105 protein-coding genes, 1 tRNA gene, 1 other RNA gene and 1 pseudogene (1 of these 108 only partly in view) are annotated in these 114,465 nt (G+C 54.2%); 62 read left to right on the top strand and 46 right to left on the bottom strand.

Annotated elements, in window-relative coordinates:
- Positions 1–459 precede the first annotated feature (459 nt).
- Complete coding sequence (locus tag ACP3PW_RS12425; protein WP_426417045.1) at positions 460–1,413, bottom strand: lipid A biosynthesis acyltransferase; 954 nt, start codon at positions 1,411–1,413, stop codon at positions 460–462.
- Between the two features lie 162 nt (positions 1,414–1,575).
- Here ACP3PW_RS12425 and ACP3PW_RS12430 point away from each other — a divergent pair, with 162 nt between their 5' ends.
- Together ACP3PW_RS12430 and ACP3PW_RS12435 are read left to right on the top strand one after the other, a co-directional pair.
- Positions 1,576–3,246 (top strand): methyl-accepting chemotaxis protein, encoded by a 1,671-nt coding sequence (locus tag ACP3PW_RS12430; RefSeq protein WP_426417046.1) that lies wholly within the window; start codon positions 1,576–1,578, stop codon positions 3,244–3,246.
- Positions 3,247–3,273: 27 nt separating this feature from the next.
- Positions 3,274–3,792, top strand: coding sequence for a DUF4124 domain-containing protein (locus ACP3PW_RS12435; RefSeq protein WP_426417047.1), 519 nt, complete (start codon positions 3,274–3,276; stop codon positions 3,790–3,792).
- A 27-nt stretch (positions 3,793–3,819) separates the two neighbouring features.
- Here ACP3PW_RS12435 and ACP3PW_RS12440 read toward each other — a convergent pair whose 3' ends face one another.
- From ACP3PW_RS12440 to ACP3PW_RS12455, 4 genes are all read right to left on the bottom strand, one after another.
- Positions 3,820–4,734 (bottom strand): acyltransferase, encoded by a 915-nt coding sequence (locus ACP3PW_RS12440; protein WP_426417048.1) that lies wholly within the window; start codon positions 4,732–4,734, stop codon positions 3,820–3,822.
- A 45-nt stretch (positions 4,735–4,779) separates the two neighbouring features.
- On the bottom strand, positions 4,780–6,882 hold the full coding sequence (pta, locus tag ACP3PW_RS12445; protein WP_426417049.1) for a phosphate acetyltransferase: 2,103 nt from the start codon (positions 6,880–6,882) through the stop codon (positions 4,780–4,782).
- A 26-nt stretch (positions 6,883–6,908) separates the two neighbouring features.
- Positions 6,909–8,132: an acetate/propionate family kinase gene (locus ACP3PW_RS12450; RefSeq protein ID WP_426417050.1), complete on the bottom strand. Its 1,224-nt coding sequence runs from the start codon at positions 8,130–8,132 to the stop codon at positions 6,909–6,911.
- Positions 8,133–8,373: 241 nt separating this feature from the next.
- A complete protein-coding gene (locus tag ACP3PW_RS12455; RefSeq protein ID WP_426417051.1) occupies positions 8,374–8,976 on the bottom strand; it encodes an arylesterase in 603 nt (200 codons plus the stop codon).
- A gap of 10 nt (positions 8,977–8,986) precedes the next feature.
- On the opposite strand from ACP3PW_RS12455, the gene ACP3PW_RS12460 reads away from it, so the two are divergent.
- The 5 genes from ACP3PW_RS12460 (at position 8,987) to ACP3PW_RS12480 (ending at position 15,800) form a co-directional block, all read left to right on the top strand.
- The gene (locus ACP3PW_RS12460) at positions 8,987–9,691 is read left to right on the top strand and encodes an ABC transporter ATP-binding protein (RefSeq protein WP_426417052.1); all 705 of its coding nucleotides are present in this window, start codon (positions 8,987–8,989) and stop codon (positions 9,689–9,691) included.
- Positions 9,688–12,189 carry an ABC transporter permease gene (locus ACP3PW_RS12465; protein WP_426417053.1) on the top strand — a complete coding sequence of 834 codons (2,502 nt, stop codon included), beginning with the start codon at positions 9,688–9,690 and terminating at the stop codon, positions 12,187–12,189. The genes ACP3PW_RS12460 and ACP3PW_RS12465 overlap by 4 nt, the downstream gene beginning before the upstream one ends.
- A 100-nt stretch (positions 12,190–12,289) precedes the next feature.
- On the top strand, positions 12,290–13,486 hold the full coding sequence (locus ACP3PW_RS12470; protein ID WP_426417054.1) for a glycine C-acetyltransferase: 1,197 nt from the start codon (positions 12,290–12,292) through the stop codon (positions 13,484–13,486).
- Positions 13,487–13,495: 9 nt separating this feature from the next.
- The gene (tdh, locus tag ACP3PW_RS12475) at positions 13,496–14,539 is read left to right on the top strand and encodes an L-threonine 3-dehydrogenase (RefSeq protein WP_426417055.1); all 1,044 of its coding nucleotides are present in this window, start codon (positions 13,496–13,498) and stop codon (positions 14,537–14,539) included.
- Positions 14,540–14,690: 151 nt separating this feature from the next.
- Complete coding sequence (locus ACP3PW_RS12480; protein ID WP_426417056.1) at positions 14,691–15,800, top strand: NADH:flavin oxidoreductase; 1,110 nt, start codon at positions 14,691–14,693, stop codon at positions 15,798–15,800.
- Positions 15,801–15,865: 65 nt separating this feature from the next.
- Here ACP3PW_RS12480 and cysZ read toward each other — a convergent pair whose 3' ends face one another.
- Entirely contained in the window at positions 15,866–16,645 is a 780-nt protein-coding gene (gene cysZ / locus ACP3PW_RS12485; protein WP_426417057.1) for a sulfate transporter CysZ, read from the bottom strand.
- 150 nt (positions 16,646–16,795) lie between these two features.
- Here cysZ and ACP3PW_RS12490 point away from each other — a divergent pair, with 150 nt between their 5' ends.
- Together ACP3PW_RS12490 and ACP3PW_RS12495 are read left to right on the top strand one after the other, a co-directional pair.
- Entirely contained in the window at positions 16,796–17,347 is a 552-nt protein-coding gene (locus ACP3PW_RS12490) for a DUF2058 domain-containing protein (protein WP_426417058.1), read from the top strand.
- 3 nt (positions 17,348–17,350) lie between these two features.
- Positions 17,351–18,244 carry an MBL fold metallo-hydrolase gene (locus ACP3PW_RS12495; RefSeq protein ID WP_426417059.1) on the top strand — a complete coding sequence of 298 codons (894 nt, stop codon included), beginning with the start codon at positions 17,351–17,353 and terminating at the stop codon, positions 18,242–18,244.
- Between the two features lie 87 nt (positions 18,245–18,331).
- On the opposite strand, the gene ACP3PW_RS12500 is transcribed toward ACP3PW_RS12495, so the two are convergent.
- Positions 18,332–18,796: a YhcB family protein gene (locus ACP3PW_RS12500; protein WP_426417060.1), complete on the bottom strand. Its 465-nt coding sequence runs from the start codon at positions 18,794–18,796 to the stop codon at positions 18,332–18,334.
- A 342-nt stretch (positions 18,797–19,138) separates the two neighbouring features.
- Here ACP3PW_RS12500 and zapE point away from each other — a divergent pair, with 342 nt between their 5' ends.
- Positions 19,139–20,239: a cell division protein ZapE gene (gene zapE / locus ACP3PW_RS12505; protein ID WP_426417061.1), complete on the top strand. Its 1,101-nt coding sequence runs from the start codon at positions 19,139–19,141 to the stop codon at positions 20,237–20,239.
- Positions 20,240–20,386: 147 nt separating this feature from the next.
- Positions 20,387–21,523: an acyl-CoA dehydrogenase family protein gene (locus ACP3PW_RS12510; RefSeq protein WP_426417062.1), complete on the top strand. Its 1,137-nt coding sequence runs from the start codon at positions 20,387–20,389 to the stop codon at positions 21,521–21,523.
- A 142-nt stretch (positions 21,524–21,665) separates the two neighbouring features.
- Here ACP3PW_RS12510 and ACP3PW_RS12515 read toward each other — a convergent pair whose 3' ends face one another.
- The 3 genes from ACP3PW_RS12515 to ACP3PW_RS12525 form a co-directional block, all read right to left on the bottom strand.
- Complete coding sequence (locus ACP3PW_RS12515; protein ID WP_426417063.1) at positions 21,666–22,526, bottom strand: metallophosphoesterase family protein; 861 nt, start codon at positions 22,524–22,526, stop codon at positions 21,666–21,668.
- Positions 22,523–23,911: a sodium:proline symporter gene (locus ACP3PW_RS12520; protein WP_426417064.1), complete on the bottom strand. Its 1,389-nt coding sequence runs from the start codon at positions 23,909–23,911 to the stop codon at positions 22,523–22,525. The genes ACP3PW_RS12515 and ACP3PW_RS12520 overlap by 4 nt, the downstream gene beginning before the upstream one ends.
- Positions 23,912–24,023: 112 nt before the next feature.
- On the bottom strand, positions 24,024–25,064 hold the full coding sequence (locus ACP3PW_RS12525; RefSeq protein WP_426417065.1) for an NADP(H)-dependent aldo-keto reductase: 1,041 nt from the start codon (positions 25,062–25,064) through the stop codon (positions 24,024–24,026).
- A gap of 236 nt (positions 25,065–25,300) precedes the next feature.
- Here ACP3PW_RS12525 and rplM point away from each other — a divergent pair, with 236 nt between their 5' ends.
- The 7 genes from rplM (at position 25,301) to ACP3PW_RS12560 (ending at position 30,228) form a co-directional block, all read left to right on the top strand.
- On the top strand, positions 25,301–25,729 hold the full coding sequence (rplM, locus tag ACP3PW_RS12530) for a 50S ribosomal protein L13 (RefSeq protein ID WP_426417066.1): 429 nt from the start codon (positions 25,301–25,303) through the stop codon (positions 25,727–25,729).
- 15 nt (positions 25,730–25,744) lie between these two features.
- Positions 25,745–26,137, top strand: coding sequence for a 30S ribosomal protein S9 (gene rpsI / locus ACP3PW_RS12535; RefSeq protein WP_426417067.1), 393 nt, complete (start codon positions 25,745–25,747; stop codon positions 26,135–26,137).
- A 305-nt stretch (positions 26,138–26,442) separates the two neighbouring features.
- Entirely contained in the window at positions 26,443–27,036 is a 594-nt protein-coding gene (gene petA, locus ACP3PW_RS12540) for a ubiquinol-cytochrome c reductase iron-sulfur subunit (protein ID WP_426417068.1), read from the top strand.
- On the top strand, positions 27,036–28,247 hold the full coding sequence (locus ACP3PW_RS12545) for a cytochrome b (protein WP_426417069.1): 1,212 nt from the start codon (positions 27,036–27,038) through the stop codon (positions 28,245–28,247). The genes petA and ACP3PW_RS12545 overlap by 1 nt, the downstream gene beginning before the upstream one ends.
- Positions 28,247–28,993, top strand: a complete 747-nt coding sequence (locus ACP3PW_RS12550) for a cytochrome c1 (RefSeq protein ID WP_426417070.1) — start codon at positions 28,247–28,249, stop codon at positions 28,991–28,993. Before ACP3PW_RS12545 ends, ACP3PW_RS12550 begins: the two co-directional genes overlap by 1 nt.
- A gap of 86 nt (positions 28,994–29,079) precedes the next feature.
- Positions 29,080–29,709 carry a glutathione S-transferase N-terminal domain-containing protein gene (locus tag ACP3PW_RS12555; RefSeq protein WP_426417071.1) on the top strand — a complete coding sequence of 210 codons (630 nt, stop codon included), beginning with the start codon at positions 29,080–29,082 and terminating at the stop codon, positions 29,707–29,709.
- Positions 29,710–29,811: 102 nt separating this feature from the next.
- Positions 29,812–30,228 (top strand): ClpXP protease specificity-enhancing factor, encoded by a 417-nt coding sequence (locus ACP3PW_RS12560; RefSeq protein WP_426417072.1) that lies wholly within the window; start codon positions 29,812–29,814, stop codon positions 30,226–30,228.
- Between the two features lie 124 nt (positions 30,229–30,352).
- On the opposite strand, the gene ACP3PW_RS12565 is transcribed toward ACP3PW_RS12560, so the two are convergent.
- From ACP3PW_RS12565 to ACP3PW_RS12580, 4 genes are read right to left on the bottom strand one after another with little or no spacing between them, the layout of a single operon-like run.
- Entirely contained in the window at positions 30,353–30,919 is a 567-nt protein-coding gene (locus ACP3PW_RS12565) for a BON domain-containing protein (RefSeq protein WP_426417073.1), read from the bottom strand.
- Positions 30,916–31,512 (bottom strand): phosphoheptose isomerase, encoded by a 597-nt coding sequence (locus ACP3PW_RS12570; protein ID WP_426417074.1) that lies wholly within the window; start codon positions 31,510–31,512, stop codon positions 30,916–30,918. Before ACP3PW_RS12570 ends, ACP3PW_RS12565 begins: the two co-directional genes overlap by 4 nt.
- Positions 31,513–31,542: 30 nt before the next feature.
- Entirely contained in the window at positions 31,543–31,920 is a 378-nt protein-coding gene (locus ACP3PW_RS12575) for a YraN family protein (RefSeq protein WP_426417075.1), read from the bottom strand.
- Entirely contained in the window at positions 31,823–33,760 is a 1,938-nt protein-coding gene (locus ACP3PW_RS12580) for a penicillin-binding protein activator (protein ID WP_426417076.1), read from the bottom strand. The genes ACP3PW_RS12575 and ACP3PW_RS12580 overlap by 98 nt, the downstream gene beginning before the upstream one ends.
- Before the next feature lie 145 nt (positions 33,761–33,905).
- On the opposite strand from ACP3PW_RS12580, the gene rsmI reads away from it, so the two are divergent.
- The 5 genes and pseudogenes from rsmI (at position 33,906) to ACP3PW_RS12605 (ending at position 38,114) form a co-directional block, all read left to right on the top strand.
- Positions 33,906–34,754, top strand: a complete 849-nt coding sequence (rsmI, locus tag ACP3PW_RS12585; RefSeq protein WP_426417077.1) for a 16S rRNA (cytidine(1402)-2'-O)-methyltransferase — start codon at positions 33,906–33,908, stop codon at positions 34,752–34,754.
- An 8-nt stretch (positions 34,755–34,762) separates the two neighbouring features.
- Positions 34,763–35,115, top strand: an RNA gene (rnpB, locus tag ACP3PW_RS12590) — RNase P RNA component class A.
- Between the two features lie 83 nt (positions 35,116–35,198).
- A pseudogene (locus ACP3PW_RS12595) lies at positions 35,199–35,348 on the top strand (DUF6538 domain-containing protein); the annotation flags it as partial.
- 36 nt (positions 35,349–35,384) lie between these two features.
- Positions 35,385–36,707, top strand: coding sequence for a DUF3258 domain-containing protein (locus ACP3PW_RS12600; protein ID WP_426417381.1), 1,323 nt, complete (start codon positions 35,385–35,387; stop codon positions 36,705–36,707).
- Positions 36,708–37,349: 642 nt separating this feature from the next.
- Positions 37,350–38,114 (top strand): hypothetical protein, encoded by a 765-nt coding sequence (locus ACP3PW_RS12605; protein WP_426417078.1) that lies wholly within the window; start codon positions 37,350–37,352, stop codon positions 38,112–38,114.
- 218 nt (positions 38,115–38,332) lie between these two features.
- Here ACP3PW_RS12605 and ACP3PW_RS12610 read toward each other — a convergent pair whose 3' ends face one another.
- From ACP3PW_RS12610 to ACP3PW_RS12635, 6 genes are all read right to left on the bottom strand, one after another.
- Positions 38,333–38,908 (bottom strand): hypothetical protein, encoded by a 576-nt coding sequence (locus ACP3PW_RS12610; protein WP_426417079.1) that lies wholly within the window; start codon positions 38,906–38,908, stop codon positions 38,333–38,335.
- Between the two features lie 611 nt (positions 38,909–39,519).
- Positions 39,520–40,065: a recombinase family protein gene (locus ACP3PW_RS12615; RefSeq protein ID WP_426417080.1), complete on the bottom strand. Its 546-nt coding sequence runs from the start codon at positions 40,063–40,065 to the stop codon at positions 39,520–39,522.
- A gap of 123 nt (positions 40,066–40,188) precedes the next feature.
- Entirely contained in the window at positions 40,189–40,659 is a 471-nt protein-coding gene (locus ACP3PW_RS12620; RefSeq protein ID WP_426417081.1) for a hypothetical protein, read from the bottom strand.
- A 1,059-nt stretch (positions 40,660–41,718) separates the two neighbouring features.
- Positions 41,719–42,366, bottom strand: a complete 648-nt coding sequence (locus ACP3PW_RS12625) for a hypothetical protein (RefSeq protein ID WP_426417082.1) — start codon at positions 42,364–42,366, stop codon at positions 41,719–41,721.
- 244 nt (positions 42,367–42,610) lie between these two features.
- Entirely contained in the window at positions 42,611–42,781 is a 171-nt protein-coding gene (locus tag ACP3PW_RS12630) for a hypothetical protein (RefSeq protein ID WP_426417083.1), read from the bottom strand.
- A 168-nt stretch (positions 42,782–42,949) separates the two neighbouring features.
- Positions 42,950–43,363 carry a hypothetical protein gene (locus ACP3PW_RS12635; RefSeq protein WP_426417084.1) on the bottom strand — a complete coding sequence of 138 codons (414 nt, stop codon included), beginning with the start codon at positions 43,361–43,363 and terminating at the stop codon, positions 42,950–42,952.
- A 646-nt stretch (positions 43,364–44,009) separates the two neighbouring features.
- Between ACP3PW_RS12635 and mraZ the strand changes: the two genes are divergently transcribed.
- From mraZ to ACP3PW_RS12740, 21 genes are all read left to right on the top strand, one after another.
- A complete protein-coding gene (gene mraZ, locus ACP3PW_RS12640) occupies positions 44,010–44,468 on the top strand; it encodes a division/cell wall cluster transcriptional repressor MraZ (RefSeq protein ID WP_426417085.1) in 459 nt (152 codons plus the stop codon).
- Between the two features lies 1 nt (position 44,469).
- Entirely contained in the window at positions 44,470–45,390 is a 921-nt protein-coding gene (rsmH, locus tag ACP3PW_RS12645) for a 16S rRNA (cytosine(1402)-N(4))-methyltransferase RsmH (protein WP_426417086.1), read from the top strand.
- Positions 45,391–45,410: 20 nt separating this feature from the next.
- Entirely contained in the window at positions 45,411–45,704 is a 294-nt protein-coding gene (gene ftsL / locus ACP3PW_RS12650; RefSeq protein WP_426417087.1) for a cell division protein FtsL, read from the top strand.
- A 5-nt stretch (positions 45,705–45,709) separates the two neighbouring features.
- Positions 45,710–47,422: a peptidoglycan D,D-transpeptidase FtsI family protein gene (locus tag ACP3PW_RS12655; protein ID WP_426417382.1), complete on the top strand. Its 1,713-nt coding sequence runs from the start codon at positions 45,710–45,712 to the stop codon at positions 47,420–47,422.
- A complete protein-coding gene (locus ACP3PW_RS12660) occupies positions 47,422–48,936 on the top strand; it encodes a UDP-N-acetylmuramoyl-L-alanyl-D-glutamate--2,6-diaminopimelate ligase (protein WP_426417088.1) in 1,515 nt (504 codons plus the stop codon). Before ACP3PW_RS12655 ends, ACP3PW_RS12660 begins: the two co-directional genes overlap by 1 nt.
- The gene (locus ACP3PW_RS12665; protein WP_426417089.1) at positions 48,933–50,300 is read left to right on the top strand and encodes a UDP-N-acetylmuramoyl-tripeptide--D-alanyl-D-alanine ligase; all 1,368 of its coding nucleotides are present in this window, start codon (positions 48,933–48,935) and stop codon (positions 50,298–50,300) included. The genes ACP3PW_RS12660 and ACP3PW_RS12665 overlap by 4 nt, the downstream gene beginning before the upstream one ends.
- Positions 50,300–51,382: a phospho-N-acetylmuramoyl-pentapeptide-transferase gene (gene mraY, locus ACP3PW_RS12670; protein WP_426417090.1), complete on the top strand. Its 1,083-nt coding sequence runs from the start codon at positions 50,300–50,302 to the stop codon at positions 51,380–51,382. The genes ACP3PW_RS12665 and mraY overlap by 1 nt, the downstream gene beginning before the upstream one ends.
- A gap of 8 nt (positions 51,383–51,390) precedes the next feature.
- On the top strand, positions 51,391–52,737 hold the full coding sequence (gene murD / locus ACP3PW_RS12675; protein WP_426417091.1) for a UDP-N-acetylmuramoyl-L-alanine--D-glutamate ligase: 1,347 nt from the start codon (positions 51,391–51,393) through the stop codon (positions 52,735–52,737).
- On the top strand, positions 52,730–53,896 hold the full coding sequence (gene ftsW / locus ACP3PW_RS12680) for a putative lipid II flippase FtsW (protein ID WP_426417092.1): 1,167 nt from the start codon (positions 52,730–52,732) through the stop codon (positions 53,894–53,896). The genes murD and ftsW overlap by 8 nt, the downstream gene beginning before the upstream one ends.
- Positions 53,889–54,962: an undecaprenyldiphospho-muramoylpentapeptide beta-N-acetylglucosaminyltransferase gene (murG, locus tag ACP3PW_RS12685; protein ID WP_426417093.1), complete on the top strand. Its 1,074-nt coding sequence runs from the start codon at positions 53,889–53,891 to the stop codon at positions 54,960–54,962. The genes ftsW and murG overlap by 8 nt, the downstream gene beginning before the upstream one ends.
- Entirely contained in the window at positions 54,955–56,406 is a 1,452-nt protein-coding gene (murC, locus tag ACP3PW_RS12690) for a UDP-N-acetylmuramate--L-alanine ligase (protein WP_426417094.1), read from the top strand. The genes murG and murC overlap by 8 nt, the downstream gene beginning before the upstream one ends.
- Positions 56,407–56,416: 10 nt before the next feature.
- The gene (locus ACP3PW_RS12695) at positions 56,417–57,346 is read left to right on the top strand and encodes a D-alanine--D-alanine ligase (RefSeq protein WP_426417095.1); all 930 of its coding nucleotides are present in this window, start codon (positions 56,417–56,419) and stop codon (positions 57,344–57,346) included.
- A gap of 13 nt (positions 57,347–57,359) precedes the next feature.
- Positions 57,360–58,214 (top strand): cell division protein FtsQ/DivIB, encoded by an 855-nt coding sequence (locus ACP3PW_RS12700; RefSeq protein WP_426417096.1) that lies wholly within the window; start codon positions 57,360–57,362, stop codon positions 58,212–58,214.
- Entirely contained in the window at positions 58,211–59,446 is a 1,236-nt protein-coding gene (ftsA, locus tag ACP3PW_RS12705) for a cell division protein FtsA (RefSeq protein WP_426417097.1), read from the top strand. Before ACP3PW_RS12700 ends, ftsA begins: the two co-directional genes overlap by 4 nt.
- A 46-nt stretch (positions 59,447–59,492) precedes the next feature.
- The gene (gene ftsZ / locus ACP3PW_RS12710; RefSeq protein ID WP_426417098.1) at positions 59,493–60,644 is read left to right on the top strand and encodes a cell division protein FtsZ; all 1,152 of its coding nucleotides are present in this window, start codon (positions 59,493–59,495) and stop codon (positions 60,642–60,644) included.
- 102 nt (positions 60,645–60,746) lie between these two features.
- On the top strand, positions 60,747–61,661 hold the full coding sequence (lpxC, locus tag ACP3PW_RS12715; RefSeq protein ID WP_426417099.1) for a UDP-3-O-acyl-N-acetylglucosamine deacetylase: 915 nt from the start codon (positions 60,747–60,749) through the stop codon (positions 61,659–61,661).
- A gap of 283 nt (positions 61,662–61,944) precedes the next feature.
- Positions 61,945–62,877: a M23 family metallopeptidase gene (locus ACP3PW_RS12720; protein WP_426417100.1), complete on the top strand. Its 933-nt coding sequence runs from the start codon at positions 61,945–61,947 to the stop codon at positions 62,875–62,877.
- Between the two features lie 175 nt (positions 62,878–63,052).
- Positions 63,053–65,749: a preprotein translocase subunit SecA gene (gene secA / locus ACP3PW_RS12725; RefSeq protein WP_426417101.1), complete on the top strand. Its 2,697-nt coding sequence runs from the start codon at positions 63,053–63,055 to the stop codon at positions 65,747–65,749.
- Positions 65,750–65,815: 66 nt separating this feature from the next.
- Entirely contained in the window at positions 65,816–67,033 is a 1,218-nt protein-coding gene (argJ, locus tag ACP3PW_RS12730) for a bifunctional glutamate N-acetyltransferase/amino-acid acetyltransferase ArgJ (protein WP_426417102.1), read from the top strand.
- A gap of 9 nt (positions 67,034–67,042) precedes the next feature.
- Complete coding sequence (locus tag ACP3PW_RS12735) at positions 67,043–67,990, top strand: Nudix family hydrolase (protein WP_426417103.1); 948 nt, start codon at positions 67,043–67,045, stop codon at positions 67,988–67,990.
- Between the two features lie 103 nt (positions 67,991–68,093).
- Positions 68,094–69,026 (top strand): histone deacetylase family protein, encoded by a 933-nt coding sequence (locus ACP3PW_RS12740; RefSeq protein ID WP_426417104.1) that lies wholly within the window; start codon positions 68,094–68,096, stop codon positions 69,024–69,026.
- Positions 69,027–69,075: 49 nt separating this feature from the next.
- On the opposite strand, the gene ACP3PW_RS12745 is transcribed toward ACP3PW_RS12740, so the two are convergent.
- From ACP3PW_RS12745 to ACP3PW_RS12760, 4 genes are all read right to left on the bottom strand, one after another.
- Complete coding sequence (locus tag ACP3PW_RS12745) at positions 69,076–71,772, bottom strand: bifunctional acetate--CoA ligase family protein/GNAT family N-acetyltransferase (RefSeq protein WP_426417105.1); 2,697 nt, start codon at positions 71,770–71,772, stop codon at positions 69,076–69,078.
- Between the two features lie 440 nt (positions 71,773–72,212).
- The gene (locus ACP3PW_RS12750) at positions 72,213–73,610 is read right to left on the bottom strand and encodes a TRAP transporter large permease (RefSeq protein WP_426417106.1); all 1,398 of its coding nucleotides are present in this window, start codon (positions 73,608–73,610) and stop codon (positions 72,213–72,215) included.
- Between the two features lie 3 nt (positions 73,611–73,613).
- Positions 73,614–74,195 carry a TRAP transporter small permease gene (locus ACP3PW_RS12755; protein ID WP_426417107.1) on the bottom strand — a complete coding sequence of 194 codons (582 nt, stop codon included), beginning with the start codon at positions 74,193–74,195 and terminating at the stop codon, positions 73,614–73,616.
- A 162-nt stretch (positions 74,196–74,357) separates the two neighbouring features.
- Entirely contained in the window at positions 74,358–75,350 is a 993-nt protein-coding gene (locus tag ACP3PW_RS12760; RefSeq protein ID WP_426417108.1) for a TRAP transporter substrate-binding protein, read from the bottom strand.
- A gap of 471 nt (positions 75,351–75,821) precedes the next feature.
- Here ACP3PW_RS12760 and ACP3PW_RS12765 point away from each other — a divergent pair, with 471 nt between their 5' ends.
- The gene (locus tag ACP3PW_RS12765) at positions 75,822–76,283 is read left to right on the top strand and encodes a CopD family protein (RefSeq protein ID WP_426417109.1); all 462 of its coding nucleotides are present in this window, start codon (positions 75,822–75,824) and stop codon (positions 76,281–76,283) included.
- 76 nt (positions 76,284–76,359) lie between these two features.
- Here ACP3PW_RS12765 and ACP3PW_RS12770 read toward each other — a convergent pair whose 3' ends face one another.
- The 5 genes from ACP3PW_RS12770 to ACP3PW_RS12790 all read right to left on the bottom strand — a co-directional run bounded on the left by ACP3PW_RS12770 (position 76,360) and on the right by ACP3PW_RS12790 (position 82,382).
- Positions 76,360–76,722, bottom strand: coding sequence for a hypothetical protein (locus tag ACP3PW_RS12770; RefSeq protein WP_426417110.1), 363 nt, complete (start codon positions 76,720–76,722; stop codon positions 76,360–76,362).
- Positions 76,723–76,828: 106 nt separating this feature from the next.
- On the bottom strand, positions 76,829–79,678 hold the full coding sequence (locus ACP3PW_RS12775; RefSeq protein WP_426417111.1) for a valine--tRNA ligase: 2,850 nt from the start codon (positions 79,676–79,678) through the stop codon (positions 76,829–76,831).
- A 187-nt stretch (positions 79,679–79,865) separates the two neighbouring features.
- Positions 79,866–80,435, bottom strand: a complete 570-nt coding sequence (locus ACP3PW_RS12780; RefSeq protein WP_426417112.1) for a hypothetical protein — start codon at positions 80,433–80,435, stop codon at positions 79,866–79,868.
- Between the two features lie 7 nt (positions 80,436–80,442).
- Positions 80,443–80,871 carry a DNA polymerase III subunit chi gene (locus ACP3PW_RS12785; protein WP_426417113.1) on the bottom strand — a complete coding sequence of 143 codons (429 nt, stop codon included), beginning with the start codon at positions 80,869–80,871 and terminating at the stop codon, positions 80,443–80,445.
- 17 nt (positions 80,872–80,888) lie between these two features.
- Complete coding sequence (locus tag ACP3PW_RS12790; protein WP_426417114.1) at positions 80,889–82,382, bottom strand: leucyl aminopeptidase; 1,494 nt, start codon at positions 82,380–82,382, stop codon at positions 80,889–80,891.
- A 211-nt stretch (positions 82,383–82,593) separates the two neighbouring features.
- Here ACP3PW_RS12790 and lptF point away from each other — a divergent pair, with 211 nt between their 5' ends.
- Together lptF and lptG are read left to right on the top strand one after the other, a co-directional pair.
- Complete coding sequence (gene lptF / locus ACP3PW_RS12795; protein WP_426417115.1) at positions 82,594–83,703, top strand: LPS export ABC transporter permease LptF; 1,110 nt, start codon at positions 82,594–82,596, stop codon at positions 83,701–83,703.
- Positions 83,700–84,764, top strand: a complete 1,065-nt coding sequence (gene lptG, locus ACP3PW_RS12800) for an LPS export ABC transporter permease LptG (RefSeq protein ID WP_426417116.1) — start codon at positions 83,700–83,702, stop codon at positions 84,762–84,764. Before lptF ends, lptG begins: the two co-directional genes overlap by 4 nt.
- Before the next feature lie 38 nt (positions 84,765–84,802).
- On the opposite strand, the gene ACP3PW_RS12805 is transcribed toward lptG, so the two are convergent.
- The gene (locus ACP3PW_RS12805; RefSeq protein ID WP_426417117.1) at positions 84,803–85,291 is read right to left on the bottom strand and encodes an RDD family protein; all 489 of its coding nucleotides are present in this window, start codon (positions 85,289–85,291) and stop codon (positions 84,803–84,805) included.
- A 537-nt stretch (positions 85,292–85,828) separates the two neighbouring features.
- Here ACP3PW_RS12805 and ACP3PW_RS12810 point away from each other — a divergent pair.
- A complete protein-coding gene (locus ACP3PW_RS12810; protein ID WP_426417118.1) occupies positions 85,829–86,530 on the top strand; it encodes a hypothetical protein in 702 nt (233 codons plus the stop codon).
- On the opposite strand, the gene ACP3PW_RS12815 is transcribed toward ACP3PW_RS12810, so the two are convergent.
- The 6 genes from ACP3PW_RS12815 to ACP3PW_RS12840 all read right to left on the bottom strand — a co-directional run bounded on the left by ACP3PW_RS12815 (position 86,527) and on the right by ACP3PW_RS12840 (position 92,119).
- A complete protein-coding gene (locus ACP3PW_RS12815; RefSeq protein WP_426417119.1) occupies positions 86,527–87,387 on the bottom strand; it encodes an alpha/beta hydrolase in 861 nt (286 codons plus the stop codon). The genes ACP3PW_RS12810 and ACP3PW_RS12815 overlap by 4 nt on opposite strands.
- 2 nt (positions 87,388–87,389) lie before the next feature.
- Positions 87,390–88,091, bottom strand: coding sequence for an ABC transporter ATP-binding protein (locus ACP3PW_RS12820; RefSeq protein WP_426417120.1), 702 nt, complete (start codon positions 88,089–88,091; stop codon positions 87,390–87,392).
- A complete protein-coding gene (locus ACP3PW_RS12825; RefSeq protein ID WP_426417121.1) occupies positions 88,084–88,851 on the bottom strand; it encodes an ABC transporter ATP-binding protein in 768 nt (255 codons plus the stop codon). The genes ACP3PW_RS12820 and ACP3PW_RS12825 overlap by 8 nt, the downstream gene beginning before the upstream one ends.
- Entirely contained in the window at positions 88,844–89,842 is a 999-nt protein-coding gene (locus tag ACP3PW_RS12830; protein ID WP_426417122.1) for a branched-chain amino acid ABC transporter permease, read from the bottom strand. The genes ACP3PW_RS12825 and ACP3PW_RS12830 overlap by 8 nt, the downstream gene beginning before the upstream one ends.
- Positions 89,839–90,750 carry a branched-chain amino acid ABC transporter permease gene (locus ACP3PW_RS12835; RefSeq protein WP_426417123.1) on the bottom strand — a complete coding sequence of 304 codons (912 nt, stop codon included), beginning with the start codon at positions 90,748–90,750 and terminating at the stop codon, positions 89,839–89,841. The genes ACP3PW_RS12830 and ACP3PW_RS12835 overlap by 4 nt, the downstream gene beginning before the upstream one ends.
- A gap of 199 nt (positions 90,751–90,949) precedes the next feature.
- Complete coding sequence (locus ACP3PW_RS12840) at positions 90,950–92,119, bottom strand: ABC transporter substrate-binding protein (protein WP_426417124.1); 1,170 nt, start codon at positions 92,117–92,119, stop codon at positions 90,950–90,952.
- 158 nt (positions 92,120–92,277) lie between these two features.
- Between ACP3PW_RS12840 and ACP3PW_RS12845 the strand changes: the two genes are divergently transcribed.
- The 3 genes from ACP3PW_RS12845 (at position 92,278) to ACP3PW_RS12855 (ending at position 95,349) form a co-directional block, all read left to right on the top strand.
- Positions 92,278–92,934 (top strand): methyltransferase domain-containing protein, encoded by a 657-nt coding sequence (locus tag ACP3PW_RS12845; RefSeq protein ID WP_426417125.1) that lies wholly within the window; start codon positions 92,278–92,280, stop codon positions 92,932–92,934.
- A complete protein-coding gene (locus ACP3PW_RS12850) occupies positions 92,924–93,232 on the top strand; it encodes a hypothetical protein (RefSeq protein WP_426417126.1) in 309 nt (102 codons plus the stop codon). Before ACP3PW_RS12845 ends, ACP3PW_RS12850 begins: the two co-directional genes overlap by 11 nt.
- A gap of 476 nt (positions 93,233–93,708) precedes the next feature.
- A complete protein-coding gene (locus ACP3PW_RS12855) occupies positions 93,709–95,349 on the top strand; it encodes a methyl-accepting chemotaxis protein (protein WP_426417127.1) in 1,641 nt (546 codons plus the stop codon).
- A gap of 128 nt (positions 95,350–95,477) precedes the next feature.
- Here the strand turns inward: ACP3PW_RS12855 and ACP3PW_RS12860 are convergent, their stop codons facing one another.
- Positions 95,478–96,284 (bottom strand): substrate-binding periplasmic protein, encoded by an 807-nt coding sequence (locus ACP3PW_RS12860; RefSeq protein WP_426417128.1) that lies wholly within the window; start codon positions 96,282–96,284, stop codon positions 95,478–95,480.
- A 266-nt stretch (positions 96,285–96,550) separates the two neighbouring features.
- Here ACP3PW_RS12860 and ACP3PW_RS12865 point away from each other — a divergent pair, with 266 nt between their 5' ends.
- The 4 genes from ACP3PW_RS12865 to ACP3PW_RS12880 all read left to right on the top strand — a co-directional run bounded on the left by ACP3PW_RS12865 (position 96,551) and on the right by ACP3PW_RS12880 (position 99,946).
- Positions 96,551–97,456 carry a substrate-binding domain-containing protein gene (locus tag ACP3PW_RS12865; RefSeq protein WP_426417129.1) on the top strand — a complete coding sequence of 302 codons (906 nt, stop codon included), beginning with the start codon at positions 96,551–96,553 and terminating at the stop codon, positions 97,454–97,456.
- A 187-nt stretch (positions 97,457–97,643) separates the two neighbouring features.
- Positions 97,644–99,098 carry a DEAD/DEAH box helicase gene (locus tag ACP3PW_RS12870; protein ID WP_426417130.1) on the top strand — a complete coding sequence of 485 codons (1,455 nt, stop codon included), beginning with the start codon at positions 97,644–97,646 and terminating at the stop codon, positions 99,096–99,098.
- Between the two features lie 149 nt (positions 99,099–99,247).
- Complete coding sequence (locus ACP3PW_RS12875) at positions 99,248–99,586, top strand: YggL family protein (RefSeq protein WP_426417131.1); 339 nt, start codon at positions 99,248–99,250, stop codon at positions 99,584–99,586.
- Between the two features lie 117 nt (positions 99,587–99,703).
- Positions 99,704–99,946: a DUF5062 family protein gene (locus ACP3PW_RS12880; protein WP_426417132.1), complete on the top strand. Its 243-nt coding sequence runs from the start codon at positions 99,704–99,706 to the stop codon at positions 99,944–99,946.
- Positions 99,947–100,049: 103 nt separating this feature from the next.
- Here the strand turns inward: ACP3PW_RS12880 and ACP3PW_RS12885 are convergent, their stop codons facing one another.
- The 8 genes from ACP3PW_RS12885 to ACP3PW_RS12920 all read right to left on the bottom strand — a co-directional run bounded on the left by ACP3PW_RS12885 (position 100,050) and on the right by ACP3PW_RS12920 (position 108,625).
- The gene (locus ACP3PW_RS12885) at positions 100,050–100,874 is read right to left on the bottom strand and encodes an extracellular solute-binding protein (RefSeq protein WP_426417133.1); all 825 of its coding nucleotides are present in this window, start codon (positions 100,872–100,874) and stop codon (positions 100,050–100,052) included.
- A 19-nt stretch (positions 100,875–100,893) separates the two neighbouring features.
- Positions 100,894–101,655, bottom strand: coding sequence for an ATP-binding cassette domain-containing protein (locus tag ACP3PW_RS12890; protein WP_426417134.1), 762 nt, complete (start codon positions 101,653–101,655; stop codon positions 100,894–100,896).
- Positions 101,648–102,355 (bottom strand): ABC transporter permease, encoded by a 708-nt coding sequence (locus ACP3PW_RS12895; RefSeq protein WP_426417135.1) that lies wholly within the window; start codon positions 102,353–102,355, stop codon positions 101,648–101,650. The genes ACP3PW_RS12890 and ACP3PW_RS12895 overlap by 8 nt, the downstream gene beginning before the upstream one ends.
- A gap of 167 nt (positions 102,356–102,522) precedes the next feature.
- Positions 102,523–103,509 carry an NAD(P)H-dependent flavin oxidoreductase gene (locus tag ACP3PW_RS12900; protein ID WP_426417136.1) on the bottom strand — a complete coding sequence of 329 codons (987 nt, stop codon included), beginning with the start codon at positions 103,507–103,509 and terminating at the stop codon, positions 102,523–102,525.
- 70 nt (positions 103,510–103,579) lie between these two features.
- Positions 103,580–104,395 (bottom strand): response regulator transcription factor, encoded by an 816-nt coding sequence (locus ACP3PW_RS12905; protein WP_426417137.1) that lies wholly within the window; start codon positions 104,393–104,395, stop codon positions 103,580–103,582.
- Positions 104,396–104,572: 177 nt separating this feature from the next.
- Positions 104,573–105,856: an NAD(P)/FAD-dependent oxidoreductase gene (locus ACP3PW_RS12910; protein WP_426417138.1), complete on the bottom strand. Its 1,284-nt coding sequence runs from the start codon at positions 105,854–105,856 to the stop codon at positions 104,573–104,575.
- A 191-nt stretch (positions 105,857–106,047) separates the two neighbouring features.
- On the bottom strand, positions 106,048–107,649 hold the full coding sequence (locus tag ACP3PW_RS12915; RefSeq protein ID WP_426417139.1) for a tetratricopeptide repeat protein: 1,602 nt from the start codon (positions 107,647–107,649) through the stop codon (positions 106,048–106,050).
- Entirely contained in the window at positions 107,642–108,625 is a 984-nt protein-coding gene (locus tag ACP3PW_RS12920) for a glycosyltransferase family 2 protein (protein WP_426417140.1), read from the bottom strand. Before ACP3PW_RS12920 ends, ACP3PW_RS12915 begins: the two co-directional genes overlap by 8 nt.
- A 92-nt stretch (positions 108,626–108,717) precedes the next feature.
- Here ACP3PW_RS12920 and ACP3PW_RS12925 point away from each other — a divergent pair, with 92 nt between their 5' ends.
- Together ACP3PW_RS12925 and ACP3PW_RS12930 are read left to right on the top strand one after the other, a co-directional pair.
- Positions 108,718–109,467, top strand: a complete 750-nt coding sequence (locus ACP3PW_RS12925; RefSeq protein WP_426417141.1) for a class I SAM-dependent methyltransferase — start codon at positions 108,718–108,720, stop codon at positions 109,465–109,467.
- Positions 109,464–110,921 carry a hypothetical protein gene (locus tag ACP3PW_RS12930; protein WP_426417142.1) on the top strand — a complete coding sequence of 486 codons (1,458 nt, stop codon included), beginning with the start codon at positions 109,464–109,466 and terminating at the stop codon, positions 110,919–110,921. Before ACP3PW_RS12925 ends, ACP3PW_RS12930 begins: the two co-directional genes overlap by 4 nt.
- A gap of 91 nt (positions 110,922–111,012) precedes the next feature.
- Here ACP3PW_RS12930 and ACP3PW_RS12935 read toward each other — a convergent pair.
- Positions 111,013–111,099, bottom strand: a tRNA-Leu gene (locus tag ACP3PW_RS12935).
- Between ACP3PW_RS12935 and ACP3PW_RS12940 the strand changes: the two genes are divergently transcribed.
- The 5 genes from ACP3PW_RS12940 to secD all read left to right on the top strand — a co-directional run.
- Complete coding sequence (locus tag ACP3PW_RS12940) at positions 111,074–111,283, top strand: hypothetical protein (protein WP_426417143.1); 210 nt, start codon at positions 111,074–111,076, stop codon at positions 111,281–111,283. The genes ACP3PW_RS12935 and ACP3PW_RS12940 overlap by 26 nt on opposite strands.
- A gap of 48 nt (positions 111,284–111,331) precedes the next feature.
- Positions 111,332–112,384, top strand: coding sequence for a tRNA preQ1(34) S-adenosylmethionine ribosyltransferase-isomerase QueA (gene queA, locus ACP3PW_RS12945; protein ID WP_426417144.1), 1,053 nt, complete (start codon positions 111,332–111,334; stop codon positions 112,382–112,384).
- Positions 112,385–112,401: 17 nt separating this feature from the next.
- Positions 112,402–113,517, top strand: coding sequence for a tRNA guanosine(34) transglycosylase Tgt (gene tgt / locus ACP3PW_RS12950; protein WP_426417383.1), 1,116 nt, complete (start codon positions 112,402–112,404; stop codon positions 113,515–113,517).
- A gap of 97 nt (positions 113,518–113,614) precedes the next feature.
- Positions 113,615–113,953 (top strand): preprotein translocase subunit YajC, encoded by a 339-nt coding sequence (gene yajC / locus ACP3PW_RS12955; protein WP_426417145.1) that lies wholly within the window; start codon positions 113,615–113,617, stop codon positions 113,951–113,953.
- An 85-nt stretch (positions 113,954–114,038) separates the two neighbouring features.
- Positions 114,039–114,465 carry the start of a protein translocase subunit SecD gene (gene secD / locus ACP3PW_RS12960; protein ID WP_426417384.1) on the top strand. 1,439 nt of this gene lie beyond the right edge of the window, so 427 of the gene's 1,866 nt are visible here — the first part of the coding sequence; it begins with the start codon at positions 114,039–114,041; its stop codon lies beyond the right edge, outside the window.

The following is a 114,465-nucleotide window of genomic DNA, read 5'->3' on the forward strand; positions in this document are numbered from 1 at the left end:
ACCTCTTAGCGCCGATGGTAGTGTGGAGTTTCTCCATGTGAGAGTAGGTCATCGTCAGGCTTTTATTCGAAACCCCGATCTGGAAACAGGTCGGGGTTTTTTTATGGTCCTTGGTTTATACACTTAATCCCAGAATCCCAGAATCCCAGAATCCCGGAATCCCAGAATCCCAGCACTTCAGTATCCCCGCGTTGAACTACTGTGGGGGGTGTCCACGGAAGGTACCATCGCCACTTACCAAGGATTAGAACAAGTACTGTAGAAGTGATTGGAGTGCTGCTGCGGTGTATGTAGACCGCTTGGTATCAGCACCCTATAGGGAGGTGTGGCTATGGACGCTGGGAATAATGCCGACAGAAGCAAAGGGCGTGGGGTAGGGTGTCACAGAGATGTGGGCGCTAAAGACGATACGGTTTGATGACTTAGGGGCCTACACCAGGCCCCGCGTTCTTTTTCCTGTCAGTAAAGTTTTGGCTCTCCTTCGGGGCGGTGCTTGAACCGACGGTGTTGCCACAGGTTCTGCTCCGGATGTTGGCGGATAAAGTCTTCAATAAGCTGGTTTACCCGCAGGGTATCTCCCTCAAGATCCCCTGAGGGAAAGTGCTTCAGGGGCGGGCAAAACTCAAGTACGTAGTGGCCATTTTCATCGCGATAGTAGTGAATCATGGCGGCGGATGCTCCCGTTTGCTGTGCGTAATCTGAAGTGACCGGGATGGTCGCTGCGGGTATGCCAAAAAAAGGAACCCAGATGCTCCGCTTTCTGCCCATATCCTGGTCTGGAAGTATGATTCCGACCTCTCCCTGACGGACGAAGTTGAGCATCGCTTTAACTTGTTTTCTTGGAATGAAACGGCCTAGTGTCCTACGGCGCATAACGCCCGTCAGGTATTCGTAAAGCGGGTTATCATGAACTCGGTAAAGGATGTTATACGCCACCCCAGAGACGCCCGCTAAGCGTGCGATTGCCTCGACACAGGTCATATGCACACCAAATAAAATGACCCCTTGTCCGCTCTCAAGAAGTGGCCTGATGTGCTCTTCATATCCTGATACCCGGCTTATGCGCTGTAGGCGCTTCAGGCTACACCACCAGATAAGGCCTGGCTCCAGTAGCGCAAAGCCAAGTGCCTCATAGTTTTTCAGAATAAGTTGTTTTTGTTCTGCTTCATTGAGCTCTGGAAAACAGAGCCTGATGTTGGTTTCTGTTATCCGCAGCCGGCTCCCACCGATGCGGTAGAAAAGGCGCCCTATTTTTTTGCCTAGCCAGATCAATACCGGTAGTGGAAGCCGTCCGACAATAAACAGAAGGGTAAAGAGCAGCCAAACTCCCCAGTATTGGGGCAATAGAAATCGCCACTGGAAGCGATAGCTGTGGAGGTAGTCTTGGGTTGTTGTACTGTTGTTCGTTACCACTCAAAGGGCCTCTTGGTCATGGGGGGCGTTTGACCTTGGCGGCTGTTTCAGTTTTCGCCAGGGCCAACGTAATTGATCTATAGTATCAAGAAACCTTGGGTTTAGCCGTTAACCCCTGACGGGCTTGTATACAGCTTTATCTAAGGGGATCGAGGATCTACGATGAGTATTAAAGCGAGAATATTACTTTTAACCACTGTACCTTTGCTGCTGATTACGCTGATCGTGATGGTGGTGACCAGCTGGCGTTTGCAGTTGCTCGAAACGCACGAGGTGGAAAGCTTTCGGTCGGAGATCATGGCCAGTAAACAGGTCGAGTTGAAAAATTACATGGATATGACGCTTACCGCCATCAAGCCCTACTATGAGGCGGATGATGAGGAGGGGGCCAAGGAGGTGATCCGGCGATTAAGGTTCGCAGAGGACCAGTCCGGTTATATTTTTGGCTACAACTATGACGGTATCAATGTGGTTATGGGCCCCAACCCCAGTCTTGAGGGTAAAGACCTATCAAACCTCAAAGACGCCAATGGACAGTATCTGATTAAAGACCTGATTGCGATTGCCAAGCGGGGTGGGGATTTCTATACCTATCTGTGGCCAAAGCCCGGTAGTGAGGAGACAGAGCCTAAATTGAGCTATGCAATTGGGCTCGATAAGTGGAAATGGATGCTGGGCACTGGCTTCTATATTGGTGATGTAGAGCGGCTGGTTGCACAGCAGCGTGCCAATTTTGAGGCCAGCCTGAAAACCACCCTTGGCTGGCTATTTGGGGCGGCTCTTATAACGGCTCTTCTTGTTATCGCGGTCAGTCTCATCATGGTGCGGCAGACCGTCGCAAAGATCACCGCTTCGGTCCAGGTGATGGAGGATATAGCCGAGGGGGATGGAGACCTCACCCGCCGGCTGAGCGTCGATGGCAATACGGAGATGGATAAGCTAGCCGGTGCGTTCAACCGATTTGCCGACAAGATACACGATATCATGTGCCAGGTGACGGATGTGACCGAGCAGCTTTCGACGGCCTCCAATGAGATCAGTTCACAGAGTCGGCAGCAAAGTGACGCTATGGCCTCACAGCACGCCGAAGTTGAGCAGGTGGCAACGGCCATGAACGAGATGAGCGCCACCGCACAGGAGGTCGCCTCAAGTGCCAGTGAGGGAGCCGGTGCTGCCAACCAGGCGCATCAGGAGTCGGTCGCAGGGCAGCAGGTGCTGAATGCTACCATCTCCTCCATTCGCTCACTCGATGAGCTCCTCGATGAGGCCGCCGGTGTGATCAAGACCCTTGAAACCGAGACCGAGAACATCGGTTCGGTACTGGGCGTGATCGGTGGGATAGCCGAGCAGACCAACCTGCTGGCACTTAACGCGGCTATCGAGGCGGCCCGTGCCGGTGAACAGGGTAGAGGCTTTGCTGTGGTGGCCGATGAGGTGCGAACCTTGGCCAGTCGCACACAGGACAGTACTGCTGAGATTCAGGAGATGATCAACCGCTTGCAGCAGGAGGCTGCGCGTGCGGTGACCGTCATGACTGCCAGTCGAGAGCAGAGTAACAAGTCGGTTGAACAGGCGATCCAGGCAGGCGAGTCTTTGCAGTCGATAGTTGATTCCATCAACACCATTAACGATATGACCACCCAGATCGCCAGTGCCGCTGAGGAGCAGACAGCGGTTGCCGATGAGATCAATGGGAATGTTACCCGTATCTCCGATATCAGCAGCCAGACTACCGCCGGGTTGGAGGAGACTGCCAGCGGGGCCGTCACTATTCGTAGTTTGGGTTCCACCTTGCAGTCCCTCGTCAGCCAGTTCAAGGTGAAACGTTCGTAGGGCCTGCGGCCATGGGAGGAGAGGAGCGTGGCCCTAAAACGGAGATTGGCCACCTTAAAAATGGCTTGGCTATTCTGGGTGACGGGTGCACTGTTTGCCCAGTCTGGTCAAGCTGAGGTTTACCGTTGTGTCGATGCGGATGGGGTACGCTATGCGGACCAGCCCTGCGGGCCCAATGCTGAAGCGTTGATTCTTCCCCAGATTCAGGCGAGTGATCCGGTTTCTCCTCCGGCCTACACTACCGGTGTAGCTCCTCGGCGCGACCCTCCAGAGCGGGTCAATCGGCCCACCAGAGCTCCGGAGCGGCCCGATTACTGTCCCGATGTTCATGAGATTACCACTGCGATTCGGCTGGGCAGGATAAAACTCTGCATGACCAAAGAGCAGGTGTTGGCCGCCAATCGACGTTCGGAGCCTTCACGACAGAGTTACTGGAATGATCAGGGTGACCTGTTCGAACTTTGGTACTACGGGGCTCGACCGGAGGACTGGCCCCGCGAGATACGCTTTAAAAATGGGGTGGTTAGAAGTTTTGGAGAGTTCTGACCACCCGCAAATCAGCCCGATAGGCGGCTAGCGCGATCTGTTATCCGCGAGCTGCGTCAGTTGCCGATCCTTTTCTTCCCATAAACCGTTCACCCACAATTGGAACTGTTCTCGATAGGCCTCGTCGTTGAGGTAGTCACCGCCGCGAAACTTCTGCGGTATCGGTTGCTGATCCACCCGGACAACGACATGATTTACCCTGCCGCAAAGGAAGTCCCAGTAGGTCGGGCGTCGGGCTTCGGGGCTGTCTGCGTAAAAAATGGTCACATTGAGCAGTGTGTCGAGTTGTTCACCCATGGCTCCGAGGACAAACCCGATGCCGCCAGCTTTGGGCCGCAGCAGGTGCTTGAATGGGGACTGTTGTTTGCTGTGCTTGGCCGGAGTGAAGCGAGTGCCTTCTAGAAAGTTAAATACAGCGACCGGTGTGTGTTTGAACTTCTCACAGGCTTTTCTTGTTGTTTCCAGATCCTGGCCACGTTTTTCCGGATGTTTTAGCAGGTACTCCTTGGTGTAGCGTTTCATAAAAGGGAAATCCAGCGCCCACCAGGCGAGACCGATCACGGGCACCCAGATCAGTTGCTGCTTGAGAAAAAATTTCAACATTGGGATACGGCGATTCAGCAGATGCTGCAATATCGTGATATCGGCCCAGGACTGGTGGTTGCTCGTCACCAGGTACCATGAGCCATTGTTCAGGCTCGTGGGCATTTCAACGTCCCACTGCATGCGTTGGGTGAGGTGCATCCAGCCGCTGTTGATGCTGATCCAGAGTTCGGCGATCAATATACCTGCTCGAGTACAGAGAACTCGCCAGGGTGCGATAGGGACCAGTAATTTCAATAGGGCAACACTGATTAGCAAGGGGACCAACATCAGGGTATTGGTAACCAGAATCAGTGCAGCGATAAGGCCGCGCAGGGATGAGGGCAAGAAAGACAGCATAATGATCCGTTTAATCGTCGTGTTTGTTGTGATTTTGCGGTGTCGTTAGTCCTTGCCCTGCTCTGCCTGAACGGCGGTAAGGGCAATGGTGTAGACGATATCATCAACCAGTGCGCCGCGGGAGAGGTCGTTAACGGGTTTTCGTAGTCCCTGCAGCATGGGGCCCACGCTAATAACATCGGCGCTTCGTTGTACGGCTTTGTAGGTGGTGTTGCCTGTGTTGAGATCGGGAAAGATAAACACCGTGGCGCGGCCCGCAACGGGACTGTTAGGGGCTTTACTGCGTGCAACACTTTCAATAGCGGCAGCATCGTATTGCAGTGGCCCGTCGATGAGCAGGTCGGGGCGTTTGCTGCGGGCCAGTTCCGTCGCCTTGCGCACCTTTTCAACATCGACCCCGGTACCCGAGGTGCCTGTGCTGTAGCTAATCATTGCAACACGGGGAGGGATGCCAAAGGCTTCGGCGGAATCGGCACTTTGTACCGCGATGTCCGCCAGCTCCTCCGCGCTGGGGTCCGGGTTGACCGCGCAATCTCCGTAGACCAGTACCTGGTCGGGCAACAACATAAAAAATATCGAGGATACAATTTTTGTATCCGGCCGTGTTTTTATCAACTGGAACGCAGGGCGAATCGTGTTGGCAGTGGTGTGCACGGCACCTGATACCAGCCCGTCGACCTCATCGAGAGCCAGCATCATGGTGCCCAGCACTACATTATCCTCGAGCTGGGATTCCGCCATCGGGGCGTTCAGTCCCTTGTTTTTGCGGAGCTCCACCATCGACTCAATGTAGTTACCGCGCACGCTGTCCGGATCCATTATGACCAGATCCTCGGGCAGAGTGAGTCCGCAGCCTTCTGCGACCCTGTGGATCTCCTCCTCTTTGCCGAGCAGGATGCAGTGGGCAATGCCCCGATGGTGGCAGATGGCTGCCGCCTGAATGGTTCGTGGTTCGTTGCCTTCGGGGAGTACGATGCGCTTTTTCGCCTGATGGGCCTTCTGTACCAGCAGGTAACGGAAGGCAGGCGGTGAAAGGCGCGGTTCACTGCTAAGCCCGCAGCGCTCCTTTAGCCATTCGGCGTTGATACACGAAGCCACCGAGTCCATCACTTTTTCAATGCGCTCTTCATCGTCTACAGGCACTTCGGTGTTCATTCGATCAAGCTTGGTGGCGGTGTTATAGGAGTTGGTCTCGATCAGCATCACCGGCAGGCCGCTGCTTTGCACCGCTTTTTTGCACAGGTCCATAATTGAGTCAGCAGGCATGATGCCGTTGGTCAGCAGTAGGCCCGCCAGGGGAACACCGTTGAGCGACGCTAGCGAGGCCGCGAGAATAATGTCATCGCGATCACCCGGGGTAATAATTAGAGCTCCGGGTTTGAGCAGATGAGTGATGTTGGCGGCTGTGCGTGCACAGAGAACACGGGAGGTTACTCGTCGCTGCGCGATATCGCCTTGGTAAATAACCCGTGCATTAAGTAGCTGTGCGACATCCTTGGTTCGTGGCGAGGAGAGCGAGTCATCCCAGGGAATGTAGCCGATAGGCAGCACGGGCTTTTTGCGAAAAGCATCCAGCTTACGGATTTCACCGGGCTTGCCTGGAGCGTGATAATCAAAGGCTTCCCGGGACATTTTGTTGATGATGTAGCCCAAGACGCGTTTTTTGCTAACGCCGCCAAAGCTATCGCTGATGATCTCAAGTTTGTCGGCCACCATGTCGAGAGAATCCTCGTTGGAGGCGGACACCAGGATTACCTCTGCCCCCAGTGTCTTGGCAATATCGGCATTGAGTCGGGTAACGTAGGGTGCCTGGCGAGTCGGAACCAGGCCTTCAACGATGACGACATCTGCATCGCCTGCACTTTGCTGGAACAGGCCAACGATCTGCTCCATCAAAATATCCCGTTTGTGGTCACCCAGCAGGTCCTCGACCCGCTCCAGAGTAATAGGGTTGGGAGGGTTGAGCCCCATCACCTGATGGATTAACAGTGTTGACCGTTCAGGTCCGGAGTCCGAGGCGTGTTGTTGGGCGATGGGTTTGCAAAAAGCGACTCGCAACCCCACATTGTCCAGCGCCCGCACAAGGCCCAGTGATACCGAGGTCAAACCCACACCGAAACTGGTGGGTGCAATAAAGAAAGTATGCATGGAGATTGGGTTCCCTGTGATCTCGATTAGTGTCTAACGGCAGGCTTGCCTGTGGGTGGATTCGTCACCAGATCGTACGTGTCGCGGGCGATCATCAGCTCTTCGTTGGTGTTGATGACAAACACCGCCGGAGAGTCACTATCATCGCTGATACGACCGCCGTGTTCGCTGCCGTTGTTGTGGTTACGCTCGGTATTGAGTCTGACGCCAAGAATCGATAGTCGCTCGCAGGTCGCTTGACGGATGCGAGATGAGTTTTCGCCGATGCCCCCGGTAAATACCAACCCATCAAGGCGCCCCAAACTGGTGGCTAAACCAGCCAGCTGCCGGGCGAGCATGAATACGTAGATATTGATGGCCAGGCGCGCGCGCTCGTGCCCCTCGGCTTCGGCCTGTTCAAGGGTACGCATATCGTTGCTAAGGCCTGAGATACCCAGCAGACCACTCTCTTTGTTGAGCATGCGTGATGTTTGTTGCAGCGTATAGCCACACTCACTGGCCAAAAAATCGTATAAATTGGGGTCTACGTTGCCGCTGCGGGTTCCCATCACCAGCCCCTCCAGAGGGGTCAGCCCCATGGTGGTGTCCACGCTTGCGCCGTTGCGGATAGCGGCGGCGCTGCTGCCGTTACCCAGGTGGGCGCAAAGCAGTGCGTTATTGCCCTGTGGTAACGCCATGCGCTGGATCGCTTGCTGGCTCACGTAGCGGTAGCTGGTGCCGTGAAAGCCATAGCGTCGCACGGCGTGTTGCTGGTAAAGCTCGTAGGGGATCGCGTAAAGGTACGCTTCGGCGGGCATGCTTTGGTGGAACGAGGTGTCAAACACCGCGACATGGGGGCGCCCAGGGAAGTGCTGTCTGGCCACCTCGATACCGACCAGATTGGCGGGGTTGTGCAGCGGTGCCAGGCGCTGGCAATCGCGGATGGCGTCGACCACATGTTGGTCAATAAGGGTCGAAGCCTTGAACGCCTCGCCACCATGCACAACCCGGTGGCCGATGGCCCCGATGCTATCCTCTAGATCCAGCTTCCTGAGCAGGCTGACGATATGGGCGCAGGCTTGTTGGTGATCTGCGTCGGGGAGTGTTTGTGTGTGCTGATTCCCGTCGAGGGTATAGCGAATTGACGGTTGGCTATCCCCAAGCCGTTCGGCAAGGCCGCTGATCTTCTGTTGGCCCGAGGCTGGGTCTATCAGGGCAAACTTCAGCGAGGAGCTACCGCAGTTCAAAACCAGTACGTTGTGTTGAGTCATAGTGTCCGCTGTGAGTGGTGCCGGTCGAGTCATTATATATCGTATTCGAGCCATGGCTCTGCAATCGATGCTCGGTTCTGGCTGCAATGCCCGGAGCTTCGCGCAGCTATCTGTTGATTTAGGTCGCCCATCGCTGGATGGACTGGCGTTATCGAGAACAGCGGATTATACGGGTTATTTAGCGAATTTCGCGACTCAATCGAACCCAAAATTCTGTTTTTAGCCGTTTTTCTATGGGGTTCTAGTTTGCCAGCAGGGGTTGGAGCACGGGCCAGACACGATCCAGAATCAACGGTTGAGCATCGCTGGTGGGATGAAGCTGATCCGCTTGCATATACTGGGGCTGCTGGACAATGTCGATAAGGAAAAACGGGACCAGCGGAATGTCGTGCTCGTTGGCGATATCCGAGAAACTTTGTTGGAATAGGCGGGTGTAGGTGGCTCCGTAATTGGGCGGTAGCAGCATTTCAAACAGAACCGGGTTGGCTCCGGCCTCCTTGACCCGCTCCACAATGGTCGAGAGGTTGCTACGCATCGTCCTGATATCGCCTCCTCGCAACCCGTCATTGGCTCCCAGCTCAATTAGCACCCATTGCGGGCTGTGACGTTTGAGAGCGGATGGCAAGCGCTGTAGTCCTCCTGCCGAGGTTTCACCGCTGACGCTGGCGTTGACCACATTGATCGCAGAATTTTGTTGTTCAAGTTTCTTTTCCAGTAGACTGACCCAACCCTGGTCTGGTCGAATGCCGTAGGCGGCACTCAGACTATCTCCCAGCACCAGTAGTGTTTCGGCGGAGGCCGAGGCGACGCGGCCCAGGCACAGTAGAAGAATTAATAACCCCATCAGGAGTCTTATGGATAAGTACACTGAATCCTCTCCATCCCCCGCAATTGTTGTCCGGGAGGTGACCAAAGTGGTTTCCACCGCGGCGGGGAGCCTCACCATATTGTCGCCGATTTCATTACAGATCAAGCGCGGTGAGAGTGTAGCGATCGTCGGTGTTTCCGGTTCAGGTAAATCGACTCTGTTGGGGTTGATGGCTGGATTGGACAATCCGAGCAGCGGCACCATCGAGCTGGCGGGTCAGTCCATTAGCGACATGGATGAAGATGATAGGGCCCGTGTGAGGGCCCAGAGTGTTGGGTTTGTATTTCAGACGTTCCAGCTGCTGGGGAGTCTAACGGCGCTGGAGAATGTCATGCTGCCGCTGGAGTTGGCAGGGCGTAACGATGCCGTCGAACAGGCCAGCGCCTTGCTTGACCGGGTCGGGCTAGGGCAACGATTAACTCATTACCCTCGACAACTCTCCGGGGGTGAGCAGCAGCGGGTTGCCATTGCCAGGGCCTTTGCCCTGCGTCCCGCGATTCTCTTTGCCGATGAGCCCACCGGTAACCTCGATAGTACAACCGGTGAGCGCATCATCGAGTTGTTGTTTGAGCTGAACCGTGAGCAGGGGGCCACGTTGATCCTGGTGACCCACGACGAACAACTGGCCACGCGGTGTGATCGACGCCTGTCCCTGCAGCAAGGGGCGCTGTATACGGAGCACTTGCAATGAGGAGCTGGTGGCGATTGAGCTGGCGCTTGCTGTTACGGGACGCCCGCGCGGGTGAACTGACCCTGTTGTTGCTGGCGTTGGTGATCGCGGTCGCGTCCACATCGGCGATCGGTTTTTTCACCGACAGGGTGCAACGCACCATGGGTCAGCAGGCCACTGAGTTGCTCGGTGCAGATCTGGTTATTGGCAGCTCACAGGCCATTCCCTCATCCTGGGTAGAGAGAGCCCGTAAAGACGGCTTGTCAGTATCCACCGTCGCCCAGTTTCGCAGTGTTGTGCTGGCCGGGGAGGCGATGCAGCTGGCATCGGTAAAGGCCGTGGCCAGTGGTTATCCTTTACGGGGGCAGTTACGGGTATCCGATAACCTGTTTTCCGGCAGTGAGGCTGCCACGGGCATTCCCGCTCAGGGAGAGGTGTGGCTGGAGCCGCGTCTGTTTGGGTTGCTAGAGCTAGAACCGGGCGGTGTGCTGGAGCTGGGTGTGGCCCAATATAGTGCGAGCAAGGCGCTGGTCTATGAATCGGATCGCGGGGGAGATTTTTACAGCCTCGCGCCGCGCGTACTGATGAACATGGAAGATCTTGAGGCTTCCGGCGTGCTCCAGCCCGGGAGTCGGGTGGAATATCGCCTGTTACTCGCCGGCGACAAAGCGTTGCTGGATGTTTACCTGGAGTGGTTGACGCCGCAAATGAGCAGTAACCAGCAGGTGATTACGCTGCAGCGGGGGCGGCCGGCGGTCAACCGGGCGTTGCAGCGAGCCGAGCGCTATCTGGGCTTGGCCAGTCTGATCGCCGTATTGCTGGCAGGCGTTGCCATCGCAATGGGGGCTCGCCGCTATAGCGAACGTCACTTCGACATGAGTGCCATGTTGCGCTGTATGGGCGCGGGTCAGCGAGACCTGCTGATGATCAGCCTGTTGCAGCTGCTGTGGTTGGGGTTGATTGGCAGTCTGTTGGGGTTGGCGTTGGGCTGGGTACTGCAGGAGGGATTGGTGCAGTTACTGAGGTCCCTGCTGCCGGGACAATTGCCTGCTGTAGGTTTTAAACCGGTGTGGCTGGGTTTGGCGACCGGACTGATTACATTGGCGGGCTTTGCCTTGCCACCGGTGGTTCGTTTACGCAAGGTGCCGCCCCTAAGAGTGCTCAGGCGCGATCTGACACCCATGCCCGCACAGGCTTGGCTGATCTATGGGTCGGCCATCGCAACGCTGATGTTGTTGATGTGGCGCTATACTCGCAGCGCGGAGCTGACTCTGGCCATCGCCGCTGGCGTGGCGGTGGCCGCGTTAATGTTGGGAGTCGTGTTGGCGTTGTTGCTCCGGTTGACGGCTTATCGTCTACGCTCGCGCACGGTCAATGTGGCCCTGCGTTTTGGTCTCAACCATCTGCTGCGCAATACACAGGTGACGGTCAGTCAGGTCATGGCATTCGGGATGACGCTGATGGCGATGGCGATTGTGGTCTTGATCCGCACCGAACTGATCGGGCGCTGGCAGTCAGAATTACCCGTTAACACGCCCAATGTATTCGCGGTCAATATTCTCACCGAGGATGTTTCCGCGTTAGAGCAGTTCCTCGATCAGCGCGAACTGGCCCGCAGCGCTGTTTTCCCTATGGTTCGTGGCCGTCTAACCGCGATCAACGGAGAATCCGCGCTGCAGGTGGTTAGCGAGGAGGGGCGCAGCAGCAATGCATTGCATCGAGAACTTAACCTGACCTGGTCCGATCAATTGCCAGAGACAAACCGACTGGAGAGTGGTGACTGGTGGCCCTCCGGACAGGGAGGAGGGGAGGCTCTGGTATCGGTCGAGGCAGATTTGGCTCAACGGTTGGGGGTTCGTGTGGGTGATCGTCTCGGTTTTAGTATCACCGGGGTCACTCTAGAGGCAAAAGTTGCCAATATACGCAGTGTCCAGTGGGAGTCGTTTAGACCCAATTTCTATATGGTGTTCCCGCCCGGGGTGCTGGAGCAGTTCGCCTCAACCTACATGACCAGCTTTCACCGACCGCTCGACTCACCCATGATTGCACGAGATCTTATACGTGAGTTTCCTTCGATAACCGTGTTGGATCTGGAGGTGGTGATCCAGCAGATACGGGGTATCGTCGATCAGGTTTCGCTGGCGGTGGAGTATGTGTTGCTCTTTGTTCTCTGTGCAGGCTTTACGGTTTTCTTTGCCGCTATGCAGGCGAGTCTCGATGAGCGTTTGCAGGAGGGCGCCCTGATGCGCACCCTGGGGGCTCGAAGCGGCCAGATACGAGCCAGTCATATTAGCGAATTTGTGCTGCTGGGGGCGCTGGCCGGAGCGGTAGCTGCGATGGGAACCGAAACCATAAGCTATCTACTTTATCGTGAGGTATTCAATATTCCCTTTGATTGGCACCCGCTTTACTGGCTGGTGTTGCCGCTGTTTGGCGCTGCGCTGGTGGGTGCTGCAGGCTGGTGGGGTACCCGGCGCGTGGTGACCCAATCGCCTCTTGGAGTATTGCGCGAGCTTTAAAGACGACGGCAGGTTAGGTAGTTTCCACAGCGGGGATGGGACAGATCCGGTGCTATACTCCAAGCCTGTTTCCCGACCCGTTCGCTGACCTGGAGAACCTATGTCTCAATCATTTACTGACCACCTGCAGGGGCAACTAAAGCAGCTTGAGCGCGATGGCCTGTATAAGGATGAGCGTGTGATTATCTCGCAGCAGCAAGCGGATATAGAAGTCAGTGGTGGTGCCCATGTGCTTAACTTTTGTGCCAATAACTATCTGGGCCTGGCGAACGATAGTCGCTTGATTGAGGCGGGTCGTGAAGCCCTTGAGCAGTTCGGTTACGGTATGGCGTCGGTGCGTTTCATTTGCGGTACCCAGCAGGTGCACAAGGACCTCGAAGAGCGTATCGCTCAATTTCTGGGGATGGAGGATTGTATCCTTTACTCCTCCTGCTTCGATGCCAACGGAGGCTTATTCGAAACCCTGTTGGGCCCCGAAGATGCCGTGATCAGCGATGCACTCAACCATGCCAGCATCATCGACGGTGTGCGCCTGTGCAAGGCTCAGCGGTATCGCTACGCCAACAACAATCTGGCAGATCTCGAGCAACAGCTCCAGGCGGCGGATAGCGCAGGTGCACGCTACAAGCTTATTGCCACCGACGGTGTGTTCTCTATGGATGGCATTATCGCTGACCTCAAAGGGATCTGTGACCTAGCCGACCGTTACCACGCTATGGTGATGGTCGATGATTCTCATGCGGTCGGGTTTATCGGTGAAAAGGGGCGCGGAACACCTGAGTACTGCGATGTTATGGGGCGTGTCGATATTATTACCGGCACCCTTGGGAAGGCATTGGGTGGGGCGTCCGGGGGGTATACAGCAGCCAGCAAAGAGGTGGTCGAATGGCTCCGCAATCGATCGCGTCCCTATCTTTTCTCTAACACATTGGCTCCGGTCATCGCATCGGCGTCGATCAAAGTGTTGGACCTGCTGGCCGAGAGTGACTCCCTGCGCGAACAGCTGCGAGACAATAGTGGTTATTTTCGCCAGCAAATGGGGGGCTTGGGTTTTGAACTGGTTCCCGGTGAGCACCCGATCATACCGGTGATGCTGGGAGATGCAGGGCTCGCCAAACGATTTGCCGAAAGGATGCTGGAGGAGGGGGTTTATGTGATTGGCTTTTCCTTCCCCGTGGTGCCTACCGGGAAAGCGCGTATACGTACCCAAATGTCCGCAGCCCACACTCGCGCGCAGATCGATCGTGCCGTAGAGGCGTTTGCAAAAGTGGGTCGCGAACTCGGTGTCATTCAGTAGGAGATTGCCATGAAAACCCTGGCCAAATTAAACCCCGAACAGGGGATCTGGATGGATGACAAACCGCTACCGGTCGTGGGGCACAATGATGTGTTGATCAAGGTGCGCAAGACCGCCATCTGCGGCACTGACATGCACATCTACAACTGGGATGACTGGGCCCAGCAGACCATTCCCCTGGGAATGACGGTCGGTCACGAGTTTATCGGTGAGATCGCCGAGCTGGGTATCGAGGTGGCGGGTCTTGAGATCGGCCAGCGAGTGTCTGGCGAAGGGCACATCACCTGCGGTCATTGTCGTAATTGTCGCGCCGGCTACCGCCACCTGTGCCGCAATACGCAGGGCGTGGGGGTGAATCGTGCCGGTGCCTTTGCTGAATATCTGGTGATTCCTGCGGTGAACGTATTCCCTATTCCCGACGATATCAGCGACGAACTGGCATCAATTTTCGATCCATACGGTAATGCAGCGCATACGGCGCTGTCGTTTAACCTGGTGGGCGAGGATGTGCTCATTACCGGTGCCGGCCCTATCGGCATTATGGCCGCAGCCATTGCCCGTCACGTTGGCGCGCGTCATGTAGTGATTACCGATGTAAACGAGTACCGACTTGAACTGGCGCGCCAAATGGGGGCGACGCGCGCGGTCAATGTCAGTCGTGAAACCCTCGAAGAGGTGATGTCTGAGCTCGGCATGGTCGAGGCTTTTGATGTGGGGCTAGAGATGTCGGGTAATGGTCAGGCCTTTAACCAGATGCTGGAGAACCTCAATCACGGCGGTAAGGTTGCGCTGTTAGGCATCCCGGCAAGCGGCACGGTCATCGACTGGAATCAGGTGATCTTTAAAGGGTTGGTGATGAAGGGTATCTATGGCCGGGAGATGTTTGAGACCTGGTACAAGATGGTGTCGATGCTCCAGTCCGGTCTCGACCTGTCACCGATTATTACCCATCATTTTCCCATTGACCAGTACCAGCAAGGCTTCGATGTGATGGCCAGCGGTCAGTCGGGGAAGGTGATTCTGGACTGGAGCCCGGCCCCCGTGCGGGCGTAACGTCTCCTCCAGCGCCTGCTGCTATGCGGCATCATTCATCGCGCTAATAGTAGCCATCAACCATTGTATCGCGGGTTTGTCACCCCTATGGTAACCCCCAAGATCATGCCGGGCAGCGTTGCGCTGCCTGTCCACACCTGAGGATTTATAAATGAGCAGCAATACCGACATCCTGTTTGAACCGATCGAATTTGGGCCGTTAAAGCTCAATGGCCGTATTGTGATGGCACCCATGACACGTAGCTTCTCTCCCGGCGGTGTTCCCCATGATGGAGTTGTTGAGTACTACCGCCGTCGTGCAGCCAATTCGGTAGGGCTGATTGTTACCGAGGGGACGGTCGTTGATCATCCTGGCGCCAATGGTTACCCCAACGTTCCACATTTCTATGGTGACAAAGCCCTGGCTGGCTGGAAAAAAGTAGTGGACGCAGTGCACGCCGAAGGGGGCAAGATTTTCCCACAGTTGTGGCACGTTGGCGCAATCCGCCGCCCCGGCACCGAGCCTGATGCCGAGGTTCCAGGTTACGGCCCGATGGACAAGGATAAAGAGGGGCAGCGGGTGGTAAAGGGGATGACCCAGCAGGATATCGATGAGGTGATTGCCGCCTTTGCCAAAGCGGCGGTAGCGGCCAAGAGTATCGGCTTTGACGGTGTTGAGTTGCACGGTGCCCATGGCTACTTGCTTGACCAGTTTTTCTGGGAAGGGTCCAATCAGCGCACCGATCAATACGGTGGCAGCTTCGAGAATCGCAGTCGCTTTGCGGTGGAGCTGGTGCAAGCCGTACGTGAGGCCGTAGGCCCCGATTATCCGATCCAGTTCCGCTACTCCCAATGGAAGCAGCAGGACTACAGTGCGCGCCTGTGTGAGACCCCAGAGTTACTGGAGCAGTTTCTCACTGCCCTGGCCGACGCAGGTGTGGATATTTTCCATGCCAGCACGCGCCGTTTCTGGTTACCGGAATTTGATGGCTCCGACCTCAATCTCGCGGGCTGGACTCGGAAATTGACGGGCAAGCCGACCATCACCGTTGGCAGCGTAGGGCTCGATAGCGATTTCCTCGAATACATGACCGAGACCGACAAGGTGGCCGATACCTCAGGGGTCGACGGGCTGGTGGATCGACTCAATAAGGCTGAGTTTGACCTGGTTGCGGTCGGGCGAGCGCTGCTGGTGGATGGAGAGTGGGCCAGTAAAGTGCGCGAAGGTCGCCAGCAGGAGATCATTCCCTTTAGCCGTAAGGCGTTGATGGAGCTGGTGTAAAGGAAAATTCAACAGCCTGGTAAACAATAACGGCGCCCTTGGCGCCGTTATTGTTTCAGCTTTTGTCAGCGCTTCTGGTAAGCCTCTACAGCGCGATCGTTTTCCAACAGCAGGCGCTCTGTTACCCAGAGTCGTGTTGCGCCGGTAACCGCAGCGGGCATGATCAGCAGGTTAACGACCGGGATCAGCATCAACAGGGATACGCAGCCTCCAAAACCCAGACATAGAAGGCGGCGGCGTTTCAGGGACTGCAGCATATCGTTGAATCGCATCTGGTTATTGTCGGCCGGGTAATCGACGTATTGAATCGCCATCGTCCAGGCGCCAAACAGCGCCCACAAAAAGGGGGCGGCCAGATTAATGACGGGGATCCAGCTGATGATCAGCAACACCAGGGCGCGGGGGGCGAAATAGAGTAATTTGGTCACCTCGCGACCCAGGGTGCGAGGTATCAGAAGGCCCAGCTCTTTCCAGCTGAAAGGGATCTCCTGTCCGGGCTCCCCGAATTCGATCCGCAGTTGGCGTTCACAAACCTCTGCAAGCAAGCCGTTGAAGGGGGCGGCAATCAGGTTGGCAACAATGGTAAAGGAGAAGAAGAGAATGACTACAATTGTGAACGCAAACAGGGGCCACATCAGCCAGTCGAGGAAGGAGAGCCAGCCGGGGAGCCAGTTTAGTGCGATTTGCACCCAGCTGGAAAACTGTTCGCTGGCAACGTAGATCAGCAGGGTAAATAGCAAGATGTTGATCAGCAGGGGGATGGCCACGAAGACCCGCAATCCGGGACGGGTTAACAGTCCAAAGCCTGCAAGAAAGGCGCTGGCGCCTTTGGTCAGATCCAGCATGGGTGTTTTCCATTGTATCGTTGAAATTGATGCGGGCAGTCTATGACAGAGCCCGGTGGAATCGCAAACCTTGCATCGCTCCGTGCTTACAGAGTGCCAGTGGATTCGGTACACTGGCGCTCTTTGAAGTGAAACCCGTTGGAGGGTATTGTGAGTGGATCACTGCGTGACCAGCTGCTGAAGAAGGGGCTGGTAAACAAGAAACAGGTGCAGCAGGCGCAGAAGGCCGACAAGCGCAAGGCGCGCGATAACCGCAAGGCTGAAAAGGTGGGCGAAGAGGTTGTCGTCGATGAGGCTCGCTTGCAGGCGCAAAAGGCGCGCGAGGAGAAGAAACTGCGTGACCGGGAGTTTAACCAGCAACGCGAAGCCGAGCGAAAGCAGCGGGAGCTGGTGGCCCAGGTCAAACAGATTATTGAGCGCAACGCGATTCGTCCGTCCGGAGAGGTCGATTATAACTTTGTCGTGGCCGGTAAAATCAAGAAGATCCGGGTCGATGCCATGCAGCAAAAAGCGCTATCTGCTGGACGGCTCGCTATCGTCGAATCCGCAGAACGCTTTGTGTTGATCCCGGCAGGAGCCGCCGACAAAATTTCCCAGCGACTACCCGAGGCAATTTTATCCCAGGCCGATAACAGTGCCAGCGAACCGGATCCGGATGATCCTTACGCCGATTTCCAGATTCCCGACGACCTGATGTGGTGATTCATGGTGCAGCGACGTTTTACCGCTCTGCGTGGTAACTCCCAGCGCCTCGATGGGGGGGCCATGTTCGGCAACGCCCCTAAAGCGCTATGGTCGCGTTGGGTCGAGGCCGATGAACTCAACCGTATTCCCCTGGCTTGCAACGCCCTTTTGGTGGAGGAGCACAGCGACGCCGGTACACGACGCATTTTGTTGGAAACCGGTGTTGGTGCTTTTTTCGAGCCTGAGCTGGCCGCACGTTATGGGGTGGTGGAGCGTGAGCATTGCTTGCTGGGGGCGTTGGCAGACATCGGATTGAGTGACAGCGATATCGATATCGTGATGCTGTCGCACCTGCACTTCGATCATGCGGGAGGTTTGCTGGCTGCGTGGCAGGAGGGTGAAGCGCACCGGCTGCTGTTTTCTAATGCCATCTACCTGACCGGCAGCGAGCAGTGGCAGCGGGCCAATGCTCCTCATTTGAGGGATCGGGCCTCTTATATCCCCGAACTGCTTCAACTGCTCGAATCCAGCGGCCGCCTGCAGTTGATCGCGCAGGAACGGTCGGCACTATTGGGTGATGACTATCGTTTTATACGTAGTGATGGCCATACCCCGGGCATGTTACTGACAGAGATAGAAACCGGGCAGGGCCCTCTGATATACGGTGCCGACCTGGTGCCCGCCATGCCCTGGGTCAATCTCCCCATTACCATGGGGTATGATCGTGCAGCAGAGATGCTGATTGATGAAAAGGAATCATTATTGAATGGGTTGCAGCAACGCCGGGGCTGGATTTTCTTCAGCCATGATCCAGCCTGTTTTGCGGCTCGTATCGAAGCGGATCGTCGTGGTCGTTACAGCACCTCCGAGCCGATCATGGCTGCGGGGCCACTGAACTTTTGCAGCGGAACCTGACGCCGCGAAGCGGGCACGCTAAAACAACAAGGCGCCATCGGCGCCTTGTTGTTTTAGCAGATTTTCTCTGCTGCTATGGATTGGTGCTTAGGCTTGCGAGGCTTTGATCTCTTGGGACTCGCTCAAATCCTTCTTCTTAACGCCAAACTCTTCGGAAAGAGTACCCTTGCTGTTGGAGTAATCCAGCGGAGGCCTGGGCGAACCATCGCTATCGGTTTCTGATAGCAGGGTACTGCTGCTGAGCAGCGAGTCACTCAGTCGATGACGGGTTACTTCGTCGGTGCACAGGTGCTCGGAGCTTGCGGCCAGGTGCTCGTGAACGTCTTTATAGCTTTCGGTTAGTTTGCTAACCAGGTGTGCGGTTGTGCTGAAATGATCAGAAACCTTGTCCTGATAGTCCTTGAACTGTGACTCCATGGTGCGGAGCTGTTCTTCAACCCGGTTATTTTGGGGGGAGCCACCACGAAGCATGTGATACAGGAGTACACCGGCCAGAATGCCGCCTATAAATGCTGTTGAGCCTAAAACCCACAAGTTGTTGGTATCTTCCACGCTTATGCCTCGATTTAACCTAGATCTTTCCTAACTACCCCGCAGAAACCGAATGATGTGCGGTACGCGGGATGCGGGAGGGGGTGCAAAAGACCCCAAGGCCCCTAAGTTAAAGGCTTTTCCTGCGGCTGTACAGAGGCGGGCCGGTAAAGCTGTGTTATACATTTGTAGCCTTTACCTGCAGGTGGCGCTTCGCCACACTGGCCGAGCTAGAGAGTACTCCACGTTATTTGCCTAAACAGGGAGTCGGAGTTAGAGTGTGCGCCCGAACGTAAAGTGCAGATGGAACTGCCGATGGTTAAGGCCCGAAGCGGGCAATACTGAGTAAACGGTGACTTTTTCATGACGCCTTTGGAACGCTACCAGCAGGACCTTCAACGCGAAGGTTTTTCCCATGATGCATCCCAGGAGCAGGCGGTCCGCCATCTGCAGCGGCTATACGACGATCTGGTGGCGCTACCCGCCAAGCCTTCAAAACGGCAGCGTATTAAGGGGTTGTTGAAGAAAACCAGACCGGAGCCTGTAAAGGGTCTCTATTTCTGGGGGGGAGTCGGTCGTGGCAAAACCTATCTGGTCGATACTTTTTACGACAGTCTGCCGTTTGAGCAGAAGATGCGCACCCACTTTCACCGTTTTATGCGCCGCGTTCATCATGAGTTAACTGCGCTCAAGGGCGAAAAGAACCCGTTAATTTCCGTTGCTCGTCGCTTTGCAGGTGAGGCGCGGGTGATCTGTTTCGATGAGTTTTTCGTCACCGATATTACCGATGCAATGATTCTGGCGGGATTGTTTGACGAACTCTTTAATCTGGGGGTTACCCTGGTGGCAACCTCCAACATTATTCCTGACCGCCTTTATGAAAATGGCCTGCAGCGCGCCAAATTTATCCCCGCCATCGATCTCATCAAGCAGCATACGCTGGTGGTGAATGTCGACAGCGGCATCGACTATCGGTTGCGGGTGTTGGAGCAGGCGGAGATCTACCATTTCCCCCTTGACGAGGCCGCGCACGAAAGCTTGCAGCGAAGCTTTGAGCAGTTGGCTCCGGATCTTGCACATGTTCACCATGGCGAGGTGTTGCAGGTTGAGGGGCGGGATATTTGTTCGGTGCAGGTCTGCGATGATGTCGCCTGGTTCACCTTTACGGAGCTATGCGATGGGCCACGGAGCCAGAACGATTACATTGAGCTGGGGAGAATATATCACGCGATATTGCTGAGTGATGTGCCCCGGATGGATGGCACCATGGACGATCAGGTGCGGCGCTTCGTTAACCTGGTGGATGAGTTTTATGATCGCGGAGTTAAACTGATTATCTCTGCCCAGGTGCCGGTGGAAGAGCTGTATACCGGCACTCAGCTGACCTTTGTGTTCGAACGTACCAAGAGCCGCTTGTGGGAGATGCAATCTCATGAGTACCTTGCCCTCGAGCACAAGGCCTGAAGTTCGCTCCTCCTATCAAATATGGCCAATCAGATTGAGTGGATTGGCCACCCCCTTTGGCTTTGACGCCCGTTATAGTGCTAATCACCCGCTGGCGCGCGTTATTTTGGCGCCTTGTCAGACATCATTAGAATAATGAGGCGAACCATGATCCCAAGAACCGTCTACGACTCCGAGCAGGAGCTGTTTCGCGATTCCGTACGTAAATTCCTTGAGCAGGAGGCGGTGCCTTACCACGCTCAATGGGAGAAGGATGGGCAGATAGATCGCGCACTTTGGAGCAAAGCGGGTGAGCAAGGCATGCTCTGCCCGACCATTCCGGAGGAGTACGGTGGGGTTGGAGTGGATTTTCGCTACAACGCCATTGTCGATGAAGAGATCGCCCGTCTGGGCCTGTCGGGAATCGGCTTTGGTTTGCACTCCGATATTTCGGTGCCCTATATCTTTAACTATGGCTCGGAGCTTTTGAAGCACAAGTATTTGCCCAAGCTGGTAAGTGGCGAGATGGTGAGTGCTATCGCCATGACTGAGCCGGGTGCCGGCTCCGATCTGCAGGGGATTAAAACTACCGCAGTGCTGGATGGTGATGAGTATGTCATCAATGGATCCAAAACCTTTATTACCAACGGCCAGCTCGCGGACCTGGTGGTGGTCGTGGCCAAGACAGACCCCTCGGCAGGTGCCAAGGGGACCAGCCTGTTGCTGGTAGAGGCGAGCGCACCCGGTTTTACCAAGGGCAGTAACCTGGAGAAGGTGGGGATGAAAGCCCAGGACACCTCCGAGCTCTTTTTCCAGGACGTACGAATACCGAAAGAGAATCTGTTGGGCGCCGAAGGCATGGGGTTTATCTATTTGATGCAGGAGCTTCCCCAGGAGCGTTTGTCGGTGGCGGTGAACGCCATCGCCGGCGCCGAATCGATCTTCGAGCAAACCCGTGAATACGTGAAGGAGCGGCAGGCGTTCGGCAAAAGCATCTCCCAGTTCCAGAATACCCGTTTCAAACTAGCCGAGATCGATACTGAGCTGACCGTCGCAAGGGTGTTTGTCGACAAATGCCTGGAGCTGCATATTGCCGGCAAACTGGATGTACCGACCGCAGCCAAGGCCAAGCTTCACGCCACCGAAGTACAGTGCCGTGTGATCGATGAATGCCTGCAGTTGCACGGTGGATTCGGTTATATGTGGGAGTATCCGGTGGCGCGTGCCTGGGCTGATGCGCGGGTTCAGAAGATCTACGCAGGCACTAACGAAATCATGAAGGAGATTATCGCGCGGGCGCTGTAAGGCGGCGCGCAAGGCGATTTTACCTTTCAGGGTGAATCAAGCAGGGGGCGATACCGACGCACGGGGTCTCCCTCTTTTGGGGTGAGATGGTTGAGCGATTGGCCCTGTGCCCGGCAGTGAAACGCTCACCCATAGCGGGGCTTCAGTGGTTGGGCTCTATCATCAGCGCGGGCGGTTGCAGGGCAATTCCCCGTTGCTCACGCTCGGCCGCGGGCAGTACATCCATGCTGGGCCAGAGGCCGCTGGTCAGTGCTCGGGCATAGCCATTGTCCAATCCTTCGGCAATCATGGATCTTTGCTCTGAATGGGCGTCGTAATGAAGTCGATGCCAGCTGGCTCGTACCCGTTCGGCCAGTGGTTCCAGCAGCAGGTACCAACCATCCGCCGTACCGTCGTTGGCGGGCATGCCGATGGCGCCGCTGTTGAGCCAGTAACCCTGATCACCATTTTCTCGGTCAAAGGTTTCGCCAAAAGGGATCCCGCAGTGGCCGGCGAGCATTACATGGGCGGGAGTCGAGTCCAGCTCTTCACGTTTGCTGCTGGCCTTGCTGGAGGCAAACAGAAAGCGGTTAGTTTTCGAGGGCGCGCCATGGGTCACGTGAATGTCGAGACCATTCCATTGAAAACCCAGTTGGCGAGGCAGTTGCGCCACCCATTCACGCTCCTCGGCCGTAACCCGTGCGCTGGCAAACCGGTACCAGTCTATGGAGAGCGCATCACAGGCTGACCCGGCCTCGAAGCCACAGCCACAATCGATCGCCTGGGCGACCAGAGACTCTTCACAATTGCCCATTATCGCCGTGCAGCCCCACTCCCGAATCTGCGCCAGAGTATCGTTGGGGCGTGCACAGTAGGCGACCAGGTCTCCTGTGCAGATGCAATTCTCAGGTGCAATCCCCTTCGCTGTCGCCAGGGCGCGTAGGGCGCGGGTGGCTTCAAGGTTACTGTAGGGGCCACCAAATACCATTAGTGGCCCTGAGCCAGGGAGTCTGTGAGCGCTCACGCAGGCGATCCCTCGTTGACCATGGGATTTTTGCCGCGGCTCAGTATGCCTAGCGCAAACAGTGCGAAGCCGCCAATCAGTACCGCGACACAGATCCCCAGCAGTTTGCTGTATTTGTGGGCGTCCCCCATAAGGTGAATGTGCCCGGATGACTCGGTGAAATAGAGGGCTGCACCGAGGATAGCGATGGTGAAACTGCCCAGATAACTCCAAAGAGGGACATCGCGCCGTCCCCCCAGCAGGGAGAAGAAGATCACCGGCAGCAGGTACATTGACGCGGTGCCACTGACGGCGACGGCGCTGAACAGGTCCTTGTTACCCATGAATACCAGTAGCACCCCCAATAACATAAACAGCAGCATGACCCCGCGGCCACTGCTGACCTGGGTCGGGAGCAGTTTCATATCGACCACGACCAGTTTGGAAGAGCTCGACAGGGTGCTGTCGAGGGTCGACATGGCGGAGATCACCAGCGCAGCATTAAATAGCAGCATGGGGACGTCTCCCAGCAGGCGTTGCAGTACATCGGTCATTGCTTCGCCACTGCTGGCCTGCGCTCCGGCGACGACGCCCAGGGAGCCAAAGGCGGTGATGCACAAAATACTGATCCAGGCCGCATGCAGGAAACTTTTGCGGGTGGTTTGGCGGTCGGCCAGCAGGCCCCGGTCCATCATCACCGGGTCGTGCATGGGGTAACTCCAAACTTGCAGCAGTGCTACCAGCATCAGGATAGGGCCCGGATCGTCGATCTGGAACTCTTTGAAGAGCAGGCTTTCGGTTGTCATGATGCCGTTGTTGAAAGCCAGTACCATTAGCAGTATCAGGGTCACCAGGAAGACCATCATCTGAAACAGGTCCGTGCGCAGGCTGGCGTGGAGCCCGCCGAGCATCGAATATAGCAGAGTGACGGTGGCAAACCCCATAATTGCAGCGATGTACAGATTAGTGCCTACTGCGCCAAACAGGATACCAATCACCAGCAGGTTGGCGAATACCTCGCTGATGAGGCGTATCCCGATCACCAGGTTGTAGCAGCGGCTGCCCCAGCTACCGAACCGGTCCTCAAGGAACCCTTGCACGCTCCTAAAGCCGTGGCGAAAGCGCACCTGGTCGATGATGATGCCGCCGGTGATAAAGGAGAGGTAATAGAGCGCGTAGGCCAGCGTACCCCAGAGGCCGTAGTAATAGCCGAGGATAGCCGCATTGAGCAGTGAACGAGCAAAGATCCAGGTGGTGACCTGGGAAAACACCAGTGTCCAAAGGCCGGGGGCGGTGCCGGATTCGGACGTTCCGAGAAAAAAAGTATCGGGATTGTTGGTGCGCCGAGAAAGCAGGATGGAGGCGAGGGCAATGATGCCGGCAATCAACGGAAGTGCAAAACTCACAAAAGTCCCCTTATGCAATTAACCAGTAGTGTGTTATCGGGCCTGTCCATGGACGGCGAGGTCTGGCTGTCAGACCCCGCCGGTGGATGTTTTGTTTCGGAACTGATTGATTTTAGGGGGCCGGGTTGGGCTGGCGGATGTGAATCGCCTCAATCGCCGCCAGCGTCTCCTCATCGAGGGTCAGCTCAGCACTTTTAAGATTGCTCTGCAGTTGATCTTCGGTTGTTGCGCCAATGATGTTGCTGTCGACGAAGGGGCGGCTGCTAACATAGGCTAGCGCCATTTGGGCGGGGTCTAGCCCGCGCTCTTTGGCGAGGGTGACATAGGCTTCGGTAGCCGCAACCGCCTGTTCGTTGTTGTAGCGGCTAAAGCGGGTAAACAGGGTCAGGCGGCCCTTTGGGGAGCGCGCTCCATGCAGGTACTTACCACTGAGTGCGCCAAACGCGAGGGGGGAGTAGGCGAGCAGGCCCAGCTGTTCGCGATGGGAAAACTCTGCCAGTCCGACCTCGAAGCTTCGATTGAGCAGGTTGTAGGGGTTCTGGATGCTGGCCGCTCGTGGCCAGCCGTGGCGAGCGGCCTGGCGCAGGTACTCTGAGGCTCCCCAGGCGGTTTCATTGGATAGTCCGATATGCCGCACCTTGCCCGCCAGCACCAGCTCGTGAAGCGCCGACAGGGTCTCCTCGATGGGGTAGCCATCAGCGTCCGGTTGGTGTTGGTAGCCGAGCTGGCCGAAGAAATTGGTGCTGCGCTCGGGCCAGTGCACCTGGTAAAGGTCGATGTAATCGGTTTGCAGGCGCTTGAGGCTGGCATTGCAGGCTTCGATGATGCTTGCTTTGTCGAGGCGGGCGCCGGAGTCTCGCATATAGCTAACCCATTCGCCGGGCCCTGAGACCTTGGTGGCGATGACCAGGTCTTCTCGTCTTGGCTGTCGACTAAGCCATTGGCCAAGGATGGTTTCAGTGCGAGTGTAGGTGTCGGCTTTTGGGGGGACCGGGTAGAGTTCAGCCGTGTCGATAAAGTTAACGCCGTGTTCCCGGGCCATATCCAGTTGCCGCCAGGCCTCGTCGGCGGTATTCTGCTCGCCCCAGGTCATTGTGCCCAGGCAGAGGCGGCTGATTTTTAATTCTGTGCCGCCAAGATATCCATATTCCATGGTAACTACTCTCTCGATCGCGAAAGTAGTTATAAAAGCATGGGGGTTGAGGAAAAAAAAGCGGTATCAGGGCTTTTTTTCTGCGCCTCGCTGAGTATAATAGCGCTCCCGTTTCCTACATGTATGCCCTAAGACAGTGAATCCGCTACCGGACGCCCTAAGGGGAGTTGGTTCGGATTTGGTCTTTAATTATGATGCTGGCCATTAGGCTGGTCATTTGAGGCAGGTTTTAATTGATGAATACTTATACTGCAAAACCAGAAACAGTTAAGCGTGACTGGTTCGTTGTAGATGCGACCGGTAAAACTTTGGGTCGTCTTTCCACCGAAATTGCTAGCCGCCTGCGCGGTAAGCACAAAGCTGAGTACACTCCTCACGTCGATACCGGTGACTACATTGTTGTAGTTAATGCCGAAAAGATTCGTGTAACCGGCAACAAAGCGCAAGACAAAATGTACTACCGTCACACCGGTTACCCGGGTGGCCTGCGTAGCATGAACTTCAATAAGCTGGTTGAACACGCTCCTGAGCGTATTATTGAGAAGGCTGTTAAGGGCATGTTGCCCAAAGGTCCACTTGGTCGTGCTATGTACACCAAGCTGAAGGTGTATTCGGGTGCTACGCATCCTCACGCCGCTCAACAACCACAGGCTCTGGATATCTAACGGGAAGCGATTGCTATGTCTAACACTCAATATTATGGAACGGGTCGTCGTAAAACATCGACCGCTCGTGTGTTTATCAAGTCAGGCGCCGGCGCTATCGTTGTAAACGGTCGCTCCCTTGATGAGTACTTCGGTCGTGAAGTTGCTCGCATGATCGTTCGCCAGCCTCTGCAGTTGGTTGAGCTGACCGATAAGTTTGATATCAACGTTACCGTCGCTGGCGGTGGTAGCTTTGGTCAGGCAGGTGCTATTCGTCACGGTATCACCCGTGCCTTGATGCAGTACGACGAAGAGCTTCGTCCGTCGCTGCGTAAGGCAGGATTTGTTACCCGTGATGCTCGTGAGGTTGAACGTAAGAAGGTCGGTCTGCGCAAAGCGCGTAAGCGTCCTCAGTTCTCCAAGCGTTAAGGGTTACCTGCCCGGCGGGATCTTGTATCTCGCAAAGTGGTACCAAAAACGCCCTTTGTCCCAAAGGGCGTTTTTTTTTCTGGCGAAGGAGCGCTGGTGGTAAAGAGGGTGGTTGGCTGCGGTAGCGTCTTCGCTTTGACCTGTGTCAGGTCTGTTGCGAGAGCCGCACTTGCTTGCGGCAGCGGTTTTCTTTACCATTCGCAGGATTTATTTTGCGGGTCCAAAAGCAATACAACAGGATTCACATTGCTCGTTTGGTATGTCTGGGCGGGCAGTAAACATGCTCTTATGGGGAGATAAGATTAATGAGTAATGACGGCGTAGATAAGGGTCGTCGTCGCCTGCTGATAGGAGCCACCTCTGCGGTGGGTGCTGTCGGAGCAGTCGGCGCAGCTGTCCCTTTTGTTGCCTCCTGGAATCCCAGTGCCAAAGCCAAGGCTGCTGGCGCGCCGGTGAGGGTAAAAATAGATAAGGTTGAGCCTGGCCAGCAGGTTGTTGCTGCATGGCGTGGCAAGCCAGTATTTGTCCTGCGCCGCGAGCAAGCGATGCTGGACGCTCTTCCCCAACAGGACGCTACTCTGCGTGATCCTGCATCCAATGAGTCAGAGCAGCCGGACTACGCCAAGAACGAGCATCGTTCGCGCAATGCCGATTTGCTTGTCATGGTTGGTCTGTGCACTCACCTGGGGTGCTCCCCAAAGCTGTTCCCGGAAGTGAAGCCGATGGATTTTGACGCTAACTGGCAGGGCGGTTACCACTGTCCGTGTCATGGTTCGAAGTTTGATCTGGCGGGCCGGGTGCATCAGGGTGTTCCTGCGCCGACTAATCTGCCGATACCCCCGTACTCCTATCTCGATGACAACACCATCATCATCGGCATCGACGAGGAGAATTCGTAATGAAAGATTTTATGGCATGGGTAGATGCCCGTTTTCCCGCCACCAAGATGTGGGAAGAGCACCTGAGCAAGTATTACGCTCCTAAAAACTTTAACTTTTGGTACTTTTTTGGTTCATTGGCGCTGTTGGTGCTGGTTAATCAGCTACTGACCGGTATCTGGCTCACCATGAGTTATGTGCCTAGCGCTGAAGAAGCGTTCGCTTCGGTAGAGTACATCATGCGTGATGTCGAGTACGGCTGGATCCTGCGTTACCTGCACTCCACCGGCGCCTCGATGTTCTTTGTCGTGGTCTATATGCACATGTTCCGTGGTCTGATCTACGGCTCCTATCGTGCGCCCCGTGAACTGGTATGGATCTTCGGCATGGCGATCTATCTGGCTCTGATGGCTGAGGCCTTCATGGGGTACTTGTTGCCATGGGGGCAGATGTCTTACTGGGGAGCCCAGGTTATCATCTCCCTGTTCGGTGCAATCCCGGTTATCGGTCCTGACCTGCAGCAGTGGATTCGTGGTGACTTCCTGATCTCCGGCATCACCCTCAACCGCTTCTTTGCCCTACACGTCGTGGCGCTGCCTATCGTGCTGCTGGCGCTGGTTGTTATGCACATCATTGCTTTGCACGAAGTGGGCTCCAACAACCCGGACGGCATCGAGATCAAAAAGAATAAGGATGAGAACGGTATCCCGAAAGATGGTATTCCTTTCCACCCTTACTACACCGTCAAGGATATTGTGGGTGTGGTGGTGTTCCTGTTTGTCTTCTGTGCGATTGTCTTCTTCTTCCCGGAGATGGGTGGATACTTCATCGAGCACGCTAACTTTGAAAAGGCAGATAACCTGAAAACCCCTGCGCATATCGCGCCAGTATGGTATTTCACACCGTTCTACGCCATCTTGCGGGCTATTCCAGACAAGCTGCTGGGAGTGGTAGCCATGGGTGCGGCGATTGCTGTGCTGTTTGTGTTGCCCTGGTTGGATCGCAGTCCGGTCAAGTCTATCCGTTACAAGGGTGTGCTGAGCAAGATTGCGCTGGGTCTGTTCGTTATTTCTTTTGTGTGGTTGGGTTGGTTGGGTGCGATGCCTTCAACGGTTGAGCGTACTCTCTACTCCCAGATCTGCACGTTGGTGTACTTCGCATTCTTCTTGTTGATGCCGTTCTACACCAGAATGGAAAAAACCAAACCCGTACCAGAGAGGGTGACAGGCTAATGAAAAAGCAACTGATTGCATTACTATTTGCTGTATTGCCTGTTTCTGTCTTCGCTGCAGAGTCGGGCTATCCACTGGATCATTTTGAAGCTGACGTTGCCAACCAGGCATCGCTGCAGGATGGCTTAAAAACCTACCAGAGCTTCTGTGCGGGTTGCCATGCTACCGGGTTCCAGCGCTATGAGCGCGTTGCCGATGACCTGGGTATTCCCCATGATCTGTTTAGGGAAAACATTATCTTCAACGGTGCCAAGATTGGTTCCCTGATGGATAATGCCATGCGCGAAGAGGAAGCCAAGCGCTGGTTTGGCGCTGCGCCCCCCGATCTGACCCTGGTTGCAAGGGTTCGTGGCGGCGACTGGCTCTATACCTACCTGCGGACATTTTATGTGGATCCCAAGCGTCCCTGGGGTGTCAACAACAAGGTATTCCCCGATGTAGGTATGCCCCACGTATTGGCTGAACTACAGGGTTTGCAGGTGGATAACTGTGCAGGGGCTGATAGTGGCGAGCGCGATAACCTGACCGGCGACAAACTTTGCGGTTTCGACCTGGTGGAAAAAGGTAGCATGACTCCGGCTGAATATGATCAGGCTGTTTTCAACCTGGTTAACTACCTGGTGTACGCGGCGGAGCCGATGCAGTTGGAGCGCCAGCGTATCGGTATGTGGGTGCTGTTGTTTTTGTTAGTGCTGCTGGTTCCTGCTTATCTGCTGAAGAAAGAGTACTGGAAAGACGTTCACTGATCATTCGGTGTCGTTAATGGGCGCGCGGCTGAGCTATCAGCTGCGCGCGTTTTTGTGTTTTTTGACTCCACATTTTGGGGGTAACAATGGGCGTAGTCGCCAAGCGTTCTTCAATGATCTTTTTTTCCGATGCGGTCGGCCACCTGAGCCATCGCGTGAGAATCGTACTCGCTGAGAAGGGTGTCACGGTTGATGTGCAGGATATTGATCCGGACAATGTGCCTGAAGAGGTTGCAGAGCTTAACCCCTACAACTCGTTGCCTACCCTGGTAGATCGTGATCTGGTGTTGTATGAGCCGAATGTAATGATGGAATACCTCGACGAGAGGTTCCCTCATCCACCGTTGCTTCCTGTCTATCCGGTTGCTCGGGCTCAAAGTCGACTGCTGATTCACCGCATCGACAAGGATTGGAGTGAGTTGATCGATACCATTCTGGACCCCAAGTCTCGAGAAGCCGCAGTGAACAAGGCTCGAAAAGAGTTGCGTGACAGCCTGGTCGGTATTGCTCCTCTGTTTGAGGAGAAGCCCTTTTTTATGAGCGATGAGTTCACGTTGGTGGACTGCTGCGTAGCGCCTATTTTGTGGCGCCTGGCGGATCTTGGTATCGAGATGCCCAAGCAGGCCAAGGCGTTGTTGGATTACGCTGAGCGGTTGTTCGAGCGCGAATCCTTTAAAGAAAGTCTTTCTGAGGTAGAACGCGAGATGCGTCTCTGATTGATGGCTTGATGTGGGTTATAAAAGGGGGAGCGTTGAGCTCTCCTTTTTTTATTGTAGAGGCGGGTGCTGAAGCCTGTCCCTGGAACGTTGGAGCATGGTATGTCAATGAGTCCGAGCCGACCCTACATGGTAAGGGCGCTGTATGAGTGGATTGTGGACAACGAGTGCACTCCCTACCTGCTAGCAAATGCTATGGCAGAGGGGGTCGCTGTGCCACAGGAGTTTGTTAATGAGGGACAGATCGTCCTCAATGTGTCTCCAACGGCTGTGCGTGAGCTTTTGATGACCAATGAGGAGGTGGAGTTTAATGGACGCTTTGGTGGTCGCCCCATGCACATCTATATTCCGATCCATGCAGTGATGGCTATCTACGCCCGCGAAAACGGGCAGGGGATGGTGTTTGAAGTGGAGGAGGGTCTGGACCCGGACCCGGACACCTCGATCGGCGGTGGCGACACCGTCAAGAAGATGCCGTCAAAGCCATCAGGAAGACCCAGTCTCAAAGTCGTGAAGTAGAGCGCCAGGTTCGATTTTTGATGATTGTAAGACCGTAGTAAAAAGGAAAGCATGGGCTTTCCTTTTTTTATTTGTGCGGTGTAAGTGCGGTTAGGGTTAAAGCCTTTACACGGGGTCGGCGCGACTAGTCGATATAGTCAAACACCTTCACAATGCGTTGCACTCCGTAGGTGGTGCGCACCAGCTCAACAGCGCGGTTGGCTTCTGCGTTGGTCACCCGCCCCATCAGGAATACTGTTCCATTCTCGGTGACAACTTTTATACGGCTCGATGGCACGGATTCATCGTTCAGCATCTTGGTTTTGACTTTTGTGGTCAGCCAGTTATCGCTGCTGGCGGCAACGAAGCTGATCGGACCGGCAATCTCCAGCTCGTTATATACCTGCTTGACGTCTCGTACTTTCTGCACCGTATCGCCAGCAATTTTTTTGAGGCGCTGGTTGGGTACCTGGCCAACAATTAGCACGGTACCGTCGAAGCTGATTACCGATACGCGGGTCTGTTTGAACCCCGGGTCGGCCTTGTCAATATTCACCAGGGAAATGGTTTCAATGGTTTCATCGCTTATGAAGCGGCCGGTGGTTCGCTTTCCCGGATCTTGTTGTATGGGCTCTTCTTTCAGTGCACTGATACTGGATGCGCAGCCTGATAGCAGGAAACTGAACAGGATCAGGGTAGCTATTGCTCTCATTGCGTCATCTCTCCAAACAGGTATTCGTCAATCAAATCACAAAAACAATGGATAACCATCATGTGTATCTCATGGATGCGTGCCGGATCGAAAGAGGGGATTCTAATCTCAACGTCTTCCGGGTGAAGCACTGATGCGACGTTTCCCCCGTCGCGTCCGGTCAGGGCGATAACCGGAATTTGTCGATCATGGGCTGCCTGTATTGACTGCACCACGCTCGCAGAGTTCCCGCTGGTACTGATTACTAGCAGAGCATCGAATGGTTGTGCCAGCGCGCGAACCTGCTTGGAAAAAACGTCGTGATAGCTGTAATCGTTTGAGATGGCCGTCAACGTAATGCTGTCAGCCGTCAGGGCAAGAGCAGGTAGTGCGGGTCTCTCGCGGTCAAAACGATTCAGTAGCAAAGAGGCGAAATGCTGGGCGTGGGATGCGGATCCTCCGTTACCGCAGCTTAGAATTTTACCCTCATTGAGGAGCGCCTGTACCATCATCTCTCCCGCCTCGGCAATCAGCGGGGGGAGTGTTTCCGCGCACTGAATGCTGACGTCGATGCTGTCGGAAAAGTGAGTTGTAATACGATCCTGGATACTCATTATCAACCTTTGTCGCCCGTGGGCGTATGATTACAGGGTAATGGCATTTTTAATCCACTCAAAGTGCATATCATCGCCTTCAACTTTACCGTTAGCAGCCATGACATCAAAGCGGCACGGCCTATGTAGCAGCTTCTTATTCTGCAGGTAATGCTGGGCGCAGTTTATCAGGCGTGTGCATTTTTTGGAGTTAAGGCTCTCCTGGGCGCTGCCGAAGCGAGTGCTGCTTCGTTGCCTGACTTCGACAAAGACGATGGTGTCCTTGTCGCTCATCACCAGGTCGAGCTCACCTCCACGCCAGGCATAGTTTTTAGTTAATAGGCGCAAGCCCTGGCGCTGAAGAAAATCCAGTGCCAATTTCTCCGCCTGCTGTCCCCGGTTGAAGCTCTGTTTCAGAATCCATTCCATCTATTACCTCCGTGTGAGGGGGCACCAGTGGCGGCAGCTCTTCCAGCTGCACTGGAATGCCGTTACGGAACTGGTGCCAGCTCAGCTCGCGAACAATATGCTGCTGTTCGTCCATGCTCAGGGTGCCTGTTGTGCCTTCTAGTTCAATGCCTTCGATCCTGCTCATTTGGCGAACCCTTGAGTAAAGTAGAAACGCGTCGGCGCCGAGGGCATACAGCTCCGCGTAACTTCCATTCGCCTGGGGCCAGCGCGCCCGAATCTGCCTCATTAGCGGGTCGCTATCTTCCAGCAGCCAGTGGTAACTGGTGAATTTTATACCGTCGAGGTCCTTGTCGCGTGTCTGGTCGCGACGGCCGCTGTATATGCTTGAGGTGCTAATCACCGGCAGTTTTCCAGCGTACTGGAAGGCCAGTGTCGGTTTCAGGATTCTGCCTTGCTCCGCCGATACGGACATGAATACCATGTCGATATCCTGGCGTCTGCGAGGATCAAATTCGGGAGCTTCGCCTATCACCGTAGACAGGAGGCGTGCTCGAGTGCGGCTCTTGTCGATGCCAAGTAGTGAGCCAACGACCTGGCGGTAGTCGTTTTTGCCCGTGAACTGACGTTGATCGACCACTGTTCCCCCGTGGGTCACCCACTCGTCGACAAAGGCCGCTGCGACCCTGCTCCCCTTCGCGGTTTTGGGTGTGATCACAACCGCGCGTTCATAGCCTTCCTGGCGCCCACGTCGCGCTGCTTGCCGTGCTTCGTCTTCAGCGGCGAGCCCAAACTGAAACAGACCATCGGTGGCGACATGGGCATCGTTGCTGTAGTTGAGCGTGAGCGCTGGCAGAGGCAGAAGCGGTTGTGAGGCAAATTCGGAGACCTGCTGCTTGCGTAGCGGGCCGATGAGCATCTCGACGTTGTCGTTAATGGCCTGGTTGATCAGTTGATTGGGGGTGTTTTGCTCGCTGTCATAAAAACTTAACTGTGGGAGCTCCCTGCCGTCTGCTGCTGCGGCATAGTAAGCGGCCATAAAACCGTCTCGTATGGCATCTCCTGCCTGTTCCAGCTGTCCGCTTTGGGGTAGCAGCAGGGCGATATGGTTGGGCTGGTTGGTGGCGCTTTCCCGAATGATCTCCTCGATCTCCGTCAGTTTTTGCTGACCGCTATGAAATGGCCAGTTTTCCGACCATTGGTTTATACGCTCAAGTTGGTTGCTGAGGCTGGCGGGTTTCTTGAGGATTTCTGCCAGCTCTACCCATGCATCGAGGTAGGCAAGGTTATGGTATTCCCGGCTTTCTTGTAGTTCATTAAGATCCATTTCCAGCAGGGTGTTCCAGAGTTGCTGCTCAACGGTCTCCCGCTGGTCGGCGTGCGCCAGCTCGAGTGCCAATATCAATTCGTCGATGGCGGCGGGAGAGCTGCCGGTTTGGTGTAGAGCTCGGGCTCTTAGGCTGAGGGCGTTAACCCGTATACTGCTGTTATCGACCGCTAGCAGGCTGGGATGATCCAGCCAGGTAAAGGCCAGTACGTTGTTGCGCCCTAGGGCTAACTCCGCTTGCAGTAAGGCGTAGCGAGCCCGGTTATCGTCGCCGAGTATATGGGGTGTCAGCGATGCAGCAATTTCTCGTGCTTCGTCGAGGCGTTGCTCGGCAATCATCAGGCTGGCTGCGTCCATACGTAGCTGGGCGCTTTCTTCGGGAGAGGCTTCTGCAGCCTGCTCCAGAAGCGCCTGGATCTGGTTAAGATCCTGCCCTGGGATCGGGGGTACGCGGGGGTACTCGGGGCTGCTGGCACAGGCGGACAGCAAGGCACTGAGCAAAAAAATGAGTGGTAGGCGTGCTGGCAAGCTCATGAATGATAGGCAACGGTCTTATGGGTAGCGGGAATGCGGAGAAGCGGTAATATGCTTGCTTCTCCGTGCGAAGTGTCATTCTAACCGAGGAGCTGTTTGATTTCCTATATACTGGGGCATCTTCTGTGGGCGGAGTCCGATCTTGATGGATACTGGTGCAACTCTTTATGTGGTGGCGACACCAATTGGTAATTTGGAAGATATTTCCGCGCGGGCTATTCGTGTGTTGGGGGAGGTCGACCTGATTGCGGCCGAGGACACCCGGCACAGTGCTCGCCTGCTCGATCATTTGGGTATTACCACTCCCATGATGGCGTACCATGATCATAATGAGCGTGAGCGCAGTGGTCGCTTGCTCGACCGCGTTGATGCGGGAGAAAACATAGCGCTGATTTCAGACGCCGGAACACCGTTAATATCCGATCCGGGCTACCACCTGGTGAGTGAGGCGCGCCGCCGTGGAGTAAAGGTGGTTCCGGTTCCGGGTGCCAGTGCGATCATCGCGGCGCTTTCTGTGGCGGGACTGCCGTCGGACCGTTTTCAGTTCGAAGGGTTTCTTCCCGCTAAGCGGGGCGCCCGTCGGCAGTGTATTGAGCGCCTGGCAAGCTGCGAATCGACCTGGATCTTCTATGAATCCACCCACCGCATACTGGATTGCATGGAAGACCTTGCAGAGGTGTTGGGGGGCGAGCGTGAGCTCGTCATTGCCCGGGAGATCAGCAAAACGTTTGAAACGGTGCGTGGGGGAGCGGTGGCAGAGGTGCTCGCGTGGATGCGTGGCGACAGTAACCAGCAGCGGGGAGAGTTTGTGGTACTTGTGCGGGGGGCACCCGCGCGGGCAGCGGAGGAGGGGGTCGATCCCGAGGTTCAGCGGATGCTTGAAATTCTGCTGGAGGAGTTGCCTCTTAAGCAGGCCAGTACCCTCGTTTCCCAAATTAGTGGAGTGCGCAAAAAGGCCCTGTACCAGCTTGCCCTTGAGCTGAAAGGCGGTTAGTCTAGCCCTGAGTCAGCCAGGCAGTCGCCGCAGCCTTCGGGTTGGGGAGGAAAGTCCGGGCTCCATAGGGTAGGACGCCAGGTAACTCCTGGGGGGCGCAAGCCTACGGAAAGTGCAGCAGAGAGTAGACCGCCTAAGCAGAGCAATCTGCCGGTAAGGGTGAAAGGGTGCGGTAAGAGCGCACCGCATGAGTGGCAACACTTCATGGCATGGTAAACCCCGTCTGGAGCAAGACCAAATAGGAATCCTATAGGTGTGTACCCGCACTGGATTCGGGTAGGTTGCTTGAGGTGTACAGTGATGTGCACCCTAGATGAATGACTGTCCAAGACAGAACCCGGCTTACCGGTTGACTTAATCCTTACCTACAGCCCCCATTCTACGGGGGTTTGTGGGTATCTAGCGCTACTGTGACAAGAAAACGTCTCAGATTGGTACAAGAATATGCGCCTACGATACCTACAAAAAAGAGATGGTAGCTACTATCTCAGATTCCCTATTCCAAAACGCCTACAAAAAACAGTAGGCTTCTCAGAGTACAGAAGATCCCTTTGCACCAGAGATTCAGCAAAGGCGATTGCCTTCATCACTTCAAAGTCGCTTGAGTTCTATCACATAAGGAACTGCCCTATGCCTATAAGTCCTGCAGAGGTCGAGTATCTGAAAGAGCGTTTAGCAAAGCTGGCAGATATTGATAGCTTCGACTGGAGGAAAAGAGAGGCTAAGAGGGACGCGGTATACTACGAAAGAGGGCACATAGCAGCCGTGTTAGAGGGCAACGAAACCTTAGAAGAAGGTAGCCCTCTAAAATCTTTTCCAGCGCTTAACACTCTACTATCCGTTCTTGACGCAGAGTTATCTCGTTCAAATGGACTCTATACCGAATCGGTAAAAGCTAAAGAGGAGGCGCAGAATAGATTAAGAGAACACACAAAAGAGGAAGCAGAAAAGGCAGAGTCTACAACGCCTTCTAAGGGAATACTATTCTCAAAACTCTACGAGGAGTTTATAGAGTTCAAAAGAACAAATAATAATCTGAGTGAGCGAATCTTAAAGGAGTATGAGAGGTACTATATAGATCTGCTGCACCTCATAGGAGATAAACCCATAGATCAGATTAACCGTAAGTGTCTAAGGGATGCGTTATCAGCCTATGCGGGACTCCCGAAGAGAAACCTTAAAGAATATAAAGGGCGACCTGTCGAGGAGCTACTAAATCTGGAAATCCCAGAGGAAGATAGGATCTCCAAAACTACTACAAGTCAGTTAAAGAAGTTTCTGCAAGGAATGTTTAGTTTTGCTGTAGCTAATGATTATCTGAGCAGCTCTCCTGCAAAGGACTTGAAGTTGGCTCTAACTTCCAAGAAAACCTATGCAAGGTTTACAGATTCTGAAGTGGTAGCCATCTTGAATGAAGTATCTACCTCTAAGCAGAAGAAAGAGTGGCAAAGGTGGCTTCCAATATTGGCAGCATACACAGGTGCTAGAAGAAGCGAATTATGTCAGCTAAGAAAACAAGATATTGCTTTTGATGCAGAAAGCCAAAGACACTACATACAGATAACACCTGAAGCAGGTAACCTCAAAACGGATAACGCGATAAGGCAAATCCCTATACATGCAGTATTGGTAAAAGCTGGCTTCTTAGACTGGGTTGCCACAAAGCCTGAAGGGGAGCTATTCTCACTAAACCCTCAGAGCTTAACGTCTTGGTTTGGGCGGGTGCTAAGGAAGTTAGAGATACCTCAAACAGATGAAAGAGGGAATAAAAAAGTATTCCACTCTTTCAGACATGGCGTGGTAACCAAAGCAAGGGGGGCAGGCTGTTTAGATCTGGTCGTACAGACAGTGGTTGGTCATGAAAAGACTAGTGCTGGGGTAACTGATAGATATACCCATGCATTACCTCTGAAAGACGTACTAAGAGTCATTGATTGCTTATCTTATGAGTAGAGTAAGGAGGGGTAACGCTATATGGGCTTTTTAGAAACCTAAAGGTTGTTAAGAAGTATAGTGTTATATTAATCTTGCTGTAAGAGCTAAAGTATAATTTATATAAATAAGGATGTTTTTTATGGCTATGAAATTTAAACCAGCATATTGTCCAAGTTGTGATACGAACCGTAAAGCTGAGAAGCAGGGAACTAATCATATTTTACACTTATTCTTAACAATCTTGACTGCCGGAATCTGGCTTTTAGTTTGGGCTCATGTTTCCTTTGGGGGTTGGAATAAGTATAAAGGGTATACCTGTAGCCAGTGCGGCTCCAGTGGGCTAAGCAAGCCCAGAGAATACAAGAAGTATGATTGATAGTAAGAAGAAGGGTTTTGGTAATGTATAGGCTAGCTACTTCTGGAAATGAGAAAGGTTTCTCCTGTTGAGATCTGTAAGGAAGTTGGTATTGCTCTAGTTTGTACGGAAATTCTATAAGTCTTGCTGCTGTTAGTTGATAGGTGTTCATGATTTAAATTTTTGGGGAGTTATGTCTGAGAGTATTGATAATCTTAAGCTAGAGGAAAAACAGTTGGCTTGTCGCATTAATGTTGCGGTGAAAGTAGTCTGGTACTAGGAATTTTAATAAAAAGTAGGTGGCAGTGAACGACTTAATATACTCAATAAAAAGCACACTATATGAGCGAGCAGCAAGCCCGTTGTTTGGGGTTTTGTTTGTCTCGTGGTCTTTGTGGAATTATAAGCTGTTTTTAATACTTCTTTCATCGATGAGTGCCGTGGAGAAAATAGAATACATCTCTAACGTCCTCTATACAGGGTCTGTGTATTCAGTTATTGGGACCTACTATATATTGCCAGTGATATCTGCAGCTGCTTTCATTCTTTTATTCCCGTTTCCCGCTAGATGGGCTTATTCATATACAAGAGGTAAGCAGAAAGAATTGAAAGAGATAAGGCAAAAAATAGAGGATGAGGAGCCCCTAACTCAGGCTGAAGCAAAGACTCTTAGGCGTCAGCATATTGAACTTGAGTTGGCTTATGAGGAAAGCCTTTCCAAGCTGAGAGCCGAGAACAATAGAATTAAAGCTGTAGTTGCTGAGCTAAGCGATAGGGACGTAGCAAATAAAGAGGCGACCAGTGAAGATGATCCGGTTTCTGAATCTTATAGTGGTGACAAGATAGACGGAACTAAAATTAACCCTGAAATGATGGGTATTCTTAAAAGTATTGCGGATGCGGGGACTATATCAAAAGATGAGATTGTTGATTTCTACGATGGCGGAGTTGCAAGTGCGAACTTTTATCTAGGTGAGCTTAAAAAACTAAATTTCATTAATGATGCGATTGGTAATTTGAGTGCAACCCATAATGGTCTTAGTTTATTGAAGAAGTTGGGAAAGATATAGCCCGAGAAAAATAAGATGGTGTTATAAGACTAGCCTCTCCTAGAAGTCACACCACTTATGGCAGGTGTCGCTGATGCTTGGCAATCCTTTGCCGAAATCAAAGCATGATGGCGAGCTACACGAGGCAGAATACTAATAAGCAAGCTGCTTTAAAGTAGGTAGAATCCTGAAGCTTTGTAGGCAATTGATGCCTTCGCTATAGGAAACTGACTGATAACTTAATTGGAGATCTGGTTGCTAAGGTTTTCGAGCATGTTTGCAGTGTTAGCCATCGATCTAGCAATTGCTTTTTTATGAACCTCAGAAATAGCGGCATCGCATATCTCCGATCTCCCACCTACACAATTTGCAAAAGTCATCGATATTTTGTTTTTATTTTCTTCGCAGTATTCCTTGTCATCTTTGTTTTTAGTTGATTCGCTAGTGCAAAAATTTACCATCGCTTCAATCTTTTTTTCAACTTTCATCGTAGCTTCTGTATATGGTTTACGAGTCTCTGTTAAAGCTCTTATTCCATTATCTGTATAGCTAAGCTTTGAGGTTACAAGTGCTAGAAGTGGTTTTGAGTGGTTTTCAAGTAGTGCAAACTCTTCGTATGATGAAAAACCAAATTTTTGTAGACTTATTCCGAGCATGGTGGTTTTAGGATCGATGGCATAGCTAATAAAATCTTCAAGTACTAGTACCATTATTTCATTTTCAGAGATGTTTGGCCGCTCATTAGCGAAGCATTGTGAGATAGATGAATATGCAACTAACAAAGTGGCTGTCAGATAAGTAATATTTTTTTTCATGAGATTCCTAGGGGCTTAATTTGATTTAGATTATTAGTCTAAATAACGAATGTTTATACTCTCACAAATTGCTTTAGGCTGATTAGTTTTAGTTATCTGTATTTTTTAGGTGTTTTTGGTGCCATGATCGCGCGAAGATAGTCTGTGCAGGAGTTTATAGTGTCTGAGTGGGAGGGGCAAAAGCTTGAGATAGAAGGTATATGAAGACTAAGGAAGCGGCTTATTTTGCGTCATTTGGACCCTGTCGTTATGTTGATATATGTCAGTTCATCGAGTCGACAGCAGCATCTATTTTCCTGTCTTAAGGGTAGCACTGTGTCTCGATTTATCTAAATGCGTGTCAGCCACTCCACATCCTGGCCTTACAAATCAGCCATAAATTCAAAATATCTAGGTGGCAGGATAGAAGTCCTCGCAGACAACCGCTTAAAGAAGTCTTACAAGACCCTCTAGAGAACTAGAAGAGGCTTTTAGAAGAAGGGCAATGGGTAGGTATAGGATTCAACAGAACGCAGCTAATAGACCTGTTAGAATGCCCTTCCTGATGCTTCTAACAGGCAATAAAAAGCCCTCACAAGAGGAGGGCTAGTGTAGGAGAGTAGGGATAGAAACTAGGCTGATAAGATCCTGTAGACAGTAGCTCTGCCGATGCCAAGCTCTTTGGCAATTGCTGTAGCTCCCTTTCCTTGCTGGTGGAGGGTCTTAACCTTGTCAGGGTCGATTGAAGCAGGTCGGCCAACGTATTTGCCTTCAGCCTTCGCCTTAGCAATCCCCACAAGTTGTCGCTCTTTACGTAGGTTTGTCTCGAATTCTGCAAAGACACCTAGCATCTGTAAGAAAGCCTTACCACTAGCGGTAGAGGTATCAATATGTTGATCAAGAATCTCAAGGGAAGCTCCCTGATCCTCAAGAGCCTTAACAAGCTGCGTAAGGTCGGCCATGTTACGAGCCAGTCTATCCAGCTTCCACACTACGAGCTTATCCCCTTTCCCAATCATATCCATTAGCAGAGCAAGTACAGGGCGACCATCGGTAGTGGTGCCAGAAGCCTTCTCTACCCTAACAACAGCTTCAGGGTAAGCCTTTCGAATCTCTACCTCTTGAATAGAGGTATCTTGATCTAGGGTTGATACTCGGCAATAAGCAAAAATAGTCATAGGATCTCTCAAAGTGTCTCGTTAGGGTCTTAGATGCTAATAATCTTAACGTCTCATAATGCGAAAAGCAACCCTAATGATACACTTTTGAGGCGTCCCGTTAGGGTATACCCTAAAAAGACGTTAGGAGAGAGCAGCAGCTATACGTGCCTCTTCTTCTTTCTCTTGCTGGAGTAGCTCTTGCAAATCAAGTTTCAGTGAAGCCAGTTGCTCTACTCGCTGTTGAGACTTCTGTTTGTAAGTAGCGTGATAATCTTCTGTGGCTTTCTCTTTCAGTACCGCTAGTTCTTGTTCTTGGATTTTGTCAGCTTTGGTCACTGTGGCATAACAGAAGACCTGAGAGACCATTGTAATCTGTGGGGGGTTACTCTTGGTAAAAGTGTAGTCACGAGAAGACAAAAACATTAGCTGTCCTAAAACTTTATTAGGCGTCCCAGAGATGCGGATAGACGCAGTTGTTTTGCTATCAGGGTCTGAATGCAAGCCACTCCGGTAAACGTTCTCTACGTCTCTTATAGTGCCCTCTAAGGTATCTGGTAGAGGTTGCTTTAGTTGCTCAATTTGGTCTAGTAGGTGAATTTTCGATTTAGTCATTGGTATTTTTCTCCGTTAGTTCGTTGTTGTTGTTGGTCCTCAACTTGCCATAGACGTAAGAGAGGGACACTTGAAGGGATTTTGCAATTAGTTTTGGTTTGAACCCTAGAGAATGTAGGGCCAGTATGGTTTGCTGGTATTCGAGGTTAGGTAGTTTTCTTCGCATAGTGGAACCGTTTTAGTGTTTAGTGTGACCCCTGACGTTATCAAGAGGTTGTGAATTAGGTGACTCCGTTTCGTCCCCTTGTGGAGCCAAGCAAGGTCAAAAGGTGGATACGAAGCACCTTGGACTTTTAAAATAGGTCTCCTTTGATTCAATCCCAACGACAAAAGAGCAAAACGTTGTCAATAGCCCGTTACAGCTTGGATTTAATAGGAATAAGCACCTCTCCTTTCGTACAACTGGTGAGAGGCCAACCAGCCAAGGAACCGCATGAGATGGGCTGTACTTAGCAAGGAATGCTTTTGTAATCTTGCACGAATATTAGCCAAAGACCTTAAAACTATTAAAAGGTGGGGCTAACAGTGTGCCAGTGAAATTTTATGTTGAAGTTTTGAAAATTAATTGCTTGGTTTTTAAAAAGAGCGAGGTGGGGCAAACCCCTGCAAGTAACATTGAAACATGCAAACAGACATAAAATAGGCAGAAAGAATACCCAAGACCCTCAGAATCAGTTGTATTTATCTCGTAAGTGGCTGACTTTACTAGAAAAACTCTTTTAAAACCCTGGCATTACTGGTTTTGAGTATCTTGTAAGTGGCTGTTTATAAAGGTTTTATTGTTGATTTATTGCTTAAGAATCACTGGTTAAAATACATTCTAAAAATCTTTCAAAACACCAACCTAGAATCTGTCTAAAACACTGTCAAAGATAAGGCTAGAAACCTCAAAAAGTAGACACTGTTAAAAAGGCTCTAGCCCAGATATGACGAGGACTGTAGACGATATTTTAGGTCAACAGATTATAAATCTTTTAGAAGACCTCCCTATATCTACTCTTTTCAACTGTAAACGAGAGCTGGCAGGGCTTATAGCGATTTCATGTGGTTAAAAAAGTCTTAAGAGACAAAACCCCGATTTAAGTACTCAGAATATCTACCTTGTAGTAGTCTTCTTTGTTCTTCAGGATACCAGCTAGTGACTTCTTCAGTATGCCCTAGGAGCATCTTCTGGAAATAAGGCATAGCGGCTTTGTTGATAGCTTCTAAATCATCATCAGCAGAGGTAGCAAGCCTTACAAACTCAATCCCTTGATAGGTTCGGATACGAGAGAGTGTTGGAGAGTATCCATCCGGTATACACCCAGTTCTATTGATCTCGTAGAATAGAACATCTTCCAGAGAGTAAACCTTACTCTTGAAATCTGGCACAGCACCTGAGGGTTGAGCTACAGGTGGTAAGCCCTCAATCCCTCTAGTATCCATCAGAGCAAGAATACCCTCTTTTAAACTTTTATCTGTAGTTGGTAAACGTTCAAAGTCTTCTGTAGACAAACCATACAAAGCAGGGGCATCTGATAAAGACCTATTTACTGAAGCGGGAGCTATCCTCAAATTAAAAGGGTGCAGCAACCCCCAGCCATGCTCTGAATATTTAACTGGGAAAAGGTGGCAAAGGTTCAAATCATTAGTAAAGTAAATCTTTCCATCTATAGCGTAAGGACTTCTGAAAGCTCTAAACTGCTTGTAGAGGCCGTATAACTCCATTAACGGGCAATCCTTTACTACAGCTAGATTCTTAGAGTTTGTTACATGAGATAGAAGCCACCTACCAAAAGGCGAGCGCCACAATCGGGCATCTACTCGGCATGAATCACAGTAATGGTTTTTACTTGAGGGGGTGCCCTTACAATCTTCTGTTCTACAAGATCTGGTGATCCTGCTGTATGGGGTGCTGTGGGTGTTACAGTAAGTAAAATTTTTAGACGCTTTAGACTTACAGCCTTCGACCTTACAATAGCGTCTTCTTGTTTTCTTTGGCTTTGGCATTTTCGCTCAATCCTTTACTTTCATTCACATACTTGATCACCAACTTTCTAATCATGGAAGCTGGGCTTTTCCCCTCATTCACGCAAAGTGGTTTAAAGTCTTCGTAAAGGTTGTTTGGTAAGTCGATAATCATAACTCTTTGTAATCCTCATAGTTTGTTGATAGTAGAAGTCTTAGATAGCCTGTTTTCAGGCGTAAGACCCCTTGAGTTTATTGGGCTGTGGAGAGAGTTCGGACACTGGGTAAGGGGGTAGCCTAGGGTGGCGTCCGAACTCGCTTAGAAGGCTGTTTAGAAGGCCATTTAAGAGGCTTTCTGAAGGTAGTCAGATACAGTTGATCGACCTATCCCCAGACGAGAGCTTATCCCCCGTATAGAAAAACCTTTAGAACGTAGAAGGTGGATCTCAGAAACAATTTCAGGAGAAGTCCTATTCTTTCGATTCTTTCTAGAAGAAGGTCTTACTGTTTTTTGTCGTTTGAACTTAGAGGCCATATCCTGAGCAGCTGTGAATAGCTGGTTTGATAGTTCAGGAAGATCTACTGCTTGTTGTTCTTGTTGTAGTTGTTGAAGCAGTACATCTAGCGTTGTTAGCTTCTCTAATAGGAGAAGGGCAGTCAGTTCTTTTATTGTTGGCTTGCCTTGTCCTATAAAATAGTCTTTTAAAGCTCCCTGAGTAAACACATGGGAGAGAATCTCATCATAACTGTACTTCATTGTTCCTCTTATCGTGTTGATGAAAAACCGCCCTAAAGAAAGCGGTAGCCTTTATAACTTTTTTAACCTTATACATATAAGTATAACACGATTAGGCATATCTGTCAAGCATAATTTGCACATGATGTCAACCCCTTGTGGCTAAAATAAATATATCACCACTATAAAAGCCTTATAAATCAAGACTTTAAAAATTTCATGGGAATTTAAAAATAATTTCATTTGAGAGATAGCAAAAAATGGAGTCAGCCAGTTATCAAGAGTGGTACACGTTTATGTCACAATGTGGTACAAGGTGCTCCGTAACTTATTGATTCGCAGTAGCGTGTAGGCTGACTAGTCCTCTTACCGGCTGACTCGTTTTTACCGTCTCGCAGGAATGAGACGCGCACAACAAATCCTCCAGCTAGATCAAAATAATCTTACTCTTAATAAATCACATTAACTTGGTGATTTATCGTGTTGTATTGATTAAATAATTACTTCTGAGTCTTTGTCCTTGCTTGCTGCTGGGGGATAGGTATCGCCTTATCACCCTGATTTTAAAGCTAATTTTGCGATCTGGCCTGTTGACTGCATCCCCTCACGTTCCTATAGTGTCTCAAAGTGGCATAAAGTGGGTAAAAGTGGGTATTAAGGGGGAATTGTGAGGTTTAGGGGAGCTAGCGCCATCAATCTCGATGCCAAGGGGCGTCTTGCGATACCGACAAAGTATCGCGAGCGACTGCTTGCGCACGATGATGGGTGCCTGGTGGCCACTATAGATACGGACCAGCCCTGCCTGTTGATCTACCCGTTAGCCGAATGGGAAGAGATTCAAACCAAAGTAGAGGCCCTTCCCAGTTTTAACCCGCTGACGCGTCGTATTCAGCGACTGCTGATTGGGCATGCGACCGATGTTGAGATGGATTCCAGTAGCCGGATTTTGGTTCCGCCGTTACTGAGGGAGCATGCCGGGCTCGATAAACGCTGCATTTTGGTGGGTCAGGGCAAGAAGTTTGAGTTATGGAGTGAGGAGCGCTGGGCAGACCGTCTTAGTGAGGATCTGGCGTTGGGCAAAGGCGACGAAGGGGTGCCGGCAGAGCTGAGTTCTCTGTCTCTATAAAATGACCAGTCAATATCAACATGAAACTGTCCTGCTGACCGAAGCGGTTTCGTCTCTGGTGGTCAGTCCTGGTGGACGTTATGTCGACGGCACCTTTGGGCGAGGTGGTCATTCAAGGTTGATCCTGTCAAAGCTGACCCCGGATGGCGGGTTGATAGCTATCGACAAAGATCCCCGGGCGATCGCTACAGCGCTTGAGTTAGCTGCGGAGGATGATCGTTTCAGTATTGAGCAGGGTTCATTTGCTGAAATAGATAAGTTGGTTGGTGGCGAGGTCGACGGGGTGCTGTTGGATCTGGGGGTCTCCTCGCCACAGCTGGATGATCCAGAGCGGGGTTTCAGTTTTTTGAATGATGGCCCGCTCGATATGCGTATGGATCCAGAGCACGGAGAAAGCGCCGCACAATGGATTGCCAGGGCTACAGAAGATGATATTGCTTGGGTGCTAAAAACTTACGGTGAAGAGCGCTTTGCGCGCCGAATTGCACGGGCGATTGTTGAGGCGCGTGCTACCTCCGAGATTACTCGGACCGCAGAACTGTCACGGATCGTTGCAGAAGCCAATCCTCGCTGGGAAAAGAACAAGAATCCGGCAACTCGCGCTTTTCAGGGGATTCGAATTTACATCAATTCGGAACTAAAGGATCTCGAGGTGTGCCTGGATCGAGCCCTGGAGCTGCTTAAGCCCGGTGGTCGTCTGGTAGTGATCAGTTTTCACTCTTTGGAAGACCGTATTGTGAAGCGGTTTATTCGTAAACATGTAAAAGGCGATGAGCTGCCGCCGGGACTTCCAGTGCGAGACGACCAGCTCAACAAGCGCTTGCGCGCCGTAGGGAAAGCGGTAAAGGCGGGCACCGAAGAGGTGCAACTAAATCCGCGCGCACGAAGTGCGGTTATGCGTATTGCAGAAAAAATAGGCTAGTAGAGTCAGGGGGATATGGGATGAACAACGTGTGGCGGGAGTTGATCTGCAAACAGCACCTTATGGTGTTGGTGTTGCTGGTTGCCGTCGCCACGTCAGCGCTGGCGGTTACCTACACAGCTCATCTCAACCGACTGGCTTTTAACAACTTAATGGCAGAAACCAATTATAAAAACTCAGCTCAGGTGCAGTGGGGGCAGCTTTTGTTGCAGCATAGCACCCTGACCACACCGAGCCGGATCGAACTTCTCGCCAGGAAGCAATTGAATATGAGTATTCCTCATCCTAAGAATATGGTTATGGTGGCGCAGTGAGCAAGATGCCGTCTGCCGAACCTTACCTTGCGCGATTTGCTTTTGTGCTAACCGTGGTAGCGCTAGCGACGGCGGTAGTGTTGTGGCGAATCGTTGATTTGCAGGTGGTAGATCGTCAGTTTCTTCAAGGCGAGGGTGATAAGCGAACCGTCCGTTACTCTCGAATTGCAGCGACTCGAGGCATTATATTTGATCGCAACGGGCGCGCCTTGGCGGTCAGTACCCCGGTTGTATCTATCTGGGCTAATCCTGGGGAGATAAACAATGATACGGTGCCCTGGAGCGCCCTATCTAAAAAACTGGATCTATCGGTACGCTACCTGAAGGACAGGGTTAGTAATAATGGCTCAAAGGGATTCATCTATCTTAAGCGCCATATCACGCCAGAGCAGGGAAAGGATGTGTTGGCGTTAGATATAGAGGGTGTCTATTCGATTGATGAATACCGCCGATATTACCCATCAGGTGAAGCTGCGGCTCACCTGGTTGGATTTACCAACGTAGATGACAATGGGCAGGAAGGGCTGGAGCTGGCGTACAACGATTGGCTGGAGGGTGAGCCAGGAAAGTATCGTATGCTCAAGGATCGCCGCGGCCGTTTGGTTAAAAGTGCTGAGCTTGTTGCCAGCGCAAATCCCGGCAATGATCTTGTTCTAAGTATTGATATGCGCGTGCAGTACCTGGCATACCGGGAGTTGAAAGCCGCGGTGAATCAGCACGGTGCGGATGGTGGATCAATGGTCGTCATCGATGTTGATTCAGGCGAAGTTTTGGCGATGGTTAATCAGCCCGCCTATAACCCGAACAACCGTAAACGCATAAGTGTTGCCAGTTTGCGCAACCGTGCGATGACCGATGTGTTTGAGCCCGGCTCAACCGTAAAACCCTTTACCCTGGCGGCCGCGTTTCAGAGCGGGAGTTATAACGCAAATTCGAAAATCGATACCTCTCCCGGTGTGTTCCGCGTTGGCCCTAAATTGCAGGTGAAAGACCACCGTAATTATGGTGTGGTGGATATGACAACATTGCTGGCAAAATCAAGCAATGTTGCGGCCAGCAAAATCGCGCTTGAGGTCGGTGCAGAGCCGATCTGGGAGCTGTTTTACCAGCTGGGTTTGGGACAAGCTTCTGGTAGTGGGTTTCCTGGGGAGAGTAGCGGTAATCTGCCGAATCGCGGTCGTTGGCGTGCGACTGAAACAGCAACCCTATCATACGGTTACGGAATTTCAGTGACCGCATTGCAGCTGGCCTCCGCTTATACGGTGTTGGCGCGTGATGGGGTAAAGATGCCTGTCACGCTGCTCCGTAATGGAAATCGGGATGTTCAACCCGAGTCGGTTATATCTCCTCGTGTTGCCCGGGATATACGTAAAATGATGAGCGCTGTGGTTGAAAAAGGGGGTACGGGAACCCAGGCTGCGGTAGAGGGTTATAGCGTTACAGGAAAAACCGGTACCGTCCATAAGGTCAGCGGTAATGGCTATGAAGAGGATAAGTACATCTCAACGTTTGCTGGTATGGCACCAGTGATAAACCCTCGTATAGTAACAGTGGTAATGATCGATAATCCGAAGGCTGGAGATTACTATGGCGGCGCCGTAGCGGCCCCTGTATTTTCAAAGGTGGTAGCCGGGGCGTTGCATTTGCTTGGCGAGACGCCCGCGGATGTTAAAACCATCGCGGCAGAGCCACGATCTGATGCAGATAAGAGGTCGTGATGATGGCTTCTGGATCCATATCGCTATCTCGATTGTTATCATCCCAGCTGACGGAGAATATCCTTCAGGGCTTAAGGGATGTTTCTGTTAGTGGTGTTTGTCTTGACAGTCGAGAGCTTAAAGCGGGTGATCTGTTTTTAGCGCTACCGGGTGCCACAGTTGATGGGCGCGATTTCATATCAGCAGCAATCAGGGGTGGAGCAGCCGCTGTCGTTGCTCAATCTTCTGATGACGAAACTCATCTGCAGTGGGACGCTGAAACGCCGCTAATCCATTTGCCCCTATTGTCGGAATGTCTCGCCGAAATCGTCGCGAATTTTTACAACAAGCCATCTCGACATCTCCATGTAACTGGAGTTACAGGGACTAACGGAAAGACCTCCTGCACCCATTACCTGGCCCAGATGCTTGAGCTTCTCGGTCAACGCTGTGGAGTAATGGGAACATTGGGTTCCGGTTTTGTTGGTGCTTTGAGGGAGGGTCAAAATACCACTTCGGATGTGGTGACTATCCAGAAATTCATGGCTGAAATGGTAGCGGAAGATATTCCGAATGTAGCGATGGAGGTTTCCTCCCACGGGTTGGAGCAGGGGCGCACCAGAGGAACCTGTTTCACCACGGCGATCTTTACCAATTTGACCCGAGACCATCTCGATTACCATGGCAGCATGGAAGAGTATGCCCGCGCCAAGGCTCGTTTGTTCTCGTCTGCAACATTAAAATACGCAGCAATTAATGAAGATGACCGTTACGCAGCGTTAATGAAGGCGCAACTCCGAAATGGCGTTGAGTCTGTTGGCTTTAGCCTTCGTGCCGGTGGGGGTGATATATACCCTGCCTCGGTGCGTTATACACCCGGCGGTATCCAGGCAACACTGGTTACCCCTTGGGGTGAGGGTGAGTTGACGTGTCCGCTGTTGGGAGAATTTAATCTCGCAAATTTACTTGCCATCATCGCAGTGCTCGGCATGCATGGGCACGATCTTGCCGCCCTATTGTCGGCAGCGAAATCACTCCAGGCAGTAGATGGTCGAATGCAACTTTGTGGCGGGGGTATGAAGCCGCAGGTAGTGATCGATTATGCCCACACGCCGGACGCGTTGGAAAGCTTGCTGGGTGCGGTTGATAGCCATTGCCAGGGTCGTATTACCTGTGTGTTCGGATGCGGAGGAGATCGGGATTCTGGAAAGCGCCCATTGATGTTGCAGTCCGCATTGAAGGGTGCAGCTAGCGTCGTAGTGACCAGCGACAACCCCCGTGGAGAAGATCCTGATCGCATAATCCAGGATATACTCGCGGGCGCGGGCGCAGAAGATAGAGTACGTATTACGGCCGTGAGTGATCGCGCCGCTGCAATCCGGTACGCGGTATCCCAGGTATCTGCGCAGGATGTTGTCGTAGTGGCAGGAAAAGGTCACGAGCGCTATCAAGAAGTTAATGGGGTACGACACTCGTTTAGTGATCAGGAGCAGGTTGAACTGGCGCTGCACAACTGGGCGGGAGATGTCGCATGATCGGCCATCCCCGACTAAGTCAGGTAAAAACCGCGCTTAATGCTGAAATGTTTGGCGAAGATGCGAAGTTCGATAGCCTTAGTATTGATACGCGAACCTTGCAGCCAGGCGCTCTTTTTGTCGCGATTGAGGGCCCCTCATTCAACGGTCATGATTTTGTAGATGCGGCCCGGGAAGCTGGAGCTGCTGGTGCCATCGTTCGTTATCCGGTTAATACATCCCTGCCGCAGCTACAGGTCGCTGATACTCGTATCGCGCTGGGGTTGGTTGGGCAGTGGGTGCGGCAACAGTTTGAGAGGCCGGTAGTTGCCGTAACCGGGAGTAGTGGAAAGACTACGGTCAAGGAACTCTGTGCCGCTATTTTCCGCCAGCAGGGAGAAGTGCACGCGACACCCGGTAATCTCAATAATGATTTTGGCGCCCCACTGACACTTAGCCAACTTTCAAGCGCGCACGAAAACGCGGTGATTGAGTTGGGTGCGAGCTCGGTAGGAGAGATCGCTTATACCGTTAACCTGGTAGAGCCTGATGCGGTTCTGATTAACAATGCGTCGGCGGCACACATTGACGGGTTCGGATCTTTACGCGCAATTGCTCAAGCAAAGGGAGAGATCATCTCCGGGTTATCGAGCACCGGCGTTGCGGTTCTTAACCTGGACGATCCTTTTTATGGTTATTGGCAGGGGCTTTGCGGGGAGCGTCGAATCATTAATTTCTCGCTGTGCCGCCACGAGGCAGACCTTCACGCCGCCGACATCCACGCCGAAGGAGATAAGAGCCGGTTTACTCTGTGCTTCGCCGGTGAAGAACATCCGGTAACGCTCGGCCTGCCGGGTGAGCACAATGTGTCTAATGCGTTGGCTGCCGCGGGGCTCGCAGTGGCTGTAGGTACGGGATTGGAACAGATTGTCGCCGGCCTTGAGTCTGCTCGACCCGTCGCCGGACGTGGGTTGGTGCTGCAAGGTCTATCGGGCTCGAGAATTATCGATGACAGTTACAACGCAAATCCGGCGTCTTTTCGAGCGGCTGTAGATTTGCTGAGTAAGTACCGGGGTGAAAAGGTACTGGTGGTGGGGGATATGGCTGAGCTGGGGGGCGAAGCCATCGAGGCGCACCGGCAACTGGGGACTTATGCCAGGCAGCAGGGGATCGATGCACTCTATGCGGTGGGTCCGCTGAGTGCTGAAGCCGCCTGGGCATTTGGAGCCGGTGCGCTCTCAACCCTGAGTAAGGATGAGCTGGTTGATTCCCTCAAGCCAATAGCCGCAAGCGAAGTAACATTTTTGGTCAAAGGTTCCCGCAGCGCGCGGATGGAAGAGGTAGTGGCTGCAATGAGTGAAGTTTCTACAGGGGGGGCTCGCTAATGCTGGTATGGCTGAGTGAGTTTCTAGCGCAGTACTACAGCGCATTTAACGTATTTCAGTATCTAACCTTACGCGCCATTCTTGGTGTGTTAACCGCACTGGCAATTTCGCTCTGGTTTGGTCCGATAATGATTAATCGTTTACGGCATTATCAAATCGGCCAGGCCGTGCGTGATGACGGACCACAGACCCACCTCAGTAAAGCCGGCACACCGACGATGGGCGGTGCGTTAATTTTGGTTGCGTTAGGTCTCAGCACGCTAATGTGGGCTAACCTTAACAACCATTATGTATGGGTGGTATTGCTGGTTACTTTCACCTTCGGTGCTGTAGGTTGGGTTGATGATTATCGGAAAGTGGTGGAGAAGAATCCCCGTGGTTTGCCTGCGCGCTGGAAGTATCTATGGCAGTCGGTAGCGGGTCTGGGTGCCGCTATTATTTTGTATGCCACTGCTAGCGGCCCGGCGGAAGTTCAGCTTATCGTTCCCTTCTTTAAAGACGTGGCGCTCGACATGGGCCCGCTGTTTATTGTGTTGACCTACTTCGTTATTGTTGGCTCGAGTAACGCCGTTAATCTAACCGATGGACTTGATGGCTTGGCGATTATGCCCACCGTTATGGTAGGTGGCGCCCTTGGTATTTTTGCCTACGCCAGTGGTAACGTCGGCTTTTCTGAGTATCTTCATATTCCCCATATTTCCGGTGCGGGTGAGCTCGTAGTCTTCTGTGCTGCGCTGGCTGGAGCTGGGCTCGGTTTTTTATGGTTTAACACTTATCCCGCGCAGGTTTTTATGGGAGATGTCGGTGCGCTGGCGCTGGGGGCTGCGCTTGGAGTCGTGGCAGTTATTGTGCGCCAGGAGATTGTGTTTTTCATTATGGGCGGCGTTTTTGTGATGGAAACGGTATCGGTCATCTTGCAGGTCGCGTCCTTTAAGTTGACGGGTAGACGCATTTTTCGCATGGCACCGCTGCATCATCATTTTGAGCTAAAAGGTTGGCCAGAACCCAGGGTGATTGTGCGTTTCTGGATTATCACTCTCATGCTGGTCCTGTTTGGCCTGGCAACTCTGAAGCTGCGTTAGGACAGATAATGCTGATTACAACGGACACTAACAGAGTGATTATCGGTTTAGGGAAAACCGGAATCTCCTGTGCCCGTTATTTCTCAGCAATGGGGCTGGATTTCTCTATCGCAGATAGCCGTGAAAACCCGCCTTCTCTTGAAGAGTTCTCTACCCAGTATCCAGAGGTTCGGGTAAGTGTAGGACCCTTTTCCGATAACGAGTTTGACGCCGCATCGCAACTTATTGTGAGTCCCGGAGTGTCGCTAAAAGAGCCTGCTATTGCTCGCGCTCTGGAACTTGGTATTGAGGTTGTTGGTGATATCGAGCTGTTCTGCAGGGCAATTAATAAACCGGTAGTGGCTATTACCGGGTCCAATGCTAAAAGTACGGTGACGACACTGGTCGGTGAGATGCTACAAGCGTGCGGGTTGAAGGTCGCCGTTGGTGGCAATATCGGTACGCCGGTGTTGGACTTAGTGAATGCGGATGTCGATATTTTTGTGTTGGAGTTATCGAGTTTTCAGCTGGAAACAGTAAAGAGTATCGGTGCTGAGGTTGCTACGGTCCTGAATGTTAGCGAAGACCACATGGACCGCTATGAGGGCATTGCCGACTATCATCGCGCCAAGCACCGTATTTTCCACGGCTGCAGATCGGTGGTAGTTAATAGAGATGACGCCTTAAGTAGCCCTCTTGTTGGAGAGTCAGTAAGAGTTTGTAGTTTTGGCCTGGGGGTTCCGGATCTTGATCAATTTGGTCTGGTGCGTGAGAACGCTCAAGAGTGGCTAGCCCAGGGCTCCACACCTCTAATTCCTGTCTCAGGGCTGAGGGTTCAGGGACGCCACAATCAAGCCAATGCGCTTGCCGCCCTTGCAATCATTCACAGTTTGCGTCTTGAGCTAAAACCCGCTCTTGCAGTATTGCTCGAATTTAAAGGGTTACCCCATCGCTGCCAGTGGGTGGCCGAAGTAAACGGTGTGGTGTTTATTAACGACAGTAAGGCTACCAATGTCGGTGCGGCTGTTGCGGCTATCGATGGTATCGGCCAACAGTTAAAGGGCAAGGTGGTTTTGATTGCTGGTGGTGATGGCAAGGATGCGGATTTTTCCGGTTTGCGCCCAATTGTCGATAAATATGTCAAATCATCACTTTTAATAGGCCGAGACGCGGCACGAATAGAGTCATCCCTTTATGGGCTGGCTTCGGCACGCTGTGGAGACTTGCGTGAAGCTGTGGTTAAGGCTTGCACCATAGCCGAACCTGGAGATGTAGTATTGTTGGCACCCGCCTGTGCCAGCTTCGATATGTTTACAGGTTTTGAGGACCGAGGCGATCAGTTCGTGCGCTGGGTGCAGGAGGTAGCGCATGTCTAATATGGCGGCGACGACCCTTATTCAACCCGCAGAACGTACTTTTTCGTTCGACCATCTACTGCTGCTGGTTAGCTTGTTGTTGATCCTGCTGGGTACCGTAATGATTACGTCCGCCTCTATGGAGGTGGCTTACGGACGTTTGGGTAATCCGTTTTATTACGCCTCACGCCAGTTTCTCTATGCCGCTATCGGACTCATTGTCATGTGTTGCACCCTGATGGTTCCTGTCGGAGTGTGGGAACGCATGGGAATGCTTCATCTAATTGTTTCGTTCGGATTGCTGTCGCTGGTGTTGATCGTTGGGCGGGAAATTAACGGCAGTGTGCGTTGGATTAATCTTGGTATCGTGAATCTACAAGCATCAGAGGTAGCCAAGCTGGCATTGGTGCTGTATCTGGCCGGATACCTCGTTCGTCGGCGTGAAGAGGTGCGTAGCCAGTGGCGTGGTTTTTTGAAGCCCATGGTGGTGTTGGCGCTTGCTGTATTGCTTCTTTTACTGGAGCCTGATTTCGGTGCCGTTGTGGTTTTGTTGAGCGCTGCAATGGGTATGATGTTTCTCGCAGGGGTTCGCTTGCATCAGTTTCTGATGCTGATTCTCGGTTGCGGCGCTGCAATAGCAGCGCTTGCAGTATCCCAAAGCTATCGTCTCAAGCGCTTGACTACCTATATTGATCCCTGGGAACACCAGTTTGATAGCGGATATCAGCTTACACAATCACTGATCGCCTTCGGCCGAGGTGAGTGGGTGGGAACGGGGCTGGGTAACAGTATCCAGAAAATTTTTTACTTACCCGAGGCCCATACCGATTTTGTATTTGCGGTGGCAGCGGAAGAGATGGGAGTGATAGGGGCCGCTTTGATTACCCTGTTGCTTGTGACCCTGTGTGTGCGTGCGCTGATAATTGGATACAGAGCTGAGCAGCAGAATCTCTTTTTTGGTGGCTATGCAGCCTATGGAGTTGGTTTGCTTTTTGGTATGCAGACACTGATTAACATTGGAGTTAATACGGGACTTCTCCCGACCAAGGGGCTGACGTTACCGATGCTAAGTTACGGTGGTAGTAGCCTACTGGTTAACTGTGTTGCCATTGGTTTGTTGTTTCGAATCGACTATGAACGCCGTCTGTTACAAAACAAGGGAGGGCCGGATCATGCTTGAGCGCGCTCCTCGTATTCTGATCGTGGCCGGAGGTACGGGCGGCCATATCTTTCCCGCCCTCGCGGTCGCCGCTGAATTGAAACAGCGTGGAGTGGATGTGCGCTGGGTGGGAACGCCTAATAGCATGGAGGCTCGGCTGGTTCCCCAGCATGGGCTCGAGATTGAAACAATCGATATGGAGGGGGTTCGGGGTAAGGGTATGCTGCAGCTCGTCAAGGCACCTTTTATGGTGACTCGAGCGTTGTGGCAGGCACTACGATTATTGCGTCGCTTTCGTCCGGACTGCGTGCTGGGAATGGGGGGGTATGTTACTGCACCCACTGGGCTAGCGGCACGCATACTGGGCATTCCACTATTGATTCATGAGCAGAATGCCGTCGCCGGCATGAGCAATAAGTTCCTGGCGCGCATCTCCTGCCGGATACTGGAAGCGTTTGAAGGGACATTCCCCGACCGCAAGAATCGTCTTTGTACTGGCAACCCTGTGCGCGAGGATATCTCCTCGCTTCAACACTTGCCGCCGGAAGAGGCGCTGCGTGTATTGGTCGTTGGCGGTAGCCTTGGAGCTCTAACCATCAATCAGGTCGTGCCACAGGCGTTAAAGGCAGCGAACCTTGGAAAGTTGGTTCGAGTTTGGCACCAAACGGGTGAGCGCCACCAGGAGTTGACGCAGTCCCTCTATCTTGAAAATGGTGTCGGCGCTCGGGTTGAGCCTTTTATCGAAGATATGGCGGCTGCCTACGCGTGGGCTGACCTGGTTATCTGTCGTGCTGGCGCCCTAACCGTCGCCGAACTCGCCTGTGCCGAGCTGCCCTCCATACTGGTGCCATTTCCATTTGCAGTTGACGACCACCAAACCGCTAATGCGCGTCACCTTTCCGACCGGGGAGCGGCGGTATTGTTACCCCAAAACGAAATGACCAAAGAGAGAGTCGCCGGATTGCTAACAGAATTTTCAACCCACAGGGAGCAGCTAAAAAGAATGGCTGCTGCAGCACGCACGGCTGCGCGGGCTGACGCCACCCGGATTGTTACCCATCAATGCCTGGAGGTTGCGCATGCCTAATTCACTCAATAAACCGGTACCGGTATTTGCTGTTCCCGAGATGCGTCGAATTCGCCAGATTCATTTCGTCGGCATCGGTGGCGTAGGAATGTGTGGCATTGCCGAAGTGCTATTAAATCAGGGATATGCGATTTCCGGTTCTGACATACGCCAATCAGTAGTTACCGAGCGGCTTGCCGCACTGGGCATGACTATTTTGATTGGTCATGATGAGGAGAATGTTAAAGGCGCCGATGTTGTCGTCACCTCAAGTGCCGTCGCCAACGAAAATCCTGAAGTAATGGCCGCCGAAGCTGCACGCATTCCGGTGGTACCCCGGGCGGCTATGTTGGCCGAGTTGATGCGCTATCGCCACAGCATTGCCGTAGCCGGAACCCATGGGAAAACCACCACCACCAGTCTTATCGCGTCGGTGCTAGCCCAGGGTGGTCTTGATCCGACTTTTGTTATTGGTGGCCGCCTCAATTCAGCAGGAACAAATGCCCAACTTGGCGGTAGTCGCTACCTGGTGGCAGAAGCAGATGAGAGTGATGCATCCTTCCTCCACTTACAGCCTATGGTGGCGATCGTTACAAACATCGAAGCCGATCATATGTCGACCTATGATGGCGACTTTGGAAAGCTTAAACATACCTTTATCGAATTCCTTCATAACCTGCCTTTTTACGGTTTGGCAGTGGTCTGTATCGACGATCCGGTGGTGCGGGAAATCATCTCTGAAGTGAAACGGCCTGTAATCACCTACGGTATCGATCAGGATGCAGACATTCGAGCGAGTGAGATCACGCAGCAGGGACTAACGACTCGCTTCAAAGTATCGCGCCGGGGAGTGGACGAAACGTTCGAGGCCAGCCTGCAGATGCCCGGTCATCACAATGTTCTCAATGCCTTGGCGACTATCGCAGTTGCTTTGGATGAGGGGATGACGGTGGAAGATATCTGCACCGGCTTGGCCAATTTTTCCGGTGTCGGCAGGCGCTTTCAGGTGCTGGGTCATTTCGATAGTCAGCGCGGCGAGGTCATGCTGGTCGATGATTACGGACATCACCCTAGTGAGGTGGCTGCAACGATTCGCGCAATTCGCAGCGGTTGGCCGGGTAAGCGCCTGGTGATGGTTTATCAGCCCCACCGCTTTACCCGAACCCGTGATCTATACGATGACTTTGTCGAAGTATTATCGGAGGTCGACGTTCTGCTTCTAATGGATATCTATCCTGCGGGTGAAGAGGTTATTGCTGGCGCCGATGGACGCGCCCTGTGCCGCAGTATTCGCCAGCGGGGCAAGGTTGATCCAATTTTTGTCCAGCGCGGCGCATCGGTAGAAGAGGTACTTAAGAATGTTGTGGAGGGTGGAGATCTCTTATTAACCCAGGGCGCGGGTGATATCGGTGGCTTGGCGGTTGAGTTATCGGCAAGCAAATTGGCCTGGTTGGATGAGGAGTAGGTCGGGGGCTATGAGCAAACTGAATACCATTCAATTCGTCGAACCCGCCCGCCTCGGAAAGGTGGCGGTGCTTTACGGTGGGCAATCGGCGGAGCGTGAAGTCTCCCTCAATAGTGGCAGGGCGGTTTTTAATGCCCTGCAGCAAGAGGGAGTCGATGCAGAGTTGATCGATTGTGGCGCGGATGTCTTGCAGCAGCTGGGCAATCGGTTTGACCGTGTTTTTATCGCCCTCCACGGGCGTGGTGGTGAAGATGGGACCTTGCAGGGGGTGCTCGATTGGGCAGGTATCCCTTACACCGGAAGCGGAGTTATGGCGTCGGCATTGGCGATGGACAAGCATCGCAGCAAATTGATCTGGAACGCTCTCGGTTTGCCAACCCCTCCCTCTCAGCTGGTCAGTAAGTCGACCGCTGATGATGTGTTGCAAATTTCGTTGCCCTGTATTTTGAAACCTGTTCATGAGGGTTCCAGTATTGGCATGACAAAAGTAGATGATGTCGCCAATTTTCAGGCCGCGGTGACGGAAGCAGCACGGTACGATAACGAGCTGCTTGCGGAGGAGTGGATTACTGGCAAGGAGTTTACCGTTGCGGTGCTTGATGGGCAGGCTCTGCCCGCCATCAAGTTGGAAACAGACAATACTTTTTATGACTATGAAGCGAAGTACCTCTCCAACGATACTCGTTACCTCTGTCCTTGTGGATTGAGTGAAAACAAACTTGAAGAGCTGAATGAGTTAGCGGTAGAGGCATTTGCTGCTCTGGGCTGCTCTGGTTGGGGACGAGTAGATGTAATGCAAAATGAGGCAGAAGATTTCTATTTGCTTGAGGTGAATACGGCTCCGGGAATGACAGACCATAGTCTGGTGCCAATGGCCGCCAGGGAAGCGGGAATGAGTTTGGGAAAACTGGTTGTGGCCATACTGGCTACAACATTATAGGGCAGCATTTACAATGCTAGAGATTAGAAACAACAAAGCGAAGAAGCGAGGGCCAGTAGGTGCCACAACTCGCGGTGCCAGTCGCAGCCGGGGGATTGAAAAGCCTCGCTGGGGCCAGCGCACGGCTAGAGCCGCTAGGGTTTTGCTTGTTGTTTCTTTATTAGCTGTTGGGGTTGGGGGAACTGGCTGGCTGGTGGGGCCTATGGTTGCTGAGGTAGTTAATCAGCCAATCGAAAGAGTGTCGGTTAAAGGGCGTTTGCTGCATATGCCAAACCAGCAGGTTCAGCTTGCCATGCAGCCTTATTTAAGTGAGCGGTTTTTTACTGTTGATCTTGAGCGTGTACAAGAAAATCTATTGGCACTGCCGTGGGCTCGGGATGTGAGTGTTCGGCGCCAGTGGCCGGGAATCATTGAAGTCACCGTTACTGAGCAGGTGCCCGTTGCGCGTTGGCAAAAAGATGCCCTGTTGAATAATCGCGGTGATAGTTTTGTTGTAGAAAAAGCGAATAATTTTCTTTCATTGCCTCACCTTTTCGGACCTGACGGAAGCGAGATAGAGGTGATGGAGCAGTACCAGACTCTAAGTAATTTGTTGCGCCCCAAGGGTCTCAATGTTCGAGAATTAACCTTAACTGATCGCGGCAGTTGGCAGTTAGAGACAAACGATTTTTCTATCATGATCGGCCGCAACCACGTAGTCGATAAAATCCAAAGATTTGTTGCGGTATATGACGCCGCATTGAAGGATAATAAGCGCGCGATTGAGAAAATCGATGTGCGCTATCTCAACGGTGTTGCCGTCGCGTGGAGCGACCAGGGCGAAAGTGACCTGTTGTTATCAGAAACTGTGGGAAGAGTGAAATTATGAAGGCTAACGGCAGCGGAAAAATGGTCGTAGGGTTAGATATTGGAACCTCTAAAGTCGTCGCTATTGTCGGTGAAATGAACGCTGACGGTCGCGTTGAGGTAGTGGGGATCGGATCACACCCTTCGCGGGGAATGAAAAAAGGTGTCGTTGTAAACATAGAGTCTACTGTGCAATCGATTCAGCGTGCGGTGGAAGAAGCTGAGTTGATGGCCGGTTGCCAGATTCATTCTGTTTACGCGGGAATCGCAGGCAGTCATATTCGCAGCCTAAACTCCCATGGCATCGTGGCGATTCGGGATCGTGAGGTAACTCAGGCGGATATAGATCGTGTTATTGATGCGGCAAAGGCTGTTGCGATACCCGCCGACCAAAAAATTCTTCATGTGCTTCCGCAAGAGTATGTAGTGGATGATCAGGAGGGGGTGAAGGAGCCTCTGGGAATGTCAGGGGTGCGACTCGAGGCCAAGGTGCATCTTGTGACCTGTGCAGTCAACGCGGCTCAAAATATAGAAAAGTGTGTTCGGCGCTGTGGTCTGGATGTAGAGGATGTAATTCTTGAACAGCTGGCTTCAAGCCATGCCGTGCTTACCGATGATGAAAAAGAACTTGGGGTCTGTATGGTCGATCTCGGTGGCGGTACCACCGATATTGCGATATTTACCGAAGGTTCGATCCGCCATACGGCGGTTATTCCTATAGCGGGAGACCAGGTTACCAATGATATTGCGATGGCGCTGCGCACACCCACCAAGCACGCAGAAGAGCTGAAAATTCGCTACGCGTGCGCGCTCACCCAACTTGCGGGTGCGGAGGAAACCATACAGGTGCCTGGGGTCGGTGAACGTCCGCCCCGTAATTTATCCCGTCAGGCTCTGGCGGAGGTTGTTGAACCTCGATATGACGAGTTGTTTACCCTGGTGCAGGCGGAATTACGGCGCAGTGGCTTCGAGGATCTGATTCCTGCTGGCGTCGTCTTAACCGGCGGAACGGCCAAGATGGAAGGTGTCGTGGAGCTGGCGGAGGAGATTTTTCATAAGCAGGTGCGCCTGGCTGTTCCTCAAGAGGTAATGGGGTTATCGGATGTGGTTCGCAACCCAATCTATTCAACCGGTGTGGGGCTGTTACTGAATGGTTTTCAGCGCCAGGCCGAAATCAGTTTTTCTGCTCCTCAACGAGAAGCAGGGGAAAGTCTTGTAAGCCGCATTAAGCAGTGGTTTCAAGGCAATTTTTAAGTGACCGTGAATAAGAATTAAATTCGAAAGGGAGAAGGAGAGGATCATGTTTGAACTCGTGGATAACGTACCTCAGAACGCAGTTATTAAAGTAATTGGTGTCGGTGGTGGTGGCGGTAACGCTGTTGGTCACATGCTGGCGAAGAATGTGGATGGCGTCGATTTTGTTTGCGCGAATACCGACGCGCAGGCGCTCAAGGATCTGTCCGGGAAAACCGTCTTGCAGCTTGGTACATGCGTTACCAAGGGGCTAGGGGCGGGTGCCAATCCGGATATTGGTCGCGAAGCCGCACTTGAGGACCGGGACCGTATAGCGGAAGTGCTTAACGGCGCAGATATGGTCTTTATTACCGCAGGCATGGGAGGCGGAACCGGGACCGGCGCGGCCCCCGTTGTCGCTCAGGTTGCCAAGGAGATGGGAATCTTGACGGTCGCCGTTGTTACTCGCCCGTTCCCCTTCGAAGGGCGCAAGCGGATGAGTATTGCCGACGTCGGTATTAAGGAGCTGGCAGAAAATGTTGACTCGCTGATTACCATCCCTAATGAAAAGCTGTTGCCTGTTTTGGGTAAAGACGCGACGTTGCTTTCTGCTTTTGGGGCCGCCAATGATGTATTGCTCGGCGCTGTGCAGGGGATCGCAGATTTAATAATCCGTCCCGGTATGATTAACGTCGATTTCGCTGACGTAAGAACGGTCATGTCCGAAATGGGGATGGCCATGATGGGCACCGGCATTGCATCGGGAGACAATCGGGCGGTTGAAGCGGCCGAAGCTGCTATTCGTAGTCCGTTGCTGGAAGATGTCGATCTTCAGGGTGCCCGCGGAATTCTGGTCAACATCACCGCAGGTCTCGATCTGGGGTTGGCTGAGTTCACCGATGTGGGTAACACCATTGAGGCGTTCGCATCAGAGAACGCTACCGTCATCATGGGAACAGTCATCGATCCAGAATTGAAAGATGAGCTGAAAGTGACCGTGGTGGCTACCGGTTTGGGCGCGGCGATTGAGCGTCCGGTAAAGGTGGTGGATAACACTCGTAAAGACGGCTCAGTTGACTACCAGAGGCTGGATCGGCCGACGGTAATGCGCAACCAGGCTGTCGTTAGCGGTGCCAATGCGGTGAAAGCGGAGAATATACAATCCGAGAACATGGATTATCTTGATATTCCGGCGTTCCTTCGTAGACAGGCTGATTAATGGCCTGTCATTAGGGAGTTGGTGAATCCATGCGACTTTGGTACAATGCTCGGCTGTTGAATTTGCATTGTGCAAAAACTGATCAAATTGCGGCGTAACTACATGATTAGACAAAGAACGTTAAAGAATATTATTCGAGCTACCGGAGTTGGTTTGCACTCAGGTGAGAAGGTGTACCTGACGCTCAAGCCGGCCCCGACAGGAACGGGTATTGTTTTTTGTCGTACCGATCTGGATCCAGTGGTTGAGATTCCTGCCAGGGCAGAGAATGTGGGTGAGACACTCCTGTGTACCACGCTCATGAATGCAGATGGTGTGCGAGTCGATACTGTGGAGCATCTGCTGTCGGCGATGGCGGGATTGGGTATCGATAATGCTTATATTGAAGTCAGTGCCCATGAAGTCCCGATCATGGATGGTAGTGCAGGTCCCTTCGTGTTTTTGCTGCAGTCAGCGGGTATCGAAGAGCAGGATGCGCCTAAGGAATTTATTCGTATCAAGCGTGAAGTGACGGTTGAAGAAGACGACAAGCGAGCCACTTTTATCCCTTTCGATGGCTTCAAAGTCTCTTTCGGTATCGATTTCGACCACCCGGTCTTCAAGGGGCGTACCCAGGAAGCCAGTGTGGATTTTTCAAGTACTTCTTTCGTGAAAGAGGTGAGTCGAGCCCGTACCTTTGGTTTCATGCGTGATATCGAGTATCTGCGTTCTAAAAACCTGGCGCTCGGTGGCAGTGTTGATAATGCCATTGTGGTTGATGAGTTCCGCATCCTTAACGAGGACGGTCTGCGTTATGAAGATGAGTTCGTCAAGCACAAGATGCTGGATGCCATCGGGGACCTCTACCTCTTGGGTAAAAGCCTGATTGGCGAGTTTAAGGGTTATAAGTCCGGTCACTCCCTGAACAACAAGCTGATCTGTGAGTTGTTGGCGAACGAGGATGCGTGGGAAATTGTAACCTTCGAAGACGCTGACGTGGCACCAATCTCCTATATGAAGCCCGCAGCAGCCGTTTGATATAGTCAGAATATATGCATTCGGGGGCCTTAGGGCCCCCGTTTTGTTTGCTAGCCGGGTCGCTACCCTGGTAAGCAGGGCTGGATATAAAGCACCCCTTAATGCTAAGGTTATTCGCTTATAAGCCCCGTTTAGGGGTTTTTGCGGCGTTTGTGACTCGTTTCACGAGCTGTTGAGTGTGGCCTGAGCGGCTTAGGTGTCGAGGGGAGAGTTATGGTATATATATGCCCATGTAACTGCTCCCGGCTCGGTGGGGTAGATTTTTGAGGTAGCGAAGCAGTTTATGAACGTCATAATTGTTAGAAACAACCGCAGTCAGTCCCGTTCGTTGAAACTCAGCGGCCGTGGCATTGTTGTCGGTCTGTTTTCAGTGCTACTGCTTACCGCAACGATCACAGGCTACGGTACGTTCCGCTACCTGACAGCCGATGCCGACGCCCTCTTCACTCGCGATACCATGGCGACCTGGCGCTCTCAGCTTGAGGCGCAGCGAGCAGAGCTTGGCGTTATTCGTGAGGACTCTATGGGGCAGGTCGATGCCTTGTCGTTACGTGTAGCACAGCTTCAAAGCAGGCTGTTGCGGTTGGATGCGCTGGGCGAGCGAATGACAACCATGGCCAAATTGGATAAGGGCGAGTTCGATTTTAGTGCTCCCCCCGCTCTGGGCGGTCCCGAATCCTCCGAACTCGGGGAAGCGTACCAGCAGCCCCGGTTTGTTGATGTCATCGATGAGTTAAACGCGCGCATCGAATCTCGTGAGGCGCAGCTTGAGGTGCTCGAGACCCTAATGGGCAATCGTCGCCTGCAGGATGACGTTTTTATTGCCGGGCGTCCGGTCAAAAAAGGGTGGATGTCATCTCGATTCGGGCGCAGAACCGACCCGATTAATGGTCGCTTGGCATGGCACCAGGGCGTCGATTTTGCTGGTAAAGCCGGCTCGGATGTTATCGCCGTTGCTTCCGGGGTTATTACCTGGGCGGGCAAGCGTTCCGGCTATGGCCTGTTGGTTGAAGTAAACCACGGTAACGGTAATCTCACGCGCTACGGCCATAATAGTGAAAGCCTGGTAAAAGTGGGGGATCTGGTCAAAAAAGGCCAGCCCATAGCATTGATGGGAAGTAGTGGTCGTTCCACAGGGCCCCATGTCCACTTTGAAGTATTCCGTAATGGCAAAGCTGTTGACCCTGCAAAGTATATCTATCGCGCTAGCCGCTGATTCCCGTTTGGCATCTGATGCCGCTCCATTGTGCACCGCTGTAGCCAAATAATCCCCCTCGCCCCGACTCAATGGTTTATCGCCGGGGCCCTTTAGCGGTAGAATGCCCTCTGCTTTTGGCTTGCTTATCCTGCCAGCCGATTATTGACACCTAATTAAAAAGACCACAGCACCTATGTTTTCGCCAATACTCAAAAAAGTTTTTGGAAGTCGTAATGATCGTCAGTTGAAGCGTATGAGCAAGATCGTTAAAACGATCAACGGCTTTGAGCAAAACCTGGAACAACTGAGCGATGAGGAGTTAACGGCGAAAACAGCCGAGTTCAAGCAGCGCCTCAGCCAAGGCGATTCACTCGATAAGATACTGCCGGAAGCCTTTGCGGTGGTACGTGAGGCGAGCAAGCGTGTTATGGGTATGCGCCACTTCGATGTGCAGATGATCGGGGGGATCACGTTGCATGAAGGGCGTATTGCCGAGATGCGCACAGGTGAAGGAAAGACGCTGGTCGCAACGCTGCCGGTTTATCTCAATGCCCTTAGTGGTGAAGGTGTGCACGTCGTCACCGTTAACGATTATCTGGCGCGCCGGGATGCTAACTGGATGCGTCCACTCTACGAATTCCTCGGCCTGACCGTCGGGGTGGTTGTTCCGGGTCAGGATCAATTTGAGAAACGAGCGTCCTACCAGGCCGATATCAGCTACGGAACCAACAATGAGTTTGGGTTCGACTACCTGCGCGATAATATGGCGTTTAGCCCCGAAGACCGCTCCCAGCGGGGGCTTAACTTTGCAGTGGTCGATGAGGTTGACTCGATTCTGATCGACGAGGCGCGAACGCCACTGATTATTTCCGGCGCCGCCGAAGACAGCTCCGAGCTGTACAAACAGATTAATAAGCTGGTTCCCAAGCTTCAGCGACAAGAGGAGCTTGAGGGCGATTACACGGTCGATGAAAAGACCCGGCAGGTAGAGCTAACCGAGCTGGGTCACCAGCACGTGGAAGATATGCTTTCTGATGCGGGGCTGCTGGCCGAGGGTGAGAGCCTCTATTCATCCAGCAACCTGTCGCTGTTGCACCACGTTAACGCTGCGCTGAAAGCACATGTGGTATTCCACAAGGATGTTGAGTACATCGTTCAGCAAAACCAGATCCTTCTGGTTGATGAGCATACGGGTCGTACCATGCCGGGACGTCGTTTGTCTGAAGGTCTACACCAGGCACTTGAGGCGAAAGAGGGGTTGGCGATCCAGGCCGAGAGCCAAACCATGGCTTCAACCACCTTCCAGAACTATTTCCGTCTTTATAATACTCTGTCGGGCATGACGGGTACTGCGGATACGGAGGCGTTTGAATTCCGCCAGATCTACGGTTTGGACGTCGTGGTTATTCCCACCAACAAGCCGATGCTTCGTAACGACTACAATGACCTCGTCTATCTGTCGATTGAGGAGAAGTACCAAGCCGTTATCGAAGATATCCAGCAGACCGCCAAAGAGGGTCGCCCAATTCTGGTGGGTACCGCGTCGATTGAATCCTCTGAGTTAATATCCGGCGCACTCACCAAAGCCAAGATTGACCACAAGGTACTGAACGCCAAGTTCCATGAGCAGGAGGCGGAGATTATCGCCCAGGCGGGTAAGCCTGGAGCCGTGACCATCGCTACTAACATGGCAGGTCGTGGTACTGACATCATGCTCGGTGGTAATTGGGAGGCAGAGATTGCCAAGCTGGATAATCCTGGTGAGCAGCAGGTCGCAGCGATCAAGGCCGAATGGCAGCAGTCTCATAAAGATGTGCTCGATGCCGGTGGCTTGCACATTATTGGTACCGAACGCCATGAGTCACGTCGTATCGATAACCAGTTGCGTGGGCGATCCGGTCGTCAGGGGGATCCTGGATCCAGTCGTTTTTACCTCTCCCTCGAAGATAATCTGATGCGTATCTTCGCCTCTGACCGCGTTAAGAATTTTATGAAAGCGCTGGGTATGGAAAAGGGAGAAGCGATCGAACACCGTATGGTGAGTAACGCGATCGAGAAGGCCCAGCGTAAAGTTGAGGGGCGTAACTTCGATATTCGAAAGCAACTGCTCGAATATGATGATGTTGCCAACGACCAGCGTAGAGTTATCTATGATCAGCGTAACGAGCTGATGACGGCCGATGACGTATCCGAGACAGTGAGCGTTATCCGAGAAGAGGTAGTGAACGAGTTGGTTAGCCAGCACATTCCTCCCCAGTCGCTGGAGGAAGTGTGGGATATCAGTGGGCTCGAAGAGCAGCTTGCCGCCGAGTTTAATGAGCGTATGCCGCTGCAGCAGTGGCTGGATGAAGACGATCACCTGCACGAAGAGACCTTGCGCCAGAAGATTCTTGATCAGGTTTTAGCCAGTTATCAGCAAAAGGAAGAGCTGGCCGGCTCCGAGTCTCTGCGGATGTTTGAAAAGCAGATGTTGCTGCGAGTCCTGGACGATAAATGGAAAGAGCACCTTGCGACGATGGATCATTTGCGCCAGGGCATCCACCTTCGAGGCTACGCGCAAAAGAACCCCAAGCAGGAATACAAGCGCGAGTCGTTTGAGCTATTCCAGCAATTACTGGAAGATATCAAGCACGAAACCATCCGCATCCTGTGCCATGTGCAGGTACGTCAGGACGATAATACAGAGGAGGTTGAGCGCCAGCGTCGGGAAGAGGCGGCACGTCGCCTGCAATTTCAGCACGAACAAGCCAATTCGATGGCCAAGCCGGAAGAAGCGGCGGAAGAGGGGGCGACGCCCTACACTCGGGAGGGTCGTAAGGTGGGCCGCAATGAGCCCTGTCCCTGTGGCTCAGGGAAAAAGTTCAAGCAGTGCCACGGCAAAATCGCCTGAGGCGCGGTGATAAGAGAGGGGCGGCATTGGCCGCCCTTTTTGTCTGTTCATTTTGAGGAGAGAGTAATGGCTGTAGGGTTGCCTGAACTACCGTATTTGCACCCCATTGATGGGGTTGAGGTGGGAACATGCTGTGCCGGTATCAAATACCCTGGGCGCAAAGACCTCGTGATTTTTCGGCTCTGTGAGAATAGCTCGGTCGCTGGTGTTTTTACCCGTAATGCTTTCTGCGCAGCGCCTGTACAAATCGCTCGAAGCAACCTGAAAAATGAACCGCGCTACCTACTGATCAATACTGGAAATGCTAATGCGGGAACCGGGCCCTCCGGCTATGCTGACGCGGTCGACTGTTGTGCTGCCCTGGCTCGGGAGGAGGGGGTCGATGCGGCCACTGTATTGCCGTTTTCTACCGGTGTGATTGGCGAACCGCTACCGGTTAAACGAATCGTGCAAGGTTTACCAGCAGCGCTCTCTGTGTTGGACTCATCCGGCTGGGCCGATGCGGCGGAAGGTATAATGACCACCGATACTCTACCTAAAGGGGCGAGTCTCGAATTTGAGGTAGCGGGGACCCGGTTCCATATCACCGGAATCTCCAAGGGCGCGGGCATGATCAAGCCGGATATGGCGACCATGTTGGCGTTTGTTGCAACGGACGTCGCCGTTTCCCCCGGCGTTTTGCAGCACCTGTTGTCGGTTGCGTGCAACGGATCGTTCAACCGCATCACGATCGATGGTGATACATCGACCAACGATAGCTGCATCCTCGCGGCGACAGGGAGCGCCGGCAACCCCGTGCTCGATTGCTGTGAGGGTGAGCTCTACCAAGCCCTGCTACACAAGCTGACCCTTATTTGCCAGCAGCTCGCGCAGGCGATTGTGCGCGACGGCGAGGGGGCTACCAAATTTGTCACGGTGCGTGTGGAAGACGCCGCCACTACCCAGGAAGCGCTGGACGTTGCCTACACCGTTGCCCACTCTCCTCTGGTAAAGACCGCGCTCTTTGCCAGTGATCCTAATTGGGGGCGGGTATTGGCGGCGGTGGGCCGCGCAGGTCTCGATGGCCTTGACGTAGGGCGCATTCAGGTCTGGTTGGACGAGGTTGCGATCGTAACCGATGGGGGGCGCTCCGAGGGCTATTTGGAGGCTGAGGGGCAGCGGGTGATGGATCAGGAGGAGATTTTAATTCGGGTCAGTTTGGGGAGGGGGGATGCCTGTGAGCAGATCTGGACCACCGACCTTTCCCACGAGTACGTCCGTATCAACGCTGAATATCGCAGCTGAGGTGAATTGATGAGATGCGTTCATGTCGTGGTGGGGGTGCTGCGCAATGAGCGAGGAGAGCTGCTGGTTGCCCGCCGTGCGCCGGACGCCCATCTGGGTGGGCACTGGGAGTTTCCTGGCGGGAAGGTGGAGGCGGGAGAGACGCCGCTGCAAGGGCTTGCCCGTGAGCTAAGGGAGGAGCTGGGGGTTGAGCTTGTCCGTTCGCGGCCCATCATTCGCTTGCATCACCGCTACCCCGATCGTCATATTTTGCTCGATGCCTTCAGCGTGGACGAGTTTGCCGGAGAGCCCCAGGGCCGTGAAGGGCAACCTCTGCGCTGGATATTTCCGACGCAGTTGCCCCATTATGATTTCCCTGCCGCCAATCGGGCGCTCACCACGGCACTCTCCCTGCCGGCACAATATCTTGTCAGTGGCCACTTTTCGACTCCTGACGAGCTGCGCGAGCGCCTTTGCCGAGCCCTCGACAGGGGCGTTCGCCTGGTTCAGTTGCGGGTTCCAGGGCTCTCTGCTGAGCGCTATGAGCGCCTTATCGAACCGGTGCTATCGGCTTGCGAGCAAGCCGGAGCCCGCCTGATGTTAAAGGGGGAACCCTGTCTGCTGGATCGTTATCCGGCTTGCGGGTTGCATCTGACCTCGGCGCAGCTTACGGATCCTTCAGTGATCAGCTGGGCCCAGCAGCGTAAGCGCATACAGTGGCTTGCTGCCTCCTGTCACAACGCCCTTGAACTGGAGCAAGCCGCCGCGCTGGGGGCTGATTTTGCGACACTGTCACCGCTTGCACCAACCCGCTCTCACCCCGGGCAAGCCTCCTTGGGATGGGAGCGAGCACAAGCCTTGGTGGATAATGCAGTCATGCCGGTTTATCTACTCGGAGGTATGCGCAGCGGGGATATCGAGCGAGCGGTCGCCGCGGGAGCCCAGGGAGTAGCCGCGATCGAGGATTTGTGGGGATAGACGTTAGTCTCGTGGTTGCCCAAAGGGAATCTGGTAGCATGTTGAACGTGCGGGCGTTGCCCCGAACAGAGACACCATAAAAAAACAAAACGAGCGGACCCCAATGCCAACAGCGATCGTATCCCATGTGGAATGCCGCCAGCACAGCATGCATGACCACCACCCAGAAGATCCTCGTCGCACCGATGCGATCTCTGACCAGCTGATCTCCAGCGGTCTTGATCTCTACCTGATGTATGAAGATGCCCCGGTAGTGGAGCGCGAGCAGTTGCTGCGGGTTCATGATGAAGCCTATCTGGATAGTCTGGATGAGATGGCGCCAGATGAGGGGCAGGAGCTGGTAGAGGTCGACGACGATACGGCGATGAATCCCTACACGTTGCAAGCCGCCCGCCGTGCCGCGGGTGCTGCCGTCCATGGTGTGGATCTGGTGGTTAATGGCCGCATGGATGCCGTGTTCTGTAATGTGCGCCCCCCCGGGCATCACGCTGAGCGTGATAAAGCGATGGGGTTCTCCTTCTACAACAACGTGGCTGTCGGAGCGGCTCATGGGATCCAGGCCCATGGCTTGCAGCGAGTCGCCATCATCGATTTTGACGTGCACCATGGCAACGGCACCGAAGATATTTTTCGCGATGACCCCAGAGTTTTATTCTGTTCCCTGTTTCAGCACCCGTTTTTCCCTCACACCGATCCGCAAAGTGACCGCGATCATATCCTTAAGCTTCCGTTGGAAAGCGGTACGGGAGGGGCTGAGCTGCGCCTGGCGGTGGATTGTGCCTGGTTGCCGGCTATCGAGCGCTTTCAACCACAGTTGATCATGGTATCGGCCGGGTTTGATGCCCACCGTGAAGATGAGATGGGGCACCTGCGCTTTGTGGAGCGAGATTATCAATGGCTCACCGAGCAGTTGACGGGCATCGTGGATCGGGTCGAGGGCTGCCACGGCATTGTATCGGTGCTTGAGGGGGGATATTCACCTTCGGCTCTGGGGCGCAGCGCTGTAGCGCATATTCGAGCGCTTGCTCGGGTATAAGGCGACAGGTCGCAGGAGTCTGGAGGGGCCGAAGCCCCACCTTTTAGCCTCAGGCGGGTGGTTTTAAGGGCATGCGCATTTCGACCATGCCATCTTCCAGCATAAACTTCACTTTAAAACCGAGTTTTCGTGATAGCTCGATCATGCCTCGGTTCTCGGGCATGGTGTAGCCCATGATCTCGTCTATCTGCTGTTGTTTGCAGTAACTGATCACCTTCTCCATCAGCATACGTCCCAATCCCTGGCCCTGGGTATTGGGCCTCAGGATGACAGCAAACTCCGCCTCGGTGCCGTCGGGGTCGACGTGGACACGTACAACGCCAAGCGTGGTATCGAGCTGGTTCTCCTGACGGGTGGCTATAAACGCCATCTCACGGTCGTAGTCGATCTGGGTCAGGTGCGCCATATCTTCATGGGTCATCTCACCGACCTCGCCAAAGAATCGCTTGTAGCGGTCCTCTCGTGTCAGGCTAAGATCGAACGCCTTGTGGCTGGGCTCATCTTCGGGACGGATTGGTCGCAGTAAAACCGTGCTACCGTCGCGCAACTGACGGGTCTCTTCCAGCGCTTTGGGATAGGGGCGTATCGCCATACGCTGGGCAGGATTTTCAGGTGTAGGTTGCAGGGTGATAGTCGCATCGAGCACCACGATATCGCTGCCGCTTACCAACGCCGGGTTCAGGTCGAGTTCAACTATTTCCGGGCAGTCGGTGATCAGGTGAGACACCTGTGTGAGCAGAATTCCGAGTGCGGTGCGATCAAGTCCTTCGGGGAAGCGGCGGTCCTTGATCTTGTTGTCTGCCAGCGCCTGGATGACCAGATAGCGAGCCAGTGCCATATTCAGCGGCGGCAGGGCGACGGCGGCATCCCGGGTGACGTTCCAGTCAGAGCCTCCCTCTCCCAACAGAATAACAGGCCCAAACACCGGGTCCGTCTGAACTGCGATGCGAATCTCCTGGGCACCGGCTCGTTGCGCCATCGGTTGCAGCACCAGGCCATCGACCTGCGCGTCGGGGTAAGCGCTTGCTACCCGTATTAGCATCGCCTCGGCGGCGGTTAACACCTCGGAAGTGGAGTTGAGGTTGAGAACCACGCCGCCCACCTCGGACTTGTAACGGATATCTTCGCACAGCAACTTAATAGCGACAGGGAACTTTAACTGTTTGGCAAGGCTGGCTGCCTGCTGGGGATCCTCAGCGATCAGGGTCGGGATACTCTGTATGCCGTAGGCAGACAGTACCGGCCCTGCCTCGTGGGTTTCCAGTTGCATGTTGTTTTGTTTCAGGGCTTCCGCGATGACGTTGTGGGCCGTGGCGGTATCGCTCAGCACGTTTTCCGGGACCGATTCGGGGGTCTCCAGCAGCAATTTTTGGTTGCGCCGGTATTCCACCATGTGCATAAATGCGCCGACGGCGCCTGCAGGGGTGCGGAACGTAGGGATGTCGGCTTTGGCAAATAGTTTGCGGGCTTCCTGAACCGTCTCCTCTCCGGTCCAGTTGGTGAAAATATTCGGGCATCGACGAGGCTTGCAAGTGCTGAGTGTTTCGATAACCGCGGTGGCGAACTCTGTAGCCGGTGCGGCGGCAGCGGGTGCGTGCATCAGCAGTATCGCATCGGCTTCGTTGGCATCGAGTAGCAGCTTAAGGACATCACTGTAGCGCTTCGGGGGAGCATCTCCGAGGAGGTCGATGGGATTGCCTGGAACCCATCCTGGCGGCATGATCTGTTGCAGCTTATCGTGCAGTTCGTCGCTTAACTCGGCTAGCCTGCCCTGGCGCTCGATCAGGGTGTCGATGGCCATCACGGCGGGCCCGCCGCCGTTGGTAATGATGGCAAGTTTCTCCCCCTTGAGGGGTTTATCGTGAGCCAGCGTTTCTACCGCGGCAAATAGCTCATGCAGGTCTTTGACTCGCAACATCCCCGAGCGGCGTATCGCCGCATCGTATACAGCGTCGGATCCTGAAATGCCCCCGGTGTGCAGGTGAGTAGCGATTGCCCCTTCGAGTGTGCGCCCGGCTTTGAAGACCAGTACGGGCTTGTTACGCGATGCGGCCCTGGCTGCCGACATGAAACTGCGACGGTGTTGAATGGAGTCGATACAGAGCAGTATTGCTCGTGTGTGGGTGTCACGGCAGAGGTAGTCGATCAGCTCTCCGAAGTCGACATCACTGGCATCGCCAAGGGAGATAAAATTGGAAAATCCTATGCCCTTGGGCTTGGCCCAGTCCAGAATCGTGGTACAGATCGCGGCAGATTGGGAGATCAGTGCAATTTTCCCCGGCAGCGCTGGGGTATGGGAAAAGCTGGCGTTGAGGCCAATAGAGGGGATGATCATGCCGAGGCTATTGGGCCCGAGTATGCGCACTTTGTGGCGCTGGGCGGCTTCCAGCATCGCATCCTTGATGGTTTGTCCATCATCGTTCATGCGGTTCGACAGGCCCGCTGCGAGGACGATGGCGCTGCGGGTCCCCTTAACGCCTAGCTGCTCAATAATCTCTGGAACCCTGCGGGCGCTGGTACACAGTATCGCCAAGTCGGGGGTCGCGGGCAGTGCATCAATGGAGGGGTAGGCCAGCACGCCTCCGACCGCTTCATATTTGGGCGATACCGGCATAATCGGTCCGGAAAAGCCGCCCTGCAAAAGATTGCGCATGATGACGTAGCCGGCGCGCTTGGGGTTGTTGGATGCGCCGATGACGGTCACTGACTTGGGGCGCAGCAGCTGGGCGATATTCTTTTGGCTCATGGGGCGGTGCCTGTGTTATCCATCGTTGGCAGTACAATAATCCGTTAGGGATACAAAACCTTAAGTTAGCGCAATAAAAGCAACGATTCCTCCTCTTTCGTGCACAGGGTCTTTATTAATAACGGTGGCATCACAGAATGTGCTCCGGGTAGAGCCCGGATGAAACCGTCAGTGGCACGTGTCGCTATATGTCGCTGCGAAAAAGCGTACTCGTCATCGATCTGTAGGTCCTGTACATAAGCCGCTCTACGCCGTCCATGGCACCGCGGCATATGACTGACAGGGATGTCAGGAAGTTCGATTATGCAGGAGCGATCATCGACCCGTACGTCCTGTACATAAGCCGCTCCCTGCCGTCCATGGCACCGCGGCATACCGTACGTCCTGTACATAAAAAAGGCGACTCCGGGGAGTCGCCTTGGTACTGCATAAGCCTGAGATCAGTAGCCTTTAAGCTTGTCGATATACTCCGGCAGGAACAGCGAAATCTCCGGAATATAGGTGATCAGGATCAGGAACATTAGCAGTAGGCTTAGCCAGGGCAGGCAAGCCTTGATAACCCAACCCATGCTGCGACCGGTGATTCCGGCCGTCACAAACAGATTGAGTCCGACCGGCGGTGTAAGCATCCCGATCTCCATATTCACCACCATGATAATGCCCAGGTGGATGGGGTCGATACCCAGCTGCATGGCGATCGGAAACAGGATCGGCGCCATGATCAGCAAAATGGCAGAGGGCTCCATAAAGTTACCCGCCATCAGTAGCAGCAAGTTAACAACGATCAGGAAGCCCCAGGCAGGCAGGCCCCAGTGCACGATGGTCTCTGCAATGGCATGGGGAATACGCTCGGTAGTGAGTACGTGTGCAAACAGCATCGCGTTGGCGATGATGAACAGCAGCATCAAGCTGACCTTGGCGGCGTCCATGACGACGCGGTTGACCTCTTTATCAAACACCGAACGGGGTAGGGCGATTGTCACTGCGACCGCGTTGCGAACAAACGAGGAGACAGCGTTTTCGCCGTCGTTTCTCCATGCAGTGTTTTTAAGTGGTCCCATATCGCGGTATCCCAGCACCGAAACCAGAAAGGCATAAAGTGCCGCAACCGCAGCCGCCTCGGTAGGGCTGGCGATACCACCATAGATGGAGCCCAGTACGATAACGATCAGCATCAGGCCTCCCATAGCGATGGCACCCGACTTGAACAGTTTTCTGAAGCCTGGGAAGGGTTGGGAGGGGAGTCCTTTGATACGCGCCACGATGTAGATCGCGATCATCAGGATTCCACCCATCATCAGGCCGGGAATCAGGCCTGCCATAAACATCCGCGCCGCCGAGACCTCGGTAGCAGCCGCGTACACCAGCATCACGATGGATGGTGGGATCAGGATCCCAAGGGTGCCTGCGTTGGCAATAACGCCCGCTGCGAATGACTCGGGATAACCCGCACGCACCATACCCGCGATAACGATGGTACCGATTGCTGCTACGGTTGCGGGCGAGGAGCCCGATACGGCCGCGAACAACATACAGGCCATAACCGATGCCATGGCGAGGCCGCCACGAATATGTCCGACCGAATCAATGGCAAAATCGATCAGGCGCTTGGCGACGCCACCGGTTGATAAAAAAGCGGAAGAGAGAATAAAAAACGGTATCGCCAGCAGAGTGTAATGCTCGGAGGTGGCTTCGAACAATTTTAAAGAAATTGACGCCAGCGAATCGTTAGAAAACATCAGGATTGTTGCCACGCTGGAAAGGCCCAGCGCGATAGCAATCGGCATGCCCAGCAGCATAAATGCAAAGAGCATGATAAATAGGGCGGCTGTGGTCATGGGCTACTTCTCCCCCGGCGCAGTCGAATTATGTGGGTGTGCGTTCGTGTCGTTCGCTTCAGCAGCAAGCTCTTCGGCCAGATGCATGCTCTCTTTAGCTTCATCGGCGAGCTTGAAACCTTCTGCCTGGCCGGTGATGAGATTCCATAACAGGAGCACGAAACGTATGGATAGTAGGACAAAGCCGATGAACAGTATGCTGGTAGGAATCCACTTGGGAATAGGCACATCTTCCAGCTCAATACCGATCATATGGAGCTTGGATAGATAGACCCAACCCCCGTAAAGAAAGAGGCCGCAGTAGAACAGGCACAATAGTACCGCTACGATGGCAGCCAGGCGGCGCGGTTTTTCTGGAAGCAGTTTCACGAAAGCATCAACGCCTATGTGCGCGCCCACTTTAATACCGTAGGAAACTCCAAACAGTACAAACCAGGCAGACATCAGCAGGGTAATCTCCTGCGCCCAGTGTATCCCGGTGTTAAAGCCAAAGCGTAAAACCACTTCGACAAACACGAGCAGGGTCATTCCAACCAGAAGAAAGCGAAGGAAACCCTCTTCCAGGCTGTTAATGATATCCCTCATAATGGCCTCTCTTAATGTTCTTTAATTTGATCCACAGTGGACCTGGAATTACGTCGTACCCTTTATCGTAGACTGGATGGGTACAACACGACGAAATATCCAAATATCAGGTAAAAAAGCAGGGCGACTCATGCGCCCTGCCAGGGTACTGCTTAGCGACGCTTACTTGTTGGAAGCAACAGCGGCGTCGATATTCTTCTGACCAACCTCGTCAGCAAACTGAGCCCAAACCGGCTTCATCGCTTCAACCCACTGACCGCGCTCTGCGTCGCTCAGTTCGATGATCTCAGAGCGGCCAGAATCGGCGATCGCTTTGCGGTCGGCATCGGCTTTCTGGGCGGCAATTGCATTACCGTGGGCGATGGACTCATCCAGTGCCTTTTTAACTTCAGCGCGGACATCGTCATCCAGACCCATCCAGAACTCGGTAGAAGTTACGATCAGGTAGTCCAGTACACCGTGGTTAGACTCGGTGATGTAGGGCTGAACTTCGAAAAACTTCTTGGAGTAGATGTTGGACCAGGTGTTCTCCTGACCGTCGATCGCCTTGGTTTGCAGCAGGGTGAATACTTCGGAGAAAGGCTTCTTCAGGGGAACGCCCTCAACCGCTTCAAACTGTGCCTGCAGTACGTCGGAGGTCATGATGCGGAACTTCTTGCCGGCCGCATCGGCGGGGACGCGCAGTGGATCGTTGGCGGACAGCTGCTTCATGCCGTTATGCAGGTATCCCAGACCGATCAGGCCCTTGTTTTTCATGGAACCCAGCATCTCCTGGCCGGTAGCACTGCTCTGGAAACGCTCAACAGCTTCCATATCCTTGAACAGGAACGGCAGGTCAAACAGCTGCAGGGACTTGGTGTACTTCTGGAACTTGGACAGTGAAGGCGCAGCCATCTGTACATCACCCAGTAGCATCGCTTCGAGTACTTTGTTATCACCGAACAGCTGGGAGTTCGGGAATACCTTAACCTCTACCTTGCCAGCAAGGCGCTCGGCAACCAGGTCACGGAATTTGATGGCCATTTGGCCTTTAGGCGTGTTTTCCGCCACAACGTGAGCGAACTTCAGTTCAATAGGAGCGGCCTGGGCCGTGGTAACGGCCGCCGCAGCGGCACAGATAGTCAGTGCTGTTAAAGATTTCTTGAAAAGGTTCATGCTTCCTACCCTGTCGAATAATGTGTTGGTTTTTATAGTTTGGTGAGGCGCTTTAATCGTCTCGTAGCATTAGTTACAACGCTGCCATAGTAAAAGCAAAGACAGTGCCACTTTTATGGTGTCGGTATAAGTACTTATAAAACAGCGGGATACGCCCAGCCTTAGACTTTGGTGTAATGGTTGTTTGGGGTAGAAATCCACCCATTTGGCGCGTTTTTAGGGGTCGGTATTCACCCAAATTAGCGGGATCTTTGGTTGATCGAAGTCAGTTTGTATTCAGGGCCAGGGAATTTAGGCGCTAGACCCCTACGTTTTGCCCGTCGTGGAGGTGGGGTTTGTTGGTGTGGGGCGTTGCAAGGAGGAATGTACAAATCTGACCCATCCCCAGAAGGGAGGGCGATTGGGTACATTGGCCACACCAGGGTTTATAATGCAGACCATCGATTTTATATAAGAGTAGGGGGAAGGGAGATGGGAATTCTGTTGGCGCTGCATCTGTTGGCCGCTGTGATCTGGGTTGGGGGGATGTTTTTCGCCTATATAGTGTTGCGCCCGGTTGTAGCAGATGAGCTGGAGCCTCCCGCAAGGCTGCGCGTCTGGCGGGGCGTGTTCAGTCGTTTTTTTCGGTGGGTATGGGGAGCGCTAGCGGTGTTGTGGGTCAGCGGGTTGGCAATGGTGTTCGGGGTGTTTGGATCCTTTGCCTATGTCGGCCACCATGTCCACCTGATGGTTGCGCTCGCGGTCGCCATGACGCTGGTGTTTGCGGGGCTTTACCTGCGCTCCTGGCCCGCTTTGACGACTGCGGTGGATGCACAGGCATGGCCGCAAGCCGGTGCGGCCCTGAACGGCATTCGCCGGCTGGTTGCAGTAAACCTGGTGTTGGGGTTGACGGTCACGGCCGTCGCGTCCGGAGGGCGCTACCTGATGCAGTAGAGGTGTTCGCTTGAAATAAAAAAGGCGAGCCGTGGCTCGCCTTTTTTATGAGGGGTAACCTCGCCCCGGTGTTCGTTTAGCGAACGCCGCGGGGAAGGGTGTCCCGGTTGGCCAATTTTTGCTTCCAAAGTTCCTTTGGAGTGAGGCCACCACCGGTGGTGGCGGTCTTGGCTTTTGCTTTTGCTTTGGGTTTGGCAGCTTTCGGGGCAGTAGCCTTTTTAGCAGCGGGTGCTTTTTTGGGTGCCGCATCGGTTTTTGCCGGCGCCGCACCACCGGATAGCTCTGCCGTCATATCGGCCAGATCGGACAAACGGACCGATTTGCCTCCGTCGACGCTGTACCAGCTGCCTTTCTGGTCGACTTGGGGGGCTTTACCATGTGCGCCTTCATAAGCCGCAACGAAGTCTGCAAGTACCTGTTCTTTATCAAGTTTGCTCATAATCTGTCCTGAATCGTGTCGTTATTATCGGTGCTTAACGCATAGAGGTTAGGCGTTTAGGGAGGCGATGGCAACCGCAGGTTGCATCGCCTCACGCCAGTTCTGGTTACAGAGACTCTATCTTTTTCAGTTGATCTTCAAGTGTCTGCTTCGCAGTTTGGGCATCTGCCATTTTGGCTCGCTCCTTTTCGACCACCTCGGCAGGCGCCTTGTCAACAAAGCGAGGGTTGCTTAACTTACCCTCAAAGCGCGCAACCTCCTTGCCCAGCTTTTCAATCTCCTTGGCAAGGCGAGTGGTTTCGGCGACCTTGTCGATCAGGCCCGCCATCGGAACCAGAACTTCCATCTCCCCAACCAGGCCGGTGGCGCACATCGGTGCGTCAGCGGCATTGACGGTTTCAATAGACTCCAGTTTCGCCAGTTTGCAGAGGAAGGTGCGATTGGCTTCCAATCGTTCGATGCCGGATGGTTCTATGTGGCTTAAAAGCACCGGAATCTCTTTGCCGGGGCTAATATTCATCTCCCCGCGAATATTGCGAATAGCCAGTATGACACCTTTAAGCCACTCGATATCGGTAACCGCCTGGGAGTCAATTTTATCCTCCTCACTCATCGGGAAGGGCTGCAGCATGATGGTGTCGCCCTGCTTGTCGGTAAGGGGAGCGACACGCTGCCAGATCTCTTCGGTGATATAGGGCATGATCGGATGGGCCAGGCGCAGGATAGTTTCAAGCACGCGTACCAGGGTGCGGCGGGTGCCTCGTTGCAGGTCGGCGCTTGCATTATCGTCCCAGAGCACAGGCTTGGACAGCTCCAGATACCAGTCGCAGTACTCATTCCAGACAAACTCATAGAGGGCCTGTGATGCGTGATCGAAGCGGTAGGCATCCATCGCTTCACAGAACTGCTTTTCGGTTTGCTGCAGACGGGTGATGATCCAGCGATCAGCGAGAGACAGCTCAACCACACCGCCATTTTGACCGCAGTCCTGATCTTCGGTATTCATTAATACGTAGCGAGCAGCGTTCCAGATCTTGTTGCAGAAGTTGCGATAACCCTCCATGCGGCTCATATCAAATTTGATATCACGCCCGGTAGACGCCAGGGAGCAGAAGGTAAAGCGCAGAGCGTCAGTTCCGGCGGCTGTGATGCCGTCGGGGAAGTGCTTGCGAGTTTGCTGCTCTATTTTCTTGGCGAGCTGAGGCTGCATCATGTTTCCGGTGCGCTTGCTGACCAGGTCTTCGAGCTCTATGCCGTCGATCAGGTCGAGAGGGTCGAGAACGTTGCCCTTCGATTTGGACATTTTTTGCCCTTCCTGATCCCGTACTAAACCGTGTACGTATACCGTTTTGAAAGGAACTTGCGGCGTGCCGTCCTCATTTTTCATAAAGTGCAGCGTCATCATAATCATGCGCGCTACCCAGAAGAAGATGATATCGAAGCCGGTTACCATTACTGAGCTCGGATGGAAGGTATTCAGCTCGGGCGTTTTTTCGGGCCAGCCAAGGGTTGAAAAGGTCCACAGAGCTGATGAGAACCAGGTGTCGAGTACGTCTTCGTCTTGACGCAGGTTGACGCTGTCATCCAGACCGTTTTCAGCGCGAGCTTCCGCTTCGTCGCGGCCGACGTAGACGTTGCCTTCGTCGTCGTACCAGGCGGGAATCCTGTGGCCCCACCATAGTTGCCGCGAAATACACCAGTCTTGCAGATCGCGCATCCAGGCGAAGTACATATTTTCGTACTGCTGGGGAACAAACTTGATGTCACCGTCCTCTACGGCTTTTATGGCGGGCTCGGCCAGTTTTTGTACCGCTACGTACCACTGGTCGGTCAGGTAGGGCTCAATAACTACCCCGCCCCGGTCTCCATAAGGCACCTTAAGCGCGTGATCATCGATCTTCTCGAGTAACTCCAGTGCTTCGAACTCTCTAATAATCTGCTTGCGAGCCGCGAAACGCTCCAGACCACGATAGTTTTCAGGCAGCGTGCCGTCGAGGTCGGTATTTTCTGTGCCGTCGCTGTTAAAGACTTCCGCCCGGTCACGGATGTCGGCGTTGATCGTGAGGATGTTGACCATGGGCAGCTGATGGCGCTTGCCCACCTCATAGTCATTGAAGTCGTGGGCAGGGGTGATCTTGACACAGCCGGTTCCAAAATCGCGGTCTACGTAGTCGTCGGCAACGATGGGGATGCGGCGGTTAACCAGGGGTAGGGTCACATACTGCCCTACCAGGGCTTGATAGCGTTCATCGCTCGGGTGCACTGCGACCGCGGTGTCTCCGAGTATGGTTTCGGGCCGGGTGGTGGCAACCACCAGGTAATCGAGACCGTCGGCGGTTTTGGCTCCATCGGCCAATGGGTAGCGGAAATGCCAAAGGTGACCCTTGCTGTCCCGGTTCTCCACTTCGAGGTCGGAAATCGCCGTGTGCAGTTTGGGGTCCCAGTTGACCAGGCGCTTGCCGCGATAGATGAGTCCCTCCTTGTGGAGGCGAACAAATACCTCTTTCACCGCATTGGAGAGGCCCTCATCCATAGTGAAACGTTCTCGGCTCCAGTCGACAGAGGCGCCCATTCTCCGCAGCTGACGGGTAATAGTGCCGCCGGATTCAGCTTTCCAGTCCCATATCTTATCGAGAAATTTTTCGCGACCCAGATCGTGACGGTTGATTCCCTGGGCTTGCAGCTGGCGCTCCACCACCATCTGGGTAGCGATACCCGCGTGGTCGGTACCCACCTGCCAGAGCGTATTGTTGCCTTTCATGCGGTGGTAGCGAATCAGGGTGTCCATGATGGTATCCTGAAACGCGTGTCCCATGTGCAGGCTACCGGTCACATTGGGGGGAGGAATCATTATGGAGTAGGGCTCGCCCTCTCCAGAGGGGGCAAAGTAACCCCTCTCTTCCCAGGTGGTGTACCAGCTACGCTCGATTTCGTTCGGTTGGTAGGTCTTATCCATGATGGTCTGCAGATCTTCTCATCGGGTCGGTCAAACGGCGCATTATACATGGCTCGAGTCCCCGCGAGCCATAGCTCACAAGTCATTGCTTGAGGAAATTACAGCGCAAGGCGGACTTGCAGCCAAACCGTTTGTGTAATCGATGGTGATGCAGGTTTGCTTGAGACGGGCGAGGCTGAGTGCCGGCTTACTGTTTGTCGAATTGGTTGAGGATGGTATTGAGTTGCTGGCGCAGGCGTTGACGCAGCTCCACTTCGAGGCGAGGCAGGGTGTCTTCGACCAGCTGCTGGATGATCTGTTCGCCCTTGCTTTCCAGTAATGCTATCGCCTGGGTCTGCTGCTCCGGCTCCAGCGTATTGAGCTGTTCGGTTAGCGACGCATCATCCTTGGCGCCCTGGTCGGGCACCGGTTCCACCTGTTGAAGAGATTTTTGGGAATTGAGTTTGGCCAATGTTTGCTTGGGCAGGAAGGGGTTATCCCCCAGCATATCCCGGGTCAAGGGCTTCAGTAGCGAGCTGCCGCGCTGGATGTTTTTTTCGTAGGCGCTTTCGGCCCGGGCCTTGTAGAGGTCCGTTGCGCGGGGAGCGGCCTTGGGAGCGGGGGGGATGACCGCAGGTTCACCGTTATCCACTTCATTTAGGATGGGGATGTTGTCGGTGGGGGACTGCTCGCCCTGCAGCTCATCGTCGAGCAGTTGGCGGATCGACATCAGCTCATCCAGTAGTGCTTTGTCGTCTGCGGGGTCTTTCTTTGCCATTCCTCGCCTAACCTCGTATCTGATGGGTGTGCATAGGATAGCCACGTTGTTTATAAAAGCGGAAATTATCCCGAGATTGGCGCTTCGTGTCCTCTTTGTTGATCACAATTTCGGCCACTCGGGCAAAGCGCCCGAAGCAGTCGGGTATGCGGTCGGCGAGGTTGATCAATAGGTCGTGGTGGTCGCCAGCCTCTTCAGTGTGCCCCACCTCTATGGGAGCGCCAGGTGTCGCTTGTCCCCGCAACCCATGGGGCAAAAAACGCTCGCCGCGGTAGCTCCACAGTAGCTCATCGAGCTGCTGGGCCTGGGGCTCATCCTGTGCATGAATAAACACCTGGTGTCCCAGTTGGTAGGCTTTTTCTGCCAGCCGGCAAGCAAACAGGAACGCGTCTTGTGGGTGTTCGCCGGCCAGCAGGTAAAAGTCGATACGGGTCACGATGGGCCTCGTCGCTCTCAGGGTGCGCTATCGAGCAGGAACTGGCTCAAGAGGGCGACGGGACGTCCGGTGGCGCCCTTGTTAGCGCCGCTAACCCAGGCCGTGCCGGCGATATCGAGGTGTGCCCAATCAAACTTTTCGGCAAACCGGGCCAGGAAGCACCCTGCGGTGATGGTGCCTGCCCCCGGCCCGCCAATGTTAGCGATATCGGCGAAGTTGCTATCCAGCTGTTTCTGGTAGTCCGCGTTCATGGGGAGCTGCCATACGGGGTCTGCGGATACCTTTCCCGCCGAGCTCAGTTTACTGGCGAGGGCATCGTTGTTGCTAATCATGCCACTGATGTGATGGCCCAGTGCCACGATGCAGGCTCCAGTCAGGGTTGCGATATCGACCACGGCGGCTGGTTTGAACCGTTCGGCGTAGGTCAACGCATCACACAGGACCAGGCGACCCTCGGCGTCGGTGTTGAGTATCTCGATGGTTTTGCCCGACATCGAGGTAACGATATCGCCAGGCTTGGTAGCGGTGGGTCCCGGCATGTTTTCGGCGCTGGCAATCATGCCGACCACGTTCAGCGGCAGGCCCAGTTCACACAGGGTGGTCATGGCTCCAAGCACGCTGGCGGCGCCGCACATATCGTATTTCATCTCATCCATCGCCGCCCCCGGCTTGAGGCTGATGCCGCCGCTATCGAAGGTGATTCCCTTGCCGAGTAGCACGATCGGTTTGTCTGCCTTCTTGCCGCCTTTGTACTCCATCGTAATCAGGCGTGCGCCCTGGGCGCTGCCTGCGCTAACAGAGAGCAGTGAGTGCATGCCCAGTTCACGCATCTGTTTCTCGTCGAGCACTTTGCACGTTAGGGTTTTGTGCTTTTTGGCCAGCCCTCTCGCCCGGGTGGCCAGGTAGCTGGGGGTGCAAAAATTACCGGGAAGGTTACCCAAATCCCGAGCGGTATGGATGCCGGACACGATGGCCTGGGCATGAGAGCAAGCACGCGAGCACTGGGTAGCCTGCGCGCGCGACGAGGCTAGCAGGGCGACTTTGCGCAAGGGGAGAGGTTTGCTGCTTTTGCTGCTTTTGAGCTGGTCGAAGCGGTAGTTACCTTCCCCCGCGGCTTGCAATAACTGGCGGGCTTTCCAGTAGTTATCAGCGTCGACGACGGGCTGGTCACACAGGGCTAACAGGGCATCCTTGCACCCTGCCTGTTTGATAGCAGTAGCGATGGCTCGGGCCGCTTTGATGAAATCGGCCTGGCTGATGGCGGTGTCGCATTGGGATACTCCGGCCAGTAGAACCCGTTCGGCCCGGATACCTGCGACGCGATGAAGCATCAGGGTTTGGCCCGCTTTGCCGTTAATGTCGCCAGCTTTGAGCAGGCTGGCCAGAAGGCCGTCGGCTCCCTGGTCAATACGCTTGGCCGCCGGGCTGAGTTCACCCTTTTCACCTACGGCAACTACCAGGCAGGCAGTCGGCTGATTTTCCAGTTCCCCGGTTTTGGCGATAAATTCCATGTATACTCCGCAAGACAAAAGAGGTGGCTTTAAGTGATAATTAACGGTGCCGCAGCGGCCATCCGAAAACGAAATGCTGCGAGTCGATTGGGTCGATCGCTACACATTGGAGCAGCGTTTCCCGCCGGGGTTCAAGTGTACGCAACTGAACCCTTTTTGTCAGTGTTGAGTGCTTCGCAGGCGTTGTTTTGGAAGCTGGAGAGAGTTTCGTTTGATTATTTTTCGTTATCTGGCGAAAGAGGTAATGCTCGCGTTTTCGGCGGTCGCTGGCGTATTGCTGCTGATTATTCTCAGCGCCCGCTTTATCCACTTTTTGTCCCGCGCCGCCACGGGGCGGCTTAACTCCGAGTACCTGTTCTCCCTTATTGGTTACCAGATTCCCAGCTTTTTGCTGGTGTTGCTGCCGTTGGCGATCTTTCTCGGTGTTTTACTTGCCTACGGGCGCCTTTATGTCGACAACGAAATGACGGTATTGCGAGCCTGTGGCATGAGCTCCCGTCGCCTGATTGCCTTTTCGTTGTTCCCCGGGGTTTTGGTGACCATTCTGGTTGCCGCGCTAAGTCTGGCCGTGGCGCCCTGGGGGGCGAAAAATGCTGAGTGGATTTTGGCGAAACAGAAAACCTTAACCGAGTTCGATATGTTGTTGCCCGGACGCTTTCAGTCGACGGGCGAGAGGGTGACCTATACCGAGCGTTTAAGTGACGACCGCAAACGCATGGACGGAGTTTTTATCGCTAGCCTGGGCGAGAGCGGTGGTGAGGGTCGCATCACGTTGCTGTTGGCCGATGAAGGTGCCCAGCGGGTAGTGGAGGAGACGGGAAGCCGTTATCTGGAACTCAAGCAGGGCTATCGTTACGACCTTGTTCCCGGAGAAGCGGATCTGCGTCAGATTCGTTATGAGCGCTACGGTATCAAGATGCCCCGAGGCAGCGACGATATTGAAATCTCCGAGGTGAAGGCGCTCAGCACGCCCCGTTTATACGAAGAGGGGCTGGAGAATCGGGGTGAGCTGTTGTGGCGCATCTCCCTGCCGGTGATGGTGCCCATTTTGGTGTTGTTGGCGGTCCCCCTCAGCCGCGTTAACCCTCGCCAGGGCCGTTATATGCGTCTGGTTCCCTCGGTGATTATCTATCTGGTGTATCTCGGCGGTTTGTTGGCAAGCAACAGTGCGGTTGCCGATGGTCGTCTCGACTGGCAGTGGGCGATGTGGCCCTTGCACCTTGTGTTTCTGTTGGCGGCCATCGTACTGAACTGGGGGCGTGATATTCGAACCTTGCTGACCCCCAAACCGGTTGCATCCATAACAGGAGCGAGCCGATGAGAACCATTGACCGTTATCTTGGGACGACCGTGTTTGGCGCCATCCTGATGGTGCTGTTACTGCTAATTTCCCTCGACATGCTGTTTGGGTTGGTGGCGGAGCTACGCCGCCTGAAACTCGATTATCAGGTACCGCAAGCGCTGTGGTACCTGATGATGAAGACCCCCAAACGGATCTACGACTATTTGCCCTTTGCCAGTTTGATCGGGTGTCTTGTGGGGTTGGGCAGCCTGGCGACCCACAGTGAGTTGGTGGTGTTGCGCGCGGCGGGAGTGAGCCTGTCACGAATCGTTTGGGCGGTGAGCAAACCCATGCTGGTACTGGTGTTGGTCGGGTCTGCAATTGGCGAGTATGTGCTGCCTTACACTGAACAGGTGGCCGATAGTGAGCGCGCCCTGGAGCGCGATGGCCGTGAACCCGGACAGCTGAGTAAAACGGGTATTTGGCACCGCGAAGGTGATGAATTCCTCTATTTCAACGTGGTTGAGCCTAATGGCGTACTGCATGGTGTCAGTCGGTTCCGTTTTGATGAACAAAACCAGCTGCAGGAGAGCAGCTATGCGACCCGAGGCATTGCCCAAGGGGATCACTGGCTGCTCGAAAATGTGAAGATAAGTCGTGTCAAGGACCGTGTGATCGAGACGGAGCAGTATCAGACCTTGCGCTGGGACACCGGCCTGACCACGCGAGTGCTCAACATTATCGCCGTGCCCCCATCGGATCTGTCGATTCAGGGCCTGTACGCTTATGTCACCTATCTCGAAGGCCAGGGGTTGGACGCATCGGAGCAGGCGTTGGCGATGTGGCAGAAGCTTTTGCAGCCGATCGGTATCATGGCACTGGTCATGATCGGTATCTCGTTCGTATTTGGACCCTTGCGCTCGGTGACCATGGGGCAGAGGGTCTTCAGCGGGGTACTGTTCGGCTTTGCTTTCAAAGTGATGCAGGACCTACTCGGCCCCGCCAGTATGGTGTTCGGCTTCTCGCCCGGGATTGCCGTGGCGGCGCCCATCCTGCTGTGCCTGTGTCTGGGGTGGTTCCTGCTGCGCAAAGCAGCTTAAGGCGCCTGGGGGAAGGGTTTTCCTGCCCTATCCCCTGACTAAGGCTTCTCTTTGTTTTTCTTTTGGGTCAATTGCACAACTCGCGACAGCGAGTAGCGGTCATGCCAGGTGAGCCCGTCTTTATCGATAATGGCCCAGAAATACCCCGCTCCCAATAGCAACAGGGAGGGAATAGCGACCAGGTACCGGAGCAGGCTTTGCCAAAGACTGATCATACTGCCGTCTTCGTTTTCTATTCGAATGCTCCAGGCTTGCATGCCGAGGGTTTGGCCGCTGCGTGTCCAGAAAATAGCGAAGAAGGCAAAAATAACAATGAACAGTAGCGACGTCAGGAAGGCGTCCCCATGGGAGGCATTAAGCTGCTGCTCGGTAGCTTCGCTGCCACCCGCCATCACCTTGATACCGATGTAGATTGCGGTGACCAGCATTGACAGGGCAATAACCAGCAAGCTGTCGTAGAACATAGCGGCGAAGCGTCTCCAAAGGGATGCGTTGGGGAGGCGGGTTTCGGCTTTGGGCTGGTGCATGGATGATCGGTACCGCGTTGGAGGGTCAAAAGGAGCGCCATTCTAGCAGATTCTCTGGCATGGAGGCACTCGTTCCTCTGCTGCTGGCTTGCCCGGGGGAGGGCGAAAACTCCAGCGGCAATAGCTAAAAAGGGAAATGAAAAAGAGGGCGGCAGCGGAGCACTCTAGATAGGGGTTCGACAGCATTCCATCGTGGCCGAGCGCAGTAAAAACACCCCTTTAGTATGGGCGTCTGGAGATGCTGTGATCAATCACCCTGACGGGTTGCCCGGAAACCACGAGTACCGATAGCTCTCCTCTCGGCAAGCCCCTAACCAGGCCCCTAACTAAGAACGGGAGTTGTTCGCAAGCCCCTTAGGCTTCTTTCTACCGATGATCTGCGTAGAGGATATTGTGCGCTACAACCCCTTTTTTAGCATCCATGGGGAAAATACCCGCAGCAGCTTTGCCACAGGTCCCGGTCTCGCTAGACTGTGGGATGCGTCCAGACCCCGCTGTTGTGGGCAGATGAAAGAGGCGCTCGGTTCAGGAGGAACCATGATACCTGTAACAGCTCGATCCATGCTTGGGATTCTATTATTGCTGTCGGCCTTTGGTGAGATTGAAGCGGCGCAAAACGACTCGGATCGCTGGTCGATCCAGCTGGTGACCAGCAGTTACCTGCTGCGTTTCTACAGCTATCTCGGTACGGATTTGCACAACTACAACGGTGGAGACGAACGAGGTCAGGAGCTGAGGCGCGCAGAAACGGCGCTGACCGGGCTGCTGCGGGTGGGTGACCACGCCGATCTGGCGGTGGCCTGGAAGCAGTTTATTGATGCACAGGCGGCGTTTGAGGCTAGCTGGCTTACCCACGAAGCACCCGATTGGGAGTCTCTACAGGCGATGGCGGTTGCTCATCGATCGTTGTTGGAGCTATTGCAGCGGGATTTTGGAGGCGCTCCCCACTTCGCTATGAATCTGGAGTTGTTGGACCTCATGGAGTTTTATATGCTCCGCAGTACCGACCTGCGTCAATTGAATAACCATCCGCGGGGAGATGAGTACGATCAGGCGCAGGAAACCCAGCAGTTTGAGGCCGCATTTATGTCTCTTGTGGATGCCGACCGGGTAACCCCCGGTGCAGAAAAGCGCTGGCGCAATATTCGTCCGCTGCTGGCCAGTCGCAAACCCATTCCCGCTCCCATTATGATGATACGCCACGGTGGCAGTCTCTCCTATCTGTTAGGCGAGGGTTAGGCTGTATCGGGCAGTATCTGTTTTAGGGCCCAGTTGAGGCTGGCACTGCCGGGTTCGGCGAAATCATCCAGCACACTGAAGTGGTTGCAGCCCTCGGCATCCCAACGCTCACAGGGTATGCCTTGGGTTCGCAGGTGGACGCCAAAAATATCACTCTGACGGTGAAATGCGACCGATTCCCGTTCGCCAACAACCAGTGCATAGGGAGTGCTCCAGAGCCCGTTAAGGCGCAGGGGGCTTAATTCGCGGGCAGAGTCAGAATGCATCCGCAGGGGGTCGTTGACGGGCGTGTGCAGTAGCGGGCTGAGCTCGAACAGGCCACTGAGGGAGAGCACACTGCCAATTCCATCGACCAGCTCCTCCCCCCAGCCCTGACATCCCATTAATCCGGCCAGGTGCCCCCCCGCGGAATGTCCGCTGAGGTGCAGGCGGTTGACCTCCAGTGGTAGTGACAGCCGCTCACGCCATAGGGTTATGAGGCGACCTTGGACGCTGCGAGCCAGTTCGCGCATCGATACTTCCGGGCACAGGGGGTATCCCAGCACGGCAAAGGGAATACCCTGTTGCAGAAAGGGGCGAGCGATAAAGCCGAAGGAATCGGGGTGTTGGGATTGCCAATAGCCTCCATGAATGAACAGGTGCAGATGGTCGCTGCGCACCGTCTCTGGCCAATAGAGGTCGATAAATTCCCTGGGATTTCCGGTGAGCAAAATTCGTTGTCTTTGGTACTCCTGGCGCAGGGTTTCGCTACGAGAGGACCAGCGCGCAAAATATTCCGGATGTTCTGGTACAGCGCGACGCGCCATGTACTGTTGGCAAGCTTCCTCGCCGCTAATCTGAAGCAGGGGTTCGAGCATGGTTAGACTCCCAGGTAGCGATACTTTAGTTCGGGGTCATCGCGCAGCAGTTGTATATCCCCCTCGTGCACGATGCGTCCTTTTTCCATAATGTAGTGTCTATCCGAGATGCGCATCAAGGCGTCGAGGTTTTTATCGATAATCAGGATCGACTCACCCTGTTGCTTTAACAGCTCCAGGCAGCTCCAGATCTCTTCTCGAATAAGGGGGGCGAGTCCTTCGGTTGCTTCGTCCAGGATGAGCAGCAGGGGGTTGGTCATTAGCGCCCGCCCTATTGCCAGCATCTGTTGCTCGCCACCGGAAAGGTTGGCGCCGAGGTGCTGCTGGCGATCCTTCAGGCGGGGAAAAAGCTGGTAGATCCGTTGCAAGCTCCAGGGGCTAGGCAGGCGGCGATGGTTAGCGGCGGTGGCGATCAGGTTTTCCCGTACGCTCAGGGTGGGGAAGATTTGCCGGCCTTCGGGCACCAGGCCGATGCCTGCGCGGGCTACGCGATAGGGAGCGGCCCTCCTCAGGGGCTGGTTGTTAAAGCTGATCTCTCCGGCACTGATTCGGTTGAGGCCCATAATGGCGCGCACCGTCGTGGTTTTACCCATACCGTTTCGGCCCAGTAGAGTGATCACTTCCCCCTGCCGGATGGTTAATGACACGCCAAACAGAACCTGACTGCTGCCGTACCCCGCCTCGATTTGGCGAACTTCAAGCATCCTCGATTCCTCCGAGGTAGGCGGTGCGAACCTGAGGGTTGCTGCGGATGCTGTCGGCATCCCCGCAGGCGATTATCCGTCCGTAGACCAGCACGCTGATACGGTCGGCGAGGGCGAATACCGTTTCCATATCATGCTCAACAAACAAAATGCTTACCTCTTGCCCCAGCCGGCGTAGCGCTTCCACCATCTGCCAGCTTTCCTCCTGCCCCATACCTGCCATGGGTTCGTCGAGCAGCAGTAGTTTGGGCTGGGTGGCCAGAGCCATGGCGATCTCAAGCTGCCTGCGTTGACCGTGGGCGAGGTTGGCAGCGCGCCGCTCGCGCAGGTCGAACAGATTCAGTCGCTGTAAAATCTCATGGGCGGGGTTGAGCAGGGCGGGGTCGCTGGCGGCCGGGCGCCAAAATCGAAAGCTGTGGCCTTCGCGACTTTGCAAAGCCAACATCACGTTGTGCTCGACACTCATGCGGTCGAACAACGAGCTGGTCTGGTAGGTTCGCCCGAGACCAAGCCGAGCACGCTGGTAGACGGGTAGCCCACAGAGTTCCCGATTCTGAAACAATATGGACCCCCCATCGGACGGCAGCTCGCCGCTGATCTGATTGATGAGTGTGGTTTTGCCCGCACCGTTGGGACCAATAATGGCATGGATCTCTCCGGGCTCGAGACTGATTTCAACCTCGCGAGTGACCTCCAGTGCACCAAATTTTTTTGTCAGGCCGCGAATATGCAGCAGCGGGGGAGGCGTGAAATCAACCATCTTCCGCCTCCCTGCCCGCCAGTACACCGTAGATTCCTTTGCGGGAAAAGAGCACCACCAGAATTAACAGTGGGCCGAGAATCAGCTGCCAGTGTTCGGTATACCCGGCCAGTATCTCCTCCATCAAAAGGTAAGTGATGGCGCCGATCACCGGGCCAACCAGAGTGCCAAGCCCGCCCAGAATAACCATCACCATCAGCACTCCCGACAGATGCCAGCTAAGCAGGTCAGGGCTGACGAATTCGGTATGGTTGGCGAGTAACCCGCCCGCCAACCCTGCGCCCATGCCGGCGATAACAAAGGCCAGTAGTTGATAGCGATAGGTGGCAAATCCCAGCGCCTCGAGTTTTTTCTCGTTCTGTTTGCCGGCTCTAATCACCTGCCCGAAACGGGCATTAAGCAGGCGTTGGATGATCCACCCGTAAGCGAGCAAGCAGGCAAGGCAGAGCGCGTAAAAATGCAGGTCATTGTAAAGGTCTAGCCCGGGCAGCAGGTTGCGGCCCCCCATCGAAAGACCATCTTCACCTCCGTAGCGGTACAGGGAGATAAAGAGGTAGTAGAGCATCTGCGCGAAGGCGAGGGTGATCATAATAAAATGAATACCCCGGGTGCGCAGACTCATCGCACCAAATATTAACGCGCCCAGGCCGGCGGCGATCATGGCCAATGGTAGACTGACCAGTGCCAGTTCGGTTCCGTTCCAGTTTCCGGGTAAAAAAACCACAGGGCTTGCGTCCATGACGTGGAACGACAGAATGCCTACGGTATAGGCACCGATGCCGATATAGGCGGCATGGCCAAAACTGACCAGTCCGCCGTAGCCTATCAGGAGATCAAGGCTCACCGCTGCCAACCCATAGATCAGCATGCGGCTGGCCATAGACAGTAGGTAGCCATCCTCTGTCAGGTGTGCATAAAGCGGCAATAGCAGCGCCGCCGCGGCGAGTAGTGCGTAGATGATAAAGCGTCGGGTTATTCGGGGAGTGGTCATTGGGTAGGAAACAGGCCCGCCGGGCGCCAGATGAGAATGAGCGCCATCAGCAGATAGATGGCAATGGACGCCAGGGAGGCACCGATGTTATTTGCCGCGTCGGCACTTAAAACCAATGCGAGAATGCCGGGCAGATATGCCCGGCCCAGGGTGTCGACTACTCCGACCAGAAGTGCACCCACCAGGGCCCCTTTGATGGAGCCGATGCCACCGATGACGATCACCACAAACGTGAGAATCAAGACGCCTTCGCCCATGCCCACCTCCACCGATAGCAGTGGCCCCACCAGTGCACCGGACAGACCCGCCAGCATAGCGCCCAGGCCGAATACCAGGGTGTAAAGCAAAGAGATATTAACGCCCAGCGCGCTGACCATTTCGCGGTTGCTGGCCCCGGCCCGAATTAGCATGCCGAGGCGGGTGCGATTTACCAGTAAAAACAGCCCCACCGCGACCAGCAATCCAACACCAATAACCGCCAGTCGGTAGGCGGGGTAGGGAGCACCGGGAATCAACTCTACAGTGCCACTAAGCCAGGAGGGAACGTTAAGGTAGAGCGGTTGTGGACCAAACAAAATTTTGGTGAGTTCATTAAAAAACAGGATAAGGCCAAAAGTCGCTAGCACCTGGTCCAGGTGGTCGCGATCGTAGAGGCGGCGCAGTGCCACAAGCTCCAGCAGTACGCCGCAGAGACCCGCGCTTAATAGTGCCGCGAGCAAGCCCAATACAAAGGAGCCGGTTATGCCCGTGACAGCGGCTGCGCCATAGGCTCCCACCATGTATAACGATCCATGGGCGAGGTTGATTAGCCCCATGATGCCAAATACCAGAGTGAGTCCGGCCGCCATCAAAAACAGCATAAAGCCGAGCTGTAAACCATTGAGAAGCTGTTCAAGAAACAACAACATAGACGTTATTATTGGCCTGATTGAGTGTTAAATATGAGTGCTCAGGGGCTCTGCGTGCAAGTCCGGAAGAGCGAACTATAAAACGGCCACTGAGGTTGTCAGTTGGATTGAAGCGGTATGAACACCGAGTTCTCCGTGTTCCCACCACCTGACCGTTCTATAGTCCGTCAAGATAACAGCGGACGTAATGCCATGTTACCTAAAGGGAGCAGTTATCGGCATAGGCGTCCTGATGGTCGCGCAGGCCCACTCCAATTACGCGGTTGCTCAGTACCCCGCTGTCATCCTGGTAAACCTCGCGAATATAAATATCCTGAATAGGATGTTGATTGTTGCCAAAGCGGAAATCCCCCCTCACCGAGTCGAAGTCGGCTTTCTTCAATGCTGCCCGGAAAGCCTCCTTGTCGGCAATGTGCCCTCCGGTCGATGCCAGCGCCGAGGCGATCAGGCGTGCGGCGTCGTAACCCTGGCTGGCATAAAGCGATGGCAGGCGGTCATAGGTTTGTTGAAAGTCTTTGACAAAGCGTTTGTTCGCTTCGTTATCGAGGTCTTTGCTCCACTGTGAGCTATTAATGACTCCCAGTGCCGAATCGCCGGTTGCCTTGAGTATGCCCTGGTCGAAGGAGAAGGCGGGGCCGAACAGTGGCGCCGTCGTCGCGAGTCCTGCCTGTTGGTACTGCTTGAGGAAACTGATGCCCATGCCGCCGGGAAGAAAAAAGAAAACAGCGTCAGGTTTGGCGGCGCGTAGCGCAGCAAGTTCGGTGGCGTAGTCGGTTTGGCCCAGTTTGGTGTATACCTCACCTGCGATAGAGCCGTTAAAAAAGCGTTTAAAACCGGTTAGCGCATCTTTCCCTGCGGGGTAGTTCGGCGCCAGGATATATACGTTTTTATAATTCTTGTCGCTGAGATACTGGCCCATCGCCTCATGCAGGTTATCGTTTTGCCAGGCGACATTAAAGTAGTTGGCCGAGCAGCCGCTACCGGCGAGTTTTGAGGGGCCTGCATTGGGGCTGATATAGAGAGTACCCGATTTAGTCACTGAGGGCACAACGGCCATGGCCAGGTTTGACCAGACGATACCGGTGAGCAGATCGACACGCTCTTTTTTGGTGAGTCGGTTTGCGATCTGTTTCGCTTTGCCAGGGTTACGGGCGTCATCTTCGATCATAAGCTCAACCGGGTAGCCTCCAAGCTTGCCCTGCTCCTGGTCGACAGCGAGCTTAAAGCCGTCGCGGATATCAATGCCCAATGAAGATCCCCCACCGCTGAGGGTGGTGATCATTCCGATTTTTACCGGCTCTGCCGCGCTCGTTATTGAAGCGCCAAACAGGAGTAATGGCACCATTGTATTTCGCAGGTACTTGACCATGGTTTGCTTCCTTTTGATGGTTGATCCAGTCGTTATTGTTGTTAACAGCCCAGCGCTTGCTCCTCGATTGCTGCTGCAAGTTGGCGTGGGGCGGACGTTCCACATAAACTACCTGAGTTTGATGGCAGATAACAGCGCGGTACGCGCAGGGAACAGTAATGGATAACAAGTCGCCCGTGCCTGAAAAAATAGGTCAATATCGTGATGCGTCACGTTCCGAGTTTTGGGATGTGCGCATTGAGGAGGGGGTGATGCCCTGGGATGCTGGAGGGGTTCCCCGGCAGCTGGCGTGCTGGATCGACAACGTATCATCCATCGGAAAAGTCGTTATACCTGGCTGCGGTAGTGGCTACGAAGCGGTTGCCTTTGCCAGCGCCGGCGCCAAGGTTACCGCCATCGATTTCAGCGCTAGCGCTCTGGCAGTGGCACGAGAAAACATAGGTGATGCACCGGTTGAGCTGCGTCAGGAGGATGTGTTTACCAGTTCGGTGGCTGAGGTCGAGGCGGATCTGGTCTATGAGCGCGCGTTTCTGGCGGCTATCCCCGAACGATTGCGGGAAACCTATAGTCGCTGGGTGGCTAACCAGGTTCGTCCGGGAGGGCTTCTACTGGGTTACTTTCTGCTGGGCGAGGGGCGCGGTGGTCCCCCATTTCCTATTCTCGGGGAGCAGCTTGATCAACTGTTGTCCCCGTCGTTTGAATGTATTGATAGACAACCGGTGACCGATTCGCTGGAAGTGTTTCAGGGGCAGGAGTGCTGGCAGGTTTGGCGGCGGAAGATGTGCGCCGGGAGGGAGCAAAATAATGCTGGATAAACTGGAGCGGGGGTTAAATTCGATCTCTGATCAAAACTGGAGTTGGTGGCCCCTTGTATTCTTGCGCCCCCAACAAGAAGTGCCGATCGATAACAGACTCCTGGTCAAGCTGACCGCTGTTTTCGGTTCGTTGGCGGGCGTATTGATTGTGATGCTGTTGGTCTATTACAGGGTTCCATTGGATGCTAAACGAGTAATAATCGCTTTGTTGGTTGGACTGAGTGTTTACGTCGTTATCTACCGCGTGAGCTTCTTCTGGGCCTGGAATCGGAGAGCAAGGCGTTTGGCCAGAGTCTGATCATATTTGCTCGCACTATGATTTATGGTCTTTATCGAAACAGCATAGGGTACGACCTGCGCGCAACTTTCTTATGTCTACCAGTTCACGTTTTTCTATTTCTGTATCAGGCTTTAGCCGTGGCTTGTACTCTCAAGCGGTAACGCTATTGATAGGGTTCGGTGGTAGTGGTTGCGCTTTTTATGCTTTGTAAACAACTGATTCTAATAATTATTATGAGCGTTGATTATATTTCCTTAGGGTTTGGAAAGTATCAGTTTTTGATGTGCTATTCGAGTCAACTCCTGTTGACGCGTTTTTCTCAGATATTGATTTGATGGAGGTCAAAAAACAACCACTCCCTGGGCGAGTATGCTGTTCGCTGCGTTCTGTAGGCCCTGCCTCGTAGTATGGCCGCGTAACCGATTGGCTGTCCCGTACAGAAGTGCGGAGTGTGATGTCCACAAACGGAGAAGGTTTTCAGAAGGAGTTGATGTATGGACAAGCTGCTGGGGAGTTTTAGTGTACGCGCTCGACTGTTTGCTTTGGTTGGAATCGTCATGTTTGGGATGATTTCACTGCAGGTGTTGAGTCTCAAAGAGATGTGGTTCGACCTTAATAAAACCAAGGAAACCGAACTGACGACATTGATCGACACAGCCTATTCGCTGATCGATCGGCAAGAGAAGCTGGTTGCGATCGGTGCCAAGAGTCAAACTGAAGGAATAGAAGAGGCGCTAGCGGATCTGCGCTCGTTACGCTATGCCGGGAATGAGTATTTTTTTGTACTGGATACTAGTCATCGTATGCTCATGCATCCTATCAAGCCTGCACTGGAGGGTAAGGATATCTCCGGGCTCACTGATGCCGAGGGTAACGCTTTCCTCAAGAATATGGTCGACAACGCCGTGCGAGATGGCGACAGTTTCACTCACTACCAGTGGCCACGACAGGGGCAGGAGGGTAACTTTCCCAAGCTCTCCTACGCACGATTTCACAGTGACTGGGGGTGGGTCGTAGGCACCGGCGTGTATATTGATGACCTGGAAGCTGTTTTTTGGAGTGAAGTAAAGATCGCCACGGGTTATCTATTGGTTTGCCTGCTGGTCGCCCTGGGGACAGCTGTGCTGATCAGCCGTAGTATTGTCCGGCCGGTGGAAAAACTGAGCGAAACAATGCGCGCAGCAGCGGCCAACAGCGACTTAACCTTGCGCACGGCCGTTGACAGCCGTGATGAGTTTGGCCAGATGTCCCGTGCCTTTGACGGCATGATGGAGCGCTTCAATACCATGATCCTGGAGATGATCGCTGCGATCAGCCAGGTCTCCTCGGCGGCGACCGAACTCTCTGCGACCACTGAACAGACCAGCGCGGGCATGGCGGTGCAGGAGCAGGAAACCACTATGGTGGCGACCGCGATGAGCCAGATGAATGCCACCGTGCACGAAGTGGCGAAAAATATATCCGAAGCAGCCCGTGCTTCCCGCGAGGGGGCGGATGCGGCGATCGAAGGTCGCAGCGTGGTGGATCACAATGTACGGGTCGTTCAGCAACTCGCCGAGCGGCTGAATGATACCTCCGAAATCACCCAAAACCTGAAAAACGAAAGTGAAAGCATCGGCACCATCCTCGAGGTGATCAACGGTATCGCCGAGCAGACCAACCTGTTAGCGCTTAACGCCGCGATCGAAGCCGCCCGCGCGGGTGAGCAGGGCAGGGGGTTTGCCGTGGTTGCCGATGAGGTCCGTACCCTGTCGCAACGAACTAGTGAATCCACCAACGAAATCTATGAGGTGATCAAGCGTTTACAGGACGGTGCCCAGAATGCGGCCCAGGCGATGTTGCAGAGCCGTGACGAGGCAGCAAACGCAGCCCGGGAAGCGGGTCGTGCCGGAGACGCGTTGCAGACCATCACCAATGAGATCGAGCAGGTCGATGCGATGACCGCGCAGATTGCCAGTGCCTCGGAGGAGCAATCCTCGGTGGCCGAAGAGATCAGCCGCAATATCGATAACATCAGTCATATCACCGAGGAGAGTACCCAGGGCACCCAACAGATCGCCCGGGCCAGCGAGGAGTTGGCTGTGCTGTCCGAGCATCTGCAGGAGGTCTCCGGGCGATTCACTGTGCACAGTTAAGCTATAAGCGATCGACCCTGTCCGTTGGTGATAATGATGACCGTCGGGCAGGCTTTTTTGTGTGCTTGGGGTAGGCTTGCCTCTGAAGGCGCAAAGTAGATCGCATCGCAAGCGGGTAAGGCAGTAGTCTACTTCCAGTCCTGAAGCCCGTAGCGTTGCAGTATGGTGTGGAGTTCTCCATTGGCGCGCATTGTGCGTATACCCTCATCAAGTATGTCAGCGTAGGTTTGTGATGTGGGCAGATGGGGCGAAAACGCATGGTAGATATAGGCCACGTCACCGATGTGATCGTCGCCGGCAGAGATGATCTCATCCATCATACCTGCTTGCTTTGCGCTCCAGCGGATAGCGGCCGCGGTATCTACCACTACATCGATACGACCCAGAACCAGCTTGTTAATGTTTCTTTCCAAGGGACGGTCGCCGTGGATCGTGGCTATGTTGGAGGGTTTTTTAGCCATAAATTCTCGAAACCAGTCGCGATAATCGTATCCGGCAACGACTCCAATGCGGACGCTGTTCAATGAATCGATACCAGTAAACTTCCAGTCCGAATCCTTTTTTACATAGAAGCTCAGGCGGTTTCGGTTTAGCTCCTCTTCGGGGAAAACGAAGCCTTGCGCATCGCTACGGGAAGCTCCAATCACCGCGTTGTAGTGACCCTCCCGGGTTTCAGCAACTGCTCTCGTCCAGGGTAGGTTGCGATAGATAACCTTGTACCCCTGGGGCTCGAAAACAGCGCGGGCGACATCCACCATGTAACCTTCCATTTCGCTGTTGGGGACGCCATTAAAAGGAGCCCACTCATCGGCGACAAAGGTAATGGTTTTATCGTCTGGGTGCGCCAGCGCCGGAAACAGCAGTAAAGCCCATACGAGTGTACGCAGGGTGCCGCATAGGCCGGTTCGTCCCTTCAGGTTTTTTCTTGCATTCATCTCCCGCTCCCTGGATGCCACCCTGGGATAGTTTAGTCGCAGATTTTAGCAGTAGCCACTTTGTATGGGCAGGCTTGTTCGACAACGTCCTAGGGGTTGAAGCTTGTTTTTTAGCTAACAAACGCCGGGGGTTCAGGGCAAACCACAGTGCAGTGTCAGGGCGCCCCCTGGCGCCAATGTCCGTAGAATATTGTCGGCAGGTTTTTTAGTTCACATGGGGTAGAATTGAGCGTAACCGACGGAATGAAACAGGGCGCACAGACTCGATGGAGCAGGAATTTTTTACCACCCGTGAACTGGCAGAGTTGCTGCGTATTCGCGAGCGCAAGGTTTATGATCTGGTGGCGACTGGCGAGGTGCCTTGCACCCGTGCCACGGGAAAGCTGTTGTTTCCCCGGGCCGGGGTAATGCAATGGATCGCTAGCAAGGAGGAGGGGGGAGCATCGCTACAACCCAACGCTTTGGTCTCGGACCGGTCCAAGCCGCGCAGCGCGGTGGTTCTTGGCAGCCATGACCCGCTGCTGGAGTGGGCGCTGCGGGAATCCGGTGCCGGGCTCGCGATGCTATTTGATTCCAGTCAGGATGGTCTCGATCGTTTCGCGAGACGGGAAGGGGTCGTCACGGGGTTGCATCTGCTCGACGGGGCCAGTCATCAGTGGAACCGTCCCCAGGTTGAGCATCAGTTTGCCAATGAGGCGGTCGTGCTGGTGGAGTTTGCCCGCCGCCAACGGGGTCTAATCGTTGCGCCCGGGGCCGCAAAGACGATCAGTGGGTTGGCGGACCTGAAGCATGAGGTGCTGGTTAGCCGCCAGCCGGGAGCGGGCAGCCAGGCCCTGTTGCTGCAGCTGATCGCCCAGGCAGGCCTGCATACAGACGATTTTATACTGGGTGATATTGCGCGTAGCGAAGCGGATGCCGCGATGCTGGTCAGCAACGGCAATGCTGCCGGAGCACTGGGACTGCAGAGTTTGGCCCACCAGTATCGGTTGGATTTTGTCCCCCTGCTGGAGGAGCGTTACGATCTGCTGGTGGACCGCAAAGCCTGGTTTGATGAGCCTTTACAGCGCTTTTTTGGTTTCTGCCAGAGTGACCGCTTCCGGCACAAAGCGAATGAGTATCAGGGGTACGATGTGAGCGAATGCGGTCGGGTCTGGTTTAACAGTTCCTGTTAGGACAAAACCCCATCGCTCGGGGCAGGGCCCTATCAGGTCGCAAGTACGCAAGGATATGGGCTCAATCCCTTTATTTGCGCCGCCTGTAGCGGTCGCGCCGGGGTCCTGTTTCGGGTATGCTTGCGCCCTTTCCCCTTCCTGTGCGCTACTCTTCGGTAGTGGCGCGCAAATCACCGAGTAAATTTCAATGAATGCCTTCTCCTCCCTGGGCCTGTGTGGCCCCCTCGTCCAGGCGCTTAGCGACCAGGGGTACACAACCCCGTCACCGGTTCAGCGCAAAGCCATACCTCATATACTCAAAGGCAAGGACGTGCTCGCAGCGGCCCAGACCGGTACCGGTAAAACGGCAAGTTTTGCGCTTCCGATCCTGCAACGTTTGTCGGAATCCTCCCCTGCCGGGGCGGGTGTGCGAGCGCTGGTGTTGGCGCCGACCCGCGAATTGGCAGCTCAGGTTGCCGAGCGCATTACGGCCTATGGCAGCGGTCTAAGCCTTCGCGCGGCGGTGGTTTACGGGGGGGTGGATATGGAGCCCCAGATCGCCCAGCTTAAAAAGGGCGTGGATGTGCTGGTGGCAACGCCCGGGCGCTTGCTGGATCTGTTGCATAAGCGCGAGCTAACTCTGGGGGGAGTAGAGACCCTGGTGTTGGATGAGGCCGATCGCATGCTGGATCTTGGTTTTATCGATGCGGTACGCAAGATCATTGCGCAGCTTCCCGCCAAACGCCAGAACCTGCTGTTTTCGGCGACCTTCGCTCCCGCCGTAGTAGAGCTATCGAACGGCTTGTTGGTTGACCCGGTTCGGGTTGAGGTGAGTCCGGCTAACAGTGCTGCCGAACTGGTGCAGCAATCGGTGTATGAGGTGGACTGGGACGACAAGCCCGATACCGTACGCTATCTCATCGAAGAGGGGCGCTGGTCGCGGGCACTGGTGTTTATTCGTACCAAAAAGAGCGCCGATGATCTGGTGGCCTATCTGGTGCAGGAGGGGGTCGCGGCCGCTGCGATTCACAGTAACAAAAGCCAGATTTTGCGCACCCGAACCCTGGACGCCTTTAAACAGGGAGAGGTGCGGGTACTGGTCGCTACCGATATTGCCTCCCGTGGCCTTGATATCGCTGAACTGCCGCTGGTGATCAACTATGACCTGCCCCGGGTTGCGCAGGATTACGTGCACCGCATCGGTCGTAGCGGCCGGGCCGGTGCCGAGGGGCGCGCCATGTCCCTGCTCAGTACCTCTGAGCGTAAGTGGCTGGAAGGTATCGAGCAGCTGTTGAAACGCCCCCTGACTCCAGAGCCTTTGCCGTTTTATGATAATGGCGTCGAGCAACCCGTGGATCTGTCATCGGCGAATGCGCTGGGTATCGCCGGTAAAAAAACGATTAAGACGGTGGTTCGCAAATCCTTCAAACAGAAGCGAAATGCACCCCGTAAACCGGATGCGAAAAAGGGTCGGGTGGCGACCAAAAAACCTCGCGCCAGGGCGGGCCAATCTTCGAGTCGAAAGCCATCCAGGGGCGTCAAGGGTACTGTGGAGGGTTCAACCCCATCCAAAGCCCAGTCTCCTGCTGCAGCACCAAATAAAAGCAACGCGGCGCGGCCTGCTAAACCTCGGCGCCCATCCCCCTGGGGGCATTCAGATTAATCCCTTGAGCCGTGGATAGTATCGAGATAAAGCCGGACTGATCTGGCCAACTTTCGATTTAACAATACATCGACCTAACAGAGCCGATTTCACCAAAACTATTTGGGGTATGGCTCCGTTAAACTTTATTGATAGAGAGAGGAAATAACATGCAAAACGAAAAAAACAGAAGCCGCCGCCTTCGCAAAAAATTGTATCTGGGTGAGTTTGCGGTAATGGGGTTTGAGTTTACCTGCCGCATTGATCTTAAGGGTGAATCTGAGTTTGATGCGCTGTTCGATGAGTTGGCTGACCTGATGGGCGAGCGCAACTTGCTGGTGATCGGTGGTGGTAGTGAAGAGAGCTTTGAGGGTTACGTTGTCTCCAGTGAGCGTTACCAGTCCGCTACCGATGAAGACCGCAAGGCCGTAGAGCAGTGGCTCGCTAACCAGTCCTGCATCTCCGATGCTACGGTCAATGAGTTGTCTGACGCTCACTACGGTATGTAGCAGGTCGCCTGCCCCCCCGCGATTCGCCGCAAGGGTATTATGCTACCCTGAAGGGGCCAGCGAGCTTCCCTTAGGGTGGGGCCTGTAACCTGTCAGCAATCGTGGGGGGGGGGTAATATGAAGAAAATGAAGAACGAAGCCGAGCTGATCAAGCAGGCGATCAGTGTCGGTATGAAATACGCTGAGGCGCGGGGCGCGGTTGAATTCGAGGCCACCGACTCGGCCAATGTGAAGGTCGAATACCTCTACCGCTTGTTGGTACACGACAAACTGATTCAACCGCTTCCCGAAGATCAGGTTTCCCAGCCCTCCATGCGGCATAAACTGGCGATATGGATCTCCAAACAAAAGAGTGGATGAACCCGCCCGGAGGGATAAAGTAGACCTCTCTGTTTGGTGGGATGGGACAACTTCTATCTCGGCCAGCAATGTTTATAGCAGGGGGGAGCCCCTGCAGAGGTAGCTAGCGCTTGGCGTTGGCGAAAAACAGCTGCTGACTACCCAGCTGGTAGTCATTGATCGCCTGCTGCCCCTCAGGGCCGGTGAGCCAGTCAATAAATTGCTGGCCCTCTTTGGCCTTGACTCTGGGGTGTTTGGCGGGGTTGACCAGCATCACGCCATACTGGTTGAACAGGTCCCTGTCACCTTCGACCATAACGGCCAGCGATGCCTTGTTTTTAAAGCTGATCCAGGTGCCACGGTCGGTCAGGGTATAGGCTCCCATACCTGCGGCGGCATTGAGGGTTGCGCCCATACCGGAGCCGGTTTCGCGATACCAGCTGCCACTGGCGGATTGGGCATCAATATTGGTGTTGCGCCAAAGGGCTTGCTCCTTCTTGTGGGTGCCGGAGTTGTCGCCGCGAGAGACAAAGAGCGCTTGATGACTGGCAATTTTCTCAAAGGCTGCGCTCGCACTTCTTCCTCCGGCCAATCCAGCGGGGTCATGGGTGGGCCCTACGATGACAAAATCGTTATACATCAGGTCAAATCGCTCCACGCCATAGCCTTCGGCGACGAATTTCTCCTCGGCGGATTTTGCGTGTACCAGCAGTACATCGGCATCGCCATTCATGGCGTTTTTGATGGCTTGTCCGGTACCAACGGCGACCACATTAACGGTGATGCCGGTGCGCTCCTTGAATAGCGGCAATAGCGCGTCATAGAGGCCCGAGTTGGCCGTGGAGGTGGTGGACTGAACCACGATTGATGTGTCTGCGATGACACTGCCACTGAAGATCGAAGCTAACAGAAACCAGGTCAGGTTCAGGGTGCGGGTGAGTACAGGCATTGGTGACGCTCCTGGGGGGCTAGAATCGCAAACGACCGGCGAGATAGTCGCGCGCCGCCTGGGACTGGGGTTGATCAAAAAAAAGGCTGGCCGGTGTCTGTTCCGCGATTCGACCCTGATCGACAAAAATGACTTCGTCGGCAAGGCGGCGAGCCTGGCCAACGTCGTGGGTAACAAAAACGATGCGCATACCGGTATTGGAGCAGCGCTGCACAATGGCCTCAATCGCAGCGGTAGAGGCAGGGTCAAGGCTGGCGGTCGGTTCGTCGAGAAACAGGACCTCGGGGTTGAGCGCCAGGGCTCGAGCCAGCGCCAGACGTTGCTGTTCGCCCCCCGAGAGCAGGCGGGCGGGTTGTTCGGCCTGCCCGAGGAGCCCCACGCTGTCGAGCAGCTGATCGATACGTTGATTCAATGGGGCTTTGCTTTGTTTCCCTTCGAGCTTGAGTACGAAACGGATATTGGCCGCCACCGAGCGGCGCAGAAGCACCGGTTTTTGAAACACCATCGCCTGACGGCGCCGGTTAGTGCGATCGAGCCTCAGCTCGCCCCAGTGTACCTGACCACTGGTTGGTTCAATCATGCCGTGAAGTAGCCTGAGCAAGAGGCTTTTGCCGGAGCCGTTGGGCCCCATGATGATGCTAGTGCCGCTGCCTTCGATCCTCAGGTTGACCTGCTGCAGCAGGTGTTTCCCCCGAACCTGGTAGCCGAGATCGGAGACCACTCCCGGCAATAGTCCGCTGTCCGTCGCGAAGGGTGAATAGTCTCCTGCGATATCAAGCATAAGCTTGCCTCGCGGCGCTCAGCCTGAGGGTCATCACCAGGGCGTTGACGGTCAATGCAATCAGTATCAGCACCATGCCCAGCGCCAGCGCCAGCGCCAGGTCGCCCTTGGAGGTCTCCAGTGCAATGGCTGTGGTCATCACCCGGGTAAGGTGGTTTATATTACCCCCCACCATGATGACGGCCCCGACCTCGGCAATGGCACGACCGAAGCCGGCCAGGGCGACGGTTAGCAGGTTGTAGCGCGCGTCCCACAGCAGCGCCAGAGCCTCCGTGCTACGAGGCACCCCGAGAGAGCGGAACTGTTCGGCGTAGTCGTTATGCAGTTGCTCGATCACCTCCCGTGAGAGAGCGGTAACGATGGGGGTGATTAGCAGGGTCTGGGCAATGATCATCGCCGTCGGTGTATACAGCAGTTGGAAAGCGCCAAAGGGACCCGCGTTGGAGAGCATCAGGTAGACCAGCAGTCCCACGACTACAGGAGGTAACCCCATTAGCGCGTTGACCAGCACCAGCAGGGCCGTGCGACCGCGAAAGCGACTGATGGCGATCAGGGCGCCCAGGGGTAATCCCAATAGGCAGGATATCACTACGGCGCTCAGGCTGACCTGCAGGGAGAGCCAGATAATCTCCAACAGGTCGGGATCCCCGGAGAGGGCAAGGGAAAAGGCTAGCTGAAAGGCGTCGCTGAAATCCTGCATTTGGGTATGTGCTTATGCTTTATTATGTCTAATTTACAGATTTTGTTCCTGCGCGCACCAAAAATCAACCCTGCCAAGGGGGTAGGGTTGATCTCAAATGGATATCCGGGTGGGCCGGGACGGCAATAATGAAGCGGGAGCTATGGTGGCCTGACGCCGTGGGACGCCTATTGGGTAAAGGGAGAGCTGCGTTCGAGGAGTCGCTGGCTGGCGCTGTGGTACTCCTGTTGCAGTCGTTTGCACAGAGTTTCGGTGGTGGGCACGTCGTTAATGACCGCCACGCCATGACCCGCCGACCAGACGCTCTTCCAGGCTTTGGCCTCGTCATCGACCGGTTTCAGTTTTTCCCCGTAGTTGACCTCGCCCGGGTTGCTCAGTTGCGCCAGATCGTACCCGGCCTGCTCCAGGCTTTGGCGCATAAAACTTGCGGGAACGCCCGATACTGCGGGGGTATGGATGATATCTCCGGCATCGGCTTCAACCACCATCGCTTTATAGTCGTTCGAGGCCTGGGATTCTCGCGTATTGATAAAACGGGTACCCATATAGGCCATGTCTGCCCCCATGGCTTGGGCCGCCAGTATGTCATCACCTTTCGAGAGAGCCCCAGCCAGTAGCAGGGTGCCGTCGAAGAACTGACGGATTTCGGCGATCAGAGAGAACGGGTTTTGGGTGCCCGCATGGCCCCCGGCCCCCCCCGCTACGGCAATAATGCCGTCAACCCCGGCCTGGGCGGCCTTTTGCGCGTGGCGTCGGTTGGTGACGTCGTGGAACACCAAACCGCCGTAGCTGTGCACCGCATCCACCACCCCGGACACTGCTCCCAGCGAAGTGATCACCAGAGGCACCCGGTGTTTGACGCAGAGTTCCAGGTCGGCCTGCAGTCGCGGGTTGGTGCCGTGGACGATCAGATTGACCCCGTAGGGTGCGATGGGGCGGTCGGGGTGATCCTTCCGAGCCTGCTCCAGTGCACTGTTGATCTCGATCAGCTGCTGTTCGAACGCCTCGCTGGTGCGCAGGTTTAGCGCTGGAAAGGTGCCGACAACGCCCTGCAGGCAGGTTGCCTTGACCAGTTCGCTCCCCGAAACAAGAAACATGGGGGCGCAAACCAGGGGCAGACTGAGGTGGGGTGTCAGGGTGTTGGGAATGGCCATGGTTCGTTCTCCGCTAGAGGTGCGATCCATAGTAGTCGTTGTTTTGATGGTTAAGCAAGCGCTTGCTTGGCTAGCCGGGGTCGGATTCCAGTCCGTTCAAGTGATCGATAAAGAGGGTAAATAACTCCGACTGGGTGGAGGTGTTGAGTCGTGCGTGGATATTCTTTCGATGCACCTTGACGGTGCCGGCGCTGATGCCCAGTAGCTCGGCAATCGCTTTCGATGAAAAGCCCCGTAAAATCAGCCCCGTCACCTCGCGCTCCCGTTGGGTAAGCACCCCGCTGGCAAAGCTGCTCAGCGCCTGTTCCATCGGTCCGGCGGAGCGTTCGTACTGCACATACTCCGACGATTGGCTGAGCCAGAATTGGCGCACCAGCGAGTCGATCAGCGGATAGTGCTGGTTGAGGGCTTTCATCTCGGCACGGGATATGGAGCCGAGTTCTGTTTTGCGTCCGAGGGCAATAGCGCAGGTGATCTGCCCATCGAGGCGGATCGTAAGGTCGATCTCATCGTTGAGGTCGAAATCCTGATAGCAGCTTTGATAGTACTCGGTGGACTCGAACGAATCCGGCATGATTTCGGTCAAGCGCGTAACGCCGGGTCCAAGGCCGCCCTGTATGGCGTTAAACAGCGGGTCCAGCACGTAGGCGCGATCGAGATAATGGCGCAGGGTTTGGCTTTGCTGGTCGGGGTCGGTGGGGTGGATGGTGATCGGCTGAAATGATTCCTTGAACGCGATCATCAAAAAGGTATCGAACCGACAGAGGGTCCCCATGTAGGCTTCCAGGGTGGCGGGGAAGCTGCGCATGCGGTGATGGTCAATCAGGGTTGCCAGATTTTTTTGCCAGCTGTTGTTGACGGAGATAGAGCTCGGTTTGTCGGCCATGGGATCTCGATGCGTGCAACGGCAGGCTGGACCATAGTAGGTGGCCTTGCCGGAATATTTTTGTGTCTCGCATTTTGACCCTGGACCGGTGGAATGAAAAGGGGAAATAGATCAACGCCGCCACGGGCCGGTTATGGCTTGGTAGTTCGCGGCGTTATCTGTCCAGGTAGGGAGGGTTTAAACCCCCAGTTGGTCTCGCAGGTTGTAGTACCATGCGCCCATAGCAGTGAAAGGAATACGGAACATCCGTCCACCGGGGAAGGGAGGCTGGGGCAGTCGGGCGAAGACGTCGAACTGCTCAGCCTGCCCTTGAATGGCGTTGGCGATGAGTCGACCCGCCAGGTGGGTGCAGGTGAGACCGTGGCCGCTGTACCCCTGGGCGTAATAGATGTTGCTGCCGATGCGACCAAACTGTGGCAGGCGCATCAGGGTGAGGAGAAAGTTGCCGGTCCAGGCGTGGTCGATCTTGACGCCCTCAAGTTCGGGGAAGGTCTTGAGCATCTTTGGGCGGATCAGGGATTCTACCTTATGGGGTTCCCGAGCACCGTAGGTGGTGCCGCCGCCATAGATCAGGCGCCCATCACCGGACAGGCGATAATAATCGAGCAGGTAGTTGCAGTCCTCGACGCAGTGGTCACTGGGCAGGAGGCGCTGCTGGAGCCTCTTGCCCAGTGGCTCGGTGGTGATCACCTGAGTGCCGCAGGGCATCGCCTTGTGCTGCAGTTTGGGAATTAACCCGCCCAGATAGGCGTTACCTGCCACCATCACAAAGTCGGCACTGACGCTTCCTGTGGCGGTATGCACTCGGGGCTTGTTTCCCTCCTCCACCCGGATGACCGGCGAGCCTTCGAAGATGACGCCGCCCAGTGACTCCAGTGCGGCGGCTTCGCCCAGCGCCAGATTGAGCGGGTGAATATGACCACCGTTATGGTCGAGCAGGCCCCCGCTGTAGCGTTCGGTACCTACGTGCTGTTGAATACTATCGGCGCTGAGTAGCTCCAGACCGGTGTGGCCGTGGCGCTCCCACAGGGATTTTTTCGCCTCCAGCTCACGCAACTGTTTGGGGTTGCAGGCAGCGAAGATGCCACCGGGCTTGAGATCGCACTGGATGTCGTATTGCTCGATCAGGCGACGCATGATGCGCGCGCCTTCGAAGGCCATCTGGCCCAGTTCGGCACCCGTTTCGGCACCATAGTGGCGCTCGATAAAGTCGATATCCCGACTGTAGCTGTTGACGATCTGGCCGCCGTTACGACCCGATGCGCCGAAACCGATGCGGCTGGCCTCGACGACCACCACCTTGAAGCCGCTTTCGGCCAAATGGAGAGCAGTGGACAGGCCGGTATAGCCAGCGCCGATTACGCAAATGTCGGCGCTGACCTGCCCGTCCAGGGGGGGACGCTGGCGGGTATCGTTAGCCGAAGCGGCGTAGTAGGAGGTAGTGTGGGATACGGGATTCATCGAAAGCTCTCCAGCACCTCGGGCAGTGCCGCTGAGGTGGTAATTTTTATTGTAGGGTCGCCTCTTGAGTATCGGCACGAGGCTCGATTGAAGCGGTGTGGAGAATAACCTACCCGCCGTGAGTTGATATCGCTATACCCCCGAGGGGATAGTCCGGAGCCGGGAGGGGGGGCAATTAGTACGTTGGGTGCTCAGGGGCGGCAGAGCGTTAGGTAAGCGGTTCGGTGGCTCTGGTTTCGAGCGACCTGCATCGCCGATCGCAGGTTTTGGCAGATCTGGGGATCGTTCGGCTGCAATTGCGCTGCTGCCAGATAGTGTTTCATCGCACCGGGTAGATCACCCTGTAGCCAAGCCAGGTTGCCAAGCCCCAGCCAGCCCATGGCATAGTCGGGAAAGCGGCCAGTTAGCTGACCGAAAACGGATCGACTCAATTCGAGCTGGCCTCTTTTGCCGTAGTCTGTTGCGATCATCTCCAGTAGATTTCGCTGCTGTTGTGCAGTGAGCAGTTGCTGTTCAATCAGTAGCAGCAGCTGATCGAGGTCGATAGCTTCCGGGTCGCGAGCGACGGTTCGTGCCAACCCGATGAAGGGGCCTGGGTGATCGCCGCTATTTTCCAGCGCGTAACTGTAGAAAGCCTTGTCGTTTGCCCAGTTTTTGCCGTCCTGGATGCAGAGTGCGCCGAATACAATCGACACCACTCCCATGACGGGGTAGGCAAAACGTTTGGGCTCGAAAGATTGTAGCCAGGCGACCAGTGCAATGGTGGCACCGATCGAGGGCAGGTAGAGAAAGCGCAGGGCAAAAGTGGGCGTATCGAGCAGGGAGAGTGCCAAGGCCGGTGCCAGGGTGGCCGCGAACCAGATACCACCGAGCAGAAACTGCCAGTTGGCCTGACGCCAGGCTCGCCAACAGAGCAGGCACAGGATGGCAATGATGACCCAGCCGGTGGTGATCGACAGAGGGGTGCTTGGCGGACTGTAGTAGTAACCGGACGGCCATGGGATGACCAGCAGTTGCAGATAGTGCCCGGCAAAGCCAAGCAGTGTTGGCAACTGTTCAATACTGAAGCGGGCAAAGGTGCCGCTGTCGCCTAGGGCCTGTGAGCGCAGCACAAAGTAGATGCCAACCAGTCCGGCATAGGGTAGCCAGCGCAACCAGTTGATCGGCTGGCGCCGCAGAAGAGGAATCACCAGCAGCACCAGAGGGAAGGTGACGGCAACCTCTTTGGCCAGTAGGGCACAGGCGAAGGCGGTCCAGGAGAGCAGTAGCCAGCCGCGGTTGTCGCTGCGCAGGTATCCGTAGAAGCAGAGCAAGATGGCGAAGCTGAGCTGGGGATCGGTGACCCCGGAGATCCAGTTGACGGACTCCACATGGCTTGGGTGCAGGGCAAACAGCAACGTACCAAAACCCAGGCAGGGCAGGGCAGCGGAGGGGAGAAGCAGGCGCAGTACCTGCAGCAGAAGTAGGGCGTTTGCACAGTGCAGGAGAAGGTTGGTCAGGTGATAACCGAAGGGCTCCAGCCCCCAAAGCTGGTAGTTGAAAGCGACGGTAAGCAGAAATAGAGGGCGATAGATAAAGTTATTGGATTTTTCTTCGGTGTTACTCCACACGCTCTGAGTGAAGAAATCCGATGAATTGACGAGGGATCGAATCGCCGGGTTTTCTACGATAACGGGCCAGTCATCGAGGACAAAACCCGATGTCAGTGCAGTGTAGTAAGCGACTCCTGACGCAACTACCAGCAAAAAGGACCACACCTTTTGGCTGTTGTGCCAAGCTGGAGTGTTACTCATGGGGTAGTGAATCCTGAGTCTTGCTCATTCTAGCGGATGTCGTACTCTCTGTTTCGTCAACGATAAATAGTGGACGTCCCTGAACCTGGGTGTAGATCTTGCCGATATACTCGCCAATCATCCCGAGAAAGAGCAGCTGCACACCTCCCAGCAGGAACATCCCCGCGGTGGCGAAAGCATAGCCCGGTATTGCCATGCCCCATAAAAGCTTTTGCAGACTGACAGTTATGGCAGCGGCAAAGCTGGCCATCGTTACCATCAGTCCTACCAGTGAGCAAATGCGTAGAGGGGATACGCTAAAAGAGGTGATTGCATCGAATGCCAGTAGAAAAAGTTTGAACCAGTTGTACTTGCTATCGCCCTGGTGCCGCTGCTCACGGGTAAAGGGGATCTCCTCCTGGCGAAACCCGACCCAGGAAAACATTCCTCGTACGAATCGGTTGCGCTCGGGTAGTGCGTTAAAGTGGTCGATGACAACGCGGTCTACCAAGCGAAAATCTCCAACATCGGCGGGTATCTGTGTATCTGAAAGCCGGTTTAGTAGTCGATAGAAAAGGTAGGATGATGCCCGTTTGCGTATACCCTCTCCTTCGCGGCTTAGTCTTCTTCCATAAACCATCTGTGCGCCGTTGTGCCAGCGCCGAATCATCTCCGGAATCAGCTCGGGGGGGTCTTGTAGGTCAGCATCGAGCAGAATTGCCGCATCCCCCTTCGCCAACTCGAAGCCGCAACTTGACGCGGCTTCATGACCAAAATTACGGCTGAAGCTGGCATAGCGTACACGTTTGTCTTTTTGGTGCAGGTTTTGAACGATTGTCAGTGTCTGATCGGTGGAACCGTCATTGATCAGGATGATCTCAAACGCCAGGTTTATGGGTTCCATTACCTCCAGCAGTCGCTCGTAGAGCGAGGGAATGTTGCGCTCTTCGTTGAAGCAGGGAACGATCAGGCTGATCAGGGCGGCAGGGCCGGACATAGCGGAAATCCTTATGAGCTTGATGTGAGACTTTATGCGCTGGATAATCCACTGTAAACCCCTGTAAGGAATAAGGAATTACGGACTGGACTATGGAAGCAGATGTATATGAGCAGATGGTTCGGCTGGAGTCCACGCATTGGTGGTTCAGGGGGCGGCGCACAATTGTGGCATCTGTTATCGAATCCCTGGGGTTGCCCGAGCAGGCGAAGATTCTTGAAATAGGCGCCGGCACCGGCGGCAATACCGCGATGCTGGAAAGTTTCGGGAGGGTGGATTCGATTGAGCCCGATGCCCGTGCGCGCGAACTGGCAGCAGACGTGCATGGAGCCCAACTGATGCCCGGGGCGTTACCGGACGCATTGCCTCCGAGTGGTTATCTGTATGATCTGATCCTGCTGACGGATGTGCTTGAGCATATTAAGGAGGATGGTCGGTCACTCGAGTCACTAAAAGGCTTGCTTGCGCCTGAGGGGCGTCTATTGCTTACCGTGCCGGCGCTGCAATCATTATGGAGCGAGCATGATCTGCTCCATCATCATTTCAGGCGTTACAGTTCGTCCGAGTTAACTCGTGTGCTTGAAAAAAGTGGCTTCACTGTTTATCAACAGCAGTACATGAACTCTCTTTTGCTTCCTGCAGTTGCCTTGGCTCGACTCTGCTCTCGCATAGGGTTGCGTTCGGGGGGGGATGATAAAATGCCCGGTCCCTGGGTGAATCGCCTGCTGTACACTATTTTTTCTTCGGAACGTTACCTGATACGTCGACAATTGAAGTTGCCGCTAGGTGTTTCTTTGTTGGCGCTGGCGGGGCATGACTCCGCCAGGGTGGATGCATCATGAGCGGTATATTTGCTGGGCAGTGGGTGGGGCGTCACTGGTTTACACTCTGGGTGGCGGCGTTGGCGGCTATATTTTTGACTGTAGCTGTGACCAACCTTATTGCCGGTTACCATGCGGCGAATATTCCCCATGTAGTGACGCGATATGAAGGGTTCGTGTACGACGGAATTATAGGACTGCTGCGTGGGGAGGATCTTTATCCTGCCTGGCACGAACAGCTTTATCGTTATCACGTCTATAACCCGCTCACCTATCTGCCGTCAGCTTGGCTGGCAAATTCCCCCGATGAAGCGCTTTTGATTGGTCGCTTAATCAGTTGGGGGGCTGCGATAGCGCTTGCAGGTCTAATCGCTTGGTGGACTTACAGGGTCAGTGGCGCGGTAACCGCTGGAGTAGTTTTCGGCCTTTTTTTTACAGTGTTCGGGTTGGTTGCACCAGATTTTTTCCGCTTGCGTCCCGAGTCTCTGGCGATGCTGATAGGTTTTTTCGGCTGGTGCCTTGTTGCTGTGGAAAAGCGAATTTCACTGAGCGTGGTGGCTCTGTGTTGCGTAGCGGCCTTTGCGGTTAAGCAGTCCTATGTTCTGCTTCCTGCTGTTATTTTCTGTGGATTGTGCGCGCAACGCAGGTGGAGCGATGCCCTGCGCTTTTCCCTGTATATGGCAGCGGGTCTGAGTGTGCTTTATTTGGCGATGTGGGGAATATGGGGGGGGGCGTCGTTCCAGCACACGCTGCTCGCGATGGGCTCCAATGAGCTGACACCCGTCGATCACTTTGGTTATTACGCGCCGATGTTGTTTCAGCGCTACCCTGGTTTCTGGCTGGCGGCTATTGTTGCTGCGTTTTGGGCTGTAGGGGCGCGCAGCGCGCCCACGTTATTGCGAATATCATTGCCACTTTCTTTGGTGTGGACGTTCATTATTGCCGGTAAAGCCGGAGCTAGCGACAGCTATTTTGGCGAACTGCTGGTGTTATTGTTGTTTGCTTTAGGGTTTGCCATGGGGAGTGCTCCACGGGGCGTTAAGTTGGTTATTTTGTGCGTGTTATCGGTGCAAGCTTGGCAGTCGGGGAAAGTGTGGATAGAGCAGGGTGCTACTGTGGTTGCCCAGTACGAGGATCGTGGAATGCCGGTTCGACAATACGCAGATCACTATAGAGAGTCTGCAGGACCTATTCTTCTGGTGGATGAACGGCTCTCTATCCAGAGTCAGCGCGTGGTCGCCTTTGATTGGTTTTTGCTGGATATTCTTCAGCGCTCGGGGCGAATCAAGCTCGAGCCTCTTTTCGAAAAAATTCTAGGGGGTGAGTATAGCCTGATCGTCTTTGATCAGACTGCAGAAACTCCGCTGGAACGCCATCTGTATCAATTGACCCGGCGGGGTCCCTATCGGCGCACTGCCTCCAATCAATATATTTCCGAATGGACGAAAATTCCTGTAGCGTTGAATAACCAGTAGGTCTGGCGATTACAGGAGATCGATCTGGTCAGTACGCTGAAGCGTGGCCTGAAAAACAAAAAAGCCCGCAAAAAATGCAGGCTTTTAAGTATGGTACCAGTGGGCGGACTCGAACCGCCACGCCCGTGAAGGCGGGGGATTTTGAATCCCCTATGTCTACCAATTCCATCACACTGGCACAGAGATGCCCCGTCAGGGCGGCAGTGAGAAATATCGCCTCACTACTCGAAGGCGCGCAGTATAACAAAGTGGAGTTACAGGTCAATTCCCTTTCCAAGGAGATTTTTGCTCAGCGTCAGCAAGAGGGTGCTTTGATGCATCGCTCGACTCGAAAGGGTTGTTGGCATGGCGTCGAGCGGTGAATTTGGGTAAAATCGCCGCCCTTTTGATTCCCGTTGTCCTGCCCTCCCATGCAAGTAAGTGATTTTCGTTTTGATCTGCCTGATGAGTTGATCGCCCGTTACCCGAAAACCGATCGCAGCAGCAGTCGTTTGTTGTGCGTTGACGGTGCCTCGGGTGCGTTGGAACATCGCATTTTTTCAGACCTCGAGCAGCTGTTGCGACCGGGAGATCTATTGGTAATGAACAACACCCGGGTCATCCCCGCGCGTCTGTTCGGGCAAAAAGCCTCGGGTGGCAGACTCGAAGTGCTGGTGGAGCGAGTACTCGATGCCCATGAAGTGTTGGCCCATGTTCGTGCCAGCAAATCACCCAAACCCGGTACCCGTTTGCTCCTCGAAGGCCATATCGAAGCTACCATGGTCGAGCGCCAGAACAGCCTGTTTCGGTTGCGCTTTGAGGGGGAATCCTCGGTGCTGGAGCTGCTTGAACAGTATGGTCATATGCCGCTACCGCCCTATATTGAACGGGATGATCAGGCGTCGGACCGCGAGCGTTACCAAACGGTGTATGCCCGGCATCAAGGCGCTGTAGCCGCACCTACTGCGGGCCTGCATTTTGATGAAACTCTGCTGCAAGGTTTGGCGAACAAGGGGGTTGAGACGGCATTTGTTACCCTGCACGTAGGGGCGGGAACCTTCCAGCCCGTGCGGGTGGATAAGATCGAAGACCATCAGATGCACTCGGAATATCTGGAAGTAGATCAGTCGGTGTGCGATGCCGTTAATGCTTGTCGGGCCCGAGGGGGGCGCATCGTTGCGGTAGGAACAACCAGTGTGCGCTGCCTTGAAACCGCAAGTCGCGGGGGAGAGATTCAACCCTACCGCGGTGAGACCGACATTTTTATCTATCCCGGGTACCCGTTTCGGTCCGTGGATCTGCTGATCACCAACTTTCACCTGCCAGAGTCTACCCTGTTAATGCTGGTATCGGCCTTTTCGGGGTATGAGCAGATGATGAATGCCTACCGCACAGCGGTGGAACAGCAGTACCGATTTTTCAGTTACGGAGATGCCATGTTGCTTAGCCCGGCATCTCCCCGCTCGATACAGGAGCCCAAGTGATGAGCAGAGAGTGTTTTATGAAGTTTGAGCAGCTCGGTAGCGATGGGCGCGCGCGCCGTGGCCGCCTGACCTTTCCTCGTGGCACCGTGGAAACACCCGCGTTTATGCCCGTTGGCACCTACGGCACGGTGAAGGGAATGCTGCCGCGGGATATTGAAGAGATTGGTGCTGAGATCATTTTGGGCAATACCTTCCACCTGATGCTGCGCCCGGGCACCGAGATTATTCAGTCCCACGGAGATCTGCACGATTTCAATGGTTGGTCGGGGCCTATTCTCACCGATTCGGGTGGTTTTCAGGTGTTCAGCCTGGGAGATTTGCGCAAGATCACCGAGGAGGGTGTCTCGTTTCGCTCCCCGGTAGATGGGGCTAAAGTGTTTCTGAGTCCTGAGGTATCGATGAAGGTGCAGCAAGAGCTGGGATCCGACATCGTCATGATCTTCGACGAATGCACCCCTTACCCTGCCGATGAAAAGACGGCACAAACTTCGATGGAGTTGTCCCTGCGCTGGGCCAAGCGCAGCAAAGAGGCTCATGGCGACAATCCAGCGGCGCTGTTTGGCATTATTCAGGGTGGAATGCACCAAAACCTGCGCGAACGCTCTCTGGAAGGCCTCAACGAGATCGGTTTCGACGGCTACGCCATTGGTGGCCTCTCGGTGGGTGAGCCGAAAGATGAGATGATGAAGGTGCTTGACGGGGTTACTCCGCTGATGCCCGACGATCACCCCCGCTACCTGATGGGCGTTGGCACTCCCGAGGATATTGTCGAGTCGGTGCGCCGCGGGGTAGATATGTTCGACTGCGTAATGCCCACGCGAAATGCCCGCAATGGCCACCTCTTTACCTCGACAGGGGTGGTGAGGATCAGGAATTCGCCCCACAAGCGCGATAGCTCAACCCTGGACGCCGAGTGTGATTGTTATACCTGCAAGAATTTCAGTCGTGCTTATTTGCACCATTTGGACAAGTGCAACGAGATTCTGGGGTCGCAGCTGAATACAATCCATAACCTGCGCTTTTACCAGCGACTGATGGCGGGTTTGCGAGATGCCATTGAACAGGGTAAATTGGGCGACTTTGTGGACGAGTTCTATCGCAAGCGGGGGCTGGAAACGCCGCCGCTGGATTAACCCCCCTGATTTTCAGCTCTGCACCCGGCTCAGGTTGGGTTGCGGGTCTGTTTGAACCGGATTTCTAATAACACTATTTTTTTTGGAGAAGTGAGTCATGAGTTTTTTTATCAGTGAAGCTGTTGCTGAAACTGCCGTTGCTGGCGCTGCTGCAGGACCTAGCATGATGGGCCAGTTACTGATGCTGGGTGGTTTTGTCCTGATCTTCTATTTCATCATTTGGCGCCCCCAGAGCCAACGCGCCAAGGCTCATAAAGAGCTGGTCGGTGGTATCACCAAGGGTGATGAGGTGGTTACCAGCGGCGGTATCCTCGGTAAAGTAACCAAGGTGAGCGATGAGTTCGTCACCCTGCAAGTAGCCGATAACGTCGAGTTGAATTTTCAAAAGGTTGCTATCGGTGCCGCTCTGCCCAAGGGCACCATCAAAGCAATTTAACCGCAGCTTCGCGCTGTGTTGTGGGCCGCAGTCTTTGCGTCAAGCAGGCTGCGGCTTTTCCATGGATAACCGCTAGGGCACCATGATGCTCAATAAATACCCGTTTTGGAAATATCTGCTGATCGCCGTGGCGCTGATTACCGGTGCTATATACGCGCTACCTAACCTCTATCCGGACGATCCCTCGATTCAGATCTCTGGACTGCGTACCTCTTTGAAGGTTGATCAACGCACGCTAAAGAGGGCTGAGGAGTCATTATCGGCGGCCAATATTACTCTCAAGAGTAGTGAGCTGCTGGATAAATCTGCACTATTGCGCCTGACCGATATCGAAGACCAGTTGGTCGCCAAAGACGTCATTCAGGATGCGATGGGAGATGATTACGTTGTCGCCCTCAACCTTGCCCCGACGACGCCCGAGTGGCTCGAATCCCTGGGGGCGGGACCGATGAAGCTTGGCCTGGACCTCAGTGGGGGGGTTCACTTCCTGCTGGAAGTGGATATGCAGCGCG

The organism is Aestuariirhabdus sp. LZHN29, from assembly GCF_049985285.1.
GTDB lineage: Bacteria > Pseudomonadota > Gammaproteobacteria > Pseudomonadales > Aestuariirhabdaceae > Aestuariirhabdus.

Bases quoted from the DNA above. Each gene is read 5' to 3' on its own strand.
- ACP3PW_RS12430 (WP_426417046.1), top strand. From the start codon at position 1,576: ATGAGTATTAAAGCGAGAATATTACTTTTAACCACTGTACCTTTGCTG.
- ACP3PW_RS12440 (WP_426417048.1), bottom strand. From the start codon at position 4,734: ATGCTGTCTTTCTTGCCCTCATCCCTGCGCGGCCTTATCGCTGCACTG.
- pta (WP_426417049.1), bottom strand. From the start codon at position 6,882: ATGCATACTTTCTTTATTGCACCCACCAGTTTCGGTGTGGGTTTGACC.
- ACP3PW_RS12450 (WP_426417050.1), bottom strand. From the start codon at position 8,132: ATGACTCAACACAACGTACTGGTTTTGAACTGCGGTAGCTCCTCGCTG.
- ACP3PW_RS12455 (WP_426417051.1), bottom strand. From the start codon at position 8,976: ATGGGGTTATTAATTCTTCTACTGTGCCTGGGCCGCGTCGCCTCGGCC.
- ACP3PW_RS12460 (WP_426417052.1), top strand. From the start codon at position 8,987: ATGGATAAGTACACTGAATCCTCTCCATCCCCCGCAATTGTTGTCCGG.
- ACP3PW_RS12465 (WP_426417053.1), top strand. From the start codon at position 9,688: ATGAGGAGCTGGTGGCGATTGAGCTGGCGCTTGCTGTTACGGGACGCC.
- ACP3PW_RS12470 (WP_426417054.1), top strand. From the start codon at position 12,290: ATGTCTCAATCATTTACTGACCACCTGCAGGGGCAACTAAAGCAGCTT.
- tdh (WP_426417055.1), top strand. From the start codon at position 13,496: ATGAAAACCCTGGCCAAATTAAACCCCGAACAGGGGATCTGGATGGAT.
- ACP3PW_RS12480 (WP_426417056.1), top strand. From the start codon at position 14,691: ATGAGCAGCAATACCGACATCCTGTTTGAACCGATCGAATTTGGGCCG.
- cysZ (WP_426417057.1), bottom strand. From the start codon at position 16,645: ATGCTGGATCTGACCAAAGGCGCCAGCGCCTTTCTTGCAGGCTTTGGA.
- ACP3PW_RS12495 (WP_426417059.1), top strand. From the start codon at position 17,351: ATGGTGCAGCGACGTTTTACCGCTCTGCGTGGTAACTCCCAGCGCCTC.
- zapE (WP_426417061.1), top strand. From the start codon at position 19,139: ATGACGCCTTTGGAACGCTACCAGCAGGACCTTCAACGCGAAGGTTTT.
- ACP3PW_RS12510 (WP_426417062.1), top strand. From the start codon at position 20,387: ATGATCCCAAGAACCGTCTACGACTCCGAGCAGGAGCTGTTTCGCGAT.
- ACP3PW_RS12525 (WP_426417065.1), bottom strand. From the start codon at position 25,064: ATGGAATATGGATATCTTGGCGGCACAGAATTAAAAATCAGCCGCCTC.
- rplM (WP_426417066.1), top strand. From the start codon at position 25,301: ATGAATACTTATACTGCAAAACCAGAAACAGTTAAGCGTGACTGGTTC.
- rpsI (WP_426417067.1), top strand. From the start codon at position 25,745: ATGTCTAACACTCAATATTATGGAACGGGTCGTCGTAAAACATCGACC.
- petA (WP_426417068.1), top strand. From the start codon at position 26,443: ATGAGTAATGACGGCGTAGATAAGGGTCGTCGTCGCCTGCTGATAGGA.
- ACP3PW_RS12545 (WP_426417069.1), top strand. From the start codon at position 27,036: ATGAAAGATTTTATGGCATGGGTAGATGCCCGTTTTCCCGCCACCAAG.
- ACP3PW_RS12550 (WP_426417070.1), top strand. From the start codon at position 28,247: ATGAAAAAGCAACTGATTGCATTACTATTTGCTGTATTGCCTGTTTCT.
- ACP3PW_RS12555 (WP_426417071.1), top strand. From the start codon at position 29,080: ATGGGCGTAGTCGCCAAGCGTTCTTCAATGATCTTTTTTTCCGATGCG.
- ACP3PW_RS12560 (WP_426417072.1), top strand. From the start codon at position 29,812: ATGTCAATGAGTCCGAGCCGACCCTACATGGTAAGGGCGCTGTATGAG.
- ACP3PW_RS12565 (WP_426417073.1), bottom strand. From the start codon at position 30,919: ATGAGAGCAATAGCTACCCTGATCCTGTTCAGTTTCCTGCTATCAGGC.
- ACP3PW_RS12570 (WP_426417074.1), bottom strand. From the start codon at position 31,512: ATGAGTATCCAGGATCGTATTACAACTCACTTTTCCGACAGCATCGAC.
- ACP3PW_RS12575 (WP_426417075.1), bottom strand. From the start codon at position 31,920: ATGGAATGGATTCTGAAACAGAGCTTCAACCGGGGACAGCAGGCGGAG.
- ACP3PW_RS12580 (WP_426417076.1), bottom strand. From the start codon at position 33,760: ATGAGCTTGCCAGCACGCCTACCACTCATTTTTTTGCTCAGTGCCTTG.
- rsmI (WP_426417077.1), top strand. From the start codon at position 33,906: ATGGATACTGGTGCAACTCTTTATGTGGTGGCGACACCAATTGGTAAT.
- ACP3PW_RS12600 (WP_426417381.1), top strand. From the start codon at position 35,385: ATGCCTATAAGTCCTGCAGAGGTCGAGTATCTGAAAGAGCGTTTAGCA.
- ACP3PW_RS12610 (WP_426417079.1), bottom strand. From the start codon at position 38,908: ATGAAAAAAAATATTACTTATCTGACAGCCACTTTGTTAGTTGCATAT.
- ACP3PW_RS12615 (WP_426417080.1), bottom strand. From the start codon at position 40,065: ATGACTATTTTTGCTTATTGCCGAGTATCAACCCTAGATCAAGATACC.
- ACP3PW_RS12620 (WP_426417081.1), bottom strand. From the start codon at position 40,659: ATGACTAAATCGAAAATTCACCTACTAGACCAAATTGAGCAACTAAAG.
- ACP3PW_RS12625 (WP_426417082.1), bottom strand. From the start codon at position 42,366: ATGGAGTTATACGGCCTCTACAAGCAGTTTAGAGCTTTCAGAAGTCCT.
- ACP3PW_RS12630 (WP_426417083.1), bottom strand. From the start codon at position 42,781: ATGATTATCGACTTACCAAACAACCTTTACGAAGACTTTAAACCACTT.
- ACP3PW_RS12635 (WP_426417084.1), bottom strand. From the start codon at position 43,363: ATGAAGTACAGTTATGATGAGATTCTCTCCCATGTGTTTACTCAGGGA.
- rsmH (WP_426417086.1), top strand. From the start codon at position 44,470: ATGACCAGTCAATATCAACATGAAACTGTCCTGCTGACCGAAGCGGTT.
- ftsL (WP_426417087.1), top strand. From the start codon at position 45,411: ATGAACAACGTGTGGCGGGAGTTGATCTGCAAACAGCACCTTATGGTG.
- ACP3PW_RS12655 (WP_426417382.1), top strand. From the start codon at position 45,710: ATGCCGTCTGCCGAACCTTACCTTGCGCGATTTGCTTTTGTGCTAACC.
- ACP3PW_RS12660 (WP_426417088.1), top strand. From the start codon at position 47,422: ATGATGGCTTCTGGATCCATATCGCTATCTCGATTGTTATCATCCCAG.
- ACP3PW_RS12665 (WP_426417089.1), top strand. From the start codon at position 48,933: ATGATCGGCCATCCCCGACTAAGTCAGGTAAAAACCGCGCTTAATGCT.
- mraY (WP_426417090.1), top strand. From the start codon at position 50,300: ATGCTGGTATGGCTGAGTGAGTTTCTAGCGCAGTACTACAGCGCATTT.
- murD (WP_426417091.1), top strand. From the start codon at position 51,391: ATGCTGATTACAACGGACACTAACAGAGTGATTATCGGTTTAGGGAAA.
- ftsW (WP_426417092.1), top strand. From the start codon at position 52,730: ATGTCTAATATGGCGGCGACGACCCTTATTCAACCCGCAGAACGTACT.
- murG (WP_426417093.1), top strand. From the start codon at position 53,889: ATGCTTGAGCGCGCTCCTCGTATTCTGATCGTGGCCGGAGGTACGGGC.
- murC (WP_426417094.1), top strand. From the start codon at position 54,955: ATGCCTAATTCACTCAATAAACCGGTACCGGTATTTGCTGTTCCCGAG.
- ACP3PW_RS12695 (WP_426417095.1), top strand. From the start codon at position 56,417: ATGAGCAAACTGAATACCATTCAATTCGTCGAACCCGCCCGCCTCGGA.
- ACP3PW_RS12700 (WP_426417096.1), top strand. From the start codon at position 57,360: ATGCTAGAGATTAGAAACAACAAAGCGAAGAAGCGAGGGCCAGTAGGT.
- ftsA (WP_426417097.1), top strand. From the start codon at position 58,211: ATGAAGGCTAACGGCAGCGGAAAAATGGTCGTAGGGTTAGATATTGGA.
- ftsZ (WP_426417098.1), top strand. From the start codon at position 59,493: ATGTTTGAACTCGTGGATAACGTACCTCAGAACGCAGTTATTAAAGTA.
- lpxC (WP_426417099.1), top strand. From the start codon at position 60,747: ATGATTAGACAAAGAACGTTAAAGAATATTATTCGAGCTACCGGAGTT.
- ACP3PW_RS12720 (WP_426417100.1), top strand. From the start codon at position 61,945: ATGAACGTCATAATTGTTAGAAACAACCGCAGTCAGTCCCGTTCGTTG.
- secA (WP_426417101.1), top strand. From the start codon at position 63,053: ATGTTTTCGCCAATACTCAAAAAAGTTTTTGGAAGTCGTAATGATCGT.
- argJ (WP_426417102.1), top strand. From the start codon at position 65,816: ATGGCTGTAGGGTTGCCTGAACTACCGTATTTGCACCCCATTGATGGG.
- ACP3PW_RS12735 (WP_426417103.1), top strand. From the start codon at position 67,043: ATGAGATGCGTTCATGTCGTGGTGGGGGTGCTGCGCAATGAGCGAGGA.
- ACP3PW_RS12740 (WP_426417104.1), top strand. From the start codon at position 68,094: ATGCCAACAGCGATCGTATCCCATGTGGAATGCCGCCAGCACAGCATG.
- ACP3PW_RS12745 (WP_426417105.1), bottom strand. From the start codon at position 71,772: ATGAGCCAAAAGAATATCGCCCAGCTGCTGCGCCCCAAGTCAGTGACC.
- ACP3PW_RS12750 (WP_426417106.1), bottom strand. From the start codon at position 73,610: ATGACCACAGCCGCCCTATTTATCATGCTCTTTGCATTTATGCTGCTG.
- ACP3PW_RS12755 (WP_426417107.1), bottom strand. From the start codon at position 74,195: ATGAGGGATATCATTAACAGCCTGGAAGAGGGTTTCCTTCGCTTTCTT.
- ACP3PW_RS12760 (WP_426417108.1), bottom strand. From the start codon at position 75,350: ATGAACCTTTTCAAGAAATCTTTAACAGCACTGACTATCTGTGCCGCT.
- ACP3PW_RS12765 (WP_426417109.1), top strand. From the start codon at position 75,822: ATGGGAATTCTGTTGGCGCTGCATCTGTTGGCCGCTGTGATCTGGGTT.
- ACP3PW_RS12770 (WP_426417110.1), bottom strand. From the start codon at position 76,722: ATGAGCAAACTTGATAAAGAACAGGTACTTGCAGACTTCGTTGCGGCT.
- ACP3PW_RS12775 (WP_426417111.1), bottom strand. From the start codon at position 79,678: ATGGATAAGACCTACCAACCGAACGAAATCGAGCGTAGCTGGTACACC.
- ACP3PW_RS12780 (WP_426417112.1), bottom strand. From the start codon at position 80,435: ATGGCAAAGAAAGACCCCGCAGACGACAAAGCACTACTGGATGAGCTG.
- ACP3PW_RS12790 (WP_426417114.1), bottom strand. From the start codon at position 82,382: ATGGAATTTATCGCCAAAACCGGGGAACTGGAAAATCAGCCGACTGCC.
- lptG (WP_426417116.1), top strand. From the start codon at position 83,700: ATGAGAACCATTGACCGTTATCTTGGGACGACCGTGTTTGGCGCCATC.
- ACP3PW_RS12805 (WP_426417117.1), bottom strand. From the start codon at position 85,291: ATGCACCAGCCCAAAGCCGAAACCCGCCTCCCCAACGCATCCCTTTGG.
- ACP3PW_RS12810 (WP_426417118.1), top strand. From the start codon at position 85,829: ATGATACCTGTAACAGCTCGATCCATGCTTGGGATTCTATTATTGCTG.
- ACP3PW_RS12815 (WP_426417119.1), bottom strand. From the start codon at position 87,387: ATGCTCGAACCCCTGCTTCAGATTAGCGGCGAGGAAGCTTGCCAACAG.
- ACP3PW_RS12820 (WP_426417120.1), bottom strand. From the start codon at position 88,091: ATGCTTGAAGTTCGCCAAATCGAGGCGGGGTACGGCAGCAGTCAGGTT.
- ACP3PW_RS12825 (WP_426417121.1), bottom strand. From the start codon at position 88,851: ATGGTTGATTTCACGCCTCCCCCGCTGCTGCATATTCGCGGCCTGACA.
- ACP3PW_RS12830 (WP_426417122.1), bottom strand. From the start codon at position 89,842: ATGACCACTCCCCGAATAACCCGACGCTTTATCATCTACGCACTACTC.
- ACP3PW_RS12835 (WP_426417123.1), bottom strand. From the start codon at position 90,750: ATGTTGTTGTTTCTTGAACAGCTTCTCAATGGTTTACAGCTCGGCTTT.
- ACP3PW_RS12840 (WP_426417124.1), bottom strand. From the start codon at position 92,119: ATGGTCAAGTACCTGCGAAATACAATGGTGCCATTACTCCTGTTTGGC.
- ACP3PW_RS12845 (WP_426417125.1), top strand. From the start codon at position 92,278: ATGGATAACAAGTCGCCCGTGCCTGAAAAAATAGGTCAATATCGTGAT.
- ACP3PW_RS12850 (WP_426417126.1), top strand. From the start codon at position 92,924: ATGCTGGATAAACTGGAGCGGGGGTTAAATTCGATCTCTGATCAAAAC.
- ACP3PW_RS12855 (WP_426417127.1), top strand. From the start codon at position 93,709: ATGGACAAGCTGCTGGGGAGTTTTAGTGTACGCGCTCGACTGTTTGCT.
- ACP3PW_RS12860 (WP_426417128.1), bottom strand. From the start codon at position 96,284: ATGAATGCAAGAAAAAACCTGAAGGGACGAACCGGCCTATGCGGCACC.
- ACP3PW_RS12865 (WP_426417129.1), top strand. From the start codon at position 96,551: ATGGAGCAGGAATTTTTTACCACCCGTGAACTGGCAGAGTTGCTGCGT.
- ACP3PW_RS12870 (WP_426417130.1), top strand. From the start codon at position 97,644: ATGAATGCCTTCTCCTCCCTGGGCCTGTGTGGCCCCCTCGTCCAGGCG.
- ACP3PW_RS12875 (WP_426417131.1), top strand. From the start codon at position 99,248: ATGCAAAACGAAAAAAACAGAAGCCGCCGCCTTCGCAAAAAATTGTAT.
- ACP3PW_RS12880 (WP_426417132.1), top strand. From the start codon at position 99,704: ATGAAGAAAATGAAGAACGAAGCCGAGCTGATCAAGCAGGCGATCAGT.
- ACP3PW_RS12885 (WP_426417133.1), bottom strand. From the start codon at position 100,874: ATGCCTGTACTCACCCGCACCCTGAACCTGACCTGGTTTCTGTTAGCT.
- ACP3PW_RS12890 (WP_426417134.1), bottom strand. From the start codon at position 101,655: ATGCTTGATATCGCAGGAGACTATTCACCCTTCGCGACGGACAGCGGA.
- ACP3PW_RS12895 (WP_426417135.1), bottom strand. From the start codon at position 102,355: ATGCAGGATTTCAGCGACGCCTTTCAGCTAGCCTTTTCCCTTGCCCTC.
- ACP3PW_RS12900 (WP_426417136.1), bottom strand. From the start codon at position 103,509: ATGGCCATTCCCAACACCCTGACACCCCACCTCAGTCTGCCCCTGGTT.
- ACP3PW_RS12905 (WP_426417137.1), bottom strand. From the start codon at position 104,395: ATGGCCGACAAACCGAGCTCTATCTCCGTCAACAACAGCTGGCAAAAA.
- ACP3PW_RS12910 (WP_426417138.1), bottom strand. From the start codon at position 105,856: ATGAATCCCGTATCCCACACTACCTCCTACTACGCCGCTTCGGCTAAC.
- ACP3PW_RS12915 (WP_426417139.1), bottom strand. From the start codon at position 107,649: ATGAGTAACACTCCAGCTTGGCACAACAGCCAAAAGGTGTGGTCCTTT.
- ACP3PW_RS12920 (WP_426417140.1), bottom strand. From the start codon at position 108,625: ATGTCCGGCCCTGCCGCCCTGATCAGCCTGATCGTTCCCTGCTTCAAC.
- ACP3PW_RS12925 (WP_426417141.1), top strand. From the start codon at position 108,718: ATGGAAGCAGATGTATATGAGCAGATGGTTCGGCTGGAGTCCACGCAT.
- ACP3PW_RS12930 (WP_426417142.1), top strand. From the start codon at position 109,464: ATGAGCGGTATATTTGCTGGGCAGTGGGTGGGGCGTCACTGGTTTACA.
- ACP3PW_RS12940 (WP_426417143.1), top strand. From the start codon at position 111,074: ATGTCTACCAATTCCATCACACTGGCACAGAGATGCCCCGTCAGGGCG.
- queA (WP_426417144.1), top strand. From the start codon at position 111,332: ATGCAAGTAAGTGATTTTCGTTTTGATCTGCCTGATGAGTTGATCGCC.
- tgt (WP_426417383.1), top strand. From the start codon at position 112,402: ATGAAGTTTGAGCAGCTCGGTAGCGATGGGCGCGCGCGCCGTGGCCGC.
- yajC (WP_426417145.1), top strand. From the start codon at position 113,615: ATGAGTTTTTTTATCAGTGAAGCTGTTGCTGAAACTGCCGTTGCTGGC.